Genomic DNA, 115,343 nt, shown 5'->3' with positions numbered 1-115,343 from the left:
AACCGAATCCCCATCAGAAAAAGCGGTAACGCCAAAACTTACCGTCAGATTAAAACTAACATCCTGATAATGAATTTTAGTGTTTTGTATATCTGTACGAATACGATCCGCTAAATGCGATGCCGACTGTTTATCTTTTTCTAAGCAGATCACGACAAATTCTTCACCACCAACACGTGCCGGGGTATCAGCAGCACGAACATTCCGTTTTAATATATTAGCAAGTTTTTTTAACGCTTCATCACCAGCGCCATGACCATATTGATCATTAATTTTTTTGAACCAGTCGATATCCATATAAATAACCGACAAAGCCAAACCATTGCGTTTTGCCAAGGATAAATCGTGTTCAATCACTTCCAAACAATGACGACGATTAGCCAATCCCGTCAATACATCCGTTCTGGCATCTATTTCAGCCTGTTTTTTCGCTTGTCTAAGTTCCTGAGTACGTTCTTTTATTGTTTGCTTAAGCCGGGAATTGTGCACCATCATCATCATGCCAAGCAACGCAGCCATTAATAATAACAATTCAATTTTATAATATATCACCCAATCCAGCGGCCCCTTCTCAAGGTATTCACTATATAAAAACTTATTTAAATCAGGTTCTCGCTGTTTAAAAACACCTGCTGTTTTTAAAATATCACTGATGCTTTGCCAGCGTTCTATATTCATATAGCCAATAGGTACTATGTCGGCATGAATTAACTCAATTAGCGCTTTAGCTTCAAACGTTAACAGCTCTCGAGATTTTTTCTGACTATTATACTTTGTCAAAATCAATTCAACGATTTCATCCACATGGGCAATAGCATATTGCCAACCTTTTATTGTTGCAGCTCTAAAACGCGCTACACCTTCAGGATTTGTCGCTAATTGATGCTCAGAAGTCACTAAAATATCCCCGTAAAATGACACACCATAATCAGAAGGTGCAATAACATAATAAGGAATATCTATTTGCTCAAGATAAAACGGTTCGTTGGTTTGATAGCCGTTAAAAGCTGCATACTTTTGCCCAATAAAGCCTTGTAAGGGTTGCTCCGTCGGTACCACCTTAATATCCGTAAAATTGACACCTGCACTTTCAAACATCGCATTTATTTCAGCGTTCATAATGCCAGCACTAAGCATGACTTTTTTGCCTGCTAATTCACTAAGTTTCCGGTAGCGACTAACTAATATTGACGGAGAATGTTGATAAATGGCAGCAAGCGCAACTAAAGGAACACCGTTAGCACGGTAAACCAGTGCACCAGCGCCAACAACCGCATAATCAACATCCCCTATTATAAGTTGTTCTATCGGGGTTGGACCGGGCAAGCGCTCTAATAGATTGACATCAAAGCCTGCCTGTTGATAGAACCCTTGTTCGAGCGCAGCATAATAACCCGCAAACTGAAACTGATGGCGCCATTTCAGCTGTAGATTAACTTCAGTCAACGGATTAGTTTCACTACTGGTATAGCCAAGACCTGAATAAACTAGCGCAACAACTAATAATATACGTGTTAACACCAAGAAAACTCCCCTTAGGGTTACGCTAAATGAATAAAGTAATTCAATTATAGCTTACTGTCGTTATTGTATTGCTGTTCAAACCAGCGTTGAAAGAACTCGATACATATTCTCAGCTTTGGCGGTACATGCAGACGAGATGGGTAGAGAGCATACAAGGTTAATTTAGGTCGTTTAACGTCTGCTAAGATGGTGACAACCTCCCCCTGTTCTAAATGCTCACGGCAGACAAATTCTGGGATGAGCGCAATGCCTAAACCTCGTTTAATAGACTCCATCAAGAAATTGGTATTATTTACCCGAATATTACCACTGACTTGAACGCCATTTTCTAACGGCCAGATCCCTTTTCCCAAACGATAACTGTAATTAAAGCAATTGTGCTCACTCAACTGCGAGATATGATTAATTGGTCCATGCTTCGCTAAATAACTTTTCGCCACACAAATATGATAATTAAACTGATAAAGTGGTTTGCCGACATAAGCGCTATCAAGTGTCTGGCTACTAACCCGAAAACCAAGGTCAAACCCCTGCTCTACCAGATCTACTTTCTCATCTCCTAAATGAAGATCTAATTCTATCTCTGGATACTCAGTGATAAAGTCAGCAAATAGCCGCGAAAGATCTGTTAACCCTAATGACATCGGCGCATTTATTTTCAGCCGTCCTTTAACCAGATTATGCCGCCCTTGCACCTCGGCATCTGCACTTTCTAGCTGTGACAAAATATCTTTGCACCTGGCCAGATAGCTTTCACCTTCAAGTGTCAAATGCAAATTACGGGTTGAACGATGCAGTAAACGCACACCTAAGTCATTTTCCAGCATAGTAATTTCTTTGCTGATTAATGATTTAGAGCTATTACGTTCTTCTGCTACCCGGGTAAAACTGCCGAGCTCTGCAAGACGGACAAAACTTTGCATTGATTTTAGCTTATCCACGCCAGCAACCCCTTATTGTTTCCAAATATTGAACATTTAGTTCTCATTATAGATATATATCAAACCAATAAACAGGATTACAGTAACAATCAATTCAACCAATAAGGAAGTAAACCATGTATACCCTATATTACAGTCCAAATGCTTGTTCACTGGCAACGCAAGTGATACTAAATGAATTAAATCAAAGCGTTAACATTATCGATAAACGTGCAGTTACTAACTTTCATCAGTTAAGTCCAACCGGAGCTGTACCAGTCCTTAAAGATGGTGAGCAAGTATTACTTGAAGGTGCCGCTATTGTTTTACATCTATTAGAAAAACACCGGAGCACACTTTATCCATCAAATAAAGAGCAACAAGTACAGGCTAAACAAGATATTCTTTTTGCTAATGCCACCGTTCACCCCGCCTATAGCAAGTTATTTTTTATTGCTGGAGCAATCACAGATGAACAAGCAAAAGAGCAGGCGTTAACAGCAGCAACAGAAAACCTGAATAAGCTTTGGTCAATCGTTGAACAAAGATTGCAAGGTCAGCCATTTCTTGGTGGCAGCAGTTATTCTGCTGCAGATATTATGCTGACCATTTATTCACGCTGGAACCAGTACTTCCCAACAAATATTATTTTAGGGGAAAAGACTCAGCAAATGATTAACAAAATCACCTCCTTAGACAGCTTTATACAAGCAGTTAACAATGAAACAACCCATTCTGCTGCATTTGCCGCATAACCTTATATGGAGGTCACTATGTCTGACTATCAGCAAATAACCGCACTTATTCACGATTATTTTGATGGCCTCCATTACGCTGACATCGACAAACTGGATAATATTTTCGATGACAACGCCTGTTTACAAGCACCAGATATCCGGCGCACTAAACAGCAATGGTTGGAGCTGGTCGCTACACGTCAAGTTCCTGCAAAGTTAAACCACAGCTATCAATATCAAATACTGAATATTGAAATTATCGGTCAACAGGCGATGGTAAAAGTAGATTGCCCGTTACTGGGTAACCACTATATTGATTTTCTTTCGCTGCTCAAAGAAAACAACCAATGGCGCATCGTCAATAAACTCTACGCCGATCTGCCAGAAAAAAAGGAAGTAAATAATGCCTTACGTTAATATTAAGATTACTAATGAAAATGTCACTAATGAACAAAAGAAAGCACTGATTAAAGGAACCACACAACTACTCGTTGACGTCCTTGATAAAAATCCGGCAACCACCTTCGTTGTTATAGATGAAGTGAATACCGATAACTGGGGTATAGGTTACCAAACAGTGACAGAAATTAGACAAGACCAATAACGCTAACACGTATTTTCATACCATAATTACTGCGCATAAATTTAACTGAAGTAAAAAAGCATACCTTTTTTACCTCGGTTATTTTACACTGCTGCCAAGATTAATAATGAGTAGTACGTGTGGAAATTTTTGCAGTAATCGCAGTAATTATAATTACCTGGATGGCTTGGCAGTTATACCGGGCAAAGCAATTTACCCACTTTAAACAGCAGATTCAAAGCGAAATAAAACCTAAAGTAATCGCTGCGATAAGAGCACAATTAGAAGAAACGCGCTCTGAACTCACGCCAAATAATGACTGTCATGTTCAAGCCACTATTAATTATTGGTGTCAACACCCGGCTCGCATTATGCAGTATGCGCTAAATCATGAAATAGTTACTAAGGACTCGCTCATCGAAGCTGGAAATTATCGCCATTGTCAGCACTTGTTTCATATTGAAAAGTACATCATGCATTAACTTATGCCGACCACAGAGGACGTTTTGCTAAAAAGAAATCAATAAAAGCTCTAACTTTCGTTTGCATTACCTTAGTTTGATGGTAATAAATATAAATTTCAGCGGCATCGGACCAATGATCTTCCAAAACAGCAACTAAGGTGCCCTGTAGAACATGTCGCTTAATATCTAATTGATCGGCAGCAGCATTAATTAGCCCCAGACCTTGCGCTGCCAGCTCAGTTAAACCAGCCACCGTCTGGATATCACTCGCAAGTTCAATTGCCTCATAAGGCTTATCAGAGCTATCCTCAGGATTTTTATAAACAAGTATATTATTCGGTTGATTATGTAAATACCCAATAACCTTATGCTCCTGAAGTTCTTTTATCGTAGTAGGTACACCATATTTTTTTAAGTATTGAGGTGCCGCATAAATGCCGTATTTAGAACGCCACAGAAATCGTTTTTTCAAACCATTAAATTTTTCCCCTAAATATTCAGAGACTCCCCAGTAAATATCGTACTGCTGTTGATGAATATCGATCACGCTTTCATTGACATCAAAGCGCAAATTAATCTCAGGGTATAATTGACAGAATTCGTCAACCCAAGGGTAGATGGTTTCAACATACATATCGCCATGCTGCGCACAAATTGTTAGTGTACCAGCTAATTTTTCTTCTCTTGTTTCTAGCCATTCATCCAGTAACAGGTGCTGCTGAAGAATATCCTGTGCTTTATGGTAAAACGCTTCGCCAAACTCAGTTAATCTGACTTTACGCGTGGTACGAATGAATAACGCTTCACCTAATTTCAGTTCTAATTGGGAAACCTGTTTGCTTAATGCCATCGGCGTTTGCGAATGTTTCGCGGCAGCATCAGTAAAACTTTGATGTTCAGCGACACTAACAAACGCTTGTAATGATTCAGTTTTAAACACTTTGTAAACTTTTAGTTTAAATTAAATTTAAATATACACTATAAATTTATCAAAAGCTTTTCGTTATGATTAAGGCTTGTTTTGATTTATCACTAAAAGTGAGTTGACGATGACGATTATCGACGGATTAATCTGGCTATACCTATTAGCACTACCAATTTATAACTACTTCACGCACCAAACTGAAATGCAAGCGATTCAGTCAGGTAATACAACACTATCAGCAATATACTGGAAAACCATTTTACTAATATGGCCGGGCGCAATTTTAGCTCTCTTAAGTAACCATATGACAATACCTATTATTGCTAGCTCAAACGTATCAATGCTGTGGGCGCTGGTGATTTTGATTCTACTGGTGGGAGTTGTTATTTCTGGTATTGTTCAGGTAAAAAATTCACAAAAGATCCGAGAACAATTAATTGAAAAAATGGAATCAGTTAGCTGGCTGATGCCGAAAACTAAAAAACAACTAATGTTATATTTAGTTGGCGTATGCACCACTGCTGGTGTCGCTGAGGAAATACTTTATCGAGGCTATTTAATACCATTTTTGACTCAATACATGGATCAATATCTGGCATTAGTTGTGGCAAGTTTGATTTTTGCTTTACCACATATCTATCAAGGTAAAGCAGGCATACTCAGAACAGCAATTATTGGACTTGGTTTAGCTGCTACAGTAATTATTTTCGATTCACTTATTCTGGCAATTGCCTGCCATTTCATTATTGATGCCTATAGCGGCTATATCGCTTATATCTCTCTTAAAAGTAAAAAATCCGCATAGCGGATTTTTTACCAAATGATTTAATCAGCTTATTAATCTACACGTTCAAACTGTAAATCCCAAACTCCATGACCTAAACGCTGACCACGATTCTCGAACTTGGTCAGCGGCCTTGAATCAGGACGCGGCACATAATCATTGGTTTCAGATAAATTCTTATAACCAGGAGCCGATTGCATATCTTCCAGCATACATTCTGCGTAATTTTGCCAATCTGTTGCCATATGAAAAACACCACCAACTTTTAGCTTTCGGCGAATAGATTCAACAAACTCCGGCTGTACGATACGACGTTTATGATGCTTTTTCTTATGCCAGGGATCCGGGAAAAATAGCTGTACAGTAGTTAAACTGCCATCAGGAATACAGTCTGCTAAAATTTCAATGGCATCATGTTCATACACTTTTAAATTATCAACACCTTGCTCTTTCGCAAGTGCAATACAAGCGCCGACACCAGGTTTATGCACTTCAATACCAATAAAGTTTAACTCAGGTGCATTTTTCGCCATTTCAACTAAAGATTTCCCCATACCAAAGCCAATTTCCAATACGACAGGATTATCATTAGCAAACAGGGTGTTAATATCGATCATGCCATCTTGATGATTTAGCCCCATATCACCCCAATACAGTTCTAACGCTCTAGCCTGAGCCTTAGTTAATCTGCCTTCACGCTTCACAAAACTACGTACTTTACGTATGTATTTGCCTTCTTGCTCAGCTTGTTCAATGGTTTTATGAGTTCTTTCTGTCATGATCTTTCTTACACAAAAATTGGGGCGCATATTATCTATGTTTAGCGCCATAAACTCAAACAAGATAATTACTTTTTATTCAAGCAATTATGCAATTGCTTGATATTCGACAATACTAATAAAAAATAACTTTTGGACAATATAGCAATGAACATTAACGCTTGGGCTAATAATATTTCTATTCGAAAAGCATTGATTGCCGTGATTACAACCTCGTTAATCACCCTATCCATCTTGAGTATTGCATTAAACAATCTGATCTTTAGCAGTGTATTTCGCGAAAATATTGAACAGGACTTATTACCGAATCAACTGGCAAAAGTTGAAGCCCGTATTCGTAAGCAACTTAGTACGCCGTTAGAGCTATCCAAAGCCATCACCCAAAATCAGTTTTTACTGGATTGGGCAGCTGCCGGTGAACCTCAAAACGAACAGGAAAAAGTCATTAAATTTCTCCAGCATATGAAAAAAGAAAACGATGCCTTAACCGTGTTCTGGGTGTCGAATCTCTCCAGCAATTACTATACCCAAGATGGTATAACACGTCAGGTAAGCCAACAAAATGACGGCTGGTTTTATCAATTTATTAATAGTGATAAACCATTTGAAATATCTTTTGATATTGAAAAAGGCACCACTAAACTTACCGCATTTGTTAATTATCGGGTCAAACACCAAGGAAATAACATAGCCGTTGCAGGACTTGGTTATGCGGTTGACGAGATCAGCGCCGATATCCTGAGCAATAAAATAGGCGAACAAGGCTATGTATTTGTTACTAATCAGCAAGGTGAAGTGATTATTCACCCGAAACTTTCTACGCTAGTGCAAAAACAATTAAAACAGTTTGACGGTTTTTCTAACGCTTCAACTAAACTGCTCACCACAAATGCCGGTTATGTTTTTGATGAAGTTTATTATCAAGGAGAAGAATATTACGTTGCTAGCGTAGGCTTACCTGAACTCAACTGGAAAATCATTGCCATGCTGCCAAAAGCAGAACCCTTATCCAAAATACATGCGGCACTGACCCAAACAGCCATACTAAACTTTGTTATTGTCGCGATATTTATCTTTTTAATGGTGCTACTTGCCAACCGCATTACTAAACCTATATTACACATAGGCGAGAAGTTACTGGAAATGGCTGGTAAAGGTGGCGATTTAACGCAAAAACTAGACGATAGCCGGGGTGATGAATTAGGCCTGCTCGCCAAAGGATTCAATGCGATTATTGCCAAAGTTAGAGACATAATGATTGAAATCAAACAAACAGAACACATTATGGACTCATCCTTTATCCAGCTAACAGAAATGGCAGACACCGTTAGTGAACTAGTGAAAAGTCAGCAAGTTGAATCTGATTCTGTTGCCACTGCCACAAATGAAATGAGTCACAGTATTCAAGAAGTCAGTGAGTTAGCTTCTAACACCGCCAGCAAAACAGAGGTTTCAGAGCAACAAATAACCACATCAAATCAACAAGTTGACGATACCAGTGAAGTGATGCAACAATTACAGGAAAGTAACCGTATCACTCAAGAAAAAATAGCTGAGCTAGCTCAGCAAACCCAAACGATTAGCTCCGTTGTCGACACCATCAGCAGTATTTCAGAACAGACTAACCTGCTGGCTTTAAACGCCGCGATTGAAGCAGCGCGTGCTGGCGAACAGGGCCGAGGTTTTGCGGTAGTTGCCGATGAAGTTCGTACCCTTGCCGGACGCACTCAAACCTCAACTCAGGAAATTAATGATGTGATTCAGCGCCTGCAAACTCAGGCCAATGAAACCGTAACTGCAATGCAGGCCAATACTGAACTCGCGAGCCAAGGACTGGATAAAACTACTGGCGCAAAAGAGTTATTACAAGAAGTCGTTAGCGAGATCATTGAAATTACCGCGATGAATACTCAGGTTGCCACTGCCACCCAGGAGCAATCGAGCGTAATTAGTGAATTAAATCAAAATGTCACTAAAATAGCGGATATGGCGGTCGAGATTTCCACCTTATCGACTAACACCGCAGCAGTAATGAACGAGCTTGAAGAACAAAAACAACAACTTGCGCAACTAGTAGCACAATTTAAAACTGAATAAGGGATATTAAGATGAAACAACTTATTGCAATGTTTTCGTTGCTGTTAACGCTGCAATGTCAGGCTGAAGTGCTTTGGTCTGATATTAGCGCCACCTTACTGCAAGGTAATGACTATGAAGTGGGAGACAATAACCGCACTGTCTTTACCTTTGAACATGCAGCTGGCTATAGCTGGGGTGACAGTTTCCTGTTTGTTGATCGCCTACATTCAAATAATGGTGACCGTGAAACTTATGCCGAATTTTCCCCGCGCTGGCAACTTTCTAACTATCAAAACGATTTTTTAGAAAATATCTATTTGGCAACCACCGCAGAAGTTGGTGAAAACTTTACTAATTATCTCATAGGCGTTGGCACTAATTTAAAAATTCCGCATTTTCTCTATTTTAAAGCGAACTTTTACCATAAAAATAACGACTTTGGCGATAACGCGATGCAGTCAACCTTAAGTTGGGCGGTGCCGATTGGTCCATTGATGTACGATGGCTTTATCGATTATGTTTCATCAACCGATGACAGCCACACCACGATGAATTTAACTTCCCAACTTAAATACAATATTGGCGAGGCGATGAATTTAAAAAACAAATTTTATATCGGTATTGAATACGTATTTTGGTTAAACAAATACGGCATTAAAGACGTAGATGAAAACAATGTTAATTTGCTCGTGAAATATCATTTTTAATTATTAGCAACAAAAAAGCCTGACGATCGTCATCATCAGGCTTTTCATTAAACCTTCATAATATTAACGAGCTTACTCAGCCCACCAGACATCATATAACTCACTGACAGATACCGCAGTCGCACCATTGTCTTTTAACCAGCTTTCTACTGCACTTCTATGTTCGTCACTGCATTTACCAATTTTTTGCGTGCAGATAAGACCATGCCAAATGGTATCACCTTCACCGCCAAAGCCTAAACCATTAGGTTCGATCACCTCAGCAAAAAAACGATCGATGAACTGATCGATTGCATCAGAATCAATGTCATCGGCAAACTTCCATGCAACATCGAACCCCAATTCCTGGAATTCATCTACCCGTAATTTCTTACGTAAACGTCGGCTGCGATTTTTAGCTTCAAATTTCATATTATCCTACTTCTATTTCTCAATTCTCTTAATGGGCGGAGCTTAAACGTAAAAAATACTATTTACCAATAAAAATCACAAATTCTCAACCATCTCACGCCTGCATAGATAAATTCCAAGCAATAATTATATTGATCTATCTCATGCAAATAATCACTTTTGCATGAATGCTCAGAAAAAACACAAAAAAATCAGGATTTTTTTTAATACAGTCTAAACTTAGTTGTTGATAGCGACACAAAAAAATAAATTCCCTTTGTATAAAGTGAGGTTAAGAAATTTTAAACACAAAAGGGGCTCACTTAATAACTTAAATTTGATGAAAAAAGATGAATGCCCATAACGATTTTTTTAGCAAACATATTAAGTCCGTTATATTGTGTTCATTAGCTTTGTTGATTATTAGCTGTGGACAAGACGGTCAGGATGGTGCCCAAGGTCCTGCCGGAGAGCCTGGACCACAAGGACCAAGCACTCCACCAGTGATAACAGAACCGGCAACTTTATTAACGGTATCCATTAATAAAGTTGAAATAAATAGCGCACCAATTGTCTACTTTTCTGTTAGCGATCAAAACGGTCAGCCATATACCACTCTCACAGCTCCTCGCTTCTCCTTAGCAAAATTAATCCCCGGTACCAAAGGCAATAGCGATGCTTGGCAAAGTTATATCAATACGATAGAAAATGCAGATGGTAACGGCCCTGGTACGACCCCCAAAATTCAAGCTACTCAAGACAGAGAAGGCACTTTAGTCAATAATGATGACGGAAGTTATCGCTATACCTTTGCTCACGATATTACCCAGATAAGCTCACCACAAATAGTGAGCTATCAACCAGAATTAACGCATCGTTTAGCAGTGCAAATTAGTGGTAATGACCAGCCAACCACTAACGCTAGTTATACCTGGCGCCCTTTAGATCAGGCAACAACAGGTATATTAACTCATGATCTAGTCACTACAGAAAACTGTAACGCCTGCCATGGAGGGTTAGCTCTGCACGGCGGAGGACGTATTAATACCCAATTGTGCGTCACTTGCCACAATCCAGGCAGCACGGATGCAAACAGTAACAACAGCTTAGACTTTAAGGTGATGATTCATAAAATTCACCGGGGAGTATCCTTACCTAGCGTAATTGCCGGTGAAGAATATGCGATTTGGGGCTTTCGCGACAGAAAACATGATTACTCAGAGGTCACCTTGCCTATGGATATTCGCAATTGCAACAAATGCCATAACAGTGATGACCCACTAACCCCGGATGCGATCAAATGGCAAACAACTCCAACAATAGAGGCTTGTGGTTCCTGTCATGACGATATTAATTTTGCGCTTGGCAAAGACGGAGGACATCCGGGAGGGGTCATGATTGACAACAGCGAATGCTCGGTATGTCATCGCACTGGTGGCTTTGTTGGCAGTATCGCTGACTCACACCAAATCGATAGCCAAATAGCGAGCAATAAATTTCAATTTAACATTTTATCTGTCACTCATACCCAAGCTAATGAACTGCCGGAAATAACCTTTTCCATTACCAACCCAGAAAATAACAACAAAAGCTACGATATTCTAAACGATAGTGAATTTAAAGCCGAAGGTGGAGCTTCGCGCATCGCTATTGATCTGGCATGGAGCACTACCGACTACAACAATGAAAACAGCGGTTCACTTGTCTCCAGAGCCGTATCACTCAACCCGTTAACCACAGCCATTGATAATGCCGATGGCAGCTTCACCGTAACGTCAAATGTCGCCATTCCCCAAAATCAGACAGGTTCTGGTGCTGTTGCGTTAGAAGGGCACCCTGCGGTAGATCTGGACGGGGATGGCGTCTACTCTGACAGGGTTCCGGTTAAAAGCGAGGTTGCCTATTTTGCCATTACCGACGATCAACCTGTCGCTCGACGCGAAATCGTCACTATTGAAAAATGTCAGGCCTGTCATGTTAACTTAAGCCTGCATGGCGCCAACCGTAACGACAATACCCAGCTATGCGCTATGTGTCACAATCCAAACGCAACCGATATTACCAAACGTAGCCCTGCGTCGGCCGATGGCTTAAAAGAGCGCTCCATCGACTTTAAACGCTTAATTCATAGTATTCATGCCAGCGAAATGCGCACTGAGCCTTTTATTGTCTATGGTTTCGGCGGCTCAGAGCATAATTTCAGTCACGTGACTTTTCCCGGCAAATTAAATAACTGTCAAACCTGTCATGTAAACGACAGCTACCGCCTGCCACTGGATGTAAGCGTCCAAGGTTCAACTATAGATACAGGAATAAGCCTGACTGACCGATTAGATGATATAAAAATTACGCCAACAGCAGCCGTATGTTCATCCTGTCACGATGATTATTTGTCAAAAGCACATATGATACAAAACGGTGGGGCATCTTTTAATACCAGTCAAAGTGCTATTGATAGCCATGACGTAGTAGAAACCTGCATCTTTTGTCATGGTCCTGATGGTATAAAATCGGTGAATGCCGCTCATGGCATCGAATAAATGCCATCGTGTAACTGAGCAAGGAGCTAATTGATAACGTGAAAATCATCGCAGCACTTGTAACAGCGAGTATTAACAAGCCAGTGAGCACTACCATAGGTTTGTTAATACTGTTTATGTTAAGCGCTATGACTGTCGTGGCAGAGCAGCTCCCTCCCCCCTCAGCAACGACAGAATATTCGAAAGAAGGAGCTGATACCTGCTTACAATGTCACGATCAGGATTCAAAATTTCCGGTGCTAGCCATTTTTAACTCCCCCCATGGCAACAAGAATACCAAGCACGGGCCATTTTCTTCAGCTGGATTACAATGTGAAACTTGTCATGGTGCAGCGGCCGCTCATACTGTCAAACGTTTAAGAAAAGGGCAAGTCAGAGCTGCTATGATCAGCTTTAAAACCAAAGATGTAATATCAAATGATGAAAAAAATCAATTATGCTTAGCCTGCCATCAAGCCACAACTACCCGTCACTGGCTTGGAAGCGTACATCAAAGTAACGACCTGGCATGTACCGACTGTCATCAAATTCACATAAGCGATGATCCGATATTAAATAAAGCCCAACAATTGGAACAGTGCGGACAATGCCACACCAAAGAAAAAGTCGCTAACCATAGTGTATTTTCACATCCGCTAACTTCCGGCCAAATGGGCTGTACTGACTGTCATAGCCCCCACGATGCAAACAATAACCAGTTATTGGTTTCAGACTCTGTCAATGAAACCTGCTATCAATGCCACGCAGAAAAACGCGGGCCATTTTTATGGGAGCATGAACCGGTAACTGATAATTGTCTAAACTGTCATCGGCCACACGGCAGCAACCAAGCTGCTTTATTAACCCAACGCGCCCCCTACTTATGCCAAAACTGCCATAACAGTGATGGCCATCCGAGCTTTAGCTATGGTTCAGACGATGCACAAGGTCAACAAGCATCCGCCTTTTTGTTAGGACGAAGTTGTGCTAACTGTCATGCTAAAATTCATGGCTCCAATCATCCGTCCGGCTATAAGTTTCAGCGTTAGGGTCAGGTTATGAATCACATCCCTTTCACAAATATAATGCTGATTATCAGCTGTGCTATGTTACCTAATATCATAAATAGCCATCCTTTTAATGCCGTCATCGAAAGTGATGCCCCCACGCCAGAACAAACGGTTAACTGGTTATGTGAATATTGTCCGAAAATAACAGAGTTCACTGGTAACATCTCGATAAATTTTGCCGGGTTATCCGACGATGCCTACTACTTCAGCAACCATAGCGGCATCGAAAAAAATAAACCTGTATATTTATCAAACCAATTAACTTATCAAAACCAGCAAGGGCAATATGCCCAGCTTGATATAGATAAACTCGCTCTGGATTCACTTACTTTAGCTGCAAAGGGCGGGCATTATGGCAACTACCAGCTAGCGTTTGATTATCAAAAAATACCACTTCGAAAATATCATCAGCTATCCACGCCATTTAGCTTAAAGGATAACTATCTACAACTACCCGATAACTGGCAAAGCCTGGAGACTGTTTCAACGCCGGCAGAACTCGACACCAGTAAGTGGCAAACTTTTAACAACGCGATAGACTGGCAAAAACTGTCGTTAAACTGGCGATATTTTAGCGACGAAAATATTGACTATTCGCTGAATTACCGGCGCCTTGAAAAATCAGGCCGACAACAATACGCCGCCGCACAGCTCATTAACGCCAGTTACTTACCCTTGCCAATTGACCAGCAAACAGAGCAGCTTGAAGGTAATATCAGTTATTATCAGCATGGTTTACTGATAAATTTAGGCTACTTTGTTTCGCATTTTACCAATAATTATCAGTCTTATTTTTACGATAACCCTTTTTCAAATTATGTGGCCGGTAGTGAAACCGGTGAATTATCCGCTGAACCAGATAATAAGGCGTATAAGGTTAAGTTTGATTTGAGTTATCGACCAGATATAGCAACGGCGTTTAAGCTGTATGCCGCAGTCGGCAATATGCAACAAAACAATGCCCTGCTTCGCTATTCAAATAACGCATTACTCAACCAAGACTTACCAACCCGTGATTTCAATGCCACGATCGACACCAAAGATTTCAGTTTCAGGTTATATAACCGCTGGTCAAAATCATTGAAATTCATCGCAAAATACCAATATAAACAAAGAGATAATAACAGTAAACTCTATTATTTTTCGCCTATCATTACCGAAACCTTTATCGGCGACAGCGTACAAAATGTACCCTATGATTTTACCAAAGAACAGTGGCAACTTGATGCCAACTGGCAATTTTATCAAAGACAAAAAGCCAGTATTAGCGTTAAAAAAAATACGACCACTCGTAATGCAATCAGGCATTATCAAAATACGGAGCACGGCATAATCGGCAAACTGCAACTGCAAGATCAGTCGAATCGACACTACAGTATTAAAGCGTCACACTTTAAGCGCGATGCGGAAAAACAACCAACTGACAGCTTATTAACTGTGAGCCAAAACCCCTTGTTATATCGCTATAACACGGCAGAACGCATTGAAGATAAAGCCAGTGTCAATATAGCGACCAGTTTAACTCCCCAGCTATCAGCAAGCATTAACTCCGACGTCGGTAAAAGACGCTATCAAAACTCAGCCCTCGGATTACAGCAGGATAATCGCTATCATTACGGGGCCGATATTAGCTGGCAATTTAAACAACACGCCAGTATGGCCTTGTTTTATCAACGAGAAAAAATCGACGCCACCAGTAAAGGCGGAAAAACCTTATCTTATTGGACAACTAAGCACCAAGACGACATCACCAATCTAGGTATCACGATAAAGGTTAACCAGTTACTGGATAATAAAGCCAGCTTGTCAATTGAAGCGCTAAATTCAAACGGGAAAAGCCAGCGCAAAATGATAACTTCTGCCTCAGATCAACTACCGGATGTGACGAATCTATGGCGACGATTAACAGTCAATTTTAGCTATCAGATATCCCCTCAGCTTAGCAGCGAACTTACCTACCAGCATGAAAAACTTTCCGCTGACGATTTTGCCATCGACACACTTGAACTGAAAACTGGTGATAATTTATTAACTTTTGGTGCGTTAACCCCAAATTACAACGTGAATTATGCCAGCATGAAACTAACTTATAATTTCTAAAATAGATATTAAAAGCAGCAAGTCGTTAACCACAAAGGAATGCTAACTATGAAGAACAAATCGATTTTTAAAGTCCTCGCTTGTTTAGCAATAATGAGTTTTAACTCAGTTGCTTTTACTGATACTGCAGAAATAATCAACGATTGTATGGATTGTCACGGTAACAACGGGATCAGCACAGAGCCAGATATGCCAACCATAGCCGGGGCATCGGCAACCTTTATCGAATCAGCATTATTTGCCTATAAAGACAATGTACGTCCGGCACAGCAATCAAAATATCGCTTCGGCGATATTTCAAAAGCACCAACGGATATGAAAAAAATTGTCGACCAATTATCCGCTCAGCAAATTAGCGATATTGCCACTTTTTTTGCCCAAAAGCCTTTTAAAGCTGCCAAACAAGGGTTTAACCAGGCACTGGTTAGTGATGGAAAAAAAGTCCATGAAATAAAATGCCAAAGATGCCACAACTCAGGCGGTAGCGATCCAGATGATGACTCAGGTATTTTAGCAGGACAACATAGCCTTTATCTGGAAAATTCGATGAAGGATTACCAAGACGGCTCCCGTGAAATGGATAAAAAAATGCAGCAAAAAATAGACCAGTTAAATAGCGATGAATGGCAAGCGTTACTCGCTTATTACGCAAGTCAACAATAACCCCAAATATGCTGAGTAGATTATGAAAATATGGGATAAATTATGGACCCCTAGTAAAAAATGGTGGTCGTTTGGGATACCGCTTGGCGGTTTTTTAGCAGCAATATTGGGGTTGCTGGCCTGGGGAGCCTTTAACTGGTCACTAGAGTTAACCAATACCGAGCAATTTTGTCTTAGCTGCCACGAAATGTCACAAACTGTCTATCAGGAATATCAACAATCGATTCATTACCGCAACAGCGCCGGCGTTAAAGCGAGCTGTCCCGACTGTCACGTTCCCAGACCTTGGGTTCACAAAACGATACGGAAAATAAAAGCGACCAACGAACTTTGGCATAAAATACGCGGCACAATAAACACCCCGGAAAAATTTGCCATGCACCGCGAAGCAATGGCTGAACGAGTATGGGCTGAAATGAAAGCGAATAACTCAAGAGAATGCCGCAACTGTCACGCATTTTCAGCCATGGATTTAGCAGCACAAAGTAAACGTGCACAGAAAAAACATGACCCAGTACGCATAGCAGAAACCAAAGAAACCTGCATTGATTGTCATAAAGGTACAGCGCATAACTTACCTTAGCTAAGCCGTACTCGATTCTAACCTAAGTTAAAATAAATTTTTGAGCAATCAGCAGTAAACAAGTACACTGCGTGCCATGAATCAAAGTACAAAAATAACTAACACGTCTGCACAATATTTTAGCGACAATATTCTGTCCTGGTTTCACCAACAAGGACGCAAGCATTTGCCTTGGCAGCAAAATAAAACGCCTTATCGGGTGTGGATTTCAGAAATCATGTTGCAACAAACCCAGGTTGCCACTGTTATTCCTTATTACCAACGCTTTATGGCAAGCTTTCCGACCATTAACGACTTAGCCAATGCTGATGAAGATAACGTACTGCATCATTGGACGGGCTTAGGCTATTACGCGCGTGCTCGTAATCTTCATAAAGCGGCAAAAATTATTCGTGACCAATACCAAGGCCAGTTTCCACAAGACATTGAGCAAGTGGTTGCTCTGCCGGGTATTGGCCGCTCAACCGCCGGAGCCATTCTCAGTCTGTCACTCAAACAACATCACGCCATTTTAGACGGTAATGTAAAAAGAGTGCTTGCACGCTACTACCTGGTTGAGGGGCATAATGCCCAGGCAAAATTTGAAAAAGCATTATGGCCGATTGCAGAACAGCTTACGCCGAAAGAAGAAGTAGAAAACTATAATCAGGCGATGATGGATATTGGCGCTATGGTGTGCACCCGCACCAAACCGTTATGTGAGCAATGCCCTGTTAATGACGGTTGTCTTGCCTATGCGGGAAATGAACAGGCGAACTTTCCTCAGAAAAAGCCAAAGAAAACTACGCCAGTAAAACAAACCATCATGTTGATCCCTAGGGTAGAGAATCAGGTTTTAATGGAGAAACGACCACCGGCAGGCATTTGGGGCGGCCTGTATTGCTTTTTGGAACTAGCAGATAAAAATGCGATTAACGAAACACTGACAGATCTTGGACTAACGTTAGAAAAAACCACTCAGTTAACCGAGTTCCGTCATACCTTTAGCCATTTTCATCTCGATATAGAGCCAATACTTGTCGATTGTGCAATCTCCGCCAATAATCTAGTTAATGAGCCCGCTGATTTTAACTGGTATAAGTTAGACGATATCAACACGGTTGGGCTGGCCGCTTCAAGTTGTAAGATTTTAGATGAAATTAAACAATTAGTGCGGCTTTAAACAATGGCAAATTAACAAGCTAAACAGGGGCTATAATGCTAACAATTGTTGGAATTGATCATATCGTATTACGTACCGACAAGCTCAATGAAATGTTAGCATTTTACTGTCAGGTACTGGGCTGCACCATTGAGCGTCAAACAGATAAATCACTTGGTCTGACGCAGCTCAGAGCCGGCAATGCCTTAATTGATATTGTTGATGTTAACAGTGAATTAGGTCGTGCTGGCGGTAACGCACCAAGCACAAGCGAAAATAACCTCGATCATTTTTGCCTGCAACTGGCCACTATCAGCGAACAACAACTAATCGAGCACTTTAAACAGCACAATATCAGCCTACCTAACTTTGAGCGCCGCTATGGTGCTCAGGGCTATGGTCAATCAGTGTACCTAACAGACCCACAAGGTAATACAGTAGAATTACGTTCAACGATTTAATAAAATTATCGTGAACTATCGCCATTAAGCGGTAATTCAATAATCACCGCTAGTCCACCATCATTACGATTATGTAACGCAATACGGCCATTATGAGCTTCGATAATTTCGCGGCACAAGGCTAAACCAAGACCGGTACCCGCTTGTTTGGTTGAATAAAATGGTATTAAGGCATTAGTTAATACTTGCTCCGACATGCCAGTGCCTCGATCTTTAACACTGATAGTCAGCATTGCCTGATTCACTTGTAAACCAAGCGAAACATCTTGCTTACTGGAACCTGATTCATAAGCATTTTTGATTAAATTAATCAGTACTTGCTCGATTTGACTGACATCAATTTCTATTGATAAATCAGGCACCTCATCGGTTAAAGCAAACTCAAACTGAGCTTGCAATTTTGCGATAAAACTAGGTAATTCGACTTGAGTTAATCTAGGATTAGGCAATTTAGCAAAACGCGCATAGCCGCTAATAAAATGATTTAAATGCTCTACCCGCTCACGAATAGTGTCAAATATGAGTACTAACTTATCGTGACCTATTTGCGAAGCGATCATTTTCCCTGAGTGCGTAACCGATGATATGGGTGCCAATGAATTGTTAAGTTCGTGACTGATCACCCGGATCACTTTCTTCCATACTGCGACTTCCTGACGATTAAGCTCTCGCGTCATTTGTTTAAGCAAAAATAATCTATGTTTTTTAGCATTTAATAAAAAATCGCCGCGAGATAAGTGCCAGGTATCAACCGTCCCTTCTTGCTCAATCGAAAATAAACCATCTTGATGATGATCTAACGCCAATTGCAAACTTTCTGGCCATTGCAGTTTTAACTGTGCAAACTTTTCTCCTTCGAGTGGCTTACCGTCATTTAACAGGTGACGAGTAGCGGTATTTGAATACACAAAAAAGCCATCATCGTCGACTAAAAACATCACTATTGGTGAGCTTTCTATCACCTTATCAAGCAACATTTCCCGTTGATAAATATGTTGTTTTTCAATTCTTAGTTTGTCTGCCACCTCGTTATAAAGTTCGGCTAACTGACTCAATTCATCACGTCCGTTAACAACAAGTGAATTTGAAAATTCATTATCTTTAAAATTAAGTAAACCGGCTTCAAGTTTGAGCAACTTTTCTGACAGGGGAGCAAATAAATAATGTGTTAAGGCAATAGCCAATGCTGAGATAAAGACCAAAAGCAATAAAAAATACTGCCAATCTCCATTGCCAAAGTAATAAAATAAAAGACTATTGCTGAGCCAAATTAAGCAGAGGGTTATTAAAGTTAGCCGAGCTTTGATCGTATGCAGCATTACTTTTTGATCTCAAATTTATCCATGCGGCGATACAAAGCCTGTCGACTTAAGCCTAACGCTTTGGCCGCTCGACTTATTACCCCATGATGCTCAGCTATTGCCTGCTCGATCATCGCTTTAGTGATGGTTTCTTCGAATTCGCTCATATTATGCTCAACGTCAACAGGCGTTAAACCAAAGTCCTGCGCTTGCCATTCTTCCGTTTGCGACAATAGTGCGGCGCGTTGACAGGCGTTTTCCAGCTCTCGAACATTGCCTGGCCATTGATGTGCCAATAAGGCTTGTTTAGTATGCTTAGGCATGACTTTTTGACTTTGCGTAAAATATTCAACTAACGGTAAAATATCATCTTTACGCTGACTAAGCGCCAACACCTCCAGTTCAATAACATTTAAACGATAATATAAATCTTCTCGAAAGTTGCCCTCTTGAATATCCTGGTGCAAATTAGCATTGGTAGCGCTGATCACTCTCACATCAACGGTTTGCGTTTGACTGCTACCTAAACGTTCAAATTCGCCTGTTTGTAACACTCGCAATAATTTCATTTGCCCAGACAACGACAAGTTACCAATTTCATCCAAAAACAAGGTGCCACCGTCTGCTGCCTCAAAACGTCCGATACGTTTTTTATTGGCTCCTGTGTAAGCACCAGCTTCCGCGCCAAACAACTCCGCTTCCATTAAATCTAGCGGCAGAGCACCAACGTTGACTTTAATAAACGGCTGATGGGCACGAGGCGAATTTTGATGCAAAATATCCGCTATTTTTTCTTTACCAACACCATTAGGGCCTGTGATCAAAACATTAACCGTCGACTTAGCGACTTGCACTGTCATATCGACTAAACGCTGCATCGCGGTACTGGCGAAGACTAAACCACATAAGTTCGCTTGATGATTAAGTTGCTCGCGCTCTCTTTGTTGTTTAGACAGTTGCTTTGACGTTTGCTGAACATCATTAAGTTCAATCAAGTTAGCAATAGTCACTAAGAGCTTTTCATCATCCCAGGGCTTAGCTAGATAGTCAGCCGCGCCATTTTTTACTAACTCAATAGCCGTTGTCAGATCGGTCCAGGCGGTTAATAAAATGACAGGTAAATCTGGTTGTAGTTGTCGAAACTGATAAAAAGCTTTTTTTCCCTCTTCGCCACTGGTGGTGTCTTGGGTAAAGTTCATATCAAGCAGCACTAACGCTATGCTTTGATACATAATGATCGGCATAGCATCAGCCGGACAACTCACGGTTACCACCTGATAGTCGTGCAATTCCAATAAAATGGTTAACGCACTGCAAACCGACGGGTTATCATCAACAACTAAAATTTTATCCATAAATACGTTCTTTTACACCGCTATCGCAATCACATTATTTGTTCGAATAATAATGTTTAAATTCATCAAATAGACTATCAAATTCAGTAGCTTATTAATATTAATTTGTCTTGATTATCTGAGATATCCAATCAAGATAACTGGAAACTCGCACCTGATAGCTCTTATTACCATATTGACCAGCGACAAACTCTTCAAGTGGCCCTTCAACATAATCCCAGGCAAACATGCCAGCTAGATAAGTACGATGATCTTTTTTGACAACCACTGGCCCCCCGCTATCACCAGAACCATCGATACCTTCAAGTAACGTTGCCTGCTCATTTTGATCAAAAGTGATCGACAGCCATTGCGCTTTCACTTCATCAATTTTATTTGTCAGCTTACGTAGCACCTGCTGTTTTTTACTTTCATAAATAGCCCCGTTTAAACCATTACCTGTTGCTCCCCGGCCATAGGCCATCACCTCTTGGCCTAACTCATCGTTAGAAGGATAAAGAGCAATTGGCGTAACGTCGTTAACCGGCGTTGCTAATTTTACTAATGCAATGTCTTGGTTAGCATATTGAAAGTCCATCACCATCTTTGTACCTTTTGCCAAAACCGTTTTATCCAGCTTACGGTATTCTGGGTGAATGATGACTGACTCAATCGCATATTCTTTATCACCTATGGTGAGATATTTTCCTTTGTAGTCATAGAAGATCACATGAGCAACCGTCAACACCCAGTTAGGTGCAATAAGTGTTCCCTGCCCTTCATGCGGCATATAAACCAAATACGGTGGCTTTTTCTCCACTAAATATTGTTCTGGCGATACATCATGGCGAATTACGATTGCAGTACTTGAATAACTAATGACCATTAGCAGAACTGTGACTAATAACCGATACATGCTTTTCCCTTTATAAATAAAATTGCGCTAACTCGTTAGCGTTAGCGCATGACTGAAATGACCATTAATCCTTTGCTAAACAGAACGTGTCGCAATAGCAGGAGAAATCATTGATGCCTTACGAGCAGGCCAAAATACCGCAAATTCAATCACCAGAATAATGCCTGTTAACGTAGCCACAATATAATCAAACGATAAGGATTCAGATGAAAAGTAGGTCATTAAGTAATTATTTAATACTAATGCCAGTATGATACCTATCACAATTCCTATGCCTGCTATCAAAGCGCTTTCGATCATAAAGTATCGCTGAATTTCAAGTCGACTCGCTCCCAGTGCCCGTCTGGTCCCTATTTGTTTTTGGCGACGATTGACGTTAAAAATGGTCATACCGGCAATCCCTAATGCCGTAATAAAGATGAGTACAGCAATGATCACCATCAACATATTAGTCATTAACCTATCTTGTTGATAACTGGATTTTTTTTGCTCTTCTAACGATGCGACCGGCATGATAACGCGTCGATTTTCCAACTTAAGCATAATATCTTCAATCTGATGCCTGATTTCATTTGCCATACCGGCTTCAACGTGCACCGCAAAACGCTTAAAATTACTCGGCATGATCATAGGCACAAAAACGTTATTCTCAACATTATCTGAATGCAACCAGGAGCCTTGCATTTGATCAACAATACCAATAATTTCAATCGGCTTACCTAGGTTATAAATAGTTTTTCCTAATGCATCTTCATTTGCAAACATAGTGTCAGCAAACGCTTGCGTCACTATTGCAGCATCAGGGGTTACCATACCATCACGCAAATAAACTACGTCATTAGCGGTAAAGTTACGGCCACGACTCACTGCAACCCCTAGCCCAGACAGCAGATGTTCACCGCCATGGAATACACCAGCTCCTACTTGTAAGGCACCATCTTCTTGCGCTTGATTTAAAAAGCTCCATGAATCACCACTGCCAGACAGTGGAATTTGATTAATAGCGACCGCATCTATCACGCCCGGTAATTTTCTTAGTTCCTGTTCATCCAGTAATAACTGATCAGTAATTTCGACTTCAGGATCAAAAAAGTAAAGATTAAATGACAGCACTTGCGCTTCTTTTATGCCAGTATCACGCTGCATATCAGAAATCCGCTGTTCAATAATGAAAGCAGCGTTACTGACAATAGCTAAGGTCAATGCAATCTGCATGATGATCAAAACAATACTGTTCTTATTACGCATCATGGCGTTAAAAATTGGAGAAATATTTAACATGATGACCTCCTATTGAGTTTTCAAATAAATAGATGGCAAGGTGGTACACACCCGCCATGCTGGATAAATACCTGCTAAAACAGTGGCACTAATAGCAATCACGGGAGCCGCTATCAACATGGTTAAATCCATCGAGGCAACAAAGTCAAAACCATCGAAATTACTTTTTAATAACGACAGGCCCAACACGGCAAACAAAAGGCCTACGATGCCACCGATTAACCCTAACAAGCCGACTTCAACTAAATGTTGAGCGAATACTTGCCCTCGACTCGCGCCTAACGCTCGACGCACGCCAACACTAGGTGCTGAACGTAAAAACTTTGCTAGTAACAAACCTATACTGTTAACCAAACAAACAGCTAAAAACATAAAGCTAACCGCAACCAGTACATAACTATCGTCACTCACAACCTTGTTATAATCTAACCATTGTTCAACATTTCTTAACACGCCTCTTGCATCTTCGCGTTCAAAGCGTGCTAGCTTCTTTTGTTCAGCAACATACCCCATTAAGAATTGTTGAAAATTTTCTTTCTCTTGGGCGCTTGGTAACTCTACCCAATATTGCAGCCATAAGTTTTCAGATTCACGCTTTTCGTCATAGCTAGTAATTCTTTCACTTTTCCAGCCGTTGTTATTCCCCCATGAAGGCAGCTCGTGAACACTAGAAAGTATCCAAGGAATAAACACCTGCTCAGCATCTTGGAACCCCCCATTGTTTAAATCATAAAATTTAGGTTTAGGTTGCCAGTTCTCTATTATGCCTACTATTTGATATTGCTTATTATCCAATAAGATTTCTTTACCTACATTGTTGCCACCACCAAACAATTTTTGGTTAAGCTTATCGTCAATGACCACTTGAAGTGTCGGGTTTTCATCAACGGTTTTATTCCAAGCACTGCCATAAAGAAACTTAATATTAAACATTGAGAAGAAATGCCTGTTTGTTACCCGAGCTGTTTGTAAAATCGGCGTAAATTCAGGTTTGAGACTACGTACTGAAAAACCAGTTTTAAACATAGGCGTATGCCTAAGCTCAGGCATTGCTCGTGTTAAGTTGCGTGCATCTTGATAAGTGATCTGTACCGGCACATTATCATGAGTCGACCATGTGGTGGTTTTACCACTTGCCTGCAACTGCAACGCATAAAGCTGTGTCGACTTTTCAGGGATTGGGTTGGTATTAGTCATATAAAACAGAGTTAAAGCCGTCATTGAAATGCCAATACCACATGCAATCGCCAATACCATAAGCAAAGTAGTGATAGGTGTTCGTTTTAAACTTTTAACCGCTAACTGCAAATAATAGTTAAACATATCGATTTCCCCGCCTATTAAGCTATTGCTTCCTGCTCATTTAACACAGCACCGCCCTGATACATTTTAAAATCGCATAACTGACCATCAACAATTTGAATATTACGTTGGGCACGACGTGCAAGTTCCGCATCATGGGTCACCATCACTATGGTCGTACCTTGCTTATTGATGTTTTCCAATAGTTCCATTACTTGTTTAGCCATTAAACTGTCTAAATTACCCGTCGGTTCATCTGCTAATAAAAACTTAGGTTCACCCGCCAAGGCACGAGCTATTGCAACCCTTTGCTGCTGCCCGCCAGATAATTGCGAAGGTAAATGTTTCATTCGTGATGCCAAACCGACCATTTCTAAAGCCTGCTCGATTTTTTGTTTGCGCTCTTTGCTACTAAAACCGCGATAACGCAGCGGCACATCAACATTTTCATAAAGATTTAAATCAGGAATTAAGTTAAATCCTTGGAAGATAAAGCCAATTTTTTCATTTCTTAACCGAGACAATTCGCGATCCGATAATCCAACTATGCTTTGACCATCGAGTTGATAATCACCAGAAGAAATAGATTCTAACAAGCCGGCGATATTCAAAAAGGTCGTTTTTCCTGAACCAGAAGGGCCTGTCACCGCGACAAATTCACCTTCTTTTACCAACAAATCAAAATCACGTAATGCATGGGTTTGTACTAAGTCGGTTTGATAAACCTTATTAATTGCTGACATTTTTAACATGTGTATTTCCTTTTATAATTTATTAGTAAAGTAAGACGCGATCTTTATTGTCAAAGACATCCAGGCTAGAAATAACCAAAGTATCGCCCTCTTTAACCCCGTTTAATATTTCAATATGACTCATACTAGTCGCACCGCTTTGTAGGGCGATTCGCTGAGCGACGCCATCTTTTATCTGATACCCCACCTTGCCTGCACCACTTTGGTAAAACTGGCCTCGGCGCACCATCAATACATCGTCTTTTTGTTCTAAAATAATGCGTGCACTGACTCTTTGATTTTGTCTCAGCGCGGTACCTTCATCTGTTGGCATGCGCACACGTGTAGTCACCTTGTTATTAATCACTTCCGGTGAGATAGAAGAAAGCTGCCCAACTAACTGCTTACCTGCAACACTAATTTCAACCAACATCCCCAAACCTAACTCGTCTGCGTACGACTCAGGTACTTGCAGTTCAGCTTCATAGGCTGACAGGTCAACTATCATCATTAATGATTGATTAGTTCCCACTTTGGCTTTTTGCTCAACCAACCAGTTACCGACAATACCCGCTACAGGTGATAACACAGTTAATTCATCCACTTTGCGTTGTAATTCAGCTAATACCTGTTGCTGTGCTTTAAGCTCTAACTCTTTATTTTCTACTTCAAAGGCTAAGGTATCTTTCGATAAGAATGCTTCTTGCTCAGCGTGATGTGTACGTAACTTAGCTTTCGCTAAATCATCTTGTGCCTGTTCAAAGTCAATCTGACTGATTAATTGACGAGCTATCGAAGTATCTGCACGACGTGCTTCACGTTCAGCAGCAGCTAAATCAACCTTGGCAAGTTCAAGCTTTTGCTGTAACTCCAACTGCTTACGACGAGCAGAAAGTTTCTCACGATTAAATGCTGAGGTTAGCTGCTGCACTAAGGTTTTTTGCTGACTTAACCGCGCCATTAATTGCGGGCTGGCAATTAACGCAACTTCTTGCCCAGCCTTAACCATGTCACCCGGTTTAACTGACATAGTTACCAAGCCTTCTTCTGGGCTATAGATAACTGGCGCGTTTGCCGCAACAATTTTCCCCGTAGAAACGATATCTCTTAATAACTCACCTCGCTCTACAGTTGCTAGTTTCAACTGTTCTTTAGCAACACTAACGTCATTAGTCAGCCAACTATCAATTGCACGCCATCCAACGACTGCTAGTAACACTATCACTGCTAGCCACATCAGCGTTTTAACTGTTAAGCCTTTTTTCTGAGTCATCACACTATCTTGTTGACTGGTATCTCTGATCATCTAAATTTCCTTTACCGACAAGTTACCCTGAACGAGCAGCTAGCATGCCAAACAAGCAAAGCATTGAAAAATATATGATTTTATAAAAAGACATAGATTTAAAAGTGTCCGCGGACACTCTAAAAAAGTCAATCAAACTAACGATTCGGACAGTGGACACTCACCAACATCTAGTAAGGTGATAAAACTTAATTAATATAGAAAGAGTATGTTAAAATCGCCGCCAATAGCACAAACCCAATAGTGAGACTGACTTTATGAGCCGTATAGTATTTTGCCAAAAACTCCAAAAAGAAGCGGAAGGATTAAAATTTCAACTTTATCCAGGAGAAGTAGGAAAACGTATTTTCGACAATATTAGCCAGGAAGCCTGGAGTGATTGGCAAAAAAAGCAAACTATGCTGATCAATGAACATAAAATGAATATGATGAATCCTGATGACCGAGCTATTTTAGAAAAATCCATGGTTGATTACCTGTTTAATAATATCGAACCAAAAATCGAAGGTTACGTTCCGGAAAATAAATAATGTTGTTATCGATTGACTGGCGAATATTTTTTACCATATTCGCCACTGTATTCCTTGCCGAACTCGGCGATAAAACCCAACTGGCAACCATGTTATTTGCCACCGATAAAGACGTTAGCAAGTGGACAGTATTTTTTGCCGCCTCCGCCGCGTTAATCGTTGCCAGTGCCATTGGTGTGTTAGTTGGCAGTTTTTTAGCCGAATATATAAATGGAAAAATATTATCTTATCTTGCCGGTTCAGGTTTTATTTTAATTGGCCTGTACACTTTATATACGGCCTAGCCACTAATTTAAGAGAATTCGCGCTATAAAGCAGCAATGAGCCGAAAAAAACGGCAAACAAATATTTTTTTAAAAAAAAGTGTTGACCTTGATAACGAAAAACAGTTTAATACGCCCCGTCTTCAGGACAAGCCCAACAAGGCCAAATCTGTAAGATTGCCCAGATAGCTCAGTCGGTAGAGCAGAGGATTGAAAATCCTCGTGTCCCTGGTTCGATTCCGGGTCTGGGCACCATTATTTTGAGTTAGTGTTTATGTTGCTCAACAAAACATTAATTCGGTGCCAAGGTAAACATTCAATAGAATACATTTACCGCACACAAAGCTTTGTGTGCCGACTTAGCTCAGTTGGTAGAGCAACTGACTTGTAATCAGTAGGTCGCCAGTTCGACTCCGGCAGTCGGCACCATTTACAAAGAGCCTCAGCAATGCTGGGGCTTTTTTCTTTCCTACAAAACGCACTGTTTCCTACAAAAATCCGCTATATTCTCAATAATATTCCCTAGCGAATTAAATCTTTAATCCTTTAAAGATCTTTTCAGATAATGCCTACATTATTATTTTTTTTCAATATTTTGTTCATTGTCTGAGTCATCATAAGGCGATAACGGCTTAACCTTGCTGTACCCTCTTCTGTAAACTTTTTTCGTCGTAGAAATGTTTTTATGGCCTAATAACTCAAACGCTTGCACTAAAGATTCACATTGAGTTGCTGCTTTAGCTCTTAGGTCGCGTTCTTGAAACCTTTCTTTTAAATCACCTGATGATATAGCCTTGTCCATATATCGTCTCCACATGGTCTCGAACCCTCCCTCTGTGTAGGGTTTATTTAGTCGACTCATAAAAAAGTGCCATTTAAACTTTCTGGCTCCTCGAGATGTGTAACCATTTAATTGTTTGATACCGTTTACAATATCAGACAAGTGTTGAGTTGATTCAAAATTGATTCTAACTGACGTTTTGGAAGTACCAACTCTCAACCCTTCTAAAGCATTCCAATGAGTGTTATCAAGGCGTAGCATATCTCTCTGGCGTAATCCTGTAGCTAACTTAAGTTGGATGTATAAATTTAGCCACTCAGGAACGTGTTTTAAAAATGCAGCAACTTCTTCATCCGTAACTAACCTGTCTCTTGGCTTTTCAGGATTCTTCTTTATACCTGCCTTTAGAAATGGCTGCTCCTCAATAATTCCCCAATTAAATGCAGCAGTCATATGATCTTCCCCTAACACTGTAGACATCTTTTATTTGGAAAATGAAGTATGATGAGAGATGTTATGAGTAATAATAAATATCCCCAAGAATTTAAAGACGAAGCTGTTCGCCAAGTGGTTGATAAAGGCTATTCTGTGCCCGATGTTGCCAAGCGATTAGGCATTTCCGATAAGTCCCTGTATTACTGGGTCAAGAAAACTAAAGTACCAGCCAAGAAGTCAGCAGAGCAGGAAGAAATCCGCAAGCTAAAAGCTGAGTTAAAACGCGTGACTGAAGAGCGGAATATATTAAAGGAAGCCGCCGCGTTCTTTGCAAGCGAGTCAAGGAAAGATACGCGTTCATAAAATCACGACTCGAAGTCTACCGCGTCAAAGCAATGTGTCAGGCATTAAATGTTCACCGTAGTGGCTTCTATGCTTGGCTCAAACAACCACTATCTAAACGTGAGCAAGAGAACCAGAGGCTGCTTGAGCGCATCAAGGCAAGCTATGTTGAGAGTGGTGGTGTTTATGGCAGTCCACGTATTACGCATGAATTACGCCGTAAGGGAGAAACGTGCGGTGAAAACCGTGTAGCTCGTCTAATGAAGCAAGCCAAGCTAAAAGCTAATATTGGATATAAAAGGCGATACTTCAAGTCAACTGTGCCCGCATTAATAGCAGACAATCACCTTCAACAACAGTTTGTTGTTAGTGAGCCAGATACGGCTTGGGTAGCCGATATTACCTATATCAAAACCTATGAAGGCTGGCTGTACCTTGCTGTAGTACTTGATTTATTCTCGCGAAAAATCATTGGTTGGTCGATGCAACCGAACATGAGTAAAGATATAGTGATCAAAGCACTATTAATGGCTGTTTGGCGCAGGAACCCAAAACATGAAGTAATAGTTCACAGCGACCAAGGCAGCCAATACGCGAGCTGTGATTACCGTGAATTCTTAACGGCAAACAACCTAGTACCGAGTATGAGTCGCCGAGGACATTGCTTAGATAATGCGGTAGCAGAAAGCTTTTTTCACTCACTTAAAACTGAGCGTGTTAAACGAAAAGTGTACGAGACTCGTAATGATGCTAGAGCAGATTTGTTTGATTACATTGAAATGTTCTACAATCGTAAGCGATTACATAGCCACCTTGGCCATGTGTCTCCCGAAGAGTATGAAAATCAGTATTTAACTGGAAGCTAGAAGTCTACAAAATTGGGGGAAGATCATACTTCGCAATTAACAATTCTTACACACAGCAATGATAGTTTGCCTATATTGATGCATAACCTTATCTTTTAATATTTTAATAAGCTCCACACGAATAACTCTTTCCGAATCTAATTAATAACAGGTGTCAGTTGTGATATACGATAAAAGATAGGCGGAGTATTGAGAATTCATAGATGAATCAGAGCCAATACTTCATTTACTTTTAACAAGTTTTTTAAAAAATAGAAAATCTTTATTGATCCTTTCTATGCCTAGTACTAGTCTTTAGTGCGCGAGACGAAAATTACTTTCCAAAAAACCTTTAATAGTGATATGCATAAGGTATCGGCAAAGCATTGCTATTGAAATGCATATATTTTAAACAATCTTTGACATTGGATAATTTATCATTATAATTTTCATCCCAAATTAATTTTTAAAAGTCTAGGGAATCAAAAAATGGTAACGAAGCAATTTCTAATTCGCTCTGCTCAGCTAATGAGTAGCTTAGGTGAATTGCGCCCAGGTTTTTTAGATGCTGACTCTTCTAACTTTGAAGGCGCTCCCGCCAATATAAGAAGTAATAATGAGAAAATTTCAGAGAAAGTAAAATATAAAGTGAACTCTGAAACCAAACTTATCGAACGGATCCAATAAACTCTTTTCTAATTAATGGTTTAGTGATATAAAAAGAGTATCGCTCTAAGAAACTCTTTTTATATGGAAATATCTAAACACAAAGGTTATCTCTCTTTAGAATACTCCTCATCAGATACTTGCTATAAGTTTTCATACTCAAACTCACTCGAAGATAAATTACAAAACTGGAAATCTAGCACTAGAATTTCTCCGGTATGGCCAGTATCTTATAATGATTCAAATAACCTCCCTGCAAGTTTAGGTGATTCAACTTATTTTGTTTTCCTCGGTGCTTATGATCCTGTACTACTAAATGCGACCCTACAACTAGATGCAAAAGAAGTCCAGCATTGGATATCTTTAGGCATGATGAATAACGTACTCCATTTTAATGACAAAAATCTATTTACAGAGTTGCTTCAATGGTGTGAACAAAATTTAGTTAATGTTGAAGCTTGGGAACGCGTTGCAAATAATGACATTCTTAGGACATCTGTAACATATAGCAAATCTAACCAATCAACTGAAAATTGGAGGGTACGCTTAACACAAATGTTATCGAAGGCTAAATCCCCGGGTATTCAGCTAGCACTCTCAGAATTTTGCCCTTTATTAGCTTCAACAATATCAAGATTAGAGTTAAACGATAAACGACTGTATGAAGAATATGTAAAGTTAATCGATTACGTAGAGTTAGTTTTAGAAACCGATGAACAGCTAGTAGAGAATAGAACAATATCAAGCTCCGTCATAAATACACTTAATGCTGGTCTGTCTCGGTTTTCATCACAAACACTGTCAGGAATTTCTCCAATATCCAGCACAGAAAGCCATTTTTGGATTCACTCATTACTTGGCATTGGCGTAGCAAGTTTAGGATTAAGTAACCTGGTTTCCTTTATTTCAAAACGCCTAGGTGAATCATATATTCCTGATAAATTCTTACATTTGAATAATAAGTCAGATGACATTCCTGACTTGATGGCTCTTCATTCCACTGACCCTTTTTGGGAACAGGACTACTTGGGAATCTCGTTAAATAATGTTACTTCAGATGACCTAGCTCCCGATATAGCATTTTTCAGCGGTAGGGATGGATTTAAAGCACATTTAACAAATATTAGCGTTCCTCTCACAAGCGTTTTTTCCAGTAGTTCTGAAAAATGGACATTGCTAACAATTACTCACGAAATTAGTCATAAAATACTAAAAGCCGTACTTTCTTTAATTTTTCCTATTGAAGATATTGGCTCTGGCGGAATTACTAAGAAGGAAGCAAAATCTCTTTATGAAGATAGGAAATATAATTCTTGGTTAGATTCAATAAGGGTTTGGCTTTGGTCATCGATAATAGATATTAGTGCTGCTAATAAGATTTCTCAAGGACACTTGGACCGTAATGAAAATATCGAACTTGTGATAGATTTACTAGATAGTATTGATGAGTGGTATGGTGAAGTAGAGGAAATAATAGTCCATGTATTTGACTTTTTATACTTTTATCGAGGCCAAGAAAGCAAATATATAAAAGAAATCTGGATGACTTGGAGTGTAATTCCTAATATATCAAACAGGGTTCCAGAATATGTTGTAAGAACTACTTGTGCAATATTATCTAGCCATCTTCATAGGGGAATAGCTTCCATCGATAGCTCCATAGAAATAGTTAAGTCTCACTTAGAAAGAATGTTAATTTCAAGTCCTCAAACACCATATTTAACAGACGCTATTGATTTTATAAAAAATGATAGAGAGCAATTAAAACAACTAGTTGATTCAAGAAAAACGCTAGTTCGGTTTACCAAAACGTTTTTACATTCTGAATCAGTGATGTCTGAACTATGGGCAGAGTCTTCTTCTGCACAAGACAAAGTAGCTCCTCACAGAAAGCTTACTCATTATACTATTGATAATCCGCTCGTGTTTTTAGATAGACACTCTGACAGAAAAATTGTATGTGAAGCAGAATCGGCTTGGATTTTTTATAACTTAGCATTTAGCTTAAGGTAACAGTATGAGCAACTTCTCAGGCTATATTTTAAACATTAATGCTCCAAACCCACCAGATATGCTTGGGTATTTGGCTGGTCTGCCAGGTATGCGAAACCCAAAGAAAATTGGGGATACTAATTGGTGCTTTCTTGTATACACTTCGTCCAAAGCGATTTTAGAGGACGACGAAGTTAGCGAATCAGGGCTTTATGAATATAGGATCTTAGCTAGATGGGGTGGCGAAAGCTTTATTTTTGCAGCCCAGTCCAAAGATATATCAGATATTTTAATTCACAAATTGTTAGGTAAGAGTAATCTCTCCATTTTTAAACAAGGAATAAACATTGACTCTTTTGTCCGCCAAATAATGGAAGAACCAAATCATTATTCATTTAAGTATTTACATGTAAAATGTTTTGCATGGGGTACTAGTTTGAATTCAATGTCACTATTCGGGGAAGATATAACGGCTTCCAATCTACTAAGAGAAAACTCTAAATTATTTAACTTTACAACTTGTGGAGTGTCCGAAATTACTTCTTCAAAAGAAACAGTACGCATAGGTACCAAAGGCACTTTAAGCTTAACTTTAGGAAGCATTCAACGAGAAAAAGAAACTCAACTTACTACCATTGATAAAATTTTAAGATATTTAAAAATCAATGAACTCTACACGGATAAGCTATCATGAATATGCAACTAGCAATCAACTGGGAAGATAATGATAAAGTTATTAACCATATAGCTCAGCACCTAAAGCGCTCACGTATAACTTTAGTTGTTGGAGCTGGAATATCAAAAGACTTTAAGTTACCCGACTGGGGGGCACTTTTAGACGCCCTTTGGTCAGGGGATACCCCTCCTGAAGGCTATGACACTTTACCAGCTAAAAAACAAGCAACCATTCTTTTTTCTAAAAAATTTAATAGCTCTCAAGAGAATTTAAAAAAAGCAGTTAAACATGCTTTATATAAAAACGCTAAAACTAATTTTATTGAGTTGCATGAGAATCTTCTATTGAGTTCCATAGCATCATTAGTTATGTCATCCAGTAGAGGTTCGGCATCAAATGTAATTAATTTCAATTATGACAACCTGCTAGAGATTTATTTATCTTACTTTGGTTTCACTTGTGATTCAGTATCAAATCCAGTTACTTGGGAATCAAATAAAGACGTCAAAATATATCATCCGCACGGATTTTTACCTTTCAACGATAAAAATGACTCTTCTGAAATTGTTCTAGATACTAGCAGCTTTAATGAAGTCGCTAATAGTAATTGGGAAAGCAAGTTATTTACGTTAATGTCTAGTACTTTCTCTGTATTTATTGGTGTTTCTGGAGATGACGATCATTTAGAGCAATATTTAGAACGCTGTAAAAAAGAACATATAGCTATAAAAGAAAACCTTCCATATTGGGGTGTTTGGTTTACAACGAAAAAATTGGATAATGCCGTGAGCATGCTTTGGAAAGAGCAAAAAATATTACCTTTTAAACTTGATAGTTACGATGACTTACCTGATACCTTGTTTAAAATTTGTCAACAAGCAGCTCAAATTTCAAAATAACAGTTTACACTGGACAATTAAAAACAACTGATTATTAAGAGGTTAGCCTGTCTTTCCGCTGCGCTCCAAGACAGGCTCGCCCTCCTTATGTTGAATCACATTTCAACTAGGATGGTTCGCCTTGCTCTCCACTATTGGTAAGAATCTGCTAAATTCTCTGCCCCCTCTACGCGCTGGAGAGACACATCTTAAGCTGCTGAACTTGCTTTAGCTCCCATCTGTTGATCGAGCTGCCTCGCCAGTTTTAAGTGTTGGCCGTTGTTGGTTCCCCGTTTCCACTAATTGCAAATTCCCTTGTATTGCGAATACAAAGAGCAATTGATGCGCGTCGCACGCTGGATCGTATGTAAAGTTTCCCCGTTCGATCCCACACTAGGAACTATTCACCAACATACTCTCAAATCCAATGTGAATAGTTACGGCGACAAACACCGCTCTGCCTAGTGCATTTGAGGACTAGCTGGAAAGCCAAGAGAATTTATTGAAGGACTTTTACTTGACAAAGGGATGCCCCTCAGCAAAAATGAGGCTGATTAAACAATCTGACCGCGCCACACGAACAGATTTGTAAGTCTCTTAAAAATTTAGGTAGGCTTTCCACGAGACCGAGCTTTGCTCGGTTTTCTCGTTTCTAGCCCTTTAAAAATTTATACATTAATGAAATGTCTCCGTTTTTGTTTAAAAACGGATGTTTTGTAGGATGTGTTTAAGAAAACTATTTATTTAGAAACAAATAGTTAAGTGGTCATTATAGGTAAGACTTGTAATCAGTAGGTCGCCAGTTCGACTCCGGCAGTCGGCACCATTTATTCCGAAAGGAAGAAACGAAACCTTAGCAGTAATGTTAAGGTTTTTTTTCGTCTGAATTTTTACGACACATTCTGCGTTGAATCAATTTTTCAGAAAAACTTACTTTTCCATTTTGAACATTTAGTCCCGAATAATCATATTCGTTATAACACCTAAATGCAGTGCTAATACTTTATTTACGTTTGATACAGTAAATGGGAAAACTGGCTAAATAAATTGTTTTGTGCTTTAAAAATTTATTTCAGATTAGTTGTTATTGAAGTTATAGATGCAGATGGAGGAATAACTAATTACCAGAAACAAAAAAACACCAATCATTACAATTGATGTTTTCTAAAATAGAACAACTTAAAATTATTAAGATTGTTTCTTAAATCGACGTGATGATAAACCAATCACTCCTAATGCAAAAATAGCAAGTGTAGATGGTTCGGGAACGTTCACAGAATTAAAATAGGCTTCATCAAAATAAATGCCGTCACCATTAGCCCCTGTATACTTAAACTGTACTTGAGTGAATAACGTATCTGATTTAAATCCAAAGAAATTTAATCCTGTATTCTGTGTTCCACTCAATACTTGCAAGGTATTTCCAGAATTATCAAAAAATGTTAAGACAGGAGAACCCTCTGTTGTTCCAAAATCACTAATATTTATACCGAATACATTTATTGCATCAGCAAAAGAAAAGAAAATTGAATCTCCATCATCTGCACCATAACGCACTTCAGAAACTCCATCAGTAGGGAAAAGCGAACTTATTCCATTAAAAGACCCATATGAAGTATTATCAGTCGAAACGGTAATCTGTCCTGCCACTAAAGGAAGCTCTAAACCGGAAGCTGATTCAAAGCTTTCCATAGTTAAAGATAAGTTGTCAGTTAAAAAATCAGATTCATTCGTCCAAACTGTAATTAATCCTGCATTGGCTAAATTACTTACAGTGAGAAATAAGCCAACTAAAGCAGTTTTCAAAAATATAAATTTCATTTGATATTCCTTTAATTTATTTTGGTAGGTAATAGTTGAAAAAGTAATTTATTAACCTTTGCAAAGCATTAACGCAACAGTCATGCCAAGCACAAATTATCAAACAATTTCAATACAATGAAAATTTAAGTAATTTGGAATTAAGTTACACTGTAAAATAACTTGACATCAACCAACTTACCCACCTATTAGAAAATATTAACAAAACCAAGTAAGTTATAAATTGCCTATGATATTACGGTTAGATGATTGAATTTAACTATCAAATAGTAAAAAACATCTAAATAAATTAGTTTAAATCACCTAAAGCATGTATTTCAGCAGTGTAACTGATTAAAACTCAGAGATGCCAATTATTGTATTTCAATGCCGAAAGACCATCTCATAGCAGAAAAATAAGCGAGTATCCACCACCTAGAAACTGACTTGTAATCAGTAGGTCGCCAGTTCGACTCCGGCAGTCGGCACCATTTATAACGAAGCCTCAGCATTTATGTTGAGGCTTTTTTATTTCCAAAAAACGTACTTTTCCGATAAAACGCCTCAATTTGATAAGGCATTTAGTTCGAGCGACTAATTAAGTTAGTCACTTTAAATACGGATGAGACGCATGTGTTGCTGCCCCCTTTCTTTTCTTTTCTTTTCTTTTCTTTTCTTCTTTAGTTTAAAATAAATCACATTAAATAAGCAGATAAAAAGACTTCAATTGTTTTATGGCCTAACAACGGTGTTGCATGGAGTTGGTAGACGTATTGACCACGGCTCTGAATTTAGAAAAAGCCAATAAACCTTCGTCTTTGTCATAGATAGTTTAACTGACACAAATAGCATGGTATAATGTATACAATACTATTTAAACAAGAGAAAATATGATGGAAATGAATAACACAGACTGGCGATATACGGTTATGCCTGCCGTGTTTACATGGCTAAAAGAGTCAGAATCCGGTGCCCTTGAAATTGACCTTGAAGTAACAAAAAAATACGCTGCAGATATTTTAAAAGTTCAAGGAAAAGGCGGAACCCGAATGGGTGGGCTTGTCGGCTCTGGTACTCTAGGTGAGAATAGCTACCTAAGCTCTGAACAGCGTCTTTCTTTACTTAACGCCCTTTCAGATGTTGCTAAAGAATTCAATGTGCCATTAATTAGTGGAGCGGCTGCAGAAACTAAAGAAGAGCTTGCCAAAATCGTCAAAGAACTAGCGACGGTTGGCGTGGATACAGTTATGGTCATGCCGCCAAAAACTAAGGAAGCTCCTTCTGATGAAGAAATGTATGCGTATTATGAGCTTTCAGCAACAGCGGCAAAAGAAGCAGGCGTTACAATTATGCCTTATAACAACCCTGATGCAGCTGGATATCATGCACTTTCAACAGATCTTCTAAAAAGACTTGCTGCTTTACCTGAAGTAATCGCACTTAAAATATCGACGACAGATGTTTCAATTATTGAAACGCTAATGTTAGAGAACAAAGATTTAAAAATTTTGGCCGGTGTTGACACAGTCACTGTACATGCAGGACTTGCTGGAGCATGCGGTGGAATTACAGGTGTAGGTTGTATATTCCCAAAAGCCAGTGTAACTATGCAGGAGTATGTTAATAATGGAGAATGGGCCGAGGCAAATAAAATTTCTCAGGCTATGAATTCCATTTCATATCTTGATGCTCAGCCGTTACTTTTAGAATACCTTAAGTTTGCTTTTGGGATTCACCATAATGATGCTGATGGAGGGCTTCGTACCCTTGGTCAGAAGTTAACTCAACAGCAAATTGATGATGTTCGCGCAAGATATACTCTAGCAAAAGAAAGACTTGAACGTCTGGATTTAATAGACTGATCTTGTCACATAGAGAGCGAGTAACCACTAGGGCTATTTTTATATTGCTAGCCATAAGTTAGGTGTTTGTGCCGCTTGAATAGTAGTTTGATGCTGCCCAAGTAGATAACTTGTCACCACTAGGTCGCCAGTTCGACTCCGGCAGTCGACACCATTCCCTCTTTTGAAGACAAGCAGCCTCAGCATTTATGTTGAGGCTTTTTTATTTCCTATAAAATGCACTTTCCCGATAAAACTCCTCAATTTGATAAGGCATTAAGTTCAAGTACTGATTACATTAACCCCTTTAAATGCGGATGAGACACATGTGTCACGGCCCCCCTTTTCTTGTTAAATTAATGGGGCTGCCCTGTTGTCGTCATTCATCAGGTAAAAAATAAAGTCTAATAATCATTACTGATCGGGATAAGCAAGACACGGCAAAGTCAAAGTTTATTACGTAAGCTACTTTTTCGTCTTACTAATATCAACCATGGTGATGACGACACCATCAATCATGTTATCTAATCGTCGATAAGGCATAATTCGTATCGAATACCAACGACCATCGTCGGTGGGAATTTCTTTCTCTGAAAACACCAAAGTACGTAATGCTTCACTTGCATCGTCATTCAGTTCAGGGTAGATCAGGCAAGAAGTTAGGTCGCTAAGTGGCCGGCCAACATCACTTTCTCTTAAGCTAATAATTTTCGCTGCCCGCTCGGTAAAACGCCTGACATTGAGTTTTTGATCGAGAAATAATATCGCAATCTCAATACTATTGAGAATATTTTGCATATCACTTTGTGCAAGCGCCAGATCATCAAGCTTGGTTTGCAGCTCGTTATTGATCGTTTGTAATTCTTCGTTCATTGACTGCATCTCTTCTTTGGATGTAGTCAGTTCCTCGTTAGTCGATTGCAGTTCTTCGTTGGTTGATTGCAACTCTTCGTTAGACGATTGTAGTTCTTCTTTAGACGCTCTCGCTTCTTCGCGTAACGTTTCTATTTCAAGGCGATATTGTTGCAGCTGAGCCTCATGTGCCAAGTCCAAATCGGGCTTGTTTTTTCGTTTGTGTTTATTTGCTGTGTCAACATCGTGAAATACCACCATGATCAACTCTTTCAGCGCTTTAGGCTCCTGAAATGCTTGTATAGTGATATCAACCAAATAGTCGAACTCTTCAAACTGTACTGACAGCCCATTTAAATGAATCGGTTCACTTTGTGTCATCGCCTGTTTTAAGCCTAAATAAAGCGGTGCGCGCAAGCTTTCTCGGATCATCGCATGAAAATTCCAATTTGCTTTACCTGCCGCCGGTTCAAGGTACTTGCCAGTACGTCCACTGATATAAACAATATCGCCTAATTGGTTAACAACAACCGCTGCCGGTGCATAGACTTGTAACAAAACATGGTCAGCCGCAGACTGTAGGCTATTAACAGGTTGTTCAGGCTTACGTGGTGAAGGCACAGAAAACTCCTTAGTGGCATAGGTAAGAGGTGGAAATGAACTCAACATAAATTCAGAACTGCGAATAGGCACATTATCGCGGCGATCAAATAACTTAAACTTTGAAGCGATCGCGCTAAATAAATAATTAAATGAGCCAATGGTTTCTGATGATCCCAATAGCATCATACCACCAGGCCGCAAACTATAATGAAACAATGGCAATAATTTACTTTGTAATTTTGTATTAAAATAGATCATTAAATTACGACAAACAATAAGATCCAACTTGGTAAAGGGCGGATCAATAATCACATCCTGTTGGGCAAACAGCACCATATCCCGAATACTTTGCTTAATTTGGTAATAGTCGTCATGTCGATCGAAATAACGTGTTAAATAAGTCTGAGGGATATGATCCGTGATTGACAGCGGATAGCGACCTCGACGTGCCGTCGCTATTGCATCAGGGCTCAGATCTGAAGCAAAAATTTGAACACTGAACGCTTTGGGGTTGGCGATTTGCCGTATCACTTCAGTAAAAATGATCGCTAGTGAATACGCTTCTTCACCGGTAGAGCAGCCGATACACCAAGCCCTAAAGGTATGCGGCTTGGTTCGCCGGGTTAACAGTGTTGGCAGAGCACTGTCTTTTAAATAATCCCATACCGCTTGATCGCGAAAAAACTGAGTGACACCAATCAACAATTCTTTGAATAACAGCTCTATTTCCTGAGCATTATGCTTGAGAAAATTCACATAGGCGTGCAATGAATCGATGTTATGAATGATCATTCGCCGTTCAATACGACGATGCAAGGTGCTGGTTTTATAAAGCGAAAAGTCATGTCCTGTTTTTTGATGCATCAACTTAGTAATGGCTTGTAAAGGTGCATTCGACAAAGAAGATGTTTTTTTTGACGGCTTTATTAGTGTGCTACCTTTCTCCGTCTCTTGCTTGGTATACGCAATAATACGGTCTAATAGTTCATCTGCGGGTGTGACAATATCTACGTAACCTGCCGATATAGCACTTATGGGCATGGAGTCAAATTCTGCGGTTTCAGGCGTTTGAGCCAAGGTTAAACCGCCTACTGCCTTTATCGCCTCTAAACCAGCGCTACCGTCTGAGCCCATACCCGATAACACCACGCCAATGGCTCGCTCGCCCTGAGTTATCGCCAATGAAGAAAAAAGTACGTCGATCGGCAGTCGCATCCCGCGAGGTTCGGCGGGTTTCGCTAAATGCAAACAATTGTGCTGCACCGTGAGTTCCTTGTTTGGCGGGATCACATACACATGATCTGCACGAATTTTCATGCCTTGTCGTGCTTCTTTGACCGGCATTGCCGTTTTTCGTTGCAATAGCTCCGGCAGCATACCTTTATGGACAGGATCGAGATGTTGCACAACAATATAGGCTAAAGAGGTATTTTCTAAGGTATTTTTCAGAAATAGTTCGAGCGCAGACAAGCCACCAGCCGATGCACCAATACCGACAATACGAACATTGTCATCGGTACCAGAAGTCATACCGTCTGTTGCCGGTAAATTCATTTAAATCGCCTTAAAACATTGAAATAGGGTATATTAACACAAGCCGCGAACACCTTAAGCAATAGCTGAAACACCTTCAAACAACACCATCTGGACTGATGCGCCATCAAGACCAAGGTTGGCAACCATCAGCATGGGTTGCATGCCTCGCTGTTGGCAATTTACTATCAACTCACACTGCACCCGCACCGCGCCTTCAAGCAATGTTTGTAACTGTTGTTGTAACTGTGGTTTAGCTTGGATATCAACTAAGTTAACAATAGAAAAATCATCCAACGCTAACTGATCAATACCCAGTAAGTCGGCTGCCGCTTTATTGCCTTCAATGATCTGACCGCTAAGCGATGTCACTAAATAAGCTGCAGGAGCGAGAGCAAACAGTGATCGATAGTACGTGACTATTTTGTTTAACTCTTGCTCATTCGTTTCAAGTTGCTTGAACTGTAAATCTAACTCCACTTGATGTACCTGAAATTCATGCAAGAGTTTAAGTGCATCGCTACTCCCTTCTGGCGAACTGGCAATTTGATAGAGAAATGCCAATACATCAGGGCTTAAGGGAGAACTCATTGATGACTGGATGCTATTGCCTTTTAACAATTGCTCGGCTCTAAGGCGCAACTGTTTAGGTACAGCTAAGCGAGCATCGGGTGAGAAAGGAGCTGACATGATATTTTCCTCTGTTATTCCTAAGTCACAAACATCAAGCTTAGGAAGTTTAGCAAAGCGTGCTCAACTGGATAATTTAAGTATATCGACATTAGGCGCTTTTGTCTTTGAGTTCAAAAAGATAGCGCTTGCGTAGCTCTGTTTGTTTATTTCACCAACGTTTCAACCTCTCGACAATACTAGCATAGCGCAAAAATTTCCATGGCTAAGCTCGCTAGCGCACAGAGTAATCGATCCGTATTGCCTATTCTAGCCACATGATTGATGCACATTTCCGTGCTTCACATTAGTGCAAAGGAAAACACCATGACTAAGAATTACGAAAACAAATCAACACCACGCTCACCCAGTTCAATGACCCAAGTAGCCAAAACGGCATCACCTGAAACGCAAATTAAACAGGAGGCTAAAAACATTGCTGTTTGGTCAAAAAAACAGGTAAACGCTGCAAAAGATTTATGGAAAAAACTAACTGAAGAGGAATTAGTCAAAACGGCCGGTAATAAAAAGAAATTGGCTGACATGATAGAAACTCGCTATGCAATCACTCACGATGCTGCCGATAAACAGGTAAATGGCTTCTTTACCAAGCACCACATCTAACATTTACACCTCATCTAATATTTAAGGGCGGCAGGTTAAGCAGACATCGTTTATCTTGACGCTTTTTCCTTCAAATAGGCTACCGATATCACCGTCGCAAATGAATGAACTAACATCAAAAATCAATCATTACTCATTGATCGCACTTTTTTAAACAATATTTCAAAAAAAAACAGCGCTATGCTAGCTAGCGTACAGAAGTCTCTTACCATTTTTGAGACTTTAGTGTCTTAGCAAAGTAAATAATGTTCATTTACCAGCGCGTTTAAATCTTAAAGGAAATACCATGAACAAAAATTACGAGAAAAAGACAACAACACCCTATTTCGCTCAACATGCAGCGAAAAGTTCTACTATTTGCTCAACACCAAAAGAACAGGCAACAACTATGCTCCCAAGTGAAACTGGCTTTTCACTTATATACGATGCCGACGAACGGCAGGTAAATCGTTTCGTGGCGATGAACCAGCTCTACTGTTTCTTTACCAGAAACCAGAAGTAGCAACATTAAAAACAGCGCGTCAAGAAGCTTAGTATTACACGCTGATTTTCATCTTAAACAACCAGCGAACATCAAATAAATCTTCAACATAATCTGAGCAATAATGAGCAATAAAATGGAGGATAAGCTCAATGAAATATATCTTACATAAACCGTTACCTGCGATGGCAATGCATGCCTCAGTATTTACCGACAAGCGTCCCTATTCACATATGCTTACCAGTCCAACAGCTAGTATTTCTCGACGACGTAGGAATGCGGCAATTTATCATCAGCAAAAAAATCCGGTCAATATATCAACCCATTTAACCATAAGTCAGTGGCGTAACTTAATGGCAGCACTTAGGCCTTTGATCGGTGAAAGTGCTGCATTGGCGGTATTTCAACGGTGTTTATCGTTAAGTGCAACCGCATATTCTTGGTTATCGAGTGAACAATCGAGCATTGATCCGCTAGCAAACTTACAACACCAATTACTGACAAAACCGTGCACTATCACGGTAGCAGCGCAACAGACGTTATGGCATAACAGCTGCCTACTGCTGACTAAATTATTTGGCCAAAAGCTCACTCATCAACTGTTACAAAAATCAGCGACAGTTAAATTAATTGATAATAAAACTTTTACTAATCCCAATTTAGTAAATAACAGCTTAACGACCAGTCATTAAGTAAAGTGCCACGCTGATGTCCGATCAAACTCAAAAAAATGCGCTACAAAACGATTCAGTACAATTAAAACGTCAGATAAAAAAACTGACGGCAGAAAATAAAAAATTACGTGCTGAGCAAAAAAATATTAAGCAGTTAGTGGATAAAAATGAAGCACTGCTAGAGCAACTTAGAGAAGTTAACCAACAATTGGTTTTTTCAACATTAAACGCTTTTGCTGAAAAAGATATGGCAAACCTTAAATATGATGAACTTGAGCAACATAGCCAACGAGATGGGCTTACTGGCTTAGCCAATCGAGCATTTATGCTGGAATGCATCAGCCTTGCAGTCAATGCGACCAAGCGACATAACAAAAATTTTGCCTTGTTGTTTATCGATCTCGACCAATTTAAACCCGTCAATGATAACTTAGGTCATGCCATGGGCGACAAAATTCTAAAAGACGTTGCAAATCGCTTAAGCGCTGTGATGCGTGAAAGTGATACGCTAAGTCGCTATGGGGGTGATGAATTTATCGCCTTACTCAATGAAATATCTTGCCTTGATGATGTTGAAAAAGTGGCGAAAAAAATGATCACTGTATTAGCTCAGCCTAGTGTGATGAATGAACATACTATCCCTTTGGCCGCCAGTATTGGTGTGGCAATCTATCCTCAAGATGGCACTGATGCTAAAACGCTTATTGAACATGCCGATCATGCCATGTATCACGTTAAAAAACGCGGTGGGAATGGTTTTACAACATCATGATTAATGATCCGTGTGCGATAACGTACCGACCCTTGCCATATTTGTTTTTATTATAGCTTAACCAACCATTGGCATAGTGTTGGGTCTTGTCATCATTGCACTTTTGTACTTAGGAGAACACCATGTATATATCCACTTTATTTACAGGCCATAACATAAAACCAGGTTACCAACATCCTAGTAAACCACAGTTAGCTATTAAGTTTTACGAGCCGCGTTCATGACAGCGATAGTATGTACCACGGTTAACACTGCATATGCGGCGACTGCCGAGGATCTCAATAAAGATTCCGCACAAGCGCTAAAATATTTATACAAAACCAGTCCGCTGGCGAGTGATTTGTCCAAACAAGCCAAGGCAGTACTGGTATTTCCCAATATTGTCAAGGCTGGCCTTGTGTTTGGCGGCAGTTACGGTGAAGGCGTGCTAATCAAGGAAGACGAATATACTGATTACTACAACTCAGTTACCGGATCTTGGGGATTACAGGCAGGCGCCCAATCTTATGGTTATGCGGTGTTTATGATGACGGATAAAGCAGTTAAATATCTTGAAGACTCCCATGGCTGGGAAATAGGTGTTGGACCAACCGTAGTCGTGGTCACTGAAGGCGTCGCTAAAAATTTGTCGTCATCAACCTTACAAGATGATGCATATGCGTTTATTTTCGATCAACAAGGATTGATGTCGAGTGTTAGTATCGAAGGCTCTAAGGTGTCAAAAATAACTCGTTAGCGCCAACTTTTACTAGAGCGTGTTGATCTTTGCTGTTCATTTTTGCAGCTGACTGTTTAGCATTTAGACAAGGCAGCGCCTTCGTAGTGTAGTTATTCTCCTCAAGTAAGGCGATAACACAGTATAAATGTTAAACAGGCGTTGCCCAAAGGGTTCAATTGAGCGTACTTTGCTCATTGTTGCTCGATTTTTACATAGAACAACTATGCTACGAACCGAGCGTCGCGATCAAAGCACGCTCAAATTGAACAAAATTTGTACCTCAAAGATCAACACGCTCTAGACTAGTTGCAAGTGAGCGCTTGGCGAGTGTGTATTTCTGGCAATAAACGCTCACTCTCTTTTTTTACTACCGCGTAACACTCACAACTCAATTGCTCGAGTTTCGCGCGATCATGCACAATAATATGGCCACGATGGTAAGAAATAATGCCGAGTTTTTGCAGTTTCCCCGCAGCATCGGTAACACTTTCCCGGCGCACACCCAACATATTGGCAATTAATTCTTGAGTCATGATCAAATGATTAGTCGGTAAACGATCCAAAGACAATAATATCCAACGACACAGTTGCTGATCAACAGAGTGATGACGATTGCACACCGCAGTTTGCGCCATTTGGGTGATCAACACTTGTGTATAAAGCAAAAGTAAGGTCATCATGTCGCTATGCAACGCAAATTCATCCTTAAATTTTTGTGCTGATATACGATAGGCATGTCCTGCGCTTTGGACAACCGCTCTACTGGGGGTACTTTCACCGCCCATAAACAACGTTGTCCCTAAAATACCTTCGTTACCGATAACAGATATTTCTGCCGAAGCGCCGTCTAACGTAACATAAAGTAAGGAAATAATGCAGTCAGTGGGAAAATACGCGTAATGTAAAGTATCGCCAGATTCATAAAGCACTTTACCTAGGGGTAAATGAACCAGTTGAAGATGCGGTATCAGGCGTTTTTGCACCTCACTAGATAAAGTGGCAATTAGATGGTTTTGCTTTGGTTCAGGTGCAGGGATAATGATAGGAATAGGGATACTCTTATTGGCCTTGATCATATCCACATCCCTTTTTATACGTAATAAATACCTGCAGCGGTACATAAACAGTGTAGTTGTAAGTATCGTAAATAGCGAAAGTATCTCTGTAAGACACAAGTTGACACACGACACTAGCAAACATGATACGCTACTCTGCCAGATAAAGATTCCATTATTCGTAGGGGCTGCTAAGCTCTGGTCTCAAAAGCCCTCGCCCAGTGTTAGATAAATCAATGTTAAATAAATTAATAAAATTCGGATTTAGCAATTCTGCTAAAGCTTTTTAGGTAATAGCAACAGTACACCGCCAGCAATAATAAATGTCACACCGGCCCATATCGGAATATTGATATCTTGCGTTTCTGAAAGTGACATGTGTAACGAACCTATGTCAGCCTGATGGACATCGCTGGTGTAACTAAACCCGCCATAGGCCAGTCCGATAATACCCATAATAATTAACATGGTAGCGATTATTTTTTGCAGACTCATGTTACAACCTCCTACCTTGTATCATCCTAACAACAACAATAATTAACGCTAAGACTAAAAGGATATGAATCAATCCGCCCAGGCTATAAGCAGAAAACAGCCCCAGCGCCCATAAAATAATTAATACAATAGCTATTGTTTCTAGCATGAGGTCTTCCTGTTAATGACATTAACGGTAGATTAGCGGCATTTTTTATCTTGGTCTGTACGTTACAGAACCGACCTAGCGAAAGCATTTAAGTTACATTGGTGCATTAAAAACGGATGGATACCCTGTATCCTCAGAGGAAATCACCATGAAAATGAAAAAACAAGCCGTAAACGGCGATATGTCATCCCGAGGTAATAGTAAGGTTATCAGCATTTTTATTAAGACAGCCCCCCTACTATTGGTACTCACCTTTTCAGCGTGCGCATTAAATAAACAAGATCCAAGTCAAGCGATGCAAGCCGCACAATTTGCCATTGATAATGCGGATCAAAATCGACTGTCGGGCTATGCGCTGCCGGAGTTAAGCCAAGCGCGTGACAAGTTAACTGCCGCCCGCGCTGCCGAACACAAAAAAAACATGAAGCTTGCTAAGTACCTTGCCGATGAATCTAAGATAAGCGCCGAACTCGCTTCGGCAAAAACCGCTTACATAAAAGCCGACCAAATCAACAAAGACATGATAAAAAGCATTGACGTCTTGAAACAGGAAATGCAGCGCAATAAAGGAGAGCTAAAATGAAAAATTTACCGTTAAAACCTCAAAAACTAGTCGTGCTAACCACCGCGATAATGTTAACAATGTCTTGTTCAGTGGCACCAACACAACCGGACGGTGCCGATATAGTGCGTCAAAAATTATCTGCGCTACAAGCAAATTCCGCATTAGCCAGTCGGGCACAAGTAGCCATTAAAGAAGCAGAAAGTGCAACCCGTATTGCTGAAGTGCCAGAAAAAAACCAACAACTCGCTGAGCACCGGGTCTTTATCGCTGATCATAAAGTCGAAATTGCCTTAGCGCTTGCGCAACGTCGTCTACTTGAAGATCAACGTGCTGGGTTAAACGAGCAAAGTGAAACCGCTCGCCTTGATTCTCGCTCACGTGAAGCTTACTTAGCTCGCACAAAGATGTTAAACGCAGAAAAACGCGGTACAGAATTAACTACGCAGCTTAATGCTCAAACACAGGAAGCTAAGCTTAGTCGAAAAAATATGTTGAGCGCTGAAAAACGCAGTACAGAATTAAAAAAGCAACTTAATGCTCAAACACAAGAAGCTAAGCTTAGTCGAGAAAATATGTTGGACGCTGAAAAACGAAATAGCGCATTAGAGCAACAACTTGTTGAACTTAATGCCAAAAAAACTGATCGCGGCATGGTGCTGACCTTAGGGGATTTGCTATTTGAATTTGGCAAGTCAGACCTAGTTAATAACATGTCTGGAGATCTCAATCAGATATCATTATTTCTTAACAAATACCAAGATCGTCAATTACTGATTGAAGGCTATACCGATAATGTCGGCAATGATGAGTATAATGTCATACTGTCAAAGCAGCGTGCTGAATCAGTAAAGTCTTATTTACTAGGTAAAGGTATTGCAGATGGTCGTATGACTACGCTGGGAAAGGGGAAAAATTCCCCCATTGCTACTAATGACTCGGTCATGGGACGTCAAATTAATCGACGAGTAGAAATTATTATTTCCGACAAGGCAATATAACGGCTATGTGGAGGCTTGAGCCAGAAACAATCAGTGCATTAATTGCCTTAGATTGGCGCTGGTATAAGCTTTTCGCAAAGAAACTGACACCATCAATATCGGGCGTTAATTTCGCCTATTGCGTTAAGCTCCTGTGATTGGTTAAAAAAATCGATACCAGTTAACTTGACTCAAAAACAAGTTGATCATTATTCAGGTATCGAAGTACATAAGCCCGTTTCAAGACAACAAGAGATTAAATACATTCGCTACTGGCTGTCCCATCTATTGGGCAAGGGGTATATCCGGATGGGTTAATACCAGCAGTGGTTGTTGAAGCAGGGAATTAGAGAAAGTTTAGCCATTCAAATACCCTAGCTCGGGCGAAGACCACCTGGGCACGCTGATGAAATCGATTGTCAACCCTACATTCATATCTTACGTGAGATTAACAGAGGAATTTAGGAACATGAATTTTATTTTGTCTATTTGGTTTATTTTGTTTATTTCTATAGGGATATTTTTATGGACAATTAGAGAAACGGCTTTGCATTATTCCATTACGTTACCATCTAAAAAGGCCGCAATTGTTGCAACAGTTAGCTTTTTGGTATTATTGGGTTTTGTTGGAGCAGGACTCTATCTTGTTTTAGGTTTGATAGCCTATCCTTTGTTCTATAAGTTAATTAAGTGGTACTTGGGTAAGGATTATAAATACTACCGGAATAATAAATAAAACTATCGAAACTGAACACTAATATAACCAGTAAGCTAAACTTGGTTTAACACTTAAGTATGGGCATCGCTGGGCTGGTCAAGCTAGGCCACACACTTTTTCCTTACACTTTTAAACTCAATTGGCGACATATCATGTAACGTCGTATGTAACCGAACCGAATTATCATATGGATGTATTTTTCAACATCGACTTTCATGCTTTTTCTGGTTAAATGGTAAACATTTAGCAGCCATTCATTTTTCACACGAGCAAAAAGGCTTTCAACAACCACATTATCTAAACAAGCCCCAGCCACTATTTGGTTAGCCCATAGCAACCCATGATAACGCTAACAGGTATACTGAGAGCCTCGGTCACTATAAAAAGATAAACATCTATACAATGAAGGCAACTTATCATGTCGCAGCTCTTAGAATTTGAAGTCAATATAAAATGGTTAGATTAGCTGTCATGCCGTTCACTTAAGGTGAGCGATATGACAGCATTAGCTGAGCTTTTCTGTATCTAGTCAATATTTTCTTGTCTTTAAAGTTTACTGACTCCCGCGTAGCTAACTCCAGATAATAGCGCCATATCATTATGCCATGTTGCTAAATCTTTTGAATTAAAGTCAGATAATGAATGATGACCACATGCTCTTGCCATCACTGACATTAATTCTGTCGATGCTACAAAGTAGTTCTTTAATTGGTTCGCTGATTTTTCTACATTTAAACGCTGGCGCAGATCTTTTTTCTGGGTTGCTATGCCCGCAGGGCAATTATTGGTATTGCACATGCGTGCGGCGACACAGCCGATAGCTTGCATGGCGCTATTTGCTACAGCCACACCATCAGCTCCCAACGCTAGTGCTTTAACAAAATCAATCGGCAGCCGTAAACCGCCAGTAATAATTAATGTAACCTCACTTGCTCCTTGCTCGTCTAAATATTTACGCGCACGAGCTAGCGCCGGAATTGTAGGGACACTGATGTGATCTCTAAATATTTCAGGCGCAGCGCCAGTACCGCCACCACGGCCGTCTAAAATGATGTAATCAGCACTGGCATCTAAAGCAAATTGAATATCTTGTTCAATATGATTTGCACTTAGTTTAAATCCGATAGGAATGCCCCCTGTGATTTCTCTTACCCTATCGGCAAATTTTTTAAAATCTGCTGTGGTACTTAGATCTTTAAACGTAGGTGGAGAAATTGCCGGGGTGCCCTCCTCTATACCGCGTACCTCTGAAATCCTACCAACATTTTTATTGCCAGGTAAATGACCGCCAGTGCCGGTTTTAGCCCCTTGGCCACCTTTAAAATGAAACGCTTGTACGCTTTTAAGCTTTTGTTCATCATAGCCAAAACCTGCACTTGCTAATTCATAAAAGTATTTAGAATTCGCTTGCTGCTCTTCGGGTAGCATACCGCCTTCGCCGGAACATATACCAGTGCCCGCGCGCTCAGCTCCTGTTGCTAAAGCAATTTTGGCTTCTTCAGATAAAGCGCCAAAACTCATATCAGAAACAAATAAAGGTATATCAAGTTTCAGCGGCTTTTTCGCCCGAGGACCAATGACTAATTCAGTATTTACTTTGACCTCTTCCATCAATGGTTTAGTGGCCATTTGAGCAACCATTAACTGTAAATCATCCCACTGAGGTAATTGATAGCGAGGCACTCCCATGGAGACCATAGGGCCGTGATGCCCCATTTTTGATAAACCTTCACGTGCTAATTGGTGAATAAATTCTACGGTTGGCTCTTCCTTAGTCGCGGTAGCTACAGGCGTTGCTGTGGCTTGAATTTGCACATCAGGGCCTTCTTGCCCGATTTGGCTTGAATCAAATTGTTTATGGCTGCCATCACAAAATGGCGCATTCGCCGTATGTTTGCATTGACATAAATACGCATCCCCTGACTCTTCAGCGCTAAAGGGTTTAGGCTTAAAGCCCGTACCGGCATGAGAGCCATCACAAAATGGCTGATTTTTAGAACGTCCGCAGGCACAAAAATAATACTCTTGCCCTTGTTCCAGGCTGACCTTTTTCGGTGCCACCGCTGCAATAATAGGTTTATTCATCGTCGTTTCCTTCATTGAAAATCTGGTTATTTATCTTTAATAGTGCTTTTACAATCACACCATGGCTTGATGCACAGTTTTCCCTCCGGTTCACTGTTACGCTGGCAATGTAAATTTCTCGCGTTTATGTGCCTCAGTAAAATCAATTACAGGTCCAACAGGAATAACCCGAGTCGGATTGATGGTTTTATGACTGGCATAGTAATGTTCTTTAATATAGTCAATATCTACGGTGTCTGCGATGCCAGGTTGTTGATATAAATCTCGTAGGTATTCCCAAAGATTGGGATAATCAACAATACGCTTTTTATTACACTTAAAGTGGCCGACATAAACCGGATCAAAGCGCACCAGCGTAGTAAATAACCGCCAATCAGCTTCGGTAATAACATCACCTAGCAAAATGCTTTATTAAGAGAAAGCTTGGCATTTAAAGAATTGAATTAAACTAAGCCAGATAAAACAAAAATGGTAGCTAGCCCTAAAGAAAAGGCAACAGAGAAAAATACTCTCGAATAAGTTATATGCATAATTGTATTCATCAAAAATATTGAGTGGATTGTTTTCCAGTTATCACTTTTAATTAGTATTAATTTATTAGACTAGAGGGGCATGATGAAAAAGAGTAAACGTACAACATACATTTCATTCGGCTTAGTAGTAGGTTCAATCATCGGAATGTTTCTGGATATGTATCAGATAGGTGTGTATGGAGTTGTTGGGCTAGGTATTGTCTTTACGCCAATAATTGGCCTTTGCATAGGTGCTATTATTTGTAACTTTAACAATAAAAAATATCGCTTGAGTAAATAGCCTATACAATAATTTAAAGCGGGACGGCTAACAGCTTGCTCGGTTTCGCTTAGCTTCACATTTTAGCAAGCATTACGTTGCCGTTTAATGCGGCGTTAATTTACATATAATCGAGTATCACTGAAATATCATGAAAATATATATTTTTATAGCTTTAAGTTTTCTAGTATTCAATACGCATTCTAATGAAAATGAGATGCTATTTGACGAAATATCACAAATGGATAAAGTATTATTCGACGCTTTTAATTCATGCGACTTAACAGTTATGGGTAATGTTTTTTCAAAAGAATTAGAGTTTTATCATGACAAAGGTGGCGTCTCGAATTACGAACAAACGATGTCAGCTTCAAAGTCCAATTGTGATAAGAAGTTGGGGTTAAAAAGGAAGCTTATAAAGGAGTCTTTAAAAGTATTCCCAATTAATAATTTTGGAGCTATTCAAGAGGCAAGCCATCAATTTTGCCATATGGAAAAGGGTAAAAATGATTGTGGGATATTTAAGTTTATTCACATATGGAAGAAAGATAACCTTAATTGGAAGCTTATTCGCGTTGTGAGTTATGGCCATTAATGTAAAATCTGTCATACAAGCCAATCAAGCGGGAAGATTTACAGTTGGCTTTTTACGGAGGAAACCATGAGAAAAGCACTTCAGTTCATAGTCTTGCTATCTCTAAGTGGCTGTTTGGGTATGCCTCAAACAATAGAACCAGTTAGAGATTTTAAGCTAAATGATTACTTAGGTCAGTGGTATGAAATAGCCCGCCTAGATCATTCATTTGAACGAGGCTTGAGTCAGGTCACTGCCGAATATACCTTGCGTGAAGATGGCGGTATTTCTGTGTTAAATCGAGGCTACGCTACTGAAACCAAAGAATGGAAAGAAGCTGAAGGCAAAGCATACTTCGTTGAAAGCCCAAACGTCGGCTATTTGAAAGTGTCATTTTTTGGTCCATTCTATGGGTCCTATGTGATATTTGAACTAGAAAAAGAAAACTACGAGTATGCTTTTGTATCAGGTCCGAATAATGGCTACCTTTGGCTGTTATCACGCTCACCAAAGGTAAACGCAAGTATTATTGTAAAGTTTGAACAACTGGCAGAGCAAAACGGCTTTGATGTTGAACAATTAATCTACGTGGACCAAAAATAAATTTAACAAGCGAATCAACAAATAGGCTAATGAAGGTCTACCTATAGACACAAGTGATACTATTCATTAAACCAATCAATCATGGCTTTCATTTTCTCAGCTAGGTTATTTACGCTGCGCTCATCCCTTCTTTCTTATTCAACATGCGTATATTTCAATGAATACGTATGTAGTCAATTGTCGCAGTAATTTTTGCTTGCTAGTTTAATTGAGCAAAAAACAAACGCAATAAATCCCTATGCTTCTCGCAGTTTGTAGAGCATCAATTACAAAAAAAATAAAAGGCTTCACAATGAATCTGTTTAGGAAACGAACGTTTTCACCTTGGAATAAACGCAATAATAACCAGACAGCAGTTACTTTTACGACCTTACTGGTGGCAGGCATTTCTTTTACGAGTTTTGCCGATCATACGTCTCCCCCCAGCAATGTCACGTTAGTGGGCGATCTGCAAACAGAGCTAAGTTGCAGTAACGACTGGCAACCTGAATGCTCCGCCAGCCAGCTCATTCAAGATGGCGATAACTGGCAAGCAACATTTGTTATACCCGCCGGAGAGTGGCAATACAAAATTGCCGTTAACAACAGCTGGGATGAAAGTTATGGCAACAATGGTGATAACATCAGCTTATACTTGCCCGAAGCCCGTGAAGTAACTTTTAGTTATAACCACAGTAGTCACCAAGTCAGTGATGATGCCCCGGTGGTTATTAAACAACCAGCGTTAGTAGCATTGGTCGGTGATTTACAAAGCGAGTTAGGCTGTAGCGGTGACTGGCAACCCGAATGTACGGCTACTCAGCTTACTTTGGATGAAAGCGATCTTATCTGGCAAGGCACCTTTAATATTCCTGCAGGTAGTTGGCAATACAAAACCGCATTAAATGGCAGTTGGGATGAAAACTACGGTGCCAATGCCACCCGTAATGGCAGCAATATTAATTTGCCACTGGCAGAGTCAACAAGCGTAAAGTTTTATTACGACCATGCCAGCCACTGGCTAGCAAATAATAAAACCAACGTCATTGCCACGCTTGCCGGTAACTTTCAGGCACAGTTGGGCTGCCCTGGTGACTGGCAACCCGAATGTTTACGTTCTTGGCTGCAAGATGCTGATGGCGATGGCCTCTATAGTTTTACCACCACAGCACTTACTGCTGGAAATTATCAGGTCAAAGTTGCTCATAATGAAAGCTGGCAAGAAAACTACGGTGCCAATGGCGCACAAAATGGTGCCAATATCGACTTTACCGTTAGCATTGATAACGCGCCGGTCACTTTTACCTATCAGCCAGATAGCCATCAGCTGACCATTGGCAGTTCAGGCTTTGATGCTAACCTCAAACAGGCAAAAGCCTATTGGCTAAGCGAAGACACGCTAGCTTACGATGTACCACAAAATACTACCGTAACGCTTCATTATAGCGAAAGCGCCGCACTTACCGTTACTCCGGACGGTTTAGTCGGTGGCGAGCACATTACTTTGCAAGCAAATGGTGTAATTGAAGGTGATATTGCCGAAAAATTCCGTCATTTAGCCGGCCTGCCCGCATTTAAAATCAGCGCACAAGATCTCAGTAAAGTGCCAGCGATCTTAAAGTCTCAATATGCCCTAGTTGCCCAGGACAGTGAAGGCCAGCCACTAAGTGCAACCGGCATTCAACCACCAGGCGTGTTAGACGATCTTTATACCTTTGATGGTAAGCTCGGTGTGAACTTTGATAGCGAAAACTTTGATAGCGAAAACCATGTCAGCCTATCGGTATGGGCACCCAGTGCTCGTTCATTAAAATTGCATTTATTCGATGACAGTGATGCCACTACATCCGCACAAGTATTGCCGATGCTGGAAGATAGCGCGACAGGTGTATGGCACATTGCAGGCGATAGCAGCTGGCAAGGTAAGTATTACTTATTCGAGGTTGAAGTTTATAGCAGAGCCACCGGCAATATTGAACACAACCTGGTCACCGATCCTTATTCCGTTAGCTTGTCAATCAACAGTAAGCGCAGCCAAATCGTTAACTTAAACGATGAGCAACTTAAACCACTTGGCTGGGATAAGTTAGCGAAACCAAGATTAAATGCCCCTGAAGATCAAGCGATTTACGAACTACATGTTCGCGACTTTAGTATTCATGATCAAACCGTGCCTGAAGAGATGCGGGGCACCTTTAAGGCGTTTGCTTATCAGCAAAGTAATGGCAGTGAGCACTTACGTAAACTAGCTCATGCCGGCTTAACCAGTATTCACTTATTACCGGCATTTGATTGCGCCACCATTGAAGAAGATAAAACCGCGCAGCTAGTAACGGATGATTTATCGGTATTTTCGGGGGATTCCACCGAGCAACAAGCCGCTGTTGACGCCATCAGAGGACAAGATGGATTTAACTGGTGCTACGACCCTTATCACTACACTGTGCCTGAAGGCAGCTATGCCACCGATGCCAATGGTAGTACGCGCATTCGCGAGTTTAGAGACATGGTTGCTTCACTAAACAAAGCCAATTTACGCGTCATCATGGACGTGGTTTATAACCACACCAGCGGTAGCCTACAAGGAGAAAAATCGGTACTCGATAAAATCGTGCCTGATTATTATCACCGCTTAAATAGCATCGGCGATATTGAAATGAGTAGCTGTTGTGCCAACACTGCTACCGAGCACAATATGATGGAAAAACTGATGTTAGACTCGCTTAAAACCTGGGCAACCGACTATAAAGTTGACGGCTTCCGTTTCGACTTAATGGGGCATCATACCAAGGAAAACCTGTTAAAAGCACAGGCCATGCTGCATTCATTAACCCTTGAACACGATGGCGTAGACGGCAGCAGCATTTATCTTTATGGCGAAGGCTGGAATTTTGGCGAAGTAGTAAACAACACCCGGTTTGAGCAGGCCAGTCAAAGAAATATGGGTGACCACACCGGTATTGGCTCTTTTAATGATCATATTCGTGACGCCGTTCGCGGCGGTGGCCCGTTCGATTCAGGCAATGCGCATGTCGCCAACCAAGGCTTTATTAATGGTCTGTATTACGATGCCAATAGTCAAAGCCAGGCAACATTAGCTGATTTATTACACACCACCGACAAAGTCAGAATGAGCTTAGCCGGCACACTGTCAAATTATCAGTTTACCGATCATCTGGGTAATCAAATAGCCAGCTCAGCTATTGGTGGCTACACCAGTGATCCGCAAGAAGCCATTAACTATATTGCTGCGCACGATAACGAAACCTTATTTGACGCAAGCCAATACAAACTGCCGTTAAGCACCAGTAAAGCCGACCGGGTACGGGTGCAAAACCTGGGTAATGCCATTGTCGCATTGGCACAAGGTATTCCGTTTTATCATGCCGGCCAGGATATGTTGCGCTCGAAATCATCTGACAGAAACAGTTATGATGCTGGTGACTGGTTTAACATTCTAGATTTCAGTTACACGGAAAACGGCTGGGCAAGAGGTTTACCCTTACAAGGTGACAACGAAGCTAACTGGCAGGTTAGTCAACCGCGCCTGGCTAACCCTGATTTAGCTGTCGGCAGTAGCGAAATCACCTCGGCAGTAGCACATATGCAGGAGATGATGACCATCCGCCGCAGCAGTTCGTTATTCAGGTTGCAAACCGCAGATGAAGTGAATAATCAACTGCGCTTTCATAATACCGGGCCAAATCAAACACCCGGTCTGATTGTGATGAGTTTAAGTAAAGATGATGATATTAAGCATGTCGTGCTCTTTAACGCCAGCACCCAAGCACAAACCTTTACCCTTGAAGCGCTGACGAACAAAGAGAAATTTATGCTGCACCCGGTGCAAAAAAGCGCAAAAGACAAAATCGTCAGACAGGCTAAATTTAATGCTAAACAAGCAAGCTTTACTGTACCAGCAAGAACCACAGCGGTATTTGTGAAACCCAATACAGTGAATAATGGCCGCGACGGTCGTTAAGCTGAATTTGGCATAACCCTACCGACAAAAAGGCTTAACTATTAACGTTAAGCCTTTTTTATTGGTTGCTACGAGGTAACAGATCATTTAATTAAAAATAACCGTTTATTTTTCAGACAAGTCCAGCACTTAGATTGAGTCAATTTTTATTTTAGGGCTATTAACCAATACATTGCTGTCATGATTTTTTCCTTTTTCAGCAAAGGCTGGTATAACGGTATTTGAAATCTGAGCCATGATTTGATCTTCCCTATCATGGGCGGTGATCACTATAGTGAGGTCAAGATCCGCTATCACTATGACGCGCTGTCCACCTCCTCCCCAGGCAAATGTGGCGTCATAGCTTTTGTCATCGACAGTCATAACAGTTTGATACCAAAAATAGCCGTAACGATAGTTGTCAGGCATCCAGTCTTGAGTCGGTTTAACAAGGCCGCTGGTCGCCTTGGCAAGATAATCTGCTGAAATAAGTTGTTCTCCCTGCCACTTACCTTTGTTAGCGACCAAAAAGCCTAATTTGAGCATATCCCGCGATGTCATGCTCACGCGCCAGCCAGCTTCTGGTAATCCGCTAACATGCTCATCCCAGCTATAATTGGTGATAGCCAATTTATCGAGAATTTCATGTTTGATGAACTCCTTGGCACTGCCTGGTACGACGGCGTCAATCACTGTCATCACTAACATTGGGTTGTAGTTACCATATTGATAGATCTGAGATTTTGGAGTAATAGGTGCACTTTGTTCAAGCAGGGTCTGAACGAACCCTTGACCTTTAAGTTTACTAGCAGGTTTTTCAAGAGCTTTACTCTGCTCCTCGCTAAGGCTAAGCCCACCATGCATAGTCAATGCCTTATGCAGTGTGATTGTGTCTGCCCCTTGCACAAGTTTTTCCCGGTCCAGATCTTTAAGAAAATGGATCAGCGGCTTGTCTAAATCGGCCATGGTTAAATAACCTAATTGAATCGCCCGGCCTAGAGCCAGACTGGTGTAAGCTTTAACAGCTGACGCTTGGCCATGAGCCAGATTGACACGACCACGCAAATAATAAGACTCAAAGATTAACTTGCCCTGTCGCGCGACGAGCAGGCTGTCTAATTTACCATATTGCTTGCCGGCTATCTCTTGTGCAAGCTTGACCATCATCGCCTTATTGCCGCCATTTGCGACCATAGAGCTAACGACTAAACCATCTTCTCTTTCTGCTGGCATAGTATCAATAAAGGCGTTTTCGAGATAAGGCAGCTCCCAGAATGAGATCGCCGCCTCTTCGGCAGTAACCTCTGGTGCGAGATCATTATTTTCTTTAGCACTTATTGTAGTAAAACTACTCATAGCGCTTAACAAAGCAATAACGAGTAACTTGTTAAAATTTAAATAGATGACCATAAAAATTCCTATTTTTACTTAATAGTTTGTATTTGAGTTACTTTAGAAAAGCGCTGTACCTCGCTATCCACAGATAATGTAGAAAACAACAGCACCATAAAAATATCCGTTGGTTTCATTACTCTCCCTCTTTTGACTGCAAGCTTTTTAACCATTTCACACTCTGAATTGCCATCAGTGGCGACGAATCACTATGTCCAGAGGCCCCAACAACGATGTGTTTCAGTGAAGATATTCCTTGATAGTGATTATTTTTCAACGTTGAAATAAATGCCTCGAGAGGTAAACTGAGCTCTTTCTCTAATTCGCCATAAGAAATGAAAACGTTAATTTCTAACTCTGCACTTTTTAAAGCGGCACTTTCTTGAGCAATAAGCTCAGGACCATTGCGCCATATGCTTGGACTTCCGAGCAGGTAATTTTTAAAGCTATCAGGTTGCGTCATTAGTATGTACGCACCAAATAGGCCACCAGCAGAAAAGCCGAAATAGCTGCGATTAGTCGGCTCGGTTCGATAATGTTTTTCTACGTAGTTAAAAACATCATTGCGAATAAAAGCCAAATGGCTCTTCGCCTGGCCAAACTTTATGTTAGGGTGTTTGGGATTAATGGTTTGCTTAAATGAATAATCACCATAGCGGCTAAAATGTTCCCCGTACTGTTGCGTTAAATCTTCTGCTATGTCTTTCTGCCACGATATGCCAACGAGAATCACGTCTTCCATGATGAAAAATGAGGCGGAAGACAATAATTCGATATGCCACACCGCATCGGTGAAATAAATAACCGGGTACTTTTTCTCCTTGTTTTCTGCGTAATGTTCAGGCAATTTGATAAGAAGCTCATATTGCTTATTAGATTGGCTATCTTTGATAGGCACTACCTGTGTTCTGGGCATTGAGTATAATTTAGCTTCATTAGCCTGCACACCTATACAAGACAGCAAGGTAAAAAATACGGCGATTAAGCGCTGGTTTATTTTTATTAATTTATGCACGGTCTTTCCTCTGATTACACAATTTGTGCCCGTTAAATTGGGCTTGGCATTGAATATATTTGAAGCCGTTCACAAATACCTGACGTTCGTCTGACTTTTATATGACGTCTTAATGAAATCAATAAGATCTTTATTTATCAAATGGTTAAAAATATAGATCTCAAAAGGATCAGGCGGTATGCTAGTGTGAGTGGTTTTATTTAAACATCATTTTCATCTTGGAAAGCGTATAAATGGCAACACAATATTGGGTAGGTGATTTTTTTATCGATTTGACTCGCAATCAAATCACCCAAAAAATGCAATCGCAAACCATTCCGCCAAAAGCATTAGCGGTGTTAACTTGCCTTGCTAAGAACGCCAATAAAGTGGTTAGCCATGATACGTTATTATCCGAGGTCTGGCCCGATACAGTAGTCACCCCAAATACCCTGCAACGAAGTATCGCTCAATTAAGAAAGGCACTGGGAGAAGGCAGCCAATCCTATATTAAAACGCATGCCAAACAAGGATATAGCCTAGAGTGTGAAGTACGGTGGCAAGAAAATAACGGTGTTGAATCGCTTGTTAAACAAGAGCAGGAACAATTATCGACAGTTCATACTGAAGTTGCATTAAATACAGATTCAGCAACAGTTGATAATGCGCAACAACATAGCAATACACCACTACAGAATGTCCATCCTGCCCCGAAAAAACCTGCCAGATCAGCATTAGCTTTGATAGCTATGCTGTTAATCCTGGTTATGCTGGCACTTGTTAGCACTCACTATTTCTCACCTACTAAAACCGTTGACTTGTCCATTGGCGAGTTACGTTTATTAACCGCCACTGACAATAAAGAAACTGGCGGTATCTATACGCCTGACGGTGAATATATTGTTTTCCTGCGTTATTCAGAAAAGACTTGTATTCACAGTAATATTTGGGCAAAAAATATTAATACCCAAAAAGAAACCCAACTGACTACAAATATGGGGGTATATCGCGGCCTTAGTTTTTCAAAAGACGGCAAAAAGCTGGTAGTCATCAAAACTGAAAACTGTGAGGCGCCTGTCACTCAGAAATATTGCTATAAACTCATGTTCTTAGATTTTGACCAGGCACTGCAAACACCACAATCACCAAATATTTTAATGGAGTGTAAACATTCAAGCATAAAAAAATCCACCTGGTTAAATAATAATAACATTGCGTATTTGCACAGTACTGGCAATCGATGGCGGTTAGCTAGTTATTCGATAGCCGACAATAAAAGTACCACCATATATGCTATTGAAGACGGTAACATCATAGATTATGACTACTCAGTCAGCGAGAATGTTATTGCTTTAACCAGCACCCATAGTGATAACCAGAATTATATTGAACGACTAACACCTGATGGGCAGATTTTATCTAGCCATCAAATTGAATACCCGCCAGAAATCACTAATTCGCGCTTTATTTACCCAAACTTTACGCCAATAAATGAACAACTAATTTTTAGCACCGGCAGGCAGCTGTTCACCTTATCTTATCAGGGTAAAATCACCAATATTAGCCTGCCTCTGGATGAGCCTATAGGATCGCCTATATTTCACCCTGGTGGTCAACGCATGCTGGTGATAAAAGGTCATTGGGATAGCGATATTGCAGCCACCTCCCTTGCCCAGTTAATTCAACCACAAACAGTAGAAGCTCAAGTGGTGCAAACTCAAACTAAAGGAAATACTCATTACTCAATTATAGAGCGCTCCCGACTTGAAGAAGGTAATGCTATTTACCAACCTCATGGTAAATTTATTGCCTTTATGTCAGCACGCTCAGGTGAAAGTCAAGTTTGGCTAACCGATGGCAACGGCTCCCATCAGCTTTCGCATTTCCCAGTAGATACTTTTATTATGGGGATGAATTGGGCCGCTGATGGCCAAAGTCTTTTAGTAAATGCCAATAACCAGTTAGTTCAAGTACTGTTAAATTCACAACAGAGACCCGTGCCATTCGAGTACCGCGTTGAGCAACTATTTCAATGGGATAGCAAAGACAATAGCGCCTTATTAATTGCGCGTATAGGCGGAATATTAAGGCTGGTTGAGCTTAATTTAAATAACTCAAGCTTTAAGGTGATCACTGACAAGCGAGTTAACTGGGCATTAAAAAGTGAAGATGGTCAATTAGTTTATACCGATCATATGGACCGATTTTGGCAGCAAGGGCCAGCTGAAGACCGGCTTATTGAAGCGTTAAACAGTCAAGGAAGCGATAAGCGATTCGTGATGAAAGACAATGTAATTTGGGGCGTTAATGAGCAATGGCAATTATGGTCATACTCCCTTAATGAGAATGTTTTTACCCTGTTCGGTAATATGCCAAAAAACCTTGATTATCTTAATGACATTAATAATACAGACATACTGACGACGTTGCGCATTACCGCCAAGAAAGAAGTAGCAGAACTCACTTTAAGCAATTAGCCACTACACCGAGTTAAATACGCTAAACAGAAACTTGCAACCTGCAACTAAGCCGTCATGGCAGTTCCTCCCTTAAAATTGGCACTATTTATTATCAATGAGCAAAAGATAAATTGTGATAACAGTTAATGCCGATATAACGAAGGATCTATTTTAATTAAGTTGTGTTACTCTTACCTGCGATATCAAATATTGACCTGAGTAATAAAGAGAATGGTAAAAAGAAAAACTAATTTAATTTTAGTGTCGGTACTTGCATTAGGAATATCCGGGTGCTCTATTGGTAATCACGCTGTGCAGCATGGTGAAAATGTTCAGACCTTTGCTGGCAACATTGATGTCACAGATTATGGCAGTGCAGGAATTTTAGATGCCACCAATGGCAATATCACTGTTAGTCATCACGCACAAGTCAATTCTGCCACAACAACCAATGGCAATATTAGTATTGGTGACCATAGCAAAGTATTATCAGTGCAAACCACTAATGGAAATATTTTGCTCGGTAAAAACACTACTGTTATCCGCGAGATTAAAAATAGCAATGGCAATATTGATATAGGCCAACAGGCCAAATTACACTCTTCAATTAGTACAGTTACTGGCAACATAACCATAGCATCAGGCGTGGTAATTCAAGGCGATATTATTTTTCAACCACTTGGGTTTTTAATGGCCAAGTTTGAAAACCAAACACCGACGCTAAAACTAGCTAAAAACGTGCAGCTTAAAGGTAAAATCCACCTGTTTCGCCCCGTTAACCTAGAACTTAACTCTGCTGTCGCACCAGAAAATATTATTCGCCACTATTTAAAATAAATGCTGCCTGGTCGCAGCGTTCGGCGCGTAATATAGCTTTTCTATGTCAGTCACCGAGTACAAAACACAGCAAGCTGAATTTATCATTAAAAATGGTTTATTTACTTAACCTAGTCGATGATAATTCCAATCCAAAATATTTTTAGACTCCACCACAATGAAACAAGATTTAACGGATTTACGAGAAAAATTGCAGGCATTACTGAGTGAGCAGCACATGCAATATCAACAAGGTAAGGTCGCTGATTATATTCCAGCACTTGCTGAAGTTAATCCAGCGTTGATGGGGGTGGCAATAGCGACAATAGATGGACAAATTATTGGAGCAGGTCAAGATAAAACCCCTTTCTCTATTCAAAGTATTTCTAAAATTTTTGGTTTAGTAATGGCAATGAATCGTATTGGTGATTCGTTGTGGCAACGGATCAATATGGAGCCCTCCGGCCAACCGTTTAACTCGATTATTCAGTTAGAGTGGGAAAAAGGCATCCCCCGTAACCCTATGATTAATGCCGGCGCTTTATTGATAGCTGATGTGTTAGCCAGTCATTTTTCATCCAGCAAGTTGGCATTTTTAAGCTTTATGCGCCAATTAGCAGGTAGCGAGGCCGTACAAATCGATCGTAACGTGTATCAGTCAGAGCTTGCTCATGGTAATCGCAATGCTGCTTTGGCCTATTTAATGAAAAGTTTTGGGAATATTGACGCTGAGATCCCATCAGTATTAAGTCATTATTTTACTCAATGCTCAGTTACTATGAGTTGTCAACAATTGGCACGCAGCTTACTTTTTCTCGCCAATAAAGGCAAAGATCCATACACTAACAGTAATATTTGTAGTGCAAAAGACGCACACCGGATCAACGCAATATTATCGACCAGTGGCATGTACGATCAGTCGGGTGAGTTTGCTTTTTCAGTCGGCTTACCGGCTAAAAGTGGCGTTGGCGGCGGCGTTATTGCCGTTGTTCCAAGTTTCGGGGTGATCTGTGCCTGGAGTCCACCATTAAACCCATATGGTAACTCAGTGGTAGGTATTAATTTAATTACTGATATTGCCGAAACTCTTGGCTTATCAATTTATCATTAATTGCAACGCTTGCGCTAATAATACTTTTACTTAAACGGCTTAATAATTGCTTATAAAATGCATGTCAAATTTTTGCTAACGATTTTATGATCAACAACATTAATCCGTACTCGAGCTTTTTTAATACTAATACTGCAACCACTAACAGTAGTTCTGAATTAGAACAGATCATTGGCAGCCATAAACAAAGCAAGCCTGATAACAATAGCCAGCTTGAAGCTTCAAACAGTAATTTATATTTAAGCAGCAAAGCACAAAAAATTAGTGCGCTTAGTAATGAATTTTTCTCTGGTGGTAACTTAGCATTTAATGACCTGGACAGCTTAAAGCAACGCATTTACCAATTAGGGTTAATCTCTAAACAAGAGTATGCCCAGTTAACAGATACAGAATTATCCGACGATGAGCTAGCTGCTAGCAATAACCTATCCTCTCAAGGAGTAGCAAACTATATCGGTGATTTTTTACAGCGTTTAGATGAAACGGATGCAGGTAAGATTAACGATACAGACAATACAACACAGGAAAGTGAGACCTTAACCGCATTGAAAGAAGCATTAAATGCCGCAAAAAATATCATCTCGAATCTCGATCAGGCTAAAACTGACGCTGACTTTAAGGCAACGTTAGCAAACTCAATGAGCTTTATTAAAGACACCATTAATGCAACCTCGTTTGAAAAAATGCCACTAGACGATAAAGTTGGTTTAACTAAGGTTTATCAAACGTTAGAACTGGTGGATAAAATTTCGCCACAACGTCTCACTAACGATAAATTAAACCGTTATATTGAACTGTCAGTTTAACCTTTCATATCGTCATATTTCGCTAACAGCGCAAAACATTTAAAGTAAATATTCCCTACTAGAAATTCCACGCCATACGAAGATAATAATGCCCACCATTGAAACCAGCAGGTGAATTTAAAGGGTATATTGCCCCTAAAAACCCAGCAGTACGACCTTCACTGTATTCTTCAGGAAAAACATTAAAAAGATTTTTAGCCCCCAAAGCGACCGCTAAGCTGTCGGTGATATCATAGGAAACCTCGACATCTGTGATCACCATAGGAGCGAATTTTTCAATCAAAGAGACATCATTAAATTGTGCATTATAAAAACTACCGTAATAATTAATGCCAATGGTGGTACTTAAGTCTCCTTGCACGTGAGAGTAGGATAACACGCCACGCGTTTTCGGCACGCCATGCTCGCGCTCCTTACGTTCATTAGCATCGGCGATTGGGCTTTTATCGTTAGTTACTTCCAACTCAGTGTTGGTATAGTTCAATGCCAGCGATAAGGTATCTTTCCCTCCTAGCACGTCAAACGACGAACTTGCGACTAAGTCAACACCTTGAGTGATAGAATTAAAATCATTGGCATAATATTGGATATTGGTTACTTTTGAACTGACCCCTGAGGCAGCTAATAACGGCGCATCACTTGCTACTATTTCACTGGTGAACAGTGATAACCTATCGTCTACCTCAATATAAAAATAGTCTAAGGTGACATTCACAGGCCCTAACTCTGATAATACTCCGAAACTAAAACTTGTGGCTGTTTCAGGCTTAAGTTCTCCTCCAGAACGCGCTGTCGCAATAGGGCTCAATGCACTAACCAGTTGAGAGCTATGCTGAACGACAACATCATTAACAATAGAGTTCGAAGTAGAGATACGTTGCAGGGTTGACTGCCCCACCGTAGGAGCACGAAAACCACTGCTAAGCGTTGAACGAAAAGCAATTTCATCAGTAACTTGTAAACGCGTTGAGATTTTACCATCGAAGGTATTGCCTATCTTACCTATTTCTTCATACCTCATAGCCAGTGAGAGTAAAAGCGCATCAGTTACGTCACCTTCTATATCTAGATATACCGCGTTTGATATACGCCTATTGACCTCAGCAGTATCAGGAGAAAACCCCGGAAATCCATTGGCCCCTATCGCTTCACCGTGATTTGAAAAAACTCCTGCCTGATAAGAAGCTTGCTCACCTGCGACGACTTCAAACTGTTCAAAATGATTTTGGTAGCCAAAAGCCACATTAAGCTCTGACTCAAAACCGACATCGACCGGATAAGTGAAATCGGCATTGAATATACGTTCAGTTTGAATTTGAGCGCCTAATTTAAAATCTACCGGTGAATTTTCACCTAATGATGCATTAACACTATTATGTAATTCATAATCGACTTGGTTTTCTCCGACCACCATACTGATATCATAAGTTAATTCTCCATCACTTAGCGCCAATGCCCCTCGCACACCAGCAGCTAAACTAGCATCGGTAACGTGACCGCCAAACCTTGGGGTAAAGCCACCAGGGAAACGTTCATTAAAAGCAAAGCAGTTATCGTTGGCCACAATGGCGGCTAAGGCTTCAGCATCGCCAATACTGCCTGGAATAGTAGGTGTTGGACAACCTCCGGTCTTATCTTGTGTCATGTCAAAGAACAGACGAGTACCATCATTAGGGTTAGTAAATATACTTGCCCGGGTATTAGGGTTGCGATAAAAAAAGCTGCCATCGACATCACGTTGTGCCCAATTAGTAAAAAGATAAAGCTGCTGATAATGACTACTCTCACTAATATCTAGTTCGAAATTGCCAAACATCTTAATATTGTTTTTTATTTCGGGAGCGCCCCAAATAACAACAGGGTCTTGGATATCATTTTTGCTAATTCCACTGTCAATTAAGCTCTGAACAGCTGGGTCTTGTATACCTCGAGACGTTGCATCACTTTGTGATAATTCAAATGAAAAGTTAGCTGTGCCACTGTCACCAATATTGCTTGCCAGTATTCCAGATAGTTCAACATTAGCACCATCTCCAACATAGTATTGACCAGTACGCAATTCAATACGTTGGGCCTCTGCACTATTTTCCAGACGAAAATTAATAACTCCGGCAATCGCGTCAGAGCCATATTGCGCAGCAGCACCATCCCTTAACACTTCTACACTTTTCAGTGCAATACTTGGAATAGGCTCTAAATCTACCCCATGACCACCAATATTTAATCCGGAGACATATTCATAAATAACACCGCTACGATGACGCCGTTTACCGTTAACGAGAATTAAAGTGCTATCGGTTGGTAAGCCTCTAAGATTTGCTGGTTTTACTATCGTGCCCGCATCACTAATAGCTTCTTGCCTGACATTGTATGAGGGGATCACATTTGAAAGTGTCGAGATAATATCGTGGTTACCACGTGCCGTTAAACTTTTCCTGTTAATAATATCCAACGGCGCCAAGGCATCACTCGGCGATCGGTTGAGGCGGCGAGAACCGATAATTTGGATCCGCTCTGCTTTAACTTCTTTATTGGTGTTTTCTTGACTGACATTTTCGGTAACGGCAGTGGCTGTTTTTTTGGCTGGTAAACTAGCCGCTTTATTGGTTTGATTGTCTTTGTTCAAGTAGGACGAGACAGCAATGACACCTTTTTCAGTCGCGGTAGCGTTTAGCGCAGTATTTAACAATAACCTTTCTAAGGCATCTACAATGGAATATTCGCCATCGAGCGGATTCGTGATAACAACAACAGATTCATCAAATGGGTAAATAAGCGAATACCCGGTTATATCAGCTAATTTTTCCAATGCAGCTGAAGCATTCATTGCAGGAATGTTAAATTGATAACGCTCAGCGGCGTGACTACAGAAAGAGTTGCCTAACAATAATAAGCCAAAGATGATAAAAATTTGTGTGTATTTCCCTTTATTGTTTTTTGTTAGGTAATTAAACACTTAATACATATCTCGATGTTCGTTAATGGGCATTGAACGGTGATCCTCTTTAAAGATCATATTATGACCATTGTTTGCACCAAATTTCTAGCGATTCCTCCTTCATTGTAAAAAAACCTCAGCAATTGCTGAGGTTTTTTATCTATACCGGTTAAATAAGCTTCAAATCAAACTCATTCTAATCGAATACTTGGATGATTGGATGATTGGATTATCAATCTATCAGAAACGATAAGTGGCTTTTAGGTAATAGAAACCACCATTAAATCCAAACGGTGACGTTTCATAATATTTCCCCCCCCAGCTGTTGTTAGGTGAGCCTGTTTGTTCTTCAAAATCTAACTTGCTTGGATAGACGTCAAAGATATTTTGTGCGCCAAGGCTAACACTTAACTCATCTGTCGCGTAATAGGTCACTTCAACATCAACCGTTACTTCTGCATCGGCATTGATTTCTGTTCCCGGCTCTTCTGGGGTACCTATCCAGTCAACATGCACACCTTGAAATTCACCGAAATAGTTAACTCGGGCGAACATATTGATATCTTCCCAACTTTGTGCCCAAGTAAAAGTGCCTCTATGATTAGGTAAATCATTTTCTAAACGAGAAACTTTCCCTTCACCAGTGATTGCCGTATAGCTATCTACTGTAGTTTCATTCCAATTATAGGCCAGGCTAAATACCGCATCACCATCTAATAACCCAGTAGTATAGTTAGCTATAAAATCAATACCTTCCGTTGTAGTATCGAAATCATTAGTAAAGAAGCTTACCTGTTGAATTGAATCGACATTAGGTACACCATCGGCTTTTAATTTTGTTTTATCTTCATCTGATAAATTGTATTTAGTCGATTGAGAAATACGATCTGTCACTTCAATATGGTAGTAATCAAGTGTGAAGTGAAACCCTTCTAATTGCCAAACAGCGCCAAATGCTATGCTATCAGACTCTTCCGGGGTTAATTCTGTTGCACCTAACTGCTTAGCAACAGGGTTCGTTGCTGGTAATAACGCAGAATCAACCAATAAACCACCTTCTAACGACGTTTGCACATTTGAATAATTTGCTTGACCAACCGTTGGCGCTCTAAATCCTGAGCTCATTGACGCTCGTAGTGAAAAATCATCGGTTACACTGTATTGCGCAGACACTTTATAGTTAGTCGTATCGCCAAAGGTACTATAATCTTCATAGCGCAATGCATAACCCATTAAAAATTTTTCGGTATACTGAGCTTCAACATCAACATAAAATGCATAGTTTTGGCGAGAGAATGAGCCAGCTGCCGAAGGTTTAAAACCAGGGAAACCATTTGAACCTATACCAAACCCTTGATCTGTTAATGGCCCGGCTGTATAAGAAGCAACATCTCCAGCAATAACATCAAAGCTTTCCTGATGATATTCATACCCCCCAGCGATCACTAGTGGAGCTTCAATTCCAACCTCTAACTCTTTCACTAAATCGACGTTAAAAAACTTTTCTAATTGGATATGTTCACCAGGGTGGAAATCCCTTGGAGACTCAGGTCCCAAAGAAGCGTTTAGTGTATCAAAGATAACGTAGCTTGATGCGTTGCGTCCGACAGAACCACTGATGTCGTAACTTAAGCTATCATTGATTTCGCCACGAGTTCCCATTGTTATTGAGGTATCAATAATATTACCGCCAAAGTTAGGCGTAAAACCACCTGGCAACATTTCGTTAAAAGCAAAACAGTTTTGCCCGACAGCAGTATTAGGATCTGCGATTAAACCATAATCCGCTTGGCCTAAAACATTGTCGGTTGTAATGTTAACCGCAGGACATTCAATACCATTATTTAAGCCATCGAGGTCAGCGACAAGTAAGCTATTACCGCCATCATTGGAATAAACACCGCCACGGATGTGTGGGTTACGGAAGTAAAAACCACCGCGGACATCACGTTCAGAATAGTTACCAAACATATAGGCTTCTCGATCATTGCCTAAATCTAAGCCAAAGTTAGCAAAAATAGTGATATCATCGTTAATTTCAGGCGATCCCCAAATCTGTGCCAAATCGGACACACTGGTATTGCCTGCATTAATCAAACCTTGCGCGTCAGGGCGTTGAACACTACGACTGGTGGCATCAGCATTTTTATACTGGAAACTTAAGTTAGCGAAGCCATCTTTGGTCAGCTCCAAACCAATATTACCATTGATTTCAGTAGTATCGCCGTCACCTTCATAATATGACCCATGACGCACAGTAAACGACCCGCCGTCAGCATCATTTTTCAAGACAAAGTTCATTACACCGGCAATGGCATCAGAACCATATTGTGCAGCAGCACCATCACGTAATACTTCTACTTGTTTCAGCGCTGCACTAGGAATAACTGATATATCAGGTCCTTGAGCACCATCATTAATACCACCACCAAGTAATGCGATAACAGAAGCACGATGACGACGTTTGCCATTAACGAGTATCAAAGTGCTATCAGAAGATAGGCCTCGAAGGTTAGCAGGCCTCACTAAACTAGCTGCATCTGAAATAGGATTCGTTTGTACGTTAAATGACGGTACCGTACCTTTCACTAATTCTAACATATCGGTATTACCGGATTTTTCGAGTTCTTCAGCACCGATTAAATCGATAGGTACAGGAGAGTCATCCACTGAACGCGGGGCACCACGCGAGCCGACAACGGCAATGCGTTCAACCTCTTGTTCTGCTTTTTTGCTGCTATCAGCTTCAGCAGCATGTGTAGATAAAGTACCTAACGCCATGCTGATCGCCAGCGCTAGAGTTCCAGAGCGGAATTTAGTAGACATGTTATTTCCTTCCCAATGTTAATAAATTTTATAATTATTTAATGTGGCCGCTTTACTGCTATCTATTAGCAACCTAAGTTAAAGAGTGGGTAAGTAGGAAAAACCGTAAAATATTTTCTTTATTTATTTACTGCTAGCGAAGAAATACCGTTTTTATCAAGGCTGGCACAGCAAAAAAACATAGATTTAACGTGCGCTACACGTTAAATCTATGTTTAGAACGTAATTATGCTTTTTTAGTCAGCAATATTTTATTGGCATCCAGTCGTTGAGACTGAATATTAAAGGAAAGTTCTAACGCTTCAATTAATGCGTCACTGTCGTCTAAGTCAAAACGACCACTTATACGTATATGATGTAAAGAAGGATCTTTTAACACGATTTTTATATTAAAGTAACGATTCACTTCTTCAATCACATCAAACAATTCTTCATTATCAAAAATCAATTTGCCATCAAGCCATGAAAGTTCGCGCTCTATATTTTCTGGCTTAAACTGGGTGATTATCGGGGCTTGTTCATTTGCCACGAATACATTATCGCCTTTTGCCAGATATATATCATCTTTTTGAATGTCAGCAGTATTAATTGCTTTAATGTCGGCTAGTTTGCTATCAACGTTCACTTTTGACATTTTTACTTTTCCATCTGTTACCGTTACCTGAACATTTTTAGCGTGTAAGTGGACAACAAATTTTGTTCCTATCGCCTGCACCAGACGATCACCAACATAAACAATAAATGGACGTTCAGGGTCGTGAGCCACTTCAAATAACGCCTCACCCTTGACTAATTTAATCAGCCGCTTTTCATCAGAAAATTCTGTTTCAATTCGACTATTGGTATTTAAATGAATAATTGAACCATCATCGAATGTGGCATCTAACTGCTGTCCTGTGATAGTTGCATAGGAATTTTTCTCTACGCTACCAGGTGTTAGTAACCATATAAATATAGCGAAAAAACTAATCGACGCGGCTAAAGCGAAAGGAGTGAAAATAGGCTTTAAAATTGGCCATAAAGTCACACTTTCTGGGGCGGAATGTTTATCATCGAGACTATTGAGCACTTCATCCATATCATCCCAGATATCAGCCATCGCTTTTAATGCCGCCGGATGTCTTTTGTCCGCTGCTAACCAATGCTTGAGCTCTTTTTTCGATTGTTCTGATAAATGACCATTATCTAATCTGACCAACCAAAGAGACGCTTCGTCATCAATCGTATTGCCGTTATGAAGTGAAACCACGTTATTATCTATATTCATTTGGCACGCTCTTCACTTGATTGACTATCTGACTTTGACTGTATAGTTTCATTCACTTCATATCCTTGAGCATAAAGAGACTGTTTACATTGTTTTAACCCCGCTGCGATATATTTTTCAACGGAACTTACTGATACATCCATCTTCTTTGCTATTTCTTTGTGGCTTAAGCAATATAGTTTTCTCAACAATATCGCGCGGCGGTGCTTTTCTGGTAATGAACTCAATACTTGATTAAAACGTTTAAATTTAAGTTTTTGATACAAGGCTTGTTCAACTGAATCTCCCTCATCATTTTCTAATAAGGCATCATCGAGCTCTATATGCATTTCTTTTGATTGTTGCATCAATTTTTTAAGCACTATATTTCTTGAGACAACAAACAAGTAACCTTTAGGAGAGTTAATTTGTTGCTTCGCATCTGAATGTAAAACTCGAATAAGAGTTTCTTGTAAAATGTCATCGACATCTTGTTGCTCGACACTCATCTTCATAATAGAGCGCACTAAACCATCTCGGCACGACTGAAATGCTTTTAACACTCTATTATTCGACTGTTTATTTGTTGGCATTTAATGTTTCCAAAAATACACGCTTCTTTTAAAGAGTGTATTGGTAGCATAATCCATAAATATTTTTACTTTTCATCTTAGAACATCTGTTATTTTAGCACTTTTCATTATCAAAATATTTCCCCCTACATTTTTAATGTCGCAATTCACTATAAAAAGCAAGCTACTTTCAGCACTAATGATAGAGATAAAGCAACATAAAATAATGACTTAGATTAACTATCAGATGCACAACTTAAATTTTGTCATAAATAGTTATGGATTCATCAATAAGGCCACTCTTTAATCGTATCGACGAGTGAAACACTTATACAAAAAATAAAAAGGTGGAAATTATTTTGGAATTTGAAACGCTATTTTCTTTAGGTCTTTATTTTACCGCCATGCTTGGCATCGGCTTGTATGCATACCGGAAATCAACCAGTGATGTTTCTGGTTATATGCTTGGTGGTAGAAGCTTAAGTCCAAGTGTCGCTGCACTTTCTGCCGGCGCATCTGACATGAGTGGTTGGATGTTAATGGGACTACCTGGCGCTATGTATATTTCAGGTCTAAGTAGTTTATGGATAGCGGTTGGTTTAGTGATTGGCGCTTTTTTAAACTATCTTATCGTGGCCCCTCGCCTGAGAACCTATACCGAAATAGCGAATGATTCTATCACCTTGCCTGACTTTTTTGAAAATCGCTTTAATGATAACTCTCGGCTATTACGAATTGTCTCTTCGCTGGTTATTGTGATTTTTTTCACACTTTATACCTCAAGCGGTATTGTTGCTGGTGGTAAATTGTTTGAAAGCTCTTTTGGTTTAAATTATGAAATCGGCTTATATGTTACTGCCGGTGTTGTCGTCGCATATACGCTATTTGGTGGCTTTTTAGCGGTCAGTTTAACGGACTTTGTTCAAGGCTGTATCATGTTTATCGCTTTGGTATTAGTCCCCATCGTCGCTATTTATGAAGTGGGTGGTTTATCGGCAATGCATTCAAGCATTAATACTTTAGATCCTGACCTATTAGATATTTTTAGTGGTATGGGTTTAATCAGTATTCTTTCAGCAATGGCCTGGGGATTAGGTTACTTTGGTCAACCCCATATCATTGTTCGTTTTATGGCGATACGCAGTGTTAACGACATGCCTACTGCTCGTCGTATTGGTATGAGTTGGATGATAGTGTCTATTATTGGCGCTATGGCGACAGGTTTTGCCGGTATTGCGTTTGTTCTCAAAACCGATCTAAAACTCGATGATGCTGAAACTATTTTTATTCTATTATCGCAAATATTATTTAATCCACTGATTGCTGGCTTTTTATTAGCGGCTATCTTAGCAGCTATTATGAGTACAATATCTTCACAGCTTTTGGTGACATCAAGTTCTTTAACTGAAGATTTTTATAAAACCTTTTTGCATCAAAGTGCCAGTGACAAACAGCAAGTATTGGTTGGACGGATTTCAGTATTTATCGTCGCGCTAGTGGCAATCTATTTAGCCTATGACAGAGATTCTTCTATATTATCTTTAGTCAGTAACGCTTGGGCAGGTTTTGGTGCCGCGTTTGGTCCGGTAGTAATAGGCAGTTTATACTGGAGAAAAATGACCAGAAACAGTGCCTTAGCAGGTATGGTGACGGGTGCTGTCACAGTACTATTGTGGATTTATGCTCCGATCACTATTAATGGCCAGTCATTAAGTTCTGTGATGTATGAAATAGTGCCTGGCTTTATTTTATCATCGTTAGCGATCTACGTGATCAGCAGTTTCTCACCACAACAGGAAGTGAAGGTATTGCTCAAGCATGATGAAATGTTAAGACATCATGGTTAAAGATGATCAGATTTAGGCTGAGTAGCTAATGAGTTCAACAGCTAAAAGATAACAAATTGTGAAGTATGACATTTAAAAGTTAGTGTATAACATATACAATCACTTTTAATATGATGTAAATTAATTGCAAATGGCATAAATAGTTTCAAACGCTATTTACTAATTTTTGAGGGCAAATAAATGCTTTTTAATGATCCGTTAATTTCTGACTGTCCAATTCGGCAGAAAATCCGTGAATTTTATCGTATCGATGAAAATATCGCTGTAGATCACATTCTACCTGCAGCAGAAGTTAATGTCAGTGCCAGAAGCAGGGCTTGGGAACGAGCTCGAAAAATGGTATTGAAAATTCGCCAAGACCAAGAAGGTAACGGTGCAATAGACGCCTTATTAAATGAATACTCACTATCGAGTGAAGAAGGCGTGGTATTGATGTGCCTGGCTGAGGCTTTATTACGAGTACCAGATAAGCAAACTCAAGATGCATTAATTCGTGATAAAATTTCTCAAGGACAATGGAGTTCACACCTAGGAAGCAGTGATTCATTATTTGTAAATGCGTCATCTTGGGGCTTATTGATTACCGGTTCTATGGTCAATTATGCCGATAAACGTAAACAAGACAATTTTGGCTTATTGAAAAAAACCATCGGCCGCCTTGGTGAACCGGTTATTCGTAAATCAATGAACTATGCCATGAAAATTATGGGCAAACAGTTCGTTATGGGCGAAACAATTACCGCAGCAACTGAACGTGCAGCCACTAAAGAACAAAGTGGTTATGTCTACTCTTATGATATGCTCGGCGAAGGCGCGCGTACCATGGATGACGCTCTGCGCTATTTAAAATCTTATCAAGATGCGATAGAAACTATTGGTGCCATTGCTCGTAACTCAGGTAAAAACGACCCACGCAGAGTACCTGGTATTTCAGTGAAACTTTCTGCCATCCACCCACGTTATGAATTCAGCCACAAAGAACGGGTCATGGCTGAAATTGTTCCCAAATTGAAAGCACTGTGTTTACAGGCAAAGAGCTATAATATTGGCTTAACCGTTGATGCCGAAGAATCTGAACGACTCGATATCTCACTTGATATCATAGAAGCAGTATTTAGTGATAACGATTTAGCCGGCTGGAACGGTTTTGGTATTGCCTTGCAAGCCTATCAAAAACGTGCACTATGGGTCGTTGAATGGTTACGTGCTTTGACGTTACGTGTTAACCGAAAAATGATGGTACGCTTAGTAAAAGGTGCCTACTGGGATACCGAAATTAAAAATACTCAAAAAGATGGCCATCAGCATTTTCCAGTATTTACCCGTAAATCTTCTACTGATGTTTCGTACCACGCTTGTGCCAATAAATTGCTAGATTATCGAGATAGTATCTATCCGCAATTTGCCACCCATAATGCCTATACCGCAGCCACCATAGTTGAGCTTGCTGGCGACGATAAAGAGGGATTTGAATTCCAATGTTTACATGGAATGGGGGATTCGTTATATGATCAAATCGTGTCAGGTGAAAACATTCAATGTCGCATTTATGCGCCTGTTGGTCATCACGAAGATTTATTAGCTTATTTAGTGCGTCGCTTATTAGAAAATGGCGCGAATTCTTCATTTGTTAATGCCATTGTTGATGAGTCGCAACCCGTAGAATCGTTACTTGAAGACCCGGTTGAAAGAACACAACGGTTAAAAGAGAAATACAATCATCAAATCACTAAACCTATTGCCTTATATCATGATAAAAATGGTGTCGGCCGTGATAACTCTATCGGATTAGATTTAAACGATATTGACGAAATCTCTTCGTTAAAAACGTCTCTCGATAATTGGTTTGCCAATAACCTACTCAATAAAGACGAATTGCCTGAAGGTTCCGTTGCGGTGAAAAATCCGGCAAATCATAGTGAAGTCATTGGTTATCATCAATTTCATAACCAAAATGATATGCTGGCAATGATAGATAGCGCAGAAGCAGCGTTTAGCTCATGGTCACAAACCCCGGTTGCTGAACGTGCTCAGTTATTATGCCGTATTGCCGATATTCTTGAACGTCACATGAATGAACTAATTGCCATGTGTATTAAAGAAGCCGGAAAAGTCGCCCAAGATGGAATTGATGAAGTACGAGAAGCCGTTGATTTTTGTCGATATTATGCCGAACGAGCGATTGAACTTGCAGAAGATGAACGGCTAGAACCTCGTGGCGTAGTATTATGTATTAGCCCATGGAACTTCCCATTAGCGATATTCTTAGGACAAGTAGCCGCTGCCATAGCAACGGGTAATACGGTATTAGCCAAACCTGCCGAGCAAACAGGTTTAATCGCCTTATATACTATTGAGCTCATGAAATCCGTTGGTTTACCTGACGGAGTTGTACAAGCGGTCATTGCCCGAGGCAGTCAAGTTGGCAGTGTTATTGTACCTGATGAGCGCATTCAAACCGTTATGTTTACCGGGTCAACCGAAACCGGTACTCGAATATCACAAACCTTGGCAGAGCGCGGCGGAGATCAAGTACCTTTGATTGCGGAAACTGGTGGTCAAAACTGTATGATTGTCGATTCTACAGCGCTACCTGAACAAGTGGTTGATGATATTATTTCATCCGGATTTCAATCTGCTGGTCAACGTTGTTCAGCACTGCGGGTGCTATATTTGCAAGACGATATTGCCGATGATGTCATTACTATGCTCAAAGGTGCACTTGCCGAATTACATGTTGGCGACCCTGCACAATTAAGCACAGATATTGGTCCGGTCATTGATCAAAAAGCCTTAGATGCACTAAATGCCCATAGTGATTATATGAAAACTAATGGCAAGCTACTTTACCAGTGCAATATTTCAGATGAAGTTTCAAATAATGAACATTTCTTTTTTGCACCGCGTCTTTATGAAATAAATGATATTAACGTCTTAAAACGGGAAGTGTTTGGTCCTTGTGTACATGTTATTCGTTTTAACGGTGAAGACATTGAAAAAGTAGTCGACCAGATAAATGGTACAGGTTATGGCTTAACCATGGGTATTCATACCCGAATTAACCATAGAGCACTTGAATTGGCCAAGCTATCACGTGCAGGTAACGTTTATGTCAACCGTAATATGATTGGCGCCATTGTTGGTGTTCAGCCTTTTGGTGGCCGTGGTCTTTCAGGAACAGGGCCAAAAGCTGGTGGCCCGAATTATTTAGCTCGTTTAGTGAAAGAAAAAGCAACTCCAGATGCAGAACAATTCAATGTTTTACCTGCACAAGCAGAAGCTTTAGAAGGAGATGAAACCGCGGCAGCTGAAGCCTTGTTGTTTATGGACAAAGCTAACACAGCAGAAAAAGATTGGCGCTTAACTGAGCTTAATACTCGTATTTCATATGTGCGTCAATTATTAGCGAAAATAGCTCATGTTGATATCGTCGATGATTTAGCCGACGATTTAAACCGCACTTTAACTGCGGCGCGTGCACAATTAATTAGCATTGAAAAACGTTTGAAAAAACCAACCATACTCCCGGGACCAACAGGTGAATCCAATATTCTTTATCTGGAAAACCGAGGGAATGTTATTTGTTTTGCCGATAAAAATGTTAGCTTTCACTTTTGGACATTGTCGATTGTGACTGCATTAGCCACAGGTAATACCGTAATCTCAGTAGTTTCTGATTTATTTTACGACGAAGCAATAGCGTTTAGAGAAAAGTTCATCGCCACGGGTGCTGATAAAAATGTCTTTCAAGTAGCAAAATTACGCCACTTATCAACGATGCTGGCTCATCCTGCCTTGTCAGGTGTAGTCGTTGATAGTCAGTGTGACAGAAAGCACTATATCAGTGAAAAGCTGGCTGAACGTCAAGGTGCTATCTTACCTGTGATCAGCTCTGAATATTTTGATAATTTGATCCAACGTTTATTAACAGAAAAAACCATCAGTATTGATACCACAGCTTCTGGTGGCAATACCTCGTTAATGACCTTGGTTGAAGAAGAATAATGCTGTATTTCACAGGTGAATTAACCAACAAGGGCATTTGCTAATGCCCTATTAAATTAACAACAAAGAGAATACAACAGGTAAATCAAATGGCAGCTAGCAATAACCCTTCAGCACAAAATATAGATGATGATAAAAAAAGCTCCGATATACTAAAAGAGCAAGAGCTTAGCGCTAAAGAAAGAGCCCCCTACGTTGTGGCTTGTAATAACGAGCAAGAAGACGATGAGCATTATAGCTTTATCTTGGGTTACAATTAACAAGCAAATTGTTGCTCGCTAACGGCCAAATAAATTTAGAAGTAGTAGCTAAAATCTCAGCTAATACTTCTGATTTCTTAGCCCATTTGAATTCTTTTAACTCTTGAGCCGTACATAATACATTTTGTCATCAAAATGAATGATGTGATGCGTATTATTTTGTTCAGAAATAGAAAATAAAGATCCTAAAAAAAATACCCAAAACCTACATGCTATAAGCATTACGGTCTTGGGCATTTATCTTTGTTAACTCAAATGAATGACATCATTTAAGCCAAGGTTACTGAATAGCTTAAGGTTGCCATTCCATTGTTACATTCATACCGCTAGAAGCAGCATAGCCATAAATACCAACATTCCAATTACCTGCTGCTGGGTTATTGATAGTACAGCTTTCAGTATTACCACTGGCCCATGAACGACATGCGTAAGTAGAAGTTGTTGGGTTAGAACCTTGTCTGATATATAAATCAGCATCGCCACTACCACCACTCATAGTGACAGTTAATGTTGACATACCCGCAGGAATATCAAGTGCAGTATAATCCCACTGACCTCTAGATAAGCTCAGGTTGGTTTTTGATTCACTACCACCTGTAACACCGCCTGTGCTTTCAGTAAAGCTACCTGTTAAACCTACACCGTCAAATGTTGAATAAGCACGTACCATCACGTGATAAGTACCGGCTTGTGGTGTGCTAAAGCTACATGATTCTGTATTACCATTTTTCCATGGACGACAGTCATAGCTACTCGTCGTAGGTGCTGAGCCAAATTTCACGTAAAGGTCAGCATCACCTGAACCACCCGAAATATTAAAGCTCAAATCTGAAGCGCCTGCTGGTACTTCCATCGTAAAATCAAGCTCTTGACCGGTAGAAGCTTCCAACCCTGTCATTTCAACACCATTTTCTAGGACATCAGTTGTTGGAGTTGTTGTTCCTGGACATGACCCTACACCAACGGCACACCAGGCAGTTTCAACAGCTGTTGCTTCTGTCGCACCATAAAGATCAGTTGCCGCTTGTGCAGTCGCACTTCTTGCACCAGCAAAATCTGTACTTGATGACATATAAGTCGTTAATGCACGGTAAAAAATTTGCTCAGCTTTTGCTAAACCAATACTAGGTACAACCGCTGACGATTTACCGCGAGGATGAGTACCACCATCAACTACTAATTGGTATGCAAGGTTAGCAATACCTGAGTTACCGTGAACACCACCGTGATCATTTGAGTTAGTTGGGTTGCTAGTAAATGAGATACGATCTGGATACCAGTCTGTTGAATAACCATCTTGGGTTGGGTTATTCATATAACGTAGCGCACCGCTACCTGATGCCATCACTTCTTCACCTAATAACCAGTCTGGCTGTGTACTGCCTTTTTTGTAGGCATCAGCAGACATACCTAAAATATCAGACCAAGCTTCATTCAACGCACCAGAGGCATTTTCGTACACTAAACCTGCGGTATATTCAGTGACACCGTGCGTTAATTCATGACCAACAACATCAAAACCATTAGTTAAATCAATAAATTGAGAACCGTCACCGTCACCGTACCACATACGGTTGTTATACCAGAACGCATTATTGTAGTTAACGCCAACATGTACCCCAGAAACCACCGTCATATCTGAACCATTGATACTTAAACGGTTAAACTGTTCTTGATAATAGTCATAAACTTCTGAAGCCGCATCGTGTGCACGCTGTGCAGAGTCTTCATTACAAGCTTCATTATTAGTACATAATAATGTACCGCGAGGCGTCGATGGACCAACAGTACTTTCACTGATGTGATTCATATCATCGGTTTGCCAGTTTTTCGCCTGATGTACTTGTGCGTGACGTGTTAATACTGATTGATCTTCAGCATCGATAAATAGGAAATCATCACCAAAATCGTCACCACCGTTATTCCAAGTAACTCGAACTCTCCAAGCTAACTTAGTTTCATCCGTTAGTGGTAAATAGATATAAGATAATTCAGGTTTCCCTTGGATATCACCGATTTGTGCTGCCACTTCTTTTGCCAGCTTACGGCTTTTTCCATTCCCTTTATGTACATTAACCTTACTTTCAGGATCAGGATTTACCGCTAATTTACCGGTGACCGCATAGATATTAACTAAGTCTTGGCCGGTTTCTTTATCGGTATGCATCATCATGTTAGTACCATAGACATTCAAACCATTAATCGTTTGAGTAATACGGCTGTGACCTTTACCTAAGTTATCTTTCCATTGGTGCTTTACTTTAAAGTTTTCATTACCATGAGCATGGTAATTAGCGTTTTCATTAACAATTTTCTTTAACGCTGCGACTTCTTGACCTGGTGCAAGATTACCTAACTTGCCACTCACAAATGCCGGACGACCTTTTTCAGTTTTATTATGAATTTTTACGTTATTACCCATTGCCATCACCGACGTTGTCGCTAATGCAAGAGTGATGGCCGCTGCCACTGGTTTTAACATTTTCATGTATTATCCTCTATTGCGTTCTAGAACTTTTGATTTATCTTTTGTTATTGTTATTAGTCCGTTGAAACAAACAAGCTGTTATCAGCATTTTTACCAATATCAGTTTCTGATGTTTAACGTCCTATAAAATCTATAGAAAATACAAATGTTAACTAGTCAAAACACGACAATTTTTAGTACAAATCGGACCTTATCTACACAGCTAATTTTGTCGATAGAATTCGCCGTAACTCTTTCCCCAAACTGTTTGATAATTAATAATATTTTTCAAAAATAGTAAAAAAACGACCGTTAATGGTAAATTTCAGACAAACAACGCATGAAACTGGATAACTTTTTCGTCATAATTCGACCAAATAGCTAGTAAGATACTGTTTATCTTAGATAAACCCAGACAAAATAAAGTTTATGGATTCTGGCGCAAAAATTGCCAACTTCACTATGTATTTAATCGCAAGGAAAAAACAATAAGATGCATAAAAACATTATCACCAGAAAAATCAATAAGTTAAGCTTAACCGCCTTCTTATTGATTGCTTGGACATCAACAGCATTCGCTGATCAAATTGACGACTTTTTAGTTAAAACCATGAAGGAAAAGAACATTCCAGGGTTGCAGCTAGCGATTGTTAAAGACCATAAAATCGTCAAAACAGCTCACTATGGTCTTTCCAATATCCAACATCAGGTGCAAGTAACAGATAACACGCCGTTTCCAATATTTTCCATGACTAAAGCGTTTACTGGTGTCGCTATCATGCAATTGGCAGCAGAAAATAAACTGGCCGTTTCCGATAAAATTTCAAAGCACTTAGCCAATTTACCTAAAGCGTGGCAGGATTTGACCATAAGACAATTGCTTAGCCATACCTCCGGACTGCCTAAGATCTTAAATGGCCACGGGGTTGATTTGATTGCAAATGGCCAGCCGGATCCAGCTTGGCAAAAAGTACTAACTTTGCCGATGCGCTTTAAAACTAACACCCAATTTGAATACAACCAAACTGGTTATATTCTACTCGGCAAAATTATCGACAAATTGTCCGGTCAACCGTTTGTTGATCACATCCAGCAAAATCAACTAAAAGAAGTACCAATGCCGATCACCTTGGCTGCCGGTTTTGCTCATACCCAAAAGATAATCCCACATCAGGCACAACCCTATGTTACTGGTGCCAGCGGCAAACTAGAAAATCTGCAAATCACCTTTGATCCATTTTTCAGAACCGCCGCAGGTATGAGTGCTACTGCAAGCGAACTGGCGCAGTTTATATTGGCGCTACAACAAGAAAAATTATTAACCCAACAACAACTTGATACTCTGTGGACACCAAACATTTTAACAAACGGTAAAACAGCCGGCTTCAATGATTTTGAAAATGGTTATGCCCTAGGCTGGCAAACCATCAGCCGAAATCAACACCCGGCAATCAGTGCCAGCGGTGGTAATGCCAACTCCATGGTGATATACCCGAACGATGATTTAGCTATTGTGGTATTAACCAATAAATTAGGCAGTTTGCCGATCAATTTTATCGACGAAATTGCCGGTTTTTACTTCCCTGAAATGAAAGCAGAAAATGGCTGGGGCATGTCAAAGGCTTTATTTAGCCTCTATCAATCTATAAAAGCTAAAGGCTTTACTCAGGCGATTGCTGTTGCTAAACAGTTACAACAAAAACAAGGTTTAACTTTTGATGTCGCTAAAATAAATACTTTGGGTTACCGCTATGTCTTTAAGAAGCAATTAGAAAAAGCCTTGGAAATATTTAAATTAAACGTTTATTTATTTCCCGAAAATGCCAATACCTATGACAGCTTAGGCGAAACCTATGCCGCATTAGGAAACAAGAAAAAAGCAATCGAAAACTACCAAAAAGTACTGGAGCTTTTACCTGATAACACTCACGCTACAAAGCAGCTCGAGATGCTGATGGCACAATAAAACAGTTTAAAATCGCCAGCCAGCTAATGCCCAGCTTTTATATCAGGTTTTAGCTGGCAGGTGAAAAAGCTTATGCTGACTAATAGCATGTTGAACTTAACGTATAACAATATCAACGACTATAAGGATCATCTGGTAAGCGAACATAAGACGCCTTATTGACCATAGCGGCGTGCATATTAAGTAATGTCATACCAACCCCAGCTGCACCATGTAACAATCCGGTATATTTAGCCTTACCGCCCCCCATAAATGCAGGAGCATCGACTAACCAATAGGCTGATTTATCATCTTGTATAGCGGCACGGGCAATGGTTGCCCACAGCTCATCCCTAATCTTAATTAATTTCTTATCGCCCGCTGACTCTCGGCTCCAATGGCTGACTAAGGACAACACACCTGCCCGACCAAACCTAAAGTCCAATGGTGTCGACGGCTCTGAAAATGGTACTTTCACTTTTCCGGCCACATTGATGTTAAGCAACGTATGCTTAATTAACTTAAGTAAATGTTCGCTTTGTTTCACTTCAATACCAGACTGCTTTACCTGCTGTAATGTTAATGCGACGCCGCTTAAGCCATGGGCCCAACCAAACTGATACAAGCCTTGCCAGTTCTCACTTCCCCAGCCATAAGGAAATCGGATGGTTTCTTGCTCAATTTCGGCAATGCTCGTTAAATAATTAACACCAGCAATTGCCCCATTAATGATGGTTTTATCACGGCTTTGCTTGCCAACGGTGGCTAAGGTATAAACAACACCTGCAGTGCCATGAGAAAAGTTTGGTAAGTTAAACGCTTTATCTCGGCGGAAAAACCAGTATCCCCCCTGTTCCGTTTTTTGCACCTGACTTAACAGAAAATATGCTCCTTGCTGCGCCATTTTCTGCGCTTGAGGAGCATTATACTGATTCGCGTAATCCGATAAGAATAATATGGTTCCCGTATCTCCGTATAATAGGTCATTAAATTTATCACTCCAATGACGCTGCTTACCTTTTACTTGGCTCCAGTTAACCAGTAAAGCGACTATTTTCTCTAATGCGAAATGGTATTTTTCATTAGCTTGAACATGATTAAGCTCCATTAACGCAACACCAATACCTGCAATGCCGTTATACAAACTGGCTTTACGATTATTACTATTAAAGTATGTCGGCTGTGCAAGTAGCGATATTAAATAATCAGCTCCTTGCTTTGCCTGCGTTAAATAAAATGACTTACCCGTTGCCTGATATAATGCGGTAAAAAAGATGACCTTACCTGCCGCACCTGAACCTAAATCATATCCCTGTAATTCTGGCTTATTGACGTTATCAGGCCAGGCAATGCCTTGTGCTTTTTTTACCGCAGTGCTGGCGAGCCAATGGCCTGTTTTTTCAGCTAACATCAGTACATCATCGGCTTCAACCGCCTTCGCCAATTGACTGATAAAAACGCTCACTACGACAGCACTAATGTACACTCGTTTTAGCAAATTGCTCATATCGATTTACCGTCTAATAATTTAGTTATCGGGTATCTGTACATCTACTATACAAAGACAATCATACGTAAGAAACAGTTGTGATAATTAAAAAAGTATCAAAAAATGTCACCATCAATTCCGTACGATTTAATAACATCAACTCAACCAACACATGTTAACTTTCCCCCATAGTTACAACTCTAATCAGTTTACAATTAATCAACAACTCCTCACCACCACCAATGTGAATTTGGCGCAAGATTTGAACAATTACACCAAAACTGATACTATTCGAACTCAAACTATTTAGCAGGACATTTTGTGAGCTTTCAGCACATTAAAAAAACTCAACAAAACTATCGCTTATCCCCTGCAAGTCACTTGTTTCTTCCCCTCTTCTGCGCTATGACCATCTTTCAAAGCAATAGCAAATTCAATCAAGCGAGCTCTTTAACTACCTGGTTCGAGAAACTAATACCCATATGATTAATGATTTTCTCACTCAGCGAGAATTAAAAGGCTTAGAGACAAAGCGTAGATTGCAAAAAATGCTTATAGCTTTGTTATCATCAACAACGCAGCATATAAGGCTTTTAAACTCGCCGTTCGGGAGCTTTTTGGCGGCGCGATAACTGCTGAAAAATGACTTGATGTAGAATGACTATATCTGTGCAGATTTTATTTGTTCCCACACCGCTAACATAGCTCTGAATTGACTAAGTCAATAATCAAATTGGTATAACCATAGGATGGCCAGTATGTCGTTAATTTCATTAAATACTCCAGGAACTGAATTGCGTCAGCAAATAGCACAGTTTGACCAGACGCTAAATGAAAGCTTTCATACCGACTCAATTCAGTCATTGATGCAAAAAAGAGCAGATTTTTTTGATCAGTTATTAATTGCGCTGTGGCAATCAAGCGAGCTTGAACAATCACCTTTATCGCTTAATGCTGTTGGTGGTTACGGACAAAAACGACTGCATCCACAATCAGATATCGATCTAGCCATTGTCAGTGATGGTAAAATTCCACGAGATATTGAACAAAAGCTTTCGCAGTTTTTAACCAAACTATGGGACTTAGGAACAGATATAGGTCACTCTGTCCGTTCTGTGAAAGAAGCAACAAAATTGGCAAAAACAGATATCACTATTGCCACAAACTTACTGGATATTCGCCCACTTATCGGCAACCAAAACCATGCTTCAACCATCAAAGAGGCAATGTTCAGTGATACCATCTGGACCAGCGAAAAGTTTTTTCATGCCAAATTAGCAGAACAGGAACAGCGCCATCAAAAAGCAAAAAACACCGCACTCTATCTAGAGCCTAATTTAAAAAATAACCCAGGAGGTATGAGAGATGTGCAAACGATTCATTGGATAGCGCAAAAACATTTTCTCATTCACAATCCTAAAACCATAAAATCAACCGGCTTTTTAACTTCAGATGAAACCTCAGAGCTCTTAGAGTCTTATGATTTTGTCTGCCGAGTACGTTGGGCATTACATAGTGTCGTCAAAAGACCACAAGAGATCTTATTATTCGATTATCAGTCAGAAGTGGCTAAGTTTATGCGCTTTGGTAGCGGTGATAATTCACAACAGGCGATTGAAAGCCTGATGGGCTATCTATTTCGAGCAATGACACGTATCCGTGAATTAAATCAAATGCTCAGTGATTCTTTTGAATTTGATATTTTAAAGAGTCAACGGCCAAAACCAGATTGCGTTATCGATGACTATTTTGTCGTCAGAAACAATCTGCTAGAAGCTCGTTATGATGAAGTCTTTATCGATAAACGCCAGGTGATCCGGGTATTTTTACTGATTGCCGAGCATGATGACATTAAGGGCATAGCACCGGAAACACTTAGACTATTAAGACAGACAAGACGCCGGCTACTCGGTGAGCTTAGCGGCTATCAAGGCTGCCGTGAAGAATTTATTAAATTATTACAGCACCCTAACGGCTTAAAAACATCCCTCAGTTTAATGCATCGTTATGGCATACTGGCTTCGTACTCCTCACAGTGGAAACAAATTGAGGGGCAAATGCAATACGATATGCATAATGCCTATACCATTGATGAACATACCTTTAAAGCGGTACAAGCGATAGATAGCTTCAGTGATCGGGCAAATAAGCAGAGCTTTATTTATAATATTAATCAATATATAAAAGATCGTAATGCACTGATTTTAGCCACGCTGTGTCACCATATTGCCGGCAAGCAGGCCGTTGGCGATAATCAGCTTAATGCCATCATAGCGCAGGAATTTGCCGAGAATCATCAGATAAAGAATTCCACAATTAAACGTATCTTCTGGTTAGTGGCTAATCAGGAACTGTTGATCACCACCACCCAAAGTCAGGACATTACCGACCCCGAAGTGATCAAACAACTCGCTAAACAAGTGGGTTCTGTTGATAAACTCAATGCGCTTTACGTATTTACCGTCGCCGATATGATAGCGACCAATGACGAATACTGGAATGAATGGCACGAATGTCAGCTGAAACAGCTGTATCTTGCGACCCGAGATGCGTTAAAGCAGGGAATAGAGAATATTTTTGAGGTTCGCACCTTGATCAGGGAAAATAAAAATGATGCTAAAACTCAGTTAAGCGAACTAGCAATAGATCAGTTGGCATTACAAACATTATGGAGCAGCTTACCCAATCACTTTTTCAGCGGTAACAATGTTGAAGAAATTGTTGAGATCAGCCAGAAAATCTTAAACAAGACACCAGAAAACGATACCATTTTTATCAGTGAAAACCTGTCACTGAGCTCTACCTGTTTGACCGTTTATACCAAAGACAGACCTAAGCTGTTTGTTGATATTTTTAATACCCTCGCCAGTGCTAAATTAAAAGTAAAAGACGCGCAAATTATGCAAACCAAAGATGGTATGGTGTTAGAAATCATTAAACTGCTGGATAACTATAATGAGCCGATCACCGAAGAGTTCAGAATAAAGCAAATTGTCAGCAGAGTAGAAAAAGCGATTAATAGTCAAAAAGTGACAAATAATTTAACGACACCTCGCTTTGTCAAAAACTTTGATAACACCACGGTAGTCGAGTTCTTAAAATCCAGCAAAAAGAACAAATCATTGCTAAAAGTAAATACTCTGGATGACCCCTCCTATATGGAAGAAATCTGTGCGGTCTTTGCTGAGCGTGAGCTTACTATTCATTCGGCTAAAATCAGTTCGCTGGGTGAATCGACAGAAAATGTCTTTTTAGTGTCAAAGCATGATAATGAACCATTTACCGATGATGAAAAACAACAATTATCTGTACAATTAGTTCATAGAACAGCATAAAGTAGTTCATAGAAAAGCATTAAGTTGTAACGTTAACTAACGGATTAATAAATAGCGTTATAAAGCTATAATTAGCGATTATTCAAACTAGTTTTTTATTAGTGGCTTCATTTAGCTGCTCAGCTTGCTGTTACGAAAAAGCTACATGCTATATATTAAATTGGCTCTGCTATGCTAACCAGCTGTCACTTTGCTATTATTAAATCAAGCTAGACGATTATTTGAGTGCTGATAATGAAGTGTATTACAGTCAATATAATGGCAATTATCATATCCACTGTTAGCTGCTTAACTTATTTACCGGCAGCATCGGCTAGCTCTGAATCAATTACGGTTAACATCCATACTGACAACTTAAACGATTTTCTCGGTATTACCAATCAAGCGCATAATTCAGCACTGTCTGTAACAACGAATCAATTACTATTTGCTAACTTAGCCATCAAGCTGAACTTCAATTATATGACGACTCAACGCTCGACAACCCAAATGGACGAAGGAGAAAACATCTGCCTGATCGATCGTATCAAAACCCCATTAAGAGCGAGTAAATACTTATTTAGTCTGCCAGTAAACCTTTATCTCAGTCGACGCTTTTATCAAAATATTCACGCTCCAGTCATTAATGATCCCGAGTTACTGATTGATGGTGCACTCGATTTATTAGCATTTTTCAAAAAATATCCTGATAAAAAACTACTGCTGTCACATAAAATTTCCTATGGCAATGCGCTCGATAACCTTTTAGCGAACTTACCAGATAAAAACAAAACCTATCGTAGAGGCGCTGCACATGAAACAGCAATAGTGGATATGTTAGTGTTTGAACGCGTCAATTATACCCTGCTTTATCCACAACAAATTAGCGAACAAAATATAAAAACACCATTAAGATCGTATGAAATAGCAGGTATACCGCCTTTTGTCGCTGGTCGCCTAATGTGTACAAACTCAGCAGAAATGCAGCTATTTATAGAAAAGGTTAATCAAACATTAAAGCGTCTTTACGATAATAAAATACTGTTCAATGCTCATTTAACCTTTATTCCGGATGAATACGCCGATGTACTAGCAAAATATTTTCATCAAGCAACAACAGAAACGATGTTTTAATCGTTTCTGGCCCTATTTTAGATAGGTGTAACTCAACAAACAGTCTTCATAAAAATCGATTAGCTGCACCCCTTCCCTCGGCTTGATCAAGCCTCGTTGTATTTGCTGGTCGATTTCTTTTTTCACCATTTGCGCCATCATTGCTGGTGTGTATTGCATGGTAGAAAGCACATTTTCCACCGATGAACCTTTTACCACCTCTTCAACATAAAAGTCTTTCGGGTCATCATCATAACTAACCACATGTACTTCATTTAACCGGCCAAATAAATTATGCATGTCCCCCATCACATCTTGGTAAGCGCCTGTTAGAAACACGCCGATAAAATAATCTTCACCACTGCGCAATTGATGTAATGGGATATGGCTGGCAACAGCTTCTTCACCAATAAATTTATCAATTTTGCCATCGCTGTCACAGGTAATATCCACTAAACTGCATAGCTTTTGCGGTTTTTCATTTAACCGTGATATCGGCACTATCGGCAGCACCTGATCAATCGCCCAAGAGTCAGCGGCCGACTGGAACACTGAAAAGTTTGCCAGATACTGCGACGATAACATTTCTGGAATTTCTTTCAGCTCTTCAGGAATAAAGGTTAATTCCTCCAAATGTCCAGCGATTGCATTTAATAAACGCCAATAGATGGTTTCAACTTTGGCTAATTCTTCTAAAGTAAAAATGCCAAGTTTAAAGGCATTCAGTGCTTGCTCTTTTAACTGCACGCTATCGTTATAAGTTTCCTGAAAATTAGTCTCATCAAAATTTTGCTCCAGTTCTCGCATATTGGTAACAATAAAGTGTTCGCCGGTCACTTTACGGGTAGAAAACTGAGTGCCGCTTGGGTGAATTTCACCGATCACTTTGGTTACTACACAAGAATGGTGAGCTGTCATCGCCCGGCCACTTTCACTGACAATATGAGGATGTGGCACCGAGGCTAAGTCACAGTTTTGCTTAAAGCCATAGACTATATCAGCAACATATTCCGCTAAACTATAGTTACAGGAAGAATCATTAGTTGACTGAGAACCATCATAATCAACCGCTAACCCGCCACCAACATCGATATACTCCAATGGCACACCTTGTTTAACTAATTGACTATAAACAAAAGACGCTTCCTGCACTGCTTCTTTAATCGCACGAATATCTGTTAACTGGCTGCCGATGTGAAAATGTAATAACTTAATCGCGTCAGTTAAATGCTCTTGTTCCAGTAACTTCACAGCATTTAAAATTTCAGCAATGCTCAAACCAAACTTAGCCCGTTCACCACTAGAGCTTTCCCATTTACCACGCCCTTTCACCATCATTTTGACTCTCAGGCCAATAAAAGGCTGAACATCGAGCTGCTTAGCTAACGCAATCAGTTTTTTCAGTTCACTGAATTTTTCAATAACAATCACTATCTTGCGGTTAATTTTTAACCCTAGTAACGCTAAACGTATATATTCTTCATCTTTATAGCCGTTGAGAATAGTTAATGAGTCTTGATTCGTATTATAAGCAAGTGCGGCAATCAGCTCAGGCTTGGAACCAGCTTCTAAACCATAATTAAAACGTGAACCGGCATCGACAATCTCCTCGATAACTTCACGCATCTGATTAACTTTTACCGGAAAAACACCGAGATATTTCCCCTGATATTGCGCTTCTTCTATAGTGTCACGAAAGGTTTTATTTAATAATTCCACCTGGGAACGTAAAATATCGTGAAACCGAATAACCGCAGGAAATTCGATGCCTGAATCCACCATTTCATCGATCACCTCCCGCATATCGATTTTAACCCCCGGTTGATCATAGCGAGGAATCACCTGAATATTGCCATTGTCACCAATATCAAAATAGCCATTGCCCCAACGTTTAACTCGATAAACATTTTCTGCATCTTCGATTGACCAAGCCGTGGACGGGGCTTGCTTTAGTTTGTTATCTGTTTTATTCAACTTTTTTATCTCAGGTATTTAAACAAATGAGTAGTTCACGCACGACTTTGGTAGCAAACACGTCGCTATTACCGGTAGGATCGATTTCCGGCGACAGTTCTACTACATCGCAACCAACAAAATTTTTCTCTTTTAACAGCTTGCATAAACTGATAAAAGAATGAAAATCTTCACCGCCAGGTTCAGGTGTACCGGTGCCGGGGAAAAAACTCGGGTCAAAATAATCCAGATCTAAGGTTAGATAAATCGGCCGTTGATTATCAATATCGGCAATAGCCGACAAAAAGCTGGCACGAGATTGATACAGGGTTTGATGTGAGTGCATCCACTGATATTCCTCCTTAGTGCCGGAACGAATACCATACTGAATCAATTGATGCTGTTTACCAAAGTGTTCAACAATGCGTCGGATAATGGCAGCATGAGAATAATGAAAGCCTAAATAACCATCTCGTAAATCGGCATGTGCATCTAAATGAATCACCACCAGATCCGGATATTGCGCTAAATAAGTTTTTATCGGGGCATACGAAACCGAATGCTCCCCCCCCAACATTAGCGTTTTCACCCCAGTTTTGACAAAATCGACATCAGCAAACAAGGTAAAATAATCATTAGTTGCCTGCTGCCATTGCTGCTCAATCAACTGATGTTGATCATCACAAACATGGTTAATATCAATAGAGAGGTTACCTAAATCAACAAACTGAATCTCTTCAATGTCTGCATCTAAATAAGGGGAGTAAGATTCTATGCCATCAGAGACTGCTCGCAAAGCATCCGGTCCAGCAAAGGTGCCTTTGCGAAAACAAGCTGTGCCATCAAATCCAAAACCTATGATATGGGTAGTATTTTCATAAATACCATACGCGTGCTGAGCACATTCATAGCGACATTCTGGCGCAACCAATTCAACATTAACGTCTTTTAATTTTTTCACAAAGTTAATCACTTAAAAATTTTGGCAATTATGCAAAAAAAGCTTATAAAGTATAGTAATTTTTGATTATAACGCGCAGGAAATATGGTAATTTTGCGCATAAATAGAAATAAACCCCGTTAACCCCAGCATAACGAATAAAGATTGTATTTCTGTTTTTTATTCGTACAATAGCCGCCGATTTAATGTAGGGTCCCTATACAGGCATTATAAGAGGATACGCGCTTGTACTTTGAAGGTTCTGAAAAAAAAGCAGAAATAGTTATTGATAGCAACAAGTTATCACTACTTTCTGATTTTGATGATACGTTTTGGCAACAATTGGTCAGTTGCTGTAATGCACAGATTTTATCGAGCATCAGTAATGACCAATGCAAAGCTTTTTTACTATCCGAGTCCAGTTTATTCGTTTGGCATGACCGATTGTTAATTTTAACTTGCGGGGTGACCCATTTAGTTAATTCTGTTGAGCATTTATTAAAAAATATTCCTCACCAGCATATTAAGCAAGTCATCTATCAACGTAAAAATGAATATTTCTCTCACGAGCAACCAAGCTGTTTTGGTGATGATATTCAGCTATTAGCGAAATATATCGATGGCTGGGCCTATCGCTTTGGTGAAATGGATGCCCACCATAATTTTGTGTTTCATCAGAAGAACCAGTTTATCGCAGCTCAAGAAGATAAAACTTACGAATTACTGGCCTATCAAATCAGTGAACAAGCATCAAAAACCTTAACCACACCGGGTTTATCAGCTGCGACCATTCGCCAATTCTTAAATATAGAACAGCTCTTGCCAGACTTTATCATTGATGATTTTGTCTTTCAGCCTTATGGCTATTCATTAAATGCCATTAAACAAGAGAAATACTTAACCATTCATGTTACGCCACAAGAAGGCAGTAGTTATGTCAGTTTTGAGTCCAATCTCAATTTAATTGAACTGGCCCCAACAATATTAGCTATTTTGCAACCAGCATCATTTGACTTATTAACCTTCAACGAATTTGATTTTGTTGAAAAGATACCAGAGATTATTCCTGCTAATTATGTCAGTAAGTCACTTGTCAAAGAGACCTTAACTAACGGTTACTTTGTCTGTTTCGCTAACTTTATTAAACCCCAGTTAAGCTTTAACAAGCCAGCAATACTCGATATAACAGGAGAGAATCATGCACTCTGATCTATGGCTAGAAGAAAAATTTTCTGATTTTCTTGGTCTGCGCTTTAAAGTAGAAAATGTCCTATTTTCGGGTAAAAGTGAATTTCAAACCGTCGATGTAGTAGAAACTAAAGGTCACGGTAAGATGTTACTCAATGATGGTTTAGTCATGGTAACCGAACGAGATGAATTTGCTTATCACGACATGATCGCCCATGTGCCGTTATTTGTTCATCCTAACCCCAAAAACGTGTTAGTCATTGGTGGTGGCGATGGCGGTACCGCACGAGAAGTGATCCGCCATAGCAGTGTTGTACAATGTACCATGGTGGAAATCGATGCCATGGTAGTTGACGCCTGTAAGCAGCATATTCCACAAACCGCCAAAGAATTAGAGAACCCTAAAGTAAACTTAATCATTGGCGATGGCGTAAAATTTGTTAAAGAAACTACCGAAAAATTTGATGTCATTATCGTTGACAGCACGGATCCAATCGGGCCGGCTCAACCCTTATTTGGCGAAGAGTTTTATCAAGATGTTTTTAACTGCCTAACAGAAGACGGTATTGTTGTCTCTCAGGGAGAATCGTCCTGGTACGCCATGGATATTCAACAGTCACTGTTAAAAGTACTAAATAAGGTCTTTCCTCAAAGCTATTTATATAGTTTCAGTAATCTCACCTATCCCGGTGGGCTCTGGAGCTTTACCTTTGCCAGTAAACGCTATCATCCGATAAACGATTTTCAAGCGCAGCGGGTTAGTGACAGTGGCTTAGAGTTTGACTATTACAATCAGCAATTACATAGTGCGGCATTTGCATTGCCAAGCTTTGCTAAAAAAGGACTAAAAGGTTTGATCGATAACGATTAAACCTTTACCCATGCTCAGCCTTTAGTACGATTATTTAGTAACTAGGGGCTTTAATTGCTGGCAAAACTGCTGATAGCCCTGAAGCGAAAAATTATCAGAGCATCGATTAATAAAACCATGTAAATAGCTGGTATGTCGTACTTTAACCTTAGGGTATGTGACAAGCTTTTTGGCTAATGCCGCAACATCAAAATGTGTTTCACTTTTCGGCATGATCAATTCAATCGGCACTTGGGGTTTCAGCTCCGTCATATTTCGTATTTGGCTCGCATAAAACGCCATATTCAAATCTGACGATAATAGCTGAGGAGCTTGTGCCGACAATTGCCAGAGCACTGAACCACCTATACTAAAACCAATCACCACATCGACATCAGATAAACGGCTCAACTGACGCTTAGCCTCAATCACATAATTTTCCAGGCCAACATGCTCAGTGAAATATTGATATGCTGATTGTTCGCAGCTAAAGATCATTTGTTGTCCTTGATAAGGTTCAATGATGATCGACTGCTGCCCATCTGCTATGGCCAAAGCAAACTCATTCAGTGCTGGCGTAGAACCAAAGATATCACTGACAATCACTATTACTTTTTTATTAGTCATCGCAATTTATTATACAAACCTAAAGTTAATAAGTGAATATTTCTCAACCATCGCATTATTTTATCTCGTTTGTCATATTAAGTTCATCAAATTATGATGAACTTGTTTTCGAAATCTCCCCAGATTTCTATTCGTTAATATTGTTTAACTTAAGGCGCTAGTTTTAGCGCCTTTTTTTTATCCTGCTTATTACCTTTTTCTGTCAACCTCTTGCACCAAGTTAGTGCGCACAGATTAAAATAAGTCATAGGTGCTATTTTTAATCATTAAATATCATAGTGTTATAAAATATAACTAACTGGCTTAGCACTTGCTCATGCACTGATGGGATAACAACATTTATTTTTATATGGCCATTCAAACACCAATTAGAGGACTACGCTCCTTTTGTATTGCAGCCAAATGTTTAAGCTTTAAACATGCGGCATCACAATTATTTTTAACCCCATCGGCTGTCAGTCACCAAATTAAGCAACTAGAGCAGCAATTAGGTTTCGAGTTATTTCAACGGCAGACCCGTGCCATCGCCTTAACCAGTGCTGGTAAACAGTTTTACAACGCAGTAAAACCTATTATAACCGAGTTAGAATCCACCATTGCTGATTTTACCCAAAGTCAGCAAAATCAAACTATTATCATAAGTATGCCGGAGTTTTTCGCCAGTGAACTTTTTGTTCCTAAGCTGAGCGAGTGGACCTCACTTAATCCTGAAATTAACTTGCAGCTGGAAACAGTGAAATCAGCAAGCGAACCTGCCACCACAGCAGACCTGTCAATCGTACTAGCCAATGGTCAGCCCAATGCCGCCGTTGTCCATGAGTTATTTCCGATCCGTTATGCACCGGCTTGTAATAAGAAACTTTATAAAAAATGGGCCAGCGCAGGCTACGAAGCATTAAAACATGTGCCCTTAATTTTACATCAAGCCCGTCCCTGGTCATGGCATCAATGGGCCGACCGCATTGATATTGATGATTTTGATCCAAAACAGATCATTCAATTTGACAGCATGTTCGGCGTTGCCCGGGCCGCTCAACAAGGCATGGGGATCGCCTTAGTGCCTTTACCAATGAGCAAAGCCTGGTTCAGTGAACAGCTGCTGGTTAAGCTCTTTGACCATGAATTAGTCACCAAAGATAAATATTATCTCATCCAGCATGAACACATTGAACTCAACAGTCCACTACAAACCTTTTCAAACTGGGTTAAGCAAAGCTTTGCACTATAAATGAAAAAATTTCACTTTATAGGTGTATTTTAATCGTTTGTCAGCATAACAGTGTTTTTTTAAAGTGATAAACGTCAATTGAGTTGACGTTTCTTTCAACGGATTAATTAAGGAAAACACCATGAAGCCAAGTTCAAAAACACGCTCAAAAATAAGTTCACTGTTTAGTAATTTCTTACCCGCTACCATATTACTTTGCACTAGCTCAGCAATAGCGAACACCAACAATGAAAACTTTACCGTCGCGGTGATCCAAGATGCTGTTGGGAGCGAAAATTTAATTGCCGGCAACTACCATCAAGGACTCACAGATTTATCAAGTAAAGTTTCAAGCGATCGTTTTGCACGATTAATGGGGTACTGTGTCGCTCATATAAAAACCTATAAATTAGCCGCTGCCGAAAGTTCATGCACTAGCGCAATATCTGCACTTTCTTCCAACGCAGCCCGAGGAAGAAAAGGTAAAGAATTAAAAGCGCTGGCCTATAGCAACCGTGGTATTGCCCGATTTTTAAATGACGATAACTTAAGTGCCTATGAAGATTTCTCTACGGCAAAAGCCTTATCAAGTAATAAGATCGTTATCGACAATATCAGGTATTTCAAAAAAGCAATCCGCGTGATTGACTCACCTGACAATAGCGTTGAAAGCTTAGCAGACTAGAGGGAATTATGAACATTATCATAACAACCGTATCTCAATATTATCTGTTTTTGTATCAGCTTAAACACTTAAGTACCTCGCAATGGAATATGGAGCATTATCAATTATCCACCTTGGGCACACATCGACAGCATAAGGTAACTTAAGATGAGCACTCCTTATTGATTATGGCGATAAGCACATTCTCACTTATCGCCTTTTTTTATCGTTACACTCTTCAACTCTGCCAGCGGTAATTTTCACCAATAAAAACACCTCGCCCCTAGAAAGCCTGACGATAGGCTGTTAGAATTCTGCCAGTTTGTTTTAAACAAGATACGAGATCAAAAAAGATGGGCAGAGCTTACCAAAACCGTAAATTATCCATGGCCAAAACTGCGGGCCAAAAAACCAAACTTTACTCTAAATACGGTAAAGAAATTTATGTGATCGCGAAAAATGGTGGTGTTGACCCTGACGGTAACTTAACGCTGCGCCGCACCATAGAAAAAGCGAAGAAAGATCAGGTTCCAAGCCACGTTATTGAAAAAGCGATTGAAAAAGCTAAAGGTACGGGCGGTGAAGATTATGCCGAGGCGCGTTATGAAGGTTTTGGTCCAGGTAACTGTATGGTGATCATCGATTGTTTAACCGATAACAACAACCGCACCATTAAAGATGTCCGTCAATGCTTTACTAAAACCAATTCAAAAATTGGTTCCACGGGTACGGTATCGCATATGTTTGATCATCAAGCAGTTTTTGCATTTAAAGGCGAAGACGACGAAACGGTATTAGAAAACCTGATGATGGCAGATATTGACGTCACCGATGTAGAGCTGGAAGACGGAATCATTACTGTCCATGCACCACATACCGAATTTTTCAAAATTAAAACTGCGTTTACCGAGAGCATGCCAGAGTATGATTTGGAAGTAGAAGAAATTACTTGGGTACCGCAAACTTATACTGAAATAACCAATGAAGATGACATTGCAAACTTTGAAAAGTTTTTAGCAATGCTCGATGACTGTGAAGACGTACAAAACGTTTATCATAATGCGGAACTACCGCAAGATTAATTTAGACCTCAATAATTAAGATAACTTAAAGCACGCTAATTTAGCGTGCTTTTTTGTTGTTTGCTCTTACAAAATTTGCGTCAAATTTCATTCCAGAAACTGACCTACTTTTACAAAATAGTTCATTTATTAATCTGGATCAATATTCGTTATTTTAATTGGAAAATAGACTTTAATGATTAAATTTTAACCTTATATTAATAGCGTGATCCAAATAAAGTTAAGGAGCAAATGATGAGCTTATTACCTCGTGAACAATGGTTCGATATGGATAATTTCTTTGATAACTTCCTAAGCAATAAGCATAAAAGCGATGAAAAAAGCTTTTTTGCGCCAAGAGTCGATATAACCGACAAGGAAGATCATTACGAAATTCTCGCCGAACTACCTGGAGTTAAAAAAGATGATGTTTCTGTGCAATTGCACGATGGCGTTCTCACCATCGAAGCGAAAACCAATGAAGAAACTAAATCTGAAAAAGACAAAGTTATCCGCAGAGAACGTCGCACCGGCTTTTTCAGTAGAAGTTTTACTGTTGGTAACAATGTCAGCGCTCAAGACATTGATGCAAAATTTGAAGATGGTCTGCTTAAACTCAGCGCCCCCAAAGTGGTTGAGCAAGAACAGGAAAAACGTCGGATAAAGATAAATTAATAGCAACATTAATCTATCCTAATAGTGTTAATTGAAACAGCCAAATTTGATTGCAACACTTTATCAAGTTTGGCTGTTAGTTATTCAATTTACTGAGTTTGGTAATAAAACAACCTCGGTGTCAAAAGCCCGCGTCGATGATTCAACGTCCCCCTCAAAGAAATATCTAATTAGCCTTGCTTGGCAATGTTCTGAATAGATTTTTGGGATGCCCATTTATCTGGCAAGTATTCTAAAAAGCTATGATGTTTTAATTAATTTCATGATAAAAATCATCGAAATGTTTTCCTTCCAGCACACATACCTTCTGTAATGAATATCGGTAAAATTTTACATTGGTATGGTCTGGAAACGTTATAAAGTACGGCTGACAAAATTCACTTTGCTCTTGTTGTCCCGAAAACTTATCACAATGCAATCTCCCAAACTCTGCAAAAGTTGCTCCTATAACAATCCCTAAATGTTCCAAGCCCATTTTATAGACGCATTGATGAACTGGTGGAATAAGTTCTATCAAAGAAGTTGTAGCCTTTTGAGATAACTGTAATGGCTCTTTTAAAAGAAGCTTTGATATCGGTCTGCCATTCCAAGTATTTTCAACATTAGCTGAACATATGGTTTCAAGTTTCTTGCGGACAACCAAGTATTCAGCAAGCGTCTCAGTACGAAAAGCCAAATGACTGACCGCTAAACCTTCTATATCAATACCAAGTTTTTGTAACCGTTGGGCCTGTAATGTATAAAATTCTTTATAGTCACCAAGTATTGCAATAGCTTTCTGATTCATGAAAATCCTTAGTTCCTTGGCCAGTTAGCCAGCCAACATTGATATTTTCTTTATAATAGCGTGTTTATCTATCAACCGATGTAAAGCTTGCGCACTATAACTTATTTACTATTTATAATACTTAGCAATAGAGCAAGATAAATACCATAACATTGCTCTCCTAGGAGCAATAATTTAACTATTCGAGAGTTGTTTTAACTTACTATATGGGGGGGTAACCAACTTAATTTACGGGAGCAGTTTTTCTAGTATTATTCGGCATTGGTTAACCGACATGACTTTAGGCACCGGATAATCACAATACGCTTCTTTAATTGCCCGTTGCGCGATATCATCAATATCCTCGGCCTTAAGTTCTTGGAAAGTTTCAGGAATGTTAAGTTGCTTAGCCAGTGATGTTACTTTTTCAACAAATGCCATTGCCGCTTGCTTGCTATCATCTGTTTTATTAGCAAGTCCTGTTTGATAAGCAATGTCCGCATACGCCGGATATGCCTTGTCGAAAGAAAAATCAAGTACATGAGTTAATACAACGGCATTTGCCAGCCCATGAGGTATATGGTAAATAGCCCCTAACTGATGGGCAATGGCATGCACATAGCCGACAGAAGTTCGAGTAAAAGCAAGTCCTGCATAGTAGCTAGCTAACGCCATTTCACTACGCGCTTTAACATTATTTCCTTGAGTAAAAGCAAGTGGTAAATATTCAAATATTCGTTTGATCGCGCCAACACTATAATCTTTCGTTAAGCTATTACTATGGCGACCAATATAAGACTCAATCGCATGAGTAAGAGCATCAATACCGGTATGTGCGGTGATATATGCTGGCAAACCGAGCATTAATAACGGATCTAAAATTGCTATTTTTGGCACCAAACAAGGATCGACGACAGTAAATTTTTTTTGTTGCTCTTTATCACTTATCACCGCGACTAAGGTACCTTCAGAACCAGTGCCTGCGGTAGTTGGCACCGCAATAAAAAGCGGCAATGGCTTACGTATTTTAAATAAACCAGCTAATGCTTTAATCGGTTTATTTTTCACGACACTGGCAGCAATTGCCTTAGCACAATCAATCACGGAACCACCACCAAGCGCAATCACACTATCACATTGCTGCTCTTGATAACATTGCGCTCCCTGAGCCACAGTTTCTATTGAGGGATCTGGTGTGACATCATCAAAAATATAAAACTCAATCGCCGCATGCGCTACTATTTCACTTAACTGCGAAGTGAAACCAAGCCTAGACAATTCTTTATCACTAACAATCAGCACTTTTTTCCGGTTAGCCTGTTGAAGTGCATCGGTGACCGCAGATAATTGACCTTCACCGGATATCAGTTGAGGAAAAGGAATAGTGATCAGCTGATTAAGATAGCGGCGAATAGCAATGACAAGATGATGTAACACAGCAGGCCTTTCTTATTTTTATTAGTAAAGTCCCATTAAACTGTGAACACCTTTTTTTGTCAACTGGTCAAACCAATAAGAAATAACTTACTTATACGACTTAAATTAACTACTTCGCTAATTTATCAAGCATTTGATTAACCGCCGTTAAATGTTCTGGATTGTTATGACACATGCCCTGAAATACAGCACAGATATCCAAAAAGTCCGGTAATTGCGTACGCTGTGCTATCTTCATTAAACGTTTAGTTAATCTTAATGATGCGGTTGGCTTTGATGCCATTTCAGTCGCTAACGTTAAGCAATGTTGTTGTAATAGCTCTGGCTCTACGACTTCCAATACCACACCAAGTTTCAGTGCTTCATCTGCATCTATCACCCGCCCGGTAAAAGTTAATGCCGCTGCTTGTTGATAACCAATATTGCGCTGCATAAACCAGGCACCACCATCACCGGGGATCAAGCCAAGATTAGCAAAAGTCTCACCAAATTTAGCCTTTGTTGAAGCTATCCTCAGATCACACATATTAGCGACATCAAACCCCGCCCCTATCGCAGGGCCATTAACCGCAGCAATCACAGGTACTTCACATTGATGTAACGCCAGCGGAATTCGTTGAATACCCAGTCGATATCTGTATGCTAACTCAGCAACATCGCCTGAAAAATCTCCGCTACGCTGCGCCATATCTTTAATATTACCGCCAGCCGAAAATGCCGAACCCTCGCCGGTAATAATCAACACCGCAATATCTTGCTTTTTATTGATCCAGTTGACCGTTTTAACTATATCATCGGTAATCGCGGTACCGGTTAAGGCATTACGTACATCATGACGATTAAAAGTTAACCTGGCTATTTGCTTGTCTAGCTCTAATAAGCAATCACTCAGTACCGGGATATCCATCTTAGTATTCCTCTTTCTTCGCTACTTGCCAGTATGCTTCCAATTCATCTAGCGTGTGCTCTGTAAAAGCTTTGTTAGCGGCAGATACTTGTTGTTCTACTTGCTGAAAACGTTTAGTAAACTTAGTATTTGCCTGACGTAATAGCTGTTCAGGATCTTGTTTTGCGTGACGACACAAATTCACCACGGCAAACATCAAATCGCCTAACTCTTCTGCCAATGCTTGTGGATTATCGTGCAATTCATGTTCAACTTCTGTCACTTCTTCCTGCACTTTCGCAAAAACATCATCGATAGAGTGCCAATCAAAGCCAACATGCGCACATCGTTTTTGTATTTTTGCTGCTCGGGAGAGCGCCGGTAAACTATTCGGAATATCTGCCAAAATACTAAGCGGCTGGTCATTATTTTTTGCCTGACGCTCTTTTGCTTTTTCATTTTCCCAGTTAGCTTTGATTTCAGCATCTGTTGCTAATGACTTATCAGCAAACACATGCGGGTGCCGGCGAATCAACTTTTCACAAACCGCAGCAACCACAGAATCAAAATCAAACTCTTGCCGCTCTTGTCCAAGCTGACTATAAAAAATTACCTGAAATAATAAATCACCTAATTCTTTTTCTAACTCACTAAAGTCTCCAGAACTCAACGCCTGTTCAATTGCATCCGCGACTTCATATGCTTCTTCTATGGTATGAGGCACAATAGTGGCGAAATCTTGTTTTAAATCCCACGGGCAACCGATAGCAGGATCACGAAGCTGAGCCATGATCCAGCGTAACTTCTCAATAGAAGGTTTATCATTTAACATCTTATTTTCACTTTAATTTTTACAGTCTAAGGTCACAAATTTAGCTACGCTTAACTTCAACAACATCATCAAGTTGCTGTAATTTGGCGATTAAACGGGTAAGCATATCGTTATTGGCTATTTCGATTTTCAGTGACATCACCACAGTTTGTCTACCAGGATCACAGTGACTTTCCATACCAAAAATACTCACCCTTTCATTCGCCACTATAGTGGATACATCACGAACTAAGCCCTGACGGTCAACCGCGAGAATTTGAATCGACACTCGATAGCCTTGATTACCTTGCTCCCCCCACTGCACTTCCACTTCCCGTTCAGGGTGTTGATGCAGCGAATGGCCCAATTGTTCGCAATCGCGCCGATGAACGGATATTCCCCGTCCTTGAGTAATAAAGCCGAGAATGTCATCACCAGGGACTGGATGGCAGCATTTCGCCATATGTGTCAATAAGTTACCTACACCTGAGACAGTAATACCATTATTATCAACGGCGGTTTTATGTTGTGAACTGGGAGATTTCACCAAGCTTTGAGGATCGATATCACTTGGCGGTTTGGTTTTATCATCCAATAGCTGCAGATAATTGACGACTTGCTGTAATCTTGCATTACCCGAACCAATAGCGGCATATAAATCGTCAATATTATTAACATTATAACGCGCTGTAGCGGCCAATAAATCGACTTTTTCTAGTGAGAGCTTAGCCAGCTCTTGCTCTAATTGCTCTTTTCCAAGCGTAATATGTTTATCTCTGTCCAGCTGTTTAAAAAAGTGCTGAACTTTCGCTCGCGCTCGTGGCGTATGAATATAATGTAAATTGGGATTAAGCCAGTCCCGACTCGGATTCGGCGTTTTAGTCGTCAAAATCTCGACCTGATCGCCAGTTTGCAATTTATAGGTAAAAGGTACAATTCGACCAAATACTTTCGCACCGATACAACAGTGGCCGACATTGGAATGGATATAGTAAGCAAAATCCAGCGGGGTCGCACCGCTCGGTAAATCGATGACATCACCATTAGGGGTAAAGACATAAATACGGTCTTCAAATACCTGACTACGTAACTCATCGACAATCTCGCCGCTTTCACTGACATCTTCCTGCCATTGTAAAATTTTGCGCAGCCAGCTAATTTTTTCGTCAAAGCCACTGGTCTTACCGTGCGCAGAGCCTTCTTTATAGCGCCAATGAGCAGCGACCCCTAGCTCAGCATCTTCATGCATTTGTTTAGTTCTGATTTGAATTTCAACCGTCTTGCCCTCAGGCCCAACCACCACAGTATGAATCGATTGATAGCCATTAGCTTTAGGCGTGGCGACATAATCATCGAACTCATTTGCTAAATGCTTCCAACTGGTATGTACTATGCCTAATGCGCCGTAGCAATCTTGTAGTTTATCAACAACAATGCGCACTGCCCTGACATCAAATAACTGCTCAAAATCCAGCGATTTTTGCTGCATTTTTTTCCAAATACTATAAATATGTTTAGGTCGGCCATAGACTTCACCACTGATATTAGCGGCATCTAGTTGCTTCGATAAGTTGTCTACGAAATCAACCATGTACTGTTCGCGGTCCAAACGTTTTTCGTCCAATTGCTTAGCGATACTTTTATAAACATCTGGATGAAGATAACGAAACGCGATATCTTCCAGCTCCCATTTTAGCTGACCAATACCAAGACGATTAGCAAGCGGCGCGTAAATATTGCTGGTTTCTTTTGCCGCCAGTACCCGGGTTTCTTCATCGGCATTTTTCACTATCCGCAAATAGCATAAGCGTTCGGCCAGTTTGATCACCACTGAACGAACATCCTCCACCATAGCCAATAGCATACGACGGATATTATCTACCTGATTTTCTGAGACTTTGCTACGCTGGCCTTGCTGTAAGGTTTTAATAGCATCCATCTGACCCACTCCCTGGCACAGTAATAAGATGTCTTTAGAATATTTCTCTTCAACATCTTCCAGTGTCAGGTGCTGATACTCAATTAACGGAATTAAAAATGCCGCAGCCAGTGAATCTTTATCAAGATTTAAACTCGCTAGAATTTCAACCATCTCTAGCGATTTGGTCTGACACTCCTGCTCAATCTCAAAGTCAGCTTCTGCTGACTGCCAGATTTGCTCTAGTAGCTGCCGTTTGCTCTCGTCAATTTCCAATGTCTTAAGCCAATGAGCAAAACTTGTCTGTGTCATTTGGTGAGATTTTCGAACCGAAACCATTAACTTCCCTAAGATTCATTAACTCTAACGTCTCTATCTTCACTAAATCGCCTACTATTATTTCTGTGTTTGCGACTAAATAATGAAATTAGAATTTGCTTGTGCGATGATAAACAAGAATATAATACTATATCTCTGCAATAAAGAGTGCTGATAATTAATGCATAAATTAAGTCTAAAAGACTGGGTCATATTAGTAACCGTTGTACCAACGATCATTATAGGTTTAGCTATCGCCGGCTATTTTTCCTACAATCGTTACGTTGAACTGGATAATTATTTAATTGAACGCTCAACCAGTATTATAGAACCTTTAGCCATAGTCAGCACAGAAGCTATCGTTAATAAAGACCGAGAAAAGCTCCGAGCATTAATTGGTTTTGCTCACCGCAGTCAATCATCCATCATCAAAAGCATTACAGTATTTACCAAAGATAATCAGGTTTTTGTCACCAGTGCCTATCATGGTGATACCGAATTAATGCGTATTCAACCAGGAGAGCAGATCCCACTCACCACACAAACCAATATCAATGATGATTACATGATATTTCGCGCGCCGATCATCAATGAAAAAAGTGATGCTACTATCATCAGCAGCAATAGTGTGACTCAGGCGACAGTTGGCTATATAGCGATGCAAATAGATCGCAATAAAGTAAAATTTGATCAACAAAATCAAATTCTAATGGCATTTAGTATTGCACTTCTCGGAGCGTTAATTAGTAGCATATTTTCCTTTCGGCTAATCACAAATGTTACCAGACCGGTCAGCTCTATGGTGCAAGCGGTGGATCGAATACGGGAAGGAAAACTCGACAGCCGGGTCAGTGGTCAGTTAATTGGCGAGCTCAATTTCTTGAAAAATGGCGTCAATGCCATGGCCCAGTCTCTTGGTGATTATCAGGATGAAATGCAACGCAGCATAGATCAAGCAACGTTAGATTTAAGGGAAAGCCTGGAGCAATTTGAAATTCAAAACGTTGAACTCGATATTGCCAAGCGCAAAGCCCAAGAAGCCAACAAAGTTAAATCTGAATTTTTGGCCAATATGAGTCATGAACTTCGTACCCCATTAAATGGTGTGATCGGCTTTACCCGCCAAGTATTAAAAACTCCGCTTACTGATACCCAACGCGATTACCTGCAAACAATAGAAAGATCTGCTGGTAACTTGTTAGCCATTATCAATGACATTCTCGACTTCTCAAAATTAGACGCCGGTAAAATGATCATCGAAAAACTGCCGTTTTCAATTCGCGAAACAGTAGAAGAAACCATCACCTTACTGGCCCCAAGTGCTCACAAGAAAAATATTGAATTATCACTACGTGTTGCCCGTCAGCTGCCTGATTTCCTGATCGGGGACGCAATGCGCATTAAACAGGTACTAATTAACTTAGCCGGCAATGCAATAAAATTTACCGATAAAGGCTCAGTCAATATAGATATCGATTGTGAGCGTATCGACAGACACGCTGCGATATTAAAAGTAACGGTTAATGATACCGGTATTGGCATGAACAACGAACAACAAGCCAGTATCTTTGAAGCATTTGGACAGGCAGATAAAAGCGTTACCCGTTTGTATGGCGGTACCGGTTTAGGGCTGGTTATTTCGCAACGCTTAGTCAGTGAAATGAATGGTGATATTGGCTTTATCAGCGACGAGAAAAGTGGTTCAACCTTCTGGTTTACCTTTCAATGTGAGATTAACCCGATCCCACATGATATCTCGATAGAGCCAACGAACCTACAAGGCAAAAATATTCTTTATTTTGAACCTCATACCCATAGCAGAATCTCGGTTAATGAAATTCTGGAAAACTGGCAAATGCAAGTCACTTCTGCCGTTAGTCTAGAGCAGGTATCTAATGCCTTAGTTAACGGTCAACATTATGAATTTGCGTTAATAAGTCACGATATCACACCAACGGCACTAAATGAGTTGAAAAAGCTATTGCGTTCACTCAATAAGCAAGTGAGCAATATTCACGTAGCAATCAACAGTAATTCCCCAAACTTACAGGAAGCCTTGATTGCTGCTGGTGCCCGCAGCTGTTTAAGTAAACCACTGACCGCCGACAAATTAGCCAAAGCGTTTGAGCCACAACAATTTAATTTTGCAGACTCATTAAATAATGTGCTAACGACTAAAGTACCGATAAAGGTTCTGGCAGTAGATGACAATGAAGCTAATTTAAAATTAATCCATGCCCTGTTGAGTGAGCAAGTAGAAGAAGTACTGACTGCAACCAATGGCCAGCAAGCCCTGGACATTTGTCAAAATGAGAAATTTGCTCTGATATTTATGGACATACAAATGCCGGTGATGGACGGTATTTCGGCACTAAAACATATTAAAACGCACACTTTTAATCATGATACACCAATCATTGCCGTTACCGCACATGCCTTAAGCGAAGAAAAAGACAAGCTGCTTAATGACGGCTTTGACTCTTATATGACTAAGCCAATTGATGAAAGTATGCTACGTCACATTATTTATGAATATTGTGATTTAGAGTTGTTAAGTAACCAAGTATCAAATGCCAATGCTTATCTCAATAACACTAGCGACAGCACTAAAAAAGAAGAACAACTCAGTTGCGATCAAAACTATTATATCGAATTACTAAATGACTCAACAGTTATTAACTGGCCGCTGGCATTAAAACGGGGGGGCAACAGACCAACGTTAGCAAAAGACATGTTAGGTGGTTTAATCGAAAGCTTGCCAGATACTAAGCTATCGATTTCTGAGGCATTGACTTCACAAGATCTAGGTCAACTTAAAGCGCTGATCCATAAACTTAATGGCGCCTGTTGCTACACAGGGGTACCAGATTTAAGCCATATTACTCATGTGATAGAAACCGAATTAAAAAAAGAAAATACGATAGATGACCTTGAGCCAGAGTTTTTTGAATTTTTTGAGCATATCGAACAAGTATTGAATTTTTCAGACACAGCGTTTCAGGAGATTGACCACTTACTGGTGAAGCTACAGGAAAGTTAAACGTACTTAGCGAATGTTAATATCTGGCGAAGTATTTATATCACCGTCTTCTGAGATAACAGCTACGCCACCATTACAGAGTAAAACGGCCAAACTTTTACCATTTTCATGACGAACAAACGCCAGCTCATAGCCAAACTTACCTAGGCTACTCGCTGAAAATTTCTGTGCCAATGAGAGTTTTGACCACCAAATCGACTGTTCTGGTGCTTCATGTCGTCTCTCAACAATCGGCTGTTTTTGTGACTGCATAACACACCACTGATTAAATTTTAGACAAACCTATAAGTAAGTATAGAATAATCCAAACAATAGCGCATAATTAATTTTGCAAATAGTAAGTGTGACCGTCACTATGTAAATATATTTTAACTCGATATGACGACAAAGGCAGTGGCGTAGGCTTTTTCATCTGAGAGTGAAATATGCCAACTTTCCCCATGTAAAGCTTGCGCTTTTGCTAACGCTTCATCGGTTAACACTAACACGGGCTGGCCAGTTGCTAATGATTGAATTTCGATGTGCTGAAAGGAAACTCCGGCAGCTATCCCTGTGCCAAGCGCTTTTGCGGTGGCTTCTTTACCAGCCCAACGTTTGGCTAAATAGGGAATTGGTGATTTTAACTGCTGAAAATGCTTTAGTTCAGCGGGTGTTAACACCCGCACAGCCAGTTTGGCTAGCGCCGCTTCCGACATTTTTTCCAGGCGCGATATTTCAATGATATCTGTGCCAATCCCTACCACTGACATACCAAGCTACCTTCTTGCTTCTAACATCAGTTGTTTCATATCACGTACCGCTTTTTCTAAACCATCAATTGCTGCACGAGCAATAATCGCGTGGCCAATGTTTAACTCAATAATTTCAGGAATAGCGGCGATCGCTTTAACATTAAAATAATGTAAGCCATGACCGGCATTTACTTTTAAGCCTTGCTGATGTGCATAGCGAATACCATCGGTTAAACGGACAAGTTCCGCCTGTTGCTCAGCTTCAGTTTCAGCATCGGCATAATGCCCGGTGTGAATTTCAATATACGGTGCTTTTGTTGCAACTGCGGCATCAATTTGCGCTTTGTCTGCATCAATAAACAGACTGGTTTCAACCCCCGCTGCCGATAACCTTGCCACCGCTTGCGTTATTTTATCTAACTGGCCGGCAACATCTAATCCACCTTCCGTGGTCAGTTCTTCACGCTTTTCCGGTACTAAACAACAAAAAGTTGGCTTAACTTCACAGGCGATATCAAGCATTTCATCCGTTACCGCCATTTCTAAATTCATTCTGGTTTGCAGGGTTTCACTCATTACCCACACATCTCGATCTTGAATATGTCGGCGGTCTTCGCGTAAGTGAATAGTAATACCGTCAGCGCCAGCATGCTCAGCAACTGCTGCTGCATGAGCCGGGTCAGGATAAGTTGTACCTCGCGCCTGGCGTAAGGTTGCAATATGATCAACGTTAACGCCTAATAGAATTTCACTCATAAGATTTTCTCTAGTTCCGTTTAAATAATTTACGACTATTTAATGGCTTGCCGTCAAGCAGATACTCAAACACCTGACGCATTAATAATTTATAGGTTGTTCTAACTGCTTTATCAGCGAGTTGTTGTTCAGCAATTTGTAACAAATGTATTTTAGGCAACTTAACGGCAATATTTTCTGCTGCTGGTACTAAACCTTGCTCAGGTAGATAATGGTAATATGGATGATCTTGCTCAAACAACACTGAATAATCAATAGTTAGTCCTAGTTCATCTAATAAGACACTTTCAAATTCACGTAGAATTGACTCAAGCGGTGCCCGTTCGCTTAACCGAACTAAACTTAATTGATACTGTTGATACAAAACTTCTACCGGAACATTTTCTCCCAACAGCCGCACTTGTAACTCATTTAAATAAAAACCGCTATATAAATGCTCACCGGTCAATAAATACGATTTGCTCTGGCTCTCTATCCGGGTTAATGTTTTCAGCGCGCCTTGGCCTTTAAGCACTATTTGTAACGGGATAAAAGGCTGTAATAATGCCTTTTTGCTAGATTTAACAGAAGTGCCAATATATGCGAGTGCTGACACTTTTCCTTGCTGCTGAGTTAAAAACTCAACAATGACCTTATTATCGCGATAAGGCCTCGAATGTAATAAAAAAGCATTCTGTTCCAGCTCGTTCATTCATTTATCTTTTAACTGACTAGGGTTAGTCAAATTAGCCAGAGTAATCATCGCCATAGCCCAAACTGCGCAACGCGCGCTCGTCATCAGCCCAGCCAGATTTAACCTTGACCCAGCTTTCTAGAAACACTTGCTGGCCAAACAGTTCCTGCATATCACGTCTTGCTTCTTGACCGATAGTTTTTAATCGTTCGCCTTTATTGCCAATCACCATACGTTTCTGACTGTTACGCTCAACAAGGATCAAGGCATTAATATGTAATATCCCTTTGTCATCCACTTTAAATTGTTCTATTTCAACAGTAGTAGAGTATGGCAGTTCATCTCCGGTAAAGCGCATTAACTTTTCACGGATAATTTCTGATGCCATAAAGCGGCTGGAACGATCGGTAATATAGTCTTCAGGAAACCAAAAGTCCCCTTCAGGTAATGCAGAGAGGCACATGGTTCTAATTTTATCGACATTATCCCCTTTACTGGCTGAGATCGGCACGATATCAGTAAAGTTATATTTTTCACCTAAACTTTGCAAATGAGGCAATAACTCTTCTTTATCCTGCACATTGTCTACTTTATTAATCACCAGTATACAGGGAGCACCACTTTGCTTAACCTTAGTTAATACCAGTTCATCATCCACGGTCCAGTGGGTGCCTTCCACCAAAAACAGCACCATTTCCACTTCAGCAATGGAACTACTGGCAGCACGATTCATTAAGCGGTTAATCGCGCGTTTTTCTTCACTATGCAGCCCTGGAGTGTCCACTAACACCGCCTGATGATGAGCTTCAGTCAAAATACCTAAAATGCGATGACGCGTGGTTTGTGGTTTACGTGAGGTAATACTAATTTTTTGCCCGAGTAAACTGTTAAGTAGCGTTGATTTACCGACATTTGGACGGCCAACTATGGCGATTAATCCACAATGATTTTGGCTCATGCTTTATTACCTTTTTGTTTAATACTAGCTTTTGCTTTGCTACTGCTTTGGTTTGCCATAATAATATCTAACACTTTACTGGCAGCAGCCTGCTCAGCTTTACGTCTGCTTGAGCCTTTAGTGATCACTTCAGTGTCTATTTCACTGGTGGTGCATTTAACAGTAAATTCCTGATTATGAGATTGCCCACTAGTGGCTATCACCTCATACAAAGGTAAAGGAATTTTTCTGCCCTGCAAATATTCCTGTAAACGAGTCTTTGGGTCTTTCTGTTCTAGCCCTGGTTTTATAGTATTTAGCCGCTGCGCAAACCAAGTTAAGATCAACTTTTTGCACGTCTCAATATCTGAGTCTAAAAAGATCGCACCAATTATCGCTTCCACCGCATCTTCTAATATGGAATCGCGTCGGTGACCACCACTTTTTAACTCTCCCGGACCTAAGATCAGATACTCACCTAAGCCGAAATTTCGCGCGATTTCTGCCAGCGTCACCCCTTTAACTAAACTAGAGCGCATACGTGTCAGATCACCTTCATTTTCTCGCGGAAACTTTTCAAACAAGGCTTGTGCGATAACAAAACCTAAAATAGAGTCTCCTAAGAACTCTAATCGTTCGTTATGCGCTCCCTTGGCACTACGATGAGTTAACGCCTGTAATAATAATTCAGGAGCATTAAATTGATAGCCAAGCTTTTTTGATAACTGTTGTAACGCCAGTTCACGGTTATTCATACTAATTAATGCTGCCTATACGACCAAAGCGCACACCGGTTGGCACCCAATGTGGTAAAACACTACTTTCATCACGGTCAAAATCGAAACTCATCCAAATGAATACCGCTTCACCAACAAGGTTTTCTTCCGGAACAAAGCCCCAGAAACGACCATCTAAACTGTTATCACGGTTATCACCCATAACGAAATAGTGCCCCTGTGGCACAACAAATTCATCCCGCTGCGTGCCAGCCTGTTTATAATAATGAGGCGTGCGCGGCAATATTTGATTATTGACTAAGATATCATGAGTTTTATTTGGCATTGCCGATGAATAACGAGTTAATTCAATACCACCGTCGCTATAATCGCCGTTACTAACAAAGGTTTGTTCAACCTGCTTGAATTCCTGACAATCACTATGAGTATCAGTGCAAGCAGGTTTAATATAAAGTGATTTATTACGATAGATAATACGATCGCCCGGTAAGCCAATGACACGTTTAATGTAATCAATTTTCGTGTCTAACGGGTACTTAAACACCACGACATCACCACGCTCTGGCAAACCAATTTCAACAAATTTATTGCGAGCCACTGGATCACGTAAACCGTAATTAAACTTATTCACTAAAATGAAATCGCCATCGAGCAAAGTTGGCATCATAGAACCAGAAGGTATTTGAAACGGTTCCCACAAGAATGAACGCAAGATCAAGACAAATGCGATCACCGGGAAAATTTGTACTGAGGTATCCACCAAACCTGATGGCTCTGCGAGTTTCGCCTGCGCTTCCTCCGATAAGGTTTCTTTACATTGCGCTTGAGCATCCGCCAGTTTTAACCGGCGCTGAGGCGCTAAATAAAACTTATCCGCAAGCCAAACCAGTCCCGTGATTAAGGTTAATACCACTAAAAAAATTGAAAAATAAACAGCCATGACGTCCCTATTAGTTATCGAGTTTCAGTACCGCTAAAAACGCTTCTTGTGGTACTTCAACATTGCCCACCTGTTTCATACGTTTTTTACCTTCTTTTTGTTTCTGGAGCAGTTTCTTCTTACGAGAAACATCACCACCATAACATTTTGCCGTCACGTTTTTACGTAATTGTTTAACCGTAGTACGAGCAATAACGTTGTTACCAATCGCCGCCTGAATGGCAATATCAAACATCTGACGATGGATAAGCTCTTTCAGTTTTTCTACCAGCATACGGCCACGTGCCACTGAATTACTTCTGTGAGTGATCATCGCCAACGCATCTACGCGATCACCATTGATCATCACGTCAACCCGTACCATATCTGCCGCTTCAAAACGAACAAAATGATAATCCAATGAAGCATAACCACGACTAGTTGATTTTAACTTATCAAAAAAATCCATCACAACTTCAGCCATAGGTAACTCATAAGTTACCGCGACTTGATTACCGTGATAAATAATGTCTTTTTGTACACCACGTTTTTCAATACATAAGGTAATGACATTACCTAAATGTTCCTGTGGTACTAGGATATTTGCTTGTACTATCGGTTCACGAATTTCATCAATATTATTAATTGCTGGTAAATCGCTTGGATTATCAATTGATAATACATCACCGTTGGTACAGGCGATTTCATAATTTACTGTCGGCGCAGTAGTGACAAGATCGAGATCATATTCTCGCGCTAAGCGCTCCTGAATAATCTCCATATGTAACATACCGAGGAAACCAATACGGAAACCAAAACCTAACGCCGAAGAGTTTTCCGGTTCAAAAAACAAGGAGGCATCGTTAAGACTTAGCTTATTTAGCGCATCACGGAAGTTTTCATAATCATCAGAACTGATCGGGAAAATACCTGCATATACTTGCGGCTGCACTTTTTTAAAGCCTGGTAAAGGTGCTTCAGCTTCTTTTTTCGAAATGGTGATAGTATCACCCACAGGCGCACCGTGAATTTCCTTAATACCCGCAATAATAAAACCAACTTCACCGGTTTTTAATATGCCAGTTTCCAACTGTTTAGGAGTAAAAACCCCGACTTTGTCAATGAGGTGAGTTTGACCGGTTGACATCACCACCATTTTATCGCCTTTTTTCACTTCGCCGTTCATGACACGTACCAGTGAAACTACCCCCTGATAATTATCAAACCAGGAGTCTATGATCAGTGCTTGTAAATTTGCATCAGGATCGCCTTCAGGTGGTGGAATATTTTCAACGATTGTCTCTAATACATCTTCGATACCCAAACCGGTTTTGGCTGAACAGCTCACTGCCCCCGTCGCATCTATACCGATAATATCTTCGATTTCTTCACAAACTCTGTCAGGATCAGCCTGAGGCAAATCGATTTTATTTAAAATAGGTAGTACTTCAAGATCCATTTCTATCGCGGTATAACAGTTCGCTACCGTTTGTGCTTCAACCCCCTGCCCGGCATCAACAACTAATAACGCCCCTTCACAAGATGCAAGTGAGCGGGATACTTCGTAAGAGAAATCGACATGTCCCGGTGTATCAATAAAGTTTAGCTGATAAACTTCACCATCTTTTGCTTCATAATCCAGCGTAACACTTTGCGCTTTAATGGTAATACCACGTTCACGTTCAATATCCATAGAATCAAGAACTTGCGCTTCCATTTCTCGTTCTTGTAATCCTCCACAATGCTGGATCAAACGATCGGAAAGTGTTGATTTACCATGGTCGATATGGGCAATAATGGAAAAATTTCGGATATGCTTCATAGATGAAAATTCAGTTAAACGTGTTGTTAATTCAATAGTGGCGTGATTTTAACGAATTTAGCGCGCTGGGGCTATCTTTTGTTATCGATTAGCTGCTGATTTGTCTTGCCAGCGACTTTACTGATAATATTTTAACTAGGCTTGGCGACCATTGTGGCGAGTCAGATAAGCTGAACTGCTTACGGCGAGCCAGATAAAAACCTAGGTAACCGCCAGCTAAACTTAGCAACACAGCAAACAACTCATGCGGCAAAATCAATTGTTCTACCAGCCACTGACCAAGCAGCCCCATAGCGATTAAGCCGATTAGTGGCCATAAATAAACTTGCCAGGCCGCTGAAAGTAATAATTTTTCCGATAAACCTATAATTACGGTATCACCTGGAGACATTGCTTGCTCGGTAACAACTTTATAACTGACTTTTTTTTGTGGAAATGCTTTGGCAATTTGACCACTGCCACAATTATCAACCTGCTGACAACCACTACAACTTGACTTAATCAGACTTTCAACGACAACGTAGCCTTGTTCGACGGCAATCACTTTGGCCTGTTCTTCAATCATGGCGCCGGCCGAGTAATTAAAGTGACAGAGTCCGCAATTTGTTTTGCGGTTTGTGAAGGTATTTTACCCACCACACTGACTTCTACCCCATTAACCACCTGATTAAGCGCTAAGGTCGCACCATCTAGAACATAATCTGCAGTTCTTTGTTGCTCTTTGCTGCTCGTGACATATACAGAGACATCAATTAAACCATCACCAAATAAAGCAAATTCAACCGGTTGCTTAGTTGAGACAATGCGATGACGATTAGCACTGAGCTTTTTAAAGCCCTGCGGCAGCCAATTTACCTGCCAAGACAGTTCTTGATCTTGGTAACCATCGGGGATATCAACCACTTCAGGTAATTCTGTTGTCGCCAGCTGTAATAAGCTTTCCGCTGGATTTTCAGTAATATCTAAGTGAGTAAATTGAATTTGTTCGAGTTGCTTCCCTTGTTTAGTGACAATGGCTAATTTCAGTAAAAAACCTGTTTTTTGATCTAACCATAGCCAATGACCGTATTTAGTTTGATCTTTAGGCACTATTCGTATGATTTGAGCACTGCGTCCTAACACGCGACTTTTGCCAACAGAAACAAAGTCATAACTTTCCGTCAAAGTCTGGATATCACCACTTAAAATACTGGGAATAGGGCTGCTAACTAACGTCGAGTAAATAGAGTAAGGCGGTAATTCCGGCTCGATATAGCTAACAATATTATCTTTACGCAGGATATCCCTTCTTGGCCCGTTGAGCAGGGACAATATTTCCAACTCGACTTTATCTTCTTTCAGCCCATGAAACCAATGATAAGGATCCGCATGATTGTTTTTAACAACAACAAACGAAGTGCTAAAATTTAACGACTGTAATGATTGGGAAAGACGGGCAAGCCAGACATCTGCGCTTTCGGGGGAATCGGATTCAGCTGAATCTACTTCTACTGCCAATACTGGTAAGCTTACGCTTACCAGTAGCAATAACCAGGTGACTAATTTCATTTAGAAGTATTATTATCCTTTTGTTTACTTTCTTGCTCTTGCACTTCTTCTTTGCTTAAAGCAACAAATTTAATCTGCTGTTTATGATCTTGCAATAACGCTTGAAAACGTCTTTGTTGTTCAACTATTGCCTGCTTTTGAGTTCTTCGATCGCTGGTTTGGTAATTCAGACTAACCGGCTGAGCCACACCACCTAACGGATTGGTTTGCACCACAGGACTAGGCACAATAGTTTCATGCTGAGCAACATTTTGCTGAACACCAATAACCATCAGACCTGCAGCAGATGCCGCTATGGCAACCTGACCAAATGGCTTAGCAAACTGTACTACTTTTGCTTTAACCACTTCAGCAACACTTGGTTTAGCCACTGGTGCTAATACCGTTGGCTCTTCAGCTATGGCACTGGCAATGCTGGCAGCTAAGTCCAACTCTAGAGAGTCAGGAATTTCATCACGCATAGTATCACCAATAAGATGATACCGTTGCCAAGTTTCTGACATATGATTATCTTTGATTAATTCATCAAAGACTTCATCATTACTTTGATAGTTATCAACTAATGATGACACTGTCTCGAACTTACTTTCACTCATAAACACACCTTAAAAAACCATAAATTAGCGCTGAAGTAATGGTCGGATTTTCTTATCTACAGCATCACGTGCTCTAAATATTCTAGAACGCACCGTACCAACCGGGCATTCCATTATCGTCGCTATTTCTTCGTAACTTAAACCTTCGAGCTCCCT

At 40.1% G+C, this 115,343-nt stretch carries 100 protein-coding genes, 2 tRNA genes and 1 pseudogene (2 of these 103 running past the window's edge); 54 read left to right on the top strand and 49 right to left on the bottom strand.

The genetic code is table 11. The features are described from left to right. Window positions 1-1,521, bottom strand: partial view of a GGDEF domain-containing protein gene (locus QQK06_RS14345; protein WP_284245424.1) — the 5' portion only. 78 nt of this gene lie to the left of the window's left edge; 1,521 of the gene's 1,599 nt are visible here — the first part of the coding sequence; its start codon is at window positions 1,519-1,521; its stop codon lies off the left edge, out of view. Between the two features lie 47 nt (window positions 1,522-1,568). After that, window positions 1,569-2,465: a LysR family transcriptional regulator gene (locus QQK06_RS14340; RefSeq protein ID WP_284245423.1), complete on the bottom strand. Its 897-nt coding sequence runs from the start codon at window positions 2,463-2,465 to the stop codon at window positions 1,569-1,571. Between the two features lie 116 nt (window positions 2,466-2,581). Here QQK06_RS14340 and QQK06_RS14335 point away from each other — a divergent pair, with 116 nt between their 5' ends. The 4 genes from QQK06_RS14335 (at window position 2,582) to QQK06_RS14320 (ending at window position 4,246) form a co-directional block, all read left to right on the top strand. Beyond that, window positions 2,582-3,199: a glutathione S-transferase family protein gene (locus tag QQK06_RS14335; protein ID WP_284245422.1), complete on the top strand. Its 618-nt coding sequence runs from the start codon at window positions 2,582-2,584 to the stop codon at window positions 3,197-3,199. An 18-nt stretch (window positions 3,200-3,217) separates the two neighbouring features. Beyond that, window positions 3,218-3,598, top strand: coding sequence for a nuclear transport factor 2 family protein (locus tag QQK06_RS14330; protein ID WP_284245421.1), 381 nt, complete (start codon window positions 3,218-3,220; stop codon window positions 3,596-3,598). Further along, window positions 3,585-3,785 carry a 4-oxalocrotonate tautomerase family protein gene (locus tag QQK06_RS14325; protein ID WP_284245420.1) on the top strand — a complete coding sequence of 67 codons (201 nt, stop codon included), beginning with the start codon at window positions 3,585-3,587 and terminating at the stop codon, window positions 3,783-3,785. The genes QQK06_RS14330 and QQK06_RS14325 overlap by 14 nt, the downstream gene beginning before the upstream one ends. Window positions 3,786-3,904: 119 nt before the next feature. After that, complete coding sequence (locus QQK06_RS14320; RefSeq protein WP_284245419.1) at window positions 3,905-4,246, top strand: hypothetical protein; 342 nt, start codon at window positions 3,905-3,907, stop codon at window positions 4,244-4,246. A gap of 1 nt (window position 4,247) precedes the next feature. Here QQK06_RS14320 and QQK06_RS14315 read toward each other — a convergent pair whose 3' ends face one another. Next, a complete protein-coding gene (locus QQK06_RS14315; protein ID WP_284245418.1) occupies window positions 4,248-5,168 on the bottom strand; it encodes a LysR family transcriptional regulator in 921 nt (306 codons plus the stop codon). Between the two features lie 109 nt (window positions 5,169-5,277). On the opposite strand from QQK06_RS14315, the gene QQK06_RS14310 reads away from it, so the two are divergent. Continuing rightward, complete coding sequence (locus QQK06_RS14310; protein ID WP_284245417.1) at window positions 5,278-5,958, top strand: CPBP family intramembrane glutamic endopeptidase; 681 nt, start codon at window positions 5,278-5,280, stop codon at window positions 5,956-5,958. Window positions 5,959-5,990: 32 nt separating this feature from the next. Here the strand turns inward: QQK06_RS14310 and trmB are convergent, their stop codons facing one another. After that, the gene (trmB, locus tag QQK06_RS14305) at window positions 5,991-6,716 is read right to left on the bottom strand and encodes a tRNA (guanosine(46)-N7)-methyltransferase TrmB (RefSeq protein ID WP_284245416.1); all 726 of its coding nucleotides are present in this window, start codon (window positions 6,714-6,716) and stop codon (window positions 5,991-5,993) included. Window positions 6,717-6,863: 147 nt separating this feature from the next. On the opposite strand from trmB, the gene QQK06_RS14300 reads away from it, so the two are divergent. Continuing rightward, complete coding sequence (locus QQK06_RS14300; protein WP_284245415.1) at window positions 6,864-8,813, top strand: methyl-accepting chemotaxis protein; 1,950 nt, start codon at window positions 6,864-6,866, stop codon at window positions 8,811-8,813. Between the two features lie 11 nt (window positions 8,814-8,824). After that, on the top strand, window positions 8,825-9,502 hold the full coding sequence (locus tag QQK06_RS14295; RefSeq protein WP_284245414.1) for an outer membrane protein OmpK: 678 nt from the start codon (window positions 8,825-8,827) through the stop codon (window positions 9,500-9,502). A gap of 72 nt (window positions 9,503-9,574) precedes the next feature. Here the strand turns inward: QQK06_RS14295 and QQK06_RS14290 are convergent, their stop codons facing one another. Next, window positions 9,575-9,913, bottom strand: coding sequence for a 50S ribosome-binding protein YggL (locus QQK06_RS14290; protein ID WP_284245413.1), 339 nt, complete (start codon window positions 9,911-9,913; stop codon window positions 9,575-9,577). A 329-nt stretch (window positions 9,914-10,242) separates the two neighbouring features. Here QQK06_RS14290 and QQK06_RS14285 point away from each other — a divergent pair, with 329 nt between their 5' ends. The 7 genes from QQK06_RS14285 (at window position 10,243) to QQK06_RS14255 (ending at window position 18,429) form a co-directional block, all read left to right on the top strand. Beyond that, window positions 10,243-12,432, top strand: coding sequence for an OmcA/MtrC family decaheme c-type cytochrome (locus tag QQK06_RS14285; RefSeq protein WP_284245412.1), 2,190 nt, complete (start codon window positions 10,243-10,245; stop codon window positions 12,430-12,432). 38 nt (window positions 12,433-12,470) lie between these two features. Beyond that, complete coding sequence (locus QQK06_RS14280) at window positions 12,471-13,460, top strand: DmsE family decaheme c-type cytochrome (RefSeq protein WP_284245411.1); 990 nt, start codon at window positions 12,471-12,473, stop codon at window positions 13,458-13,460. 9 nt (window positions 13,461-13,469) lie between these two features. Beyond that, on the top strand, window positions 13,470-15,581 hold the full coding sequence (locus QQK06_RS14275) for an MtrB/PioB family decaheme-associated outer membrane protein (RefSeq protein WP_284245410.1): 2,112 nt from the start codon (window positions 13,470-13,472) through the stop codon (window positions 15,579-15,581). Between the two features lie 48 nt (window positions 15,582-15,629). After that, the gene (locus QQK06_RS14270; protein WP_284245409.1) at window positions 15,630-16,244 is read left to right on the top strand and encodes a c-type cytochrome; all 615 of its coding nucleotides are present in this window, start codon (window positions 15,630-15,632) and stop codon (window positions 16,242-16,244) included. Window positions 16,245-16,266: 22 nt separating this feature from the next. Beyond that, on the top strand, window positions 16,267-16,827 hold the full coding sequence (locus QQK06_RS14265) for a NapC/NirT family cytochrome c (protein WP_284245408.1): 561 nt from the start codon (window positions 16,267-16,269) through the stop codon (window positions 16,825-16,827). A gap of 76 nt (window positions 16,828-16,903) precedes the next feature. Then, window positions 16,904-17,989 carry an A/G-specific adenine glycosylase gene (gene mutY, locus QQK06_RS14260; protein ID WP_284245407.1) on the top strand — a complete coding sequence of 362 codons (1,086 nt, stop codon included), beginning with the start codon at window positions 16,904-16,906 and terminating at the stop codon, window positions 17,987-17,989. Between the two features lie 35 nt (window positions 17,990-18,024). Beyond that, window positions 18,025-18,429 (top strand): VOC family protein, encoded by a 405-nt coding sequence (locus tag QQK06_RS14255; RefSeq protein WP_284245406.1) that lies wholly within the window; start codon window positions 18,025-18,027, stop codon window positions 18,427-18,429. A gap of 5 nt (window positions 18,430-18,434) precedes the next feature. On the opposite strand, the gene QQK06_RS14250 is transcribed toward QQK06_RS14255, so the two are convergent. The 7 genes from QQK06_RS14250 to QQK06_RS14220 all read right to left on the bottom strand — a co-directional run bounded on the left by QQK06_RS14250 (window position 18,435) and on the right by QQK06_RS14220 (window position 26,600). Then, complete coding sequence (locus QQK06_RS14250; protein WP_284245405.1) at window positions 18,435-19,637, bottom strand: sensor histidine kinase; 1,203 nt, start codon at window positions 19,635-19,637, stop codon at window positions 18,435-18,437. Between the two features lie 110 nt (window positions 19,638-19,747). After that, window positions 19,748-21,085, bottom strand: a complete 1,338-nt coding sequence (locus tag QQK06_RS14245) for a sigma-54-dependent transcriptional regulator (protein ID WP_284245404.1) — start codon at window positions 21,083-21,085, stop codon at window positions 19,748-19,750. A gap of 100 nt (window positions 21,086-21,185) precedes the next feature. After that, entirely contained in the window at window positions 21,186-21,980 is a 795-nt protein-coding gene (locus QQK06_RS14240) for a trypsin-like serine protease (RefSeq protein ID WP_284245403.1), read from the bottom strand. A gap of 75 nt (window positions 21,981-22,055) precedes the next feature. After that, the gene (locus QQK06_RS14235) at window positions 22,056-23,261 is read right to left on the bottom strand and encodes an ABC transporter permease (RefSeq protein ID WP_284245402.1); all 1,206 of its coding nucleotides are present in this window, start codon (window positions 23,259-23,261) and stop codon (window positions 22,056-22,058) included. Window positions 23,262-23,270: 9 nt separating this feature from the next. Continuing rightward, a complete protein-coding gene (locus QQK06_RS14230; protein ID WP_284245401.1) occupies window positions 23,271-24,584 on the bottom strand; it encodes an ABC transporter permease in 1,314 nt (437 codons plus the stop codon). Between the two features lie 17 nt (window positions 24,585-24,601). Continuing rightward, on the bottom strand, window positions 24,602-25,315 hold the full coding sequence (locus QQK06_RS14225; RefSeq protein ID WP_284245400.1) for an ABC transporter ATP-binding protein: 714 nt from the start codon (window positions 25,313-25,315) through the stop codon (window positions 24,602-24,604). A gap of 22 nt (window positions 25,316-25,337) precedes the next feature. After that, the gene (locus QQK06_RS14220; RefSeq protein WP_284245399.1) at window positions 25,338-26,600 is read right to left on the bottom strand and encodes an efflux RND transporter periplasmic adaptor subunit; all 1,263 of its coding nucleotides are present in this window, start codon (window positions 26,598-26,600) and stop codon (window positions 25,338-25,340) included. Between the two features lie 257 nt (window positions 26,601-26,857). Between QQK06_RS14220 and QQK06_RS14215 the strand changes: the two genes are divergently transcribed. From QQK06_RS14215 to QQK06_RS14200, 4 genes are all read left to right on the top strand, one after another. Next, window positions 26,858-27,130, top strand: a complete 273-nt coding sequence (locus tag QQK06_RS14215) for an oxidative damage protection protein (protein ID WP_284245397.1) — start codon at window positions 26,858-26,860, stop codon at window positions 27,128-27,130. Then, a complete protein-coding gene (locus tag QQK06_RS14210) occupies window positions 27,130-27,414 on the top strand; it encodes a TMEM165/GDT1 family protein (protein ID WP_284245396.1) in 285 nt (94 codons plus the stop codon). The genes QQK06_RS14215 and QQK06_RS14210 overlap by 1 nt, the downstream gene beginning before the upstream one ends. 158 nt (window positions 27,415-27,572) lie before the next feature. Further along, window positions 27,573-27,648 (top strand) — tRNA-Phe (locus QQK06_RS14205). Window positions 27,649-27,746: 98 nt separating this feature from the next. Further along, window positions 27,747-27,822 (top strand) — tRNA-Thr (locus tag QQK06_RS14200). Window positions 27,823-27,970: 148 nt separating this feature from the next. On the opposite strand, the gene QQK06_RS14195 is transcribed toward QQK06_RS14200, so the two are convergent. Then, window positions 27,971-28,627, bottom strand: a complete 657-nt coding sequence (locus QQK06_RS14195; protein ID WP_284245395.1) for a tyrosine-type recombinase/integrase — start codon at window positions 28,625-28,627, stop codon at window positions 27,971-27,973. A 63-nt stretch (window positions 28,628-28,690) separates the two neighbouring features. On the opposite strand from QQK06_RS14195, the gene QQK06_RS14190 reads away from it, so the two are divergent. The 5 genes from QQK06_RS14190 to QQK06_RS14170 all read left to right on the top strand — a co-directional run bounded on the left by QQK06_RS14190 (window position 28,691) and on the right by QQK06_RS14170 (window position 34,029). After that, a protein-coding gene (locus tag QQK06_RS14190) for an IS3 family transposase (protein WP_284245095.1) occupies window positions 28,691-29,817 on the top strand; the annotation gives its coding sequence in 2 pieces (ribosomal slippage) (window positions 28,691-28,916 and window positions 28,916-29,817; 1,128 coding nt in all). 468 nt (window positions 29,818-30,285) lie between these two features. Continuing rightward, window positions 30,286-30,483 (top strand): hypothetical protein, encoded by a 198-nt coding sequence (locus QQK06_RS14185; protein WP_284245393.1) that lies wholly within the window; start codon window positions 30,286-30,288, stop codon window positions 30,481-30,483. A gap of 63 nt (window positions 30,484-30,546) precedes the next feature. After that, window positions 30,547-32,475 carry a hypothetical protein gene (locus QQK06_RS14180; protein WP_284245392.1) on the top strand — a complete coding sequence of 643 codons (1,929 nt, stop codon included), beginning with the start codon at window positions 30,547-30,549 and terminating at the stop codon, window positions 32,473-32,475. 4 nt (window positions 32,476-32,479) lie between these two features. Next, on the top strand, window positions 32,480-33,148 hold the full coding sequence (locus QQK06_RS14175; RefSeq protein WP_284245390.1) for a hypothetical protein: 669 nt from the start codon (window positions 32,480-32,482) through the stop codon (window positions 33,146-33,148). Further along, window positions 33,145-34,029, top strand: coding sequence for an SIR2 family protein (locus QQK06_RS14170; RefSeq protein WP_284245389.1), 885 nt, complete (start codon window positions 33,145-33,147; stop codon window positions 34,027-34,029). Before QQK06_RS14175 ends, QQK06_RS14170 begins: the two co-directional genes overlap by 4 nt. Window positions 34,030-35,196: 1,167 nt before the next feature. On the opposite strand, the gene QQK06_RS14165 is transcribed toward QQK06_RS14170, so the two are convergent. Next, complete coding sequence (locus QQK06_RS14165; protein ID WP_284245388.1) at window positions 35,197-35,829, bottom strand: PEP-CTERM sorting domain-containing protein; 633 nt, start codon at window positions 35,827-35,829, stop codon at window positions 35,197-35,199. Between the two features lie 872 nt (window positions 35,830-36,701). On the opposite strand from QQK06_RS14165, the gene QQK06_RS14160 reads away from it, so the two are divergent. Beyond that, window positions 36,702-37,670 carry a dihydrodipicolinate synthase family protein gene (locus tag QQK06_RS14160; protein ID WP_284246629.1) on the top strand — a complete coding sequence of 323 codons (969 nt, stop codon included), beginning with the start codon at window positions 36,702-36,704 and terminating at the stop codon, window positions 37,668-37,670. A gap of 444 nt (window positions 37,671-38,114) precedes the next feature. Here QQK06_RS14160 and QQK06_RS14155 read toward each other — a convergent pair whose 3' ends face one another. Together QQK06_RS14155 and QQK06_RS14150 are read right to left on the bottom strand one after the other, a co-directional pair. Beyond that, window positions 38,115-40,658 (bottom strand): chemotaxis protein CheB, encoded by a 2,544-nt coding sequence (locus QQK06_RS14155; RefSeq protein ID WP_284245387.1) that lies wholly within the window; start codon window positions 40,656-40,658, stop codon window positions 38,115-38,117. Between the two features lie 54 nt (window positions 40,659-40,712). Continuing rightward, a complete protein-coding gene (locus QQK06_RS14150) occupies window positions 40,713-41,327 on the bottom strand; it encodes a PAS domain-containing protein (protein WP_284245386.1) in 615 nt (204 codons plus the stop codon). Between QQK06_RS14150 and QQK06_RS14145 the strand changes: the two genes are divergently transcribed. The 6 genes from QQK06_RS14145 to QQK06_RS14120 all read left to right on the top strand — a co-directional run bounded on the left by QQK06_RS14145 (window position 41,326) and on the right by QQK06_RS14120 (window position 44,593). Then, window positions 41,326-41,463, top strand: coding sequence for a hypothetical protein (locus QQK06_RS14145; RefSeq protein WP_284245385.1), 138 nt, complete (start codon window positions 41,326-41,328; stop codon window positions 41,461-41,463). The genes QQK06_RS14150 and QQK06_RS14145 overlap by 2 nt on opposite strands. A 170-nt stretch (window positions 41,464-41,633) precedes the next feature. Beyond that, window positions 41,634-41,930, top strand: a complete 297-nt coding sequence (locus QQK06_RS14140; RefSeq protein WP_284245384.1) for a CsbD family protein — start codon at window positions 41,634-41,636, stop codon at window positions 41,928-41,930. Between the two features lie 286 nt (window positions 41,931-42,216). Then, on the top strand, window positions 42,217-42,432 hold the full coding sequence (locus tag QQK06_RS14135; RefSeq protein ID WP_284245383.1) for a hypothetical protein: 216 nt from the start codon (window positions 42,217-42,219) through the stop codon (window positions 42,430-42,432). A gap of 131 nt (window positions 42,433-42,563) precedes the next feature. Continuing rightward, a complete protein-coding gene (locus QQK06_RS14130; RefSeq protein ID WP_284245382.1) occupies window positions 42,564-43,103 on the top strand; it encodes a hypothetical protein in 540 nt (179 codons plus the stop codon). A gap of 16 nt (window positions 43,104-43,119) precedes the next feature. Beyond that, window positions 43,120-43,857: a diguanylate cyclase domain-containing protein gene (locus tag QQK06_RS14125; protein WP_284245381.1), complete on the top strand. Its 738-nt coding sequence runs from the start codon at window positions 43,120-43,122 to the stop codon at window positions 43,855-43,857. A gap of 220 nt (window positions 43,858-44,077) precedes the next feature. Next, complete coding sequence (locus tag QQK06_RS14120) at window positions 44,078-44,593, top strand: lipid-binding SYLF domain-containing protein (protein WP_284245380.1); 516 nt, start codon at window positions 44,078-44,080, stop codon at window positions 44,591-44,593. 284 nt (window positions 44,594-44,877) lie between these two features. Here the strand turns inward: QQK06_RS14120 and QQK06_RS14115 are convergent, their stop codons facing one another. The 3 genes from QQK06_RS14115 to QQK06_RS14105 all read right to left on the bottom strand — a co-directional run bounded on the left by QQK06_RS14115 (window position 44,878) and on the right by QQK06_RS14105 (window position 46,273). Next, window positions 44,878-45,651, bottom strand: coding sequence for a Crp/Fnr family transcriptional regulator (locus tag QQK06_RS14115; RefSeq protein WP_284245379.1), 774 nt, complete (start codon window positions 45,649-45,651; stop codon window positions 44,878-44,880). Window positions 45,652-45,906: 255 nt separating this feature from the next. Then, entirely contained in the window at window positions 45,907-46,125 is a 219-nt protein-coding gene (locus tag QQK06_RS14110) for a hypothetical protein (protein WP_284245377.1), read from the bottom strand. A gap of 1 nt (window position 46,126) precedes the next feature. Further along, window positions 46,127-46,273, bottom strand: coding sequence for a lmo0937 family membrane protein (locus QQK06_RS14105; protein WP_284245376.1), 147 nt, complete (start codon window positions 46,271-46,273; stop codon window positions 46,127-46,129). Between the two features lie 148 nt (window positions 46,274-46,421). Between QQK06_RS14105 and QQK06_RS14100 the strand changes: the two genes are divergently transcribed. From QQK06_RS14100 to QQK06_RS14090, 3 genes are all read left to right on the top strand, one after another. Next, window positions 46,422-46,856 carry a DUF4398 domain-containing protein gene (locus QQK06_RS14100; RefSeq protein WP_284245375.1) on the top strand — a complete coding sequence of 145 codons (435 nt, stop codon included), beginning with the start codon at window positions 46,422-46,424 and terminating at the stop codon, window positions 46,854-46,856. Further along, window positions 46,853-47,836, top strand: coding sequence for an OmpA family protein (locus QQK06_RS14095; protein ID WP_284245374.1), 984 nt, complete (start codon window positions 46,853-46,855; stop codon window positions 47,834-47,836). The genes QQK06_RS14100 and QQK06_RS14095 overlap by 4 nt, the downstream gene beginning before the upstream one ends. Before the next feature lie 448 nt (window positions 47,837-48,284). Beyond that, window positions 48,285-48,551, top strand: a complete 267-nt coding sequence (locus QQK06_RS14090; RefSeq protein ID WP_284245373.1) for a hypothetical protein — start codon at window positions 48,285-48,287, stop codon at window positions 48,549-48,551. A gap of 528 nt (window positions 48,552-49,079) precedes the next feature. Here the strand turns inward: QQK06_RS14090 and QQK06_RS14085 are convergent. Continuing rightward, window positions 49,080-50,618, bottom strand: coding sequence for a glutamate synthase-related protein (locus QQK06_RS14085; RefSeq protein WP_284245372.1), 1,539 nt, complete (start codon window positions 50,616-50,618; stop codon window positions 49,080-49,082). A gap of 96 nt (window positions 50,619-50,714) precedes the next feature. Continuing rightward, window positions 50,715-51,020: pseudogene (locus tag QQK06_RS14080) on the bottom strand (glutathione S-transferase C-terminal domain-containing protein); the annotation flags it as partial. A gap of 541 nt (window positions 51,021-51,561) precedes the next feature. Between QQK06_RS14080 and QQK06_RS14075 the strand changes: the two are divergent. The 3 genes from QQK06_RS14075 to pulA all read left to right on the top strand — a co-directional run bounded on the left by QQK06_RS14075 (window position 51,562) and on the right by pulA (window position 56,548). Further along, window positions 51,562-52,005 carry a nuclear transport factor 2 family protein gene (locus QQK06_RS14075; protein WP_284245371.1) on the top strand — a complete coding sequence of 148 codons (444 nt, stop codon included), beginning with the start codon at window positions 51,562-51,564 and terminating at the stop codon, window positions 52,003-52,005. Between the two features lie 66 nt (window positions 52,006-52,071). Then, window positions 52,072-52,587: a lipocalin family protein gene (locus QQK06_RS14070; protein WP_284245370.1), complete on the top strand. Its 516-nt coding sequence runs from the start codon at window positions 52,072-52,074 to the stop codon at window positions 52,585-52,587. 292 nt (window positions 52,588-52,879) lie between these two features. Next, window positions 52,880-56,548, top strand: coding sequence for a pullulanase-type alpha-1,6-glucosidase (pulA, locus tag QQK06_RS14065; RefSeq protein ID WP_284245369.1), 3,669 nt, complete (start codon window positions 52,880-52,882; stop codon window positions 56,546-56,548). Between the two features lie 129 nt (window positions 56,549-56,677). Here the strand turns inward: pulA and QQK06_RS14060 are convergent, their stop codons facing one another. Further along, the gene (locus QQK06_RS14060; protein WP_284245367.1) at window positions 56,678-57,937 is read right to left on the bottom strand and encodes a serine hydrolase domain-containing protein; all 1,260 of its coding nucleotides are present in this window, start codon (window positions 57,935-57,937) and stop codon (window positions 56,678-56,680) included. A gap of 118 nt (window positions 57,938-58,055) precedes the next feature. Then, window positions 58,056-58,934, bottom strand: a complete 879-nt coding sequence (locus QQK06_RS14055; RefSeq protein WP_284245366.1) for an alpha/beta hydrolase — start codon at window positions 58,932-58,934, stop codon at window positions 58,056-58,058. 233 nt (window positions 58,935-59,167) lie between these two features. On the opposite strand from QQK06_RS14055, the gene QQK06_RS14050 reads away from it, so the two are divergent. The 4 genes from QQK06_RS14050 (at window position 59,168) to QQK06_RS14035 (ending at window position 64,105) form a co-directional block, all read left to right on the top strand. After that, the gene (locus tag QQK06_RS14050) at window positions 59,168-61,390 is read left to right on the top strand and encodes a winged helix-turn-helix domain-containing protein (protein ID WP_284245364.1); all 2,223 of its coding nucleotides are present in this window, start codon (window positions 59,168-59,170) and stop codon (window positions 61,388-61,390) included. A gap of 213 nt (window positions 61,391-61,603) precedes the next feature. Next, window positions 61,604-62,209, top strand: a complete 606-nt coding sequence (locus tag QQK06_RS14045) for a DUF4097 family beta strand repeat-containing protein (RefSeq protein WP_284245363.1) — start codon at window positions 61,604-61,606, stop codon at window positions 62,207-62,209. A 157-nt stretch (window positions 62,210-62,366) separates the two neighbouring features. Further along, complete coding sequence (gene glsA / locus QQK06_RS14040) at window positions 62,367-63,299, top strand: glutaminase A (RefSeq protein ID WP_284245362.1); 933 nt, start codon at window positions 62,367-62,369, stop codon at window positions 63,297-63,299. 86 nt (window positions 63,300-63,385) lie between these two features. Then, complete coding sequence (locus tag QQK06_RS14035; RefSeq protein WP_284245361.1) at window positions 63,386-64,105, top strand: hypothetical protein; 720 nt, start codon at window positions 63,386-63,388, stop codon at window positions 64,103-64,105. Window positions 64,106-64,163: 58 nt separating this feature from the next. Here the strand turns inward: QQK06_RS14035 and QQK06_RS14030 are convergent, their stop codons facing one another. From QQK06_RS14030 to QQK06_RS14015, 4 genes are all read right to left on the bottom strand, one after another. Beyond that, window positions 64,164-67,061, bottom strand: a complete 2,898-nt coding sequence (locus QQK06_RS14030; RefSeq protein ID WP_284245360.1) for a TonB-dependent receptor plug domain-containing protein — start codon at window positions 67,059-67,061, stop codon at window positions 64,164-64,166. 222 nt (window positions 67,062-67,283) lie between these two features. After that, window positions 67,284-69,869 carry a TonB-dependent receptor plug domain-containing protein gene (locus QQK06_RS14025; RefSeq protein ID WP_431313649.1) on the bottom strand — a complete coding sequence of 862 codons (2,586 nt, stop codon included), beginning with the start codon at window positions 69,867-69,869 and terminating at the stop codon, window positions 67,284-67,286. Between the two features lie 226 nt (window positions 69,870-70,095). Next, window positions 70,096-71,136: a FecR family protein gene (locus QQK06_RS14020; RefSeq protein ID WP_284245359.1), complete on the bottom strand. Its 1,041-nt coding sequence runs from the start codon at window positions 71,134-71,136 to the stop codon at window positions 70,096-70,098. Beyond that, window positions 71,133-71,708 carry an RNA polymerase sigma factor gene (locus QQK06_RS14015; RefSeq protein ID WP_284245358.1) on the bottom strand — a complete coding sequence of 192 codons (576 nt, stop codon included), beginning with the start codon at window positions 71,706-71,708 and terminating at the stop codon, window positions 71,133-71,135. Before QQK06_RS14015 ends, QQK06_RS14020 begins: the two co-directional genes overlap by 4 nt. A 383-nt stretch (window positions 71,709-72,091) precedes the next feature. Here QQK06_RS14015 and putP point away from each other — a divergent pair, with 383 nt between their 5' ends. From putP to QQK06_RS14000, 3 genes are all read left to right on the top strand, one after another. Continuing rightward, complete coding sequence (putP, locus tag QQK06_RS14010; protein ID WP_431313661.1) at window positions 72,092-73,534, top strand: sodium/proline symporter PutP; 1,443 nt, start codon at window positions 72,092-72,094, stop codon at window positions 73,532-73,534. 180 nt (window positions 73,535-73,714) lie between these two features. Next, window positions 73,715-77,539, top strand: a complete 3,825-nt coding sequence (gene putA / locus QQK06_RS14005) for a bifunctional proline dehydrogenase/L-glutamate gamma-semialdehyde dehydrogenase PutA (RefSeq protein WP_284245356.1) — start codon at window positions 73,715-73,717, stop codon at window positions 77,537-77,539. Between the two features lie 89 nt (window positions 77,540-77,628). After that, entirely contained in the window at window positions 77,629-77,799 is a 171-nt protein-coding gene (locus tag QQK06_RS14000; protein ID WP_284245355.1) for a hypothetical protein, read from the top strand. A 292-nt stretch (window positions 77,800-78,091) separates the two neighbouring features. Here the strand turns inward: QQK06_RS14000 and QQK06_RS13995 are convergent, their stop codons facing one another. After that, window positions 78,092-80,287, bottom strand: coding sequence for a M4 family metallopeptidase (locus tag QQK06_RS13995; RefSeq protein ID WP_284245354.1), 2,196 nt, complete (start codon window positions 80,285-80,287; stop codon window positions 78,092-78,094). Between the two features lie 472 nt (window positions 80,288-80,759). On the opposite strand from QQK06_RS13995, the gene QQK06_RS13990 reads away from it, so the two are divergent. Next, entirely contained in the window at window positions 80,760-82,232 is a 1,473-nt protein-coding gene (locus tag QQK06_RS13990; protein ID WP_284245353.1) for a serine hydrolase, read from the top strand. 112 nt (window positions 82,233-82,344) lie between these two features. Here QQK06_RS13990 and QQK06_RS13985 read toward each other — a convergent pair whose 3' ends face one another. Continuing rightward, entirely contained in the window at window positions 82,345-83,718 is a 1,374-nt protein-coding gene (locus QQK06_RS13985; RefSeq protein WP_284245352.1) for a lanthionine synthetase LanC family protein, read from the bottom strand. A gap of 740 nt (window positions 83,719-84,458) precedes the next feature. Between QQK06_RS13985 and glnD the strand changes: the two genes are divergently transcribed. Together glnD and QQK06_RS13975 are read left to right on the top strand one after the other, a co-directional pair. Beyond that, window positions 84,459-87,035: a [protein-PII] uridylyltransferase gene (gene glnD, locus QQK06_RS13980; protein WP_284245351.1), complete on the top strand. Its 2,577-nt coding sequence runs from the start codon at window positions 84,459-84,461 to the stop codon at window positions 87,033-87,035. A gap of 258 nt (window positions 87,036-87,293) precedes the next feature. Then, the gene (locus QQK06_RS13975; protein WP_284245350.1) at window positions 87,294-88,148 is read left to right on the top strand and encodes a hypothetical protein; all 855 of its coding nucleotides are present in this window, start codon (window positions 87,294-87,296) and stop codon (window positions 88,146-88,148) included. Window positions 88,149-88,160: 12 nt separating this feature from the next. On the opposite strand, the gene speA is transcribed toward QQK06_RS13975, so the two are convergent. Beyond that, a complete protein-coding gene (gene speA, locus QQK06_RS13970; RefSeq protein ID WP_284245349.1) occupies window positions 88,161-90,101 on the bottom strand; it encodes a biosynthetic arginine decarboxylase in 1,941 nt (646 codons plus the stop codon). A 10-nt stretch (window positions 90,102-90,111) separates the two neighbouring features. Then, entirely contained in the window at window positions 90,112-91,041 is a 930-nt protein-coding gene (gene speB, locus QQK06_RS13965) for an agmatinase (RefSeq protein ID WP_284245348.1), read from the bottom strand. Window positions 91,042-91,266: 225 nt separating this feature from the next. On the opposite strand from speB, the gene QQK06_RS13960 reads away from it, so the two are divergent. Together QQK06_RS13960 and speE are read left to right on the top strand one after the other, a co-directional pair. After that, window positions 91,267-92,229 (top strand): adenosylmethionine decarboxylase, encoded by a 963-nt coding sequence (locus QQK06_RS13960; RefSeq protein ID WP_284245347.1) that lies wholly within the window; start codon window positions 91,267-91,269, stop codon window positions 92,227-92,229. Further along, complete coding sequence (gene speE / locus QQK06_RS13955; protein ID WP_284245346.1) at window positions 92,219-93,079, top strand: polyamine aminopropyltransferase; 861 nt, start codon at window positions 92,219-92,221, stop codon at window positions 93,077-93,079. Before QQK06_RS13960 ends, speE begins: the two co-directional genes overlap by 11 nt. A gap of 30 nt (window positions 93,080-93,109) precedes the next feature. Here the strand turns inward: speE and QQK06_RS13950 are convergent, their stop codons facing one another. Next, window positions 93,110-93,685, bottom strand: coding sequence for a dienelactone hydrolase family protein (locus QQK06_RS13950; RefSeq protein WP_284245345.1), 576 nt, complete (start codon window positions 93,683-93,685; stop codon window positions 93,110-93,112). A gap of 355 nt (window positions 93,686-94,040) precedes the next feature. On the opposite strand from QQK06_RS13950, the gene QQK06_RS13945 reads away from it, so the two are divergent. The 5 genes from QQK06_RS13945 to QQK06_RS13925 all read left to right on the top strand — a co-directional run bounded on the left by QQK06_RS13945 (window position 94,041) and on the right by QQK06_RS13925 (window position 97,292). Beyond that, entirely contained in the window at window positions 94,041-94,913 is an 873-nt protein-coding gene (locus tag QQK06_RS13945; RefSeq protein WP_284246627.1) for a LysR family transcriptional regulator, read from the top strand. A gap of 121 nt (window positions 94,914-95,034) precedes the next feature. Continuing rightward, window positions 95,035-95,577, top strand: coding sequence for a hypothetical protein (locus QQK06_RS13940; RefSeq protein WP_284245344.1), 543 nt, complete (start codon window positions 95,035-95,037; stop codon window positions 95,575-95,577). 8 nt (window positions 95,578-95,585) lie between these two features. Next, a complete protein-coding gene (locus QQK06_RS13935) occupies window positions 95,586-95,723 on the top strand; it encodes a hypothetical protein (RefSeq protein ID WP_284245343.1) in 138 nt (45 codons plus the stop codon). A gap of 186 nt (window positions 95,724-95,909) precedes the next feature. Next, a complete protein-coding gene (locus QQK06_RS13930; RefSeq protein ID WP_284245342.1) occupies window positions 95,910-96,638 on the top strand; it encodes a YebC/PmpR family DNA-binding transcriptional regulator in 729 nt (242 codons plus the stop codon). A gap of 231 nt (window positions 96,639-96,869) precedes the next feature. Next, the gene (locus QQK06_RS13925; RefSeq protein ID WP_284245341.1) at window positions 96,870-97,292 is read left to right on the top strand and encodes an Hsp20/alpha crystallin family protein; all 423 of its coding nucleotides are present in this window, start codon (window positions 96,870-96,872) and stop codon (window positions 97,290-97,292) included. Between the two features lie 250 nt (window positions 97,293-97,542). Here QQK06_RS13925 and QQK06_RS13920 read toward each other — a convergent pair whose 3' ends face one another. From QQK06_RS13920 to relA, 5 genes are all read right to left on the bottom strand, one after another. Then, window positions 97,543-98,079 carry a VOC family protein gene (locus QQK06_RS13920; protein ID WP_284245340.1) on the bottom strand — a complete coding sequence of 179 codons (537 nt, stop codon included), beginning with the start codon at window positions 98,077-98,079 and terminating at the stop codon, window positions 97,543-97,545. 228 nt (window positions 98,080-98,307) lie between these two features. Next, on the bottom strand, window positions 98,308-99,495 hold the full coding sequence (locus QQK06_RS13915; RefSeq protein ID WP_284245339.1) for an iron-containing alcohol dehydrogenase: 1,188 nt from the start codon (window positions 99,493-99,495) through the stop codon (window positions 98,308-98,310). A gap of 109 nt (window positions 99,496-99,604) precedes the next feature. Next, window positions 99,605-100,402 (bottom strand): enoyl-CoA hydratase-related protein, encoded by a 798-nt coding sequence (locus QQK06_RS13910; RefSeq protein WP_284245338.1) that lies wholly within the window; start codon window positions 100,400-100,402, stop codon window positions 99,605-99,607. Window position 100,403: 1 nt separating this feature from the next. Continuing rightward, window positions 100,404-101,213 carry a nucleoside triphosphate pyrophosphohydrolase gene (gene mazG / locus QQK06_RS13905; RefSeq protein WP_284245337.1) on the bottom strand — a complete coding sequence of 270 codons (810 nt, stop codon included), beginning with the start codon at window positions 101,211-101,213 and terminating at the stop codon, window positions 100,404-100,406. Window positions 101,214-101,253: 40 nt separating this feature from the next. Next, window positions 101,254-103,449, bottom strand: coding sequence for a GTP diphosphokinase (gene relA, locus QQK06_RS13900; protein ID WP_284245336.1), 2,196 nt, complete (start codon window positions 103,447-103,449; stop codon window positions 101,254-101,256). Between the two features lie 160 nt (window positions 103,450-103,609). On the opposite strand from relA, the gene barA reads away from it, so the two are divergent. Next, the gene (barA, locus tag QQK06_RS13895; RefSeq protein ID WP_284245335.1) at window positions 103,610-106,468 is read left to right on the top strand and encodes a two-component sensor histidine kinase BarA; all 2,859 of its coding nucleotides are present in this window, start codon (window positions 103,610-103,612) and stop codon (window positions 106,466-106,468) included. A 6-nt stretch (window positions 106,469-106,474) separates the two neighbouring features. Here barA and QQK06_RS13890 read toward each other — a convergent pair whose 3' ends face one another. The 12 genes from QQK06_RS13890 to rpoE all read right to left on the bottom strand — a co-directional run. Next, on the bottom strand, window positions 106,475-106,720 hold the full coding sequence (locus QQK06_RS13890; RefSeq protein ID WP_284245334.1) for a hypothetical protein: 246 nt from the start codon (window positions 106,718-106,720) through the stop codon (window positions 106,475-106,477). Between the two features lie 116 nt (window positions 106,721-106,836). Continuing rightward, window positions 106,837-107,217 (bottom strand): holo-ACP synthase, encoded by a 381-nt coding sequence (gene acpS, locus QQK06_RS13885; RefSeq protein ID WP_284245333.1) that lies wholly within the window; start codon window positions 107,215-107,217, stop codon window positions 106,837-106,839. 6 nt (window positions 107,218-107,223) lie between these two features. Next, window positions 107,224-107,955 carry a pyridoxine 5'-phosphate synthase gene (gene pdxJ / locus QQK06_RS13880; protein WP_284245332.1) on the bottom strand — a complete coding sequence of 244 codons (732 nt, stop codon included), beginning with the start codon at window positions 107,953-107,955 and terminating at the stop codon, window positions 107,224-107,226. Between the two features lie 10 nt (window positions 107,956-107,965). After that, window positions 107,966-108,646 (bottom strand): DNA repair protein RecO, encoded by a 681-nt coding sequence (gene recO, locus QQK06_RS13875; RefSeq protein WP_284245331.1) that lies wholly within the window; start codon window positions 108,644-108,646, stop codon window positions 107,966-107,968. Window positions 108,647-108,680: 34 nt separating this feature from the next. Continuing rightward, complete coding sequence (gene era / locus QQK06_RS13870) at window positions 108,681-109,586, bottom strand: GTPase Era (protein WP_284245330.1); 906 nt, start codon at window positions 109,584-109,586, stop codon at window positions 108,681-108,683. Next, window positions 109,583-110,320 (bottom strand): ribonuclease III, encoded by a 738-nt coding sequence (gene rnc, locus QQK06_RS13865; RefSeq protein WP_284245329.1) that lies wholly within the window; start codon window positions 110,318-110,320, stop codon window positions 109,583-109,585. The genes era and rnc overlap by 4 nt, the downstream gene beginning before the upstream one ends. 1 nt (window position 110,321) lies before the next feature. Then, window positions 110,322-111,242 (bottom strand): signal peptidase I, encoded by a 921-nt coding sequence (lepB, locus tag QQK06_RS13860; RefSeq protein WP_284245328.1) that lies wholly within the window; start codon window positions 111,240-111,242, stop codon window positions 110,322-110,324. 10 nt (window positions 111,243-111,252) lie between these two features. Beyond that, the gene (gene lepA, locus QQK06_RS13855; RefSeq protein WP_284245327.1) at window positions 111,253-113,043 is read right to left on the bottom strand and encodes a translation elongation factor 4; all 1,791 of its coding nucleotides are present in this window, start codon (window positions 113,041-113,043) and stop codon (window positions 111,253-111,255) included. A gap of 88 nt (window positions 113,044-113,131) precedes the next feature. Continuing rightward, window positions 113,132-113,608: a SoxR reducing system RseC family protein gene (locus QQK06_RS13850; protein WP_284245326.1), complete on the bottom strand. Its 477-nt coding sequence runs from the start codon at window positions 113,606-113,608 to the stop codon at window positions 113,132-113,134. Beyond that, window positions 113,605-114,591 carry a MucB/RseB C-terminal domain-containing protein gene (locus QQK06_RS13845; RefSeq protein ID WP_284245325.1) on the bottom strand — a complete coding sequence of 329 codons (987 nt, stop codon included), beginning with the start codon at window positions 114,589-114,591 and terminating at the stop codon, window positions 113,605-113,607. Before QQK06_RS13845 ends, QQK06_RS13850 begins: the two co-directional genes overlap by 4 nt. Next, a complete protein-coding gene (locus QQK06_RS13840) occupies window positions 114,588-115,187 on the bottom strand; it encodes a sigma-E factor negative regulatory protein (RefSeq protein WP_284245324.1) in 600 nt (199 codons plus the stop codon). Before QQK06_RS13840 ends, QQK06_RS13845 begins: the two co-directional genes overlap by 4 nt. A 24-nt stretch (window positions 115,188-115,211) precedes the next feature. Then, window positions 115,212-115,343, bottom strand: partial view of an RNA polymerase sigma factor RpoE gene (gene rpoE, locus QQK06_RS13835; RefSeq protein ID WP_284245323.1) — the end only. The gene runs 447 nt beyond the window's last position; the window shows 132 of its 579 coding nt (coding positions 448-579); its start codon lies beyond the right edge, outside the window; its stop codon occupies window positions 115,212-115,214.

The sequence above is a fragment of the Thalassotalea insulae genome (genome assembly GCF_030161395.1).
Taxonomy (GTDB): Bacteria; Pseudomonadota; Gammaproteobacteria; order Enterobacterales; family Alteromonadaceae; genus Thalassotalea_E; species Thalassotalea_E insulae.
The sequence above is the reverse complement of the archived record's forward strand: the minus strand, read 5'-3'. Positions and strand labels throughout refer to the sequence as shown.

What these genes read in the sequence shown, in the direction of transcription:
- QQK06_RS13840 (WP_284245324.1), bottom strand. Translation starts at nt 115,187, where the DNA reads ATGAGTGAAAGTAAGTTCGAGACAGTGTCATCATTAGTTGATAACTAT.
- QQK06_RS14215 (WP_284245397.1), top strand. Translation starts at nt 26,858, where the DNA reads ATGAGCCGTATAGTATTTTGCCAAAAACTCCAAAAAGAAGCGGAAGGA.
- QQK06_RS14225 (WP_284245400.1), bottom strand. Translation starts at nt 25,315, where the DNA reads ATGTTAAAAATGTCAGCAATTAATAAGGTTTATCAAACCGACTTAGTA.
- mutY (WP_284245407.1), top strand. Translation starts at nt 16,904, where the DNA reads ATGAATCAAAGTACAAAAATAACTAACACGTCTGCACAATATTTTAGC.
- QQK06_RS14275 (WP_284245410.1), top strand. Translation starts at nt 13,470, where the DNA reads ATGAATCACATCCCTTTCACAAATATAATGCTGATTATCAGCTGTGCT.
- QQK06_RS14035 (WP_284245361.1), top strand. Translation starts at nt 63,386, where the DNA reads ATGATCAACAACATTAATCCGTACTCGAGCTTTTTTAATACTAATACT.
- QQK06_RS14090 (WP_284245373.1), top strand. Translation starts at nt 48,285, where the DNA reads ATGAATTTTATTTTGTCTATTTGGTTTATTTTGTTTATTTCTATAGGG.
- trmB (WP_284245416.1), bottom strand. Translation starts at nt 6,716, where the DNA reads ATGACAGAAAGAACTCATAAAACCATTGAACAAGCTGAGCAAGAAGGC.
- QQK06_RS14110 (WP_284245377.1), bottom strand. Translation starts at nt 46,125, where the DNA reads ATGAGTCTGCAAAAAATAATCGCTACCATGTTAATTATTATGGGTATT.
- QQK06_RS14255 (WP_284245406.1), top strand. Translation starts at nt 18,025, where the DNA reads ATGCTAACAATTGTTGGAATTGATCATATCGTATTACGTACCGACAAG.
- QQK06_RS14230 (WP_284245401.1), bottom strand. Translation starts at nt 24,584, where the DNA reads ATGTTTAACTATTATTTGCAGTTAGCGGTTAAAAGTTTAAAACGAACA.
- QQK06_RS14295 (WP_284245414.1), top strand. Translation starts at nt 8,825, where the DNA reads ATGAAACAACTTATTGCAATGTTTTCGTTGCTGTTAACGCTGCAATGT.
- QQK06_RS14105 (WP_284245376.1), bottom strand. Translation starts at nt 46,273, where the DNA reads ATGCTAGAAACAATAGCTATTGTATTAATTATTTTATGGGCGCTGGGG.
- rnc (WP_284245329.1), bottom strand. Translation starts at nt 110,320, where the DNA reads ATGAATAACCGTGAACTGGCGTTACAACAGTTATCAAAAAAGCTTGGC.
- QQK06_RS13930 (WP_284245342.1), top strand. Translation starts at nt 95,910, where the DNA reads ATGGGCAGAGCTTACCAAAACCGTAAATTATCCATGGCCAAAACTGCG.
- QQK06_RS14185 (WP_284245393.1), top strand. Translation starts at nt 30,286, where the DNA reads ATGGTAACGAAGCAATTTCTAATTCGCTCTGCTCAGCTAATGAGTAGC.
- QQK06_RS14095 (WP_284245374.1), top strand. Translation starts at nt 46,853, where the DNA reads ATGAAAAATTTACCGTTAAAACCTCAAAAACTAGTCGTGCTAACCACC.
- pdxJ (WP_284245332.1), bottom strand. Translation starts at nt 107,955, where the DNA reads ATGAGTGAAATTCTATTAGGCGTTAACGTTGATCATATTGCAACCTTA.
- QQK06_RS14235 (WP_284245402.1), bottom strand. Translation starts at nt 23,261, where the DNA reads ATGTTAAATATTTCTCCAATTTTTAACGCCATGATGCGTAATAAGAAC.
- QQK06_RS14175 (WP_284245390.1), top strand. Translation starts at nt 32,480, where the DNA reads ATGAGCAACTTCTCAGGCTATATTTTAAACATTAATGCTCCAAACCCA.
- glnD (WP_284245351.1), top strand. Translation starts at nt 84,459, where the DNA reads ATGTCGTTAATTTCATTAAATACTCCAGGAACTGAATTGCGTCAGCAA.
- QQK06_RS14125 (WP_284245381.1), top strand. Translation starts at nt 43,120, where the DNA reads ATGTCCGATCAAACTCAAAAAAATGCGCTACAAAACGATTCAGTACAA.
- QQK06_RS13940 (WP_284245344.1), top strand. Translation starts at nt 95,035, where the DNA reads ATGAAGCCAAGTTCAAAAACACGCTCAAAAATAAGTTCACTGTTTAGT.
- QQK06_RS14060 (WP_284245367.1), bottom strand. Translation starts at nt 57,937, where the DNA reads ATGGTCATCTATTTAAATTTTAACAAGTTACTCGTTATTGCTTTGTTA.
- QQK06_RS14050 (WP_284245364.1), top strand. Translation starts at nt 59,168, where the DNA reads ATGGCAACACAATATTGGGTAGGTGATTTTTTTATCGATTTGACTCGC.
- QQK06_RS14300 (WP_284245415.1), top strand. Translation starts at nt 6,864, where the DNA reads ATGAACATTAACGCTTGGGCTAATAATATTTCTATTCGAAAAGCATTG.
- QQK06_RS14130 (WP_284245382.1), top strand. Translation starts at nt 42,564, where the DNA reads ATGAAATATATCTTACATAAACCGTTACCTGCGATGGCAATGCATGCC.
- QQK06_RS14045 (WP_284245363.1), top strand. Translation starts at nt 61,604, where the DNA reads ATGGTAAAAAGAAAAACTAATTTAATTTTAGTGTCGGTACTTGCATTA.
- QQK06_RS13920 (WP_284245340.1), bottom strand. Translation starts at nt 98,079, where the DNA reads ATGAATCAGAAAGCTATTGCAATACTTGGTGACTATAAAGAATTTTAT.
- QQK06_RS14335 (WP_284245422.1), top strand. Translation starts at nt 2,582, where the DNA reads ATGTATACCCTATATTACAGTCCAAATGCTTGTTCACTGGCAACGCAA.
- glsA (WP_284245362.1), top strand. Translation starts at nt 62,367, where the DNA reads ATGAAACAAGATTTAACGGATTTACGAGAAAAATTGCAGGCATTACTG.
- QQK06_RS14100 (WP_284245375.1), top strand. Translation starts at nt 46,422, where the DNA reads ATGAAAATGAAAAAACAAGCCGTAAACGGCGATATGTCATCCCGAGGT.
- recO (WP_284245331.1), bottom strand. Translation starts at nt 108,646, where the DNA reads ATGAACGAGCTGGAACAGAATGCTTTTTTATTACATTCGAGGCCTTAT.
- QQK06_RS14155 (WP_284245387.1), bottom strand. Translation starts at nt 40,658, where the DNA reads ATGAATTTACCGGCAACAGACGGTATGACTTCTGGTACCGATGACAAT.
- QQK06_RS14165 (WP_284245388.1), bottom strand. Translation starts at nt 35,829, where the DNA reads ATGAAATTTATATTTTTGAAAACTGCTTTAGTTGGCTTATTTCTCACT.
- QQK06_RS14140 (WP_284245384.1), top strand. Translation starts at nt 41,634, where the DNA reads ATGACTAAGAATTACGAAAACAAATCAACACCACGCTCACCCAGTTCA.
- QQK06_RS14120 (WP_284245380.1), top strand. Translation starts at nt 44,078, where the DNA reads ATGACAGCGATAGTATGTACCACGGTTAACACTGCATATGCGGCGACT.
- QQK06_RS14075 (WP_284245371.1), top strand. Translation starts at nt 51,562, where the DNA reads ATGAAAATATATATTTTTATAGCTTTAAGTTTTCTAGTATTCAATACG.
- QQK06_RS13910 (WP_284245338.1), bottom strand. Translation starts at nt 100,402, where the DNA reads ATGGATATCCCGGTACTGAGTGATTGCTTATTAGAGCTAGACAAGCAA.
- QQK06_RS14115 (WP_284245379.1), bottom strand. Translation starts at nt 45,651, where the DNA reads ATGATCAAGGCCAATAAGAGTATCCCTATTCCTATCATTATCCCTGCA.
- lepB (WP_284245328.1), bottom strand. Translation starts at nt 111,242, where the DNA reads ATGGCTGTTTATTTTTCAATTTTTTTAGTGGTATTAACCTTAATCACG.
- QQK06_RS13850 (WP_284245326.1), bottom strand. Translation starts at nt 113,608, where the DNA reads ATGATTGAAGAACAGGCCAAAGTGATTGCCGTCGAACAAGGCTACGTT.
- QQK06_RS13925 (WP_284245341.1), top strand. Translation starts at nt 96,870, where the DNA reads ATGATGAGCTTATTACCTCGTGAACAATGGTTCGATATGGATAATTTC.
- QQK06_RS13845 (WP_284245325.1), bottom strand. Translation starts at nt 114,591, where the DNA reads ATGAAATTAGTCACCTGGTTATTGCTACTGGTAAGCGTAAGCTTACCA.
- QQK06_RS14325 (WP_284245420.1), top strand. Translation starts at nt 3,585, where the DNA reads ATGCCTTACGTTAATATTAAGATTACTAATGAAAATGTCACTAATGAA.
- putA (WP_284245356.1), top strand. Translation starts at nt 73,715, where the DNA reads ATGCTTTTTAATGATCCGTTAATTTCTGACTGTCCAATTCGGCAGAAA.
- QQK06_RS14145 (WP_284245385.1), top strand. Translation starts at nt 41,326, where the DNA reads ATGATATTTTCCTCTGTTATTCCTAAGTCACAAACATCAAGCTTAGGA.
- QQK06_RS14310 (WP_284245417.1), top strand. Translation starts at nt 5,278, where the DNA reads ATGACGATTATCGACGGATTAATCTGGCTATACCTATTAGCACTACCA.
- QQK06_RS14240 (WP_284245403.1), bottom strand. Translation starts at nt 21,980, where the DNA reads ATGTATCGGTTATTAGTCACAGTTCTGCTAATGGTCATTAGTTATTCA.
- QQK06_RS14160 (WP_284246629.1), top strand. Translation starts at nt 36,702, where the DNA reads ATGGAAATGAATAACACAGACTGGCGATATACGGTTATGCCTGCCGTG.
- relA (WP_284245336.1), bottom strand. Translation starts at nt 103,449, where the DNA reads ATGGTTTCGGTTCGAAAATCTCACCAAATGACACAGACAAGTTTTGCT.
- era (WP_284245330.1), bottom strand. Translation starts at nt 109,586, where the DNA reads ATGAGCCAAAATCATTGTGGATTAATCGCCATAGTTGGCCGTCCAAAT.
- acpS (WP_284245333.1), bottom strand. Translation starts at nt 107,217, where the DNA reads ATGTCAGTGGTAGGGATTGGCACAGATATCATTGAAATATCGCGCCTG.
- lepA (WP_284245327.1), bottom strand. Translation starts at nt 113,043, where the DNA reads ATGAAGCATATCCGAAATTTTTCCATTATTGCCCATATCGACCATGGT.
- barA (WP_284245335.1), top strand. Translation starts at nt 103,610, where the DNA reads ATGCATAAATTAAGTCTAAAAGACTGGGTCATATTAGTAACCGTTGTA.
- QQK06_RS13985 (WP_284245352.1), bottom strand. Translation starts at nt 83,718, where the DNA reads ATGAGCAATTTGCTAAAACGAGTGTACATTAGTGCTGTCGTAGTGAGC.
- QQK06_RS14020 (WP_284245359.1), bottom strand. Translation starts at nt 71,136, where the DNA reads ATGAATATAGATAATAACGTGGTTTCACTTCATAACGGCAATACGATT.
- QQK06_RS14285 (WP_284245412.1), top strand. Translation starts at nt 10,243, where the DNA reads ATGAATGCCCATAACGATTTTTTTAGCAAACATATTAAGTCCGTTATA.
- mazG (WP_284245337.1), bottom strand. Translation starts at nt 101,213, where the DNA reads ATGTTAAATGATAAACCTTCTATTGAGAAGTTACGCTGGATCATGGCT.
- QQK06_RS14085 (WP_284245372.1), bottom strand. Translation starts at nt 50,618, where the DNA reads ATGAATAAACCTATTATTGCAGCGGTGGCACCGAAAAAGGTCAGCCTG.
- QQK06_RS13890 (WP_284245334.1), bottom strand. Translation starts at nt 106,720, where the DNA reads ATGCAGTCACAAAAACAGCCGATTGTTGAGAGACGACATGAAGCACCA.
- QQK06_RS14180 (WP_284245392.1), top strand. Translation starts at nt 30,547, where the DNA reads ATGGAAATATCTAAACACAAAGGTTATCTCTCTTTAGAATACTCCTCA.
- QQK06_RS14220 (WP_284245399.1), bottom strand. Translation starts at nt 26,600, where the DNA reads ATGATCAGAGATACCAGTCAACAAGATAGTGTGATGACTCAGAAAAAA.
- QQK06_RS14000 (WP_284245355.1), top strand. Translation starts at nt 77,629, where the DNA reads ATGGCAGCTAGCAATAACCCTTCAGCACAAAATATAGATGATGATAAA.
- QQK06_RS14330 (WP_284245421.1), top strand. Translation starts at nt 3,218, where the DNA reads ATGTCTGACTATCAGCAAATAACCGCACTTATTCACGATTATTTTGAT.
- QQK06_RS14015 (WP_284245358.1), bottom strand. Translation starts at nt 71,708, where the DNA reads ATGCCAACAAATAAACAGTCGAATAATAGAGTGTTAAAAGCATTTCAG.
- QQK06_RS14245 (WP_284245404.1), bottom strand. Translation starts at nt 21,085, where the DNA reads ATGGATAAAATTTTAGTTGTTGATGATAACCCGTCGGTTTGCAGTGCG.
- speE (WP_284245346.1), top strand. Translation starts at nt 92,219, where the DNA reads ATGCACTCTGATCTATGGCTAGAAGAAAAATTTTCTGATTTTCTTGGT.
- QQK06_RS13975 (WP_284245350.1), top strand. Translation starts at nt 87,294, where the DNA reads ATGGCAATTATCATATCCACTGTTAGCTGCTTAACTTATTTACCGGCA.
- QQK06_RS14070 (WP_284245370.1), top strand. Translation starts at nt 52,072, where the DNA reads ATGAGAAAAGCACTTCAGTTCATAGTCTTGCTATCTCTAAGTGGCTGT.
- QQK06_RS14150 (WP_284245386.1), bottom strand. Translation starts at nt 41,327, where the DNA reads ATGTCAGCTCCTTTCTCACCCGATGCTCGCTTAGCTGTACCTAAACAG.
- QQK06_RS13950 (WP_284245345.1), bottom strand. Translation starts at nt 93,685, where the DNA reads ATGACTAATAAAAAAGTAATAGTGATTGTCAGTGATATCTTTGGTTCT.
- pulA (WP_284245369.1), top strand. Translation starts at nt 52,880, where the DNA reads ATGAATCTGTTTAGGAAACGAACGTTTTCACCTTGGAATAAACGCAAT.
- QQK06_RS14195 (WP_284245395.1), bottom strand. Translation starts at nt 28,627, where the DNA reads ATGACTGCTGCATTTAATTGGGGAATTATTGAGGAGCAGCCATTTCTA.
- QQK06_RS14170 (WP_284245389.1), top strand. Translation starts at nt 33,145, where the DNA reads ATGAATATGCAACTAGCAATCAACTGGGAAGATAATGATAAAGTTATT.
- QQK06_RS13995 (WP_284245354.1), bottom strand. Translation starts at nt 80,287, where the DNA reads ATGAAAATGTTAAAACCAGTGGCAGCGGCCATCACTCTTGCATTAGCG.
- QQK06_RS14135 (WP_284245383.1), top strand. Translation starts at nt 42,217, where the DNA reads ATGAACAAAAATTACGAGAAAAAGACAACAACACCCTATTTCGCTCAA.
- QQK06_RS14270 (WP_284245409.1), top strand. Translation starts at nt 15,630, where the DNA reads ATGAAGAACAAATCGATTTTTAAAGTCCTCGCTTGTTTAGCAATAATG.
- QQK06_RS14290 (WP_284245413.1), bottom strand. Translation starts at nt 9,913, where the DNA reads ATGAAATTTGAAGCTAAAAATCGCAGCCGACGTTTACGTAAGAAATTA.
- QQK06_RS13935 (WP_284245343.1), top strand. Translation starts at nt 95,586, where the DNA reads ATGAACATTATCATAACAACCGTATCTCAATATTATCTGTTTTTGTAT.
- QQK06_RS14210 (WP_284245396.1), top strand. Translation starts at nt 27,130, where the DNA reads ATGTTGTTATCGATTGACTGGCGAATATTTTTTACCATATTCGCCACT.
- QQK06_RS14025 (WP_431313649.1), bottom strand. Translation starts at nt 69,869, where the DNA reads ATGTCTACTAAATTCCGCTCTGGAACTCTAGCGCTGGCGATCAGCATG.
- QQK06_RS14265 (WP_284245408.1), top strand. Translation starts at nt 16,267, where the DNA reads ATGAAAATATGGGATAAATTATGGACCCCTAGTAAAAAATGGTGGTCG.
- putP (WP_431313661.1), top strand. Translation starts at nt 72,092, where the DNA reads ATGCTTGGCATCGGCTTGTATGCATACCGGAAATCAACCAGTGATGTT.
- QQK06_RS13990 (WP_284245353.1), top strand. Translation starts at nt 80,760, where the DNA reads ATGCATAAAAACATTATCACCAGAAAAATCAATAAGTTAAGCTTAACC.